This window comes from Paenibacillus sp. FSL E2-8871, from assembly GCF_038000345.1.
Lineage (GTDB): Bacteria > Bacillota > Bacilli > Paenibacillales > Paenibacillaceae > Paenibacillus_AQ.
In genome coordinates this window covers 115343-230685 of the sequence record NZ_JBBOBV010000001.1, presented here as the reverse complement: position 1 = coordinate 230685, position 115343 = coordinate 115343, and the positions used below count along the sequence as shown (strand labels likewise).

Below are 115343 nucleotides of genomic sequence, written 5' to 3'. Positions count from 1 at the left end.
AATGCCATCTTCACCATCCGATTCATCGGTTGAGCAATAGTTGTTAACGTTGGATTCGTCACGGTTGACAGAATGGTATCGTCAAAACCAATGATAGAGAGCTGTTCCGGTACAAATATTCCCTCTTCCTTCGCAGCCTGGAGTGCGCCGATGGCAAGCAAGTCGTTGCAACAGAATAATGCTGTCGGACGCTCCGCGCCGTGGAGAATCTCGGATGCTACCCGTTTGCCGTCTTTGATATTCGACTCACACGCGAAGATATTCTTCGGGTCCAGTGAAATACCAGCCTCAAATAATCCAAAGCGGAAACCCCTGACCCGCTCAAAGCTGCTGCTTACATTGAAATCCTCGGACAAAACTGCCATCTTGCGATGACCTTTTTCAAGCAAATGTTCTGCGGCAATAGTGCCTCCTTTGAAGTCATCGTTCAATACACGGTGAACAGCTATGCCTACTGTCTCCCGAGCGATCATAACTATGGGAAAGGATTTCTCTATATGGAGCGCCAAGATATCCACATTTCCCACACCTGTTCCGATCAGAATACCGTCAACATTTTTTTGCTCCAACAGCCGAATGTATTTCTCTACGCGTTCATCTTTGTTATCTGTGCTGCACACAATAACACTATACCCCTCGGAGTGTGCCAGATCCTCTACGGTTCTAGCTATCTCGGAAAAAAAGGGATTCGAGACATCTGGAATAAGAAGACCAATGGTATAGGTCTTCTTCCCCATTAGTGCCGAAGCAATGACACTGGGCTGATATTGCAGCCGCTTCATCACCTCAAGGATTTCATCTCGCTTCTTGTTGCTTACTTTTCCTTTACCGTTAATCGCATTGGAGACGGTAGCAATTGATACGCCCGCTTCCCTGGCAACATCATATATCGTGGTCGTTTTCATGGCATTACCCTCATTATAAATATTAAGTGGATTGGAGTCTTTGCATCCTCCCTTCACATAAGTTAAGCGCTTAACCTAATGTTACTATGACGACAGCAATAATTTCAATTCATATTTCTTGGAGGTTTAGATGCTTCGTCTTCTGGCGCTCAATGCTAGGCTTGGTGAACGCGCCGGAACATACAAAGAAGTGCCCCGAAGCCATGGATTGTGTGGCTTCGGGCACTCTCTTTTTTCCAAATGGATATCTGATTTAAAATGGATTAAAGCCCCTCAGCCAGAATCCGTTTCAAAAACATCCCTGTATAAGATTCCTGTACTTCAGCGACCTGCTCCGGTGTGCCTTCAGCTACAAGCTTACCTCCAACTGTGCCCCCTTCAGGGCCAATGTCGATCACCCAGTCAGACTCCCGAATCAGTTCTAAGCTGTGCTCCACAACAACAACCGTATTTCCCGTATCTATCAATTTGCTCAATAAGGTATGAAGTTGCTTGATGTCTGAAGGATGTAGACCTGTCGTTGGTTCATCGAGCAAATAGAGCGTATGATTTTTAGATGGCTTGCTCAGCTCTTTGGCCAGCCTGATCCGTTGTCCCTCGCCGCCTGATAAGGTTTTGACAGATTGTCCCCATTTAAGGTATCCAAGACCCACCTCACATAACGTCTCAATAATACCGGCCATTTTGGCCTCCGACTTAAGAATCGGCAAGCTTTCCTGTATAGACATGTCCAACAGATCTGAGATAGAGAAGCCATCATACTTCACCTGTAAGACCTCATCCGTAAACCGTCTTCCTTTGCAGGCGTGACACTTTATTTCTAGATCAGGCAGAAAGTTCATGTCTACGGACAATACACCAAGTCCCTGACAGGTTTCGCACCGTCCCCCCGTTGTGTTAAAGGAGAAATGCTTGGAGGTCAGTTTTCTTTTCTTCGCCTCTGGCAAAGCCGCAAATAACTGACGCAGATGTGTAAATACATCGGTATAGGTCGCTACATTAGAACGCTGCATTCTACCCATGGGTGATTGGTCAAAGATAACAATGCTCCCGACTTCACCTAGACCCGTAATCTCCTTACAGCCTGTTTGTTCATGACCATTAGAGCTTCCTTGCGCAAGGATATCAAATATAAGCGTGGACTTACCCGAACCCGAAACCCCTGTTACAGATACAAGACAACCAAGTGGAATGGAGACTTCTTGAATATCAATATTTTGGTACTGTGCCTGCCGGATAGTGATCTGCTTTCCGTTCCCTTTTCGGCGAATACGTGTGGGAACTTCGAGACGCTCTTCTCTGAGATAAGCTCCTGTAACCGAAAGCTCGCTTGCCATCAAATCTTCTAAACTACCTTCACCAACAACGATTCCACCATGCAATCCAGCACCTGGACCCATATCAATAATATGATCCGCAGCACGCATCATCTCAATATCATGTTCAATAACGAGCACGGTATTCCCAAGATCACGCAGCTCCTGAAGCACACGAATAAGGCCAACTGTATCTCGAGGATGAAGTCCCGTCGTCGGTTCATCCAGAATGTATAAAACACCGGTCAACCCTGAACCCAGCAGTGATGCTAGACGCAGGCGCTGTGCTTCCCCGCCAGATAAAGAGACTGTCTGCCGGTTCATGGAAAGATAACCTAGGCCAACATCGATAATCCGCTTTAGTCTAGTAGGCATATCATGAAGGATCGGTTCAAGTAGATGTAGACCTTCGGCAGGCAGTGCCGCCTCCAGTCCTTTCGTCCACTCATATACCTCACTAAGCGACCAGTCGGATACATCTATGATCGATGCGTCAGCTACTCGAACTAGACGAACTTCTTTTTTCAGGCGAGCTCCTAGGCATTCCGGGCATTGCTGCTCATGAAAAAATCCGCCATCTTTCTCCTGCGCACCAGCCTCTCCTTCCTTCTCCTTATACCGCCGCCACAAACCGGGTATAACACCTTCAAACTTCGTCCCTTGGATTGGCTTAATATTAGGGAAATGGCGTTTAAAAGCTTCACTCTCCACACCGTAGTACAGCAAATCACGCTGAATCTCACCGTAATCCTTCAACGGTTGATCCGGGTCAAACACAAATCCGAAATGTTTTCCCGCTGCTACTAATATCCGCATCTGTATATCCCGATGAACGCCATTCAGAGAAGCTACTCCACCCTCTTTCATGCTAAGCTCTGGATTAAATACCGCTGCTTCATTTATAGTCGCCACAGACCCAAGTCCACCACAAGCTTCACAAGCCCCTTCCGGCTTATTGAAGGAAAAATGTGACATGCCAAGTTTCTCAAGCTCAGCTCCGCAATGCGGACAGCCCATCGACTGACCTTCCATTTCCTCGTCTTCTTCTATTAGTAGCCCCCTCGCTTCAAAAGAAGGTGGTATGCTACCATTGCAAGAAGGGCAAATCCGCTCCCCTAATCTAGAAAAAATAAACCTGACAAAGGTATAGATGTCAGTTACAGTCCCTACTGTCGAGCGTGGATTACGATTCGTAACATGCTGTCCTACGCTAATGGATGGAGACAGTCCAACAATGGACTCGACCTTTGGTTTACTGATCGTATCTGAAGTCATGCCCATGGAATCTAAATACTGTCTTTGGCATTCCCGCTGAAGTGTATCCATAGCTAACGTCGATTTTCCTGATCCCGAAGGTCCCGTCAGAACAACAAGCTTATACTTAGGAATCGTGAGCGAGACATTCTTCAGATTGTTCTCTCGTGCACCTTTAATAACAATAGCTTCTTTCACCATGATTCCCCTCTCAATTAAAGCAATCACACATAGATATATCTCTTATCCATAACCATTTACGAATGCTGTCATACTACTTTTTTTGCAAAAGTATGCTTAATTCGATAGAATGTATTTGTAAAATAACACATTTTAAAATAACTTCATAATCAAATATCTTGATTAACGAGATATAAAGATTTTAAAAGGGGCGTTATCCTTTGTCAAGCCATGAACAAGCACAACCTACACCAGAGCAAGAACAATTTACCTTACTCATGCGTGGTCTGGGAACCCGAACGGTGGTATACCAGCAAAACGTAGCCGCCTCTCTTGGGTTATACAATAATGATTTTTTGTCTGTGGATATCCTGCGTGAAAAAGGCCCCATTACCGCTGGAGAGCTGTCCAAACTAACTGGACTTGCCACAGGTAGCGTTACTGCATTAATAGATCGTCTCGAAAAAAACGGATACGTTCGCAGACAAAATGACCCTAATGATCGCCGTAAAGTAATTATTGTCCCGTTGTATGAAAATAAAGAAGATGTCATTGACACGTACATGCCACTTCATACCGCTATGGTTAAATTGGCTGCTTCCTATACGGATGAAGAACTTGCCCTCATTTCACAATTTTTAGGCAAAGCCAGCACCGTTCTAGACGAGCAGATTGATCATCTCAGTTCCCCAACACGTAGTAAGTCTTCTTCTTAAAGCTCATAGTTATAAACTTAAAAGGACGATAACCAAAGAGTCGTATGACTTTTGGTTATCGTCCTTTTGTTAAATTATATGAAAAAAATAAGTTAATTCTATCTCCGAATACCAATCGTTACAATTTCGCATGGACCGATCTGTAAGGCCGAACTACCTTTCTCTTCGCTAGAGAGTGGGTGGCTCTCCTCTTCCAGGATCGACGTCTTATAGAAATACTGCTGCGGTATCGTTGAACGGATGGTCAGGTCGGTACTCTGCTGACTCATATTGTACCAGCGAAGCAGTAGGTCTCCAGTCTGCTCGTTCATTTTTAGAGAAGAAAATGCGAGCTCCTGACTCTCCCATTCGAATGGAGTATACACCGGAGCAATCGCTCCTTCATGTACATCAGTCTGACATACGACCCAAGGAATCTGGAATTGATAAGCTTCAGCAAAAGCACCTGAGGTTATACCATCTCCTGTGTGTGGGATGAGCTCCATACGTACAACATGCTCTCCGAGACATTGCGCTTCTGGAGTTGGGAACAAACCCCAGTCTCCCAATTCACCCACGCTACGGAGTAATGTAATCGCAATGGTGTTACGACCGTCTCTTAACACTTCATATTCATTTAATCCAAAGTTAGCGACGGTTAGACCGGCTGTTTCATTACTGATATCAACAAAGGCCTGCTGATGCTGCGTGTTACTCGGATTCATCCATTCTGTAGCTGGCTCAATATTCCGCTCCGCAACCTCAAACATCGAATCCACATGATGTGTGGCGGTGTTCAAATCTGTCGGAAATAGCGCACGAATCCGGTGATCTTTAGCCTTATTGTCTATCGTCGTTTCGATATGCAGCCCCTTCCCGCCCCGCTCCAAGCTAATTACGGTACGAAGTTTAAGAATGACTGTGTCACTACTGCGCTGCGCTTTCCGCTCTGGGTAGTACACAAGAGCACGCTGTTCCTCGTCCAGCTTCTCATCTGCTGAGGCTGGAATCTCCCAGTCATGCTTAATTTCCACAGATGCTCGATAAGGTGTATTTTCCAGAACGCAAATATTCGCCTGTAGTCCCTTGGTCGTTAAAGCTTGTTCACCCTCTGGCTGTTTATACATGTATTCATTTCCGATATCACCTGTGTTCTCATACACACCAAGATCCCGGTAGGTCATGCCACTAGCTTTGTCACTTAGCGCAAATGAACCATTATCATGGATCACTACTTTGATGGCCTCATTCTCCAACACCCGATCCCCTTGAAGCAAAGATTCAGGAGCTATAGGCAACCCAGCGTTAGCACGACGAACCCACGCATATGCACGAAGACCCAGCGCCGGAACTTGCCCAGCTTCAAAGGTAAGTCTTACTCGGCGGCACATATAGGGCTGGCGGAATTTATCGTCAGGCAAATCATAACCAAACTGAAGACCCAAATCCTCCATCTGGCATGTAATGGCATTCCCTTGATCGTCTACTAATTCACGACCGTTTAAGTCAATATCTTTCATACGGCTGGCCGTTTCTTCTAGAGAGAAACCCTCTCGCAAATATAGACGTGCCGCATCAATTTCTATGCTCACTGTACCCGTGCGTCTCCACCCTGTCATATTCATGACTACTAACGGAAGCACTTCTTCACCATATGCTGCAAAACCGGACGTATCCACAGCTTCAGCGATCATGCGCTTACTATCATCAACAATGGTCTCTGCTACATGACGGCTTTTATCAAACCGGGTTACCATTTCGCGATGTACCTCATCCACGCTGCAGCCACAAATGCTGTCGTGAGGGTGATTCTGCATTAGCGTCTTCCAGGCATAGGTGAACAGATGATGAGGGTAATCTTTGCCCAATACATGTGCGAATGAAGCGAGTGGCTCCGCTACCTTTTCAAGCAAGACTTGCCCTTCCTGATTCATCTGTTTCAAATAGACACGAGCAGATGCGGTATTCACTAACGTCCCCCATCCGTCAGTGTGCTGGCTCCGCAGTTCGCCCTTTACGGTCGACAAATTGTTGTGATCCATTACATCCTCTACAGCCCTAAGGTAATCAGGGAAGTTGGAATGGATAAACTCCATATCTGGATATAGCCGCTTCGCAGTTTCAATAGCCTCCGGCAAATCCAGTTGAGCCGGTTGATGATCGCAGCCGTTCATGAATAATAACTCGCCTGTAGAGGCAAATTTCCGAGCATCTGCTAACTTCTTCTCCCAGAACTCTTTTGCCTCTGCTTCATTCACTGGCACTTCGTTTCCGTTCGAATACCAATTCGCAAATAGAATTCCAAGCACTTTCGATCCATCCGGACCTTCCCATATCAGCTCGGAGAACGAAGATTCATATCCACCGTCCGATACTGTATTGTTGAATCCAGTCGGCTTTACACCTCTTCCAAAAAAGGCATTATTGATGCCTGATTGCTTCATTAATTGTGGAGTCTGACCCACTAGACCAAAGGTGTCCGGAAAATAACCAATCTTAGAAGGTTCGCCGTAACGCTTCGAATCCTGATGACCAATCTGCATATTACGTACATTTGCCTCTCCGCTGGTAAGGAAAGCATCTTGCAGAATATACCAAGGTCCAATCAGTAGACGACCTTCCGTAATATGTTTTTGTAGACGATCTTGATTCTCGGGCCGAACTTGAAGATAATCTTCCAGAATGATTGTTTGTCCGTCAAGATAAAAACTCTTAAATTCACCATCCTCATCCAATCGATCCAGCAATTCATCGACCAGTTTAATCAGGCGTACGTGATGCTTTTCATATGGAAGATACCATTCCCGGTCCCAGTGAGTATGAGAAATAATATGGGCAGTCTGAGGTTTAATAGATTTATCTGAACGATCCAATGTGAAGACCTCCTTATATGCAATACGTACTCTCTACTAAGATGCTTAATGTAGTAGATGTGGATAAGTTATATGAATTTCAACTTCCTGCTGGCGATACACACCAAGAAGATCACCTTTATAGTCCGTAGCAAACAGGACTGAACGTTCCTGTTCCAACAAGAACGCGTAGGTTCGTCCAGTGGCTGAATCCTTCACCTCGATCTTCGCATCCTGAGCATATTCCGATACGAAGGTGAAGAGAGCTCCCGTAGCAAAGCTCAATTTCCGTCCGTAGATACCTACTAAGTCCCCTCCGCTAATCCACTCCAAGTCACACTCCACATGAGCAGCATGGAGCGCGTAGCGATACAGTGCAGATGTAGTATCACTTCGGTCGCTCAATTCAACGGGCAGTGGACTCCATAGGAGTCGACCCTTGCCAAGCGGGATGTTTATGACTGAGTCTATAGTAGAGCTTCCGCTTTCGCCGGATTCGTGAATCATCGTTTCCTTCGATACCTCAGCAATCCTTCGGTGACCGAAGGAGACGGGGAGTTCTTGGCCTTGAAGACTAAGCACTTCTTCACGGCGCACATTACGCAATTCACGCTTGCCAAGAATATCACTTAAGCGCTCTGAAGAACGCCAGTAAGCATCAATGTCGAGCGGGCCTGTAGCAAGCAATACCGCACCTGTCTCTTCAACGATGTGTAACAACCTTTCCATCGCTGCATCATCGAAGTTATGCGCGCTTGGCAGTATAATAAGCTTCACAGGATGGTTCTCCAAATCATCTAGGTGGTATTCCGAAGCCCCTCTAAAAGGCATCTTTAGATCATATGAAAGAATACGGGTAAGCTCTGTTGTAGCAGCGAAAGCCAGCTTCCGGTTAGAGAAATCATTCGAATACGGAAACACCACAGCGATCTCTTCCAGATTTCGATCTCCAAATACGTCACGAATGCCTTCTATAAATTTCCCAAAGTCATAAGAGACATCCGCCTCTGGCTTTTCGGTTCCATCTGCTCTCAATGCTCCGATATGGGACTCATTCGCATTATCCATATAGAAGTTCGTATTCCAAATCCAGTGTATGGCCCCCGCACCAGCAGTTCCAAACGCATAGGCATATTTGCGTTCGAGTAGATTTCGCAGCTCTAGCTCCGAACGTTTGGCTCGTCCATCAGGAGTTTCTACATACATGACGCCAGTCTCTTGAATTAGGTTTGGCTTATTAGGCGTCTTGGCAAAGATGCCATCCCACACCAGATAATCATTAAACCACCAGGAATGAACAGTGGTGTAATCCACCGTCTCCTCGTAGAAGAACGGTGAAGGTCTCTGCGCCCCTAGCCCTTCATCCTGCCCAACCGTAACCATCTGATCTGGACATTGCTCCTTAATGGTGTCATATAACTGCCTCACCCACCGGTTATGCATATCCATGGAGAACAAGCAATAATCAAGCCAACGCGTCCCTCTTTTAGCAATGTGCATATCCTGTACATCGAAGTTCATCTCTTTCGCTTCTGGCAGCCCTGCCGATGCAAAGTCCGGAAGCTGTGCGGGTGTCATATTCCAACGTTCCTGTAGTACTTCGATTTCCCCATGTCTATGTCGAAGCCATTCTATGAAAGCTTGTTGCTCGAAGCGATCATGACATGAACTCGGACCATCCGAGAAAATCCGTGCCGGATCAAACATCGACGGTTCATTAATAAGATCCCAATCTACATTCGAAGACGCTTTATGACGAGATACAATAGAACGAATGAACCGCTTCTGAGCCTCAACACTTTGTGGGTCCAAATAAGGATTTACCCCACCCCACGTTTCCGGTGTGAAGGAGAAGAACGTGAAAGTCACCTGAAGATCATGCTTCTTCGCCGTCATGATAAAGGCATCAATCGCTCGCAGTACCTCTTCTGAAACATGACCATCGTCTTGCATCACGTTACGATAAGCAGTCCAGATTCCTGTTCGGATCCAGTTAATCCCTGCCTTCCGCATTTGACCCATATCGCGATCCCATACCCCAACGTTCGGCAGAAATAGAAATTTTCGTGCCACATCACTCGTCATATATGTCATCCCCACAACAGGTAGCGGACGCCCATCTTTTATGAAATAATCTCTTCCACTCGTTACCGGTTCACCTGCTACCAGAAGTTCAGGGGCATGCCCCCAGAACCCTTGACGTAGAATGCGGACCTCACCATCACTGGCTTCCGCTTCGCAGACCACTTGGAACAGACCACTCCTAATTTCCAGAGGAATAGGCACCCGAACGATGTTAAGCTCAGCATTAGCCTTCATCTCCAAACTATGGGACCAACGGAAGGCGGGATCGGATTCATGCTCAACATGCATTGTAAACTTCCATTTGTCTTCATTTCGCAAAGAAGGTTTTACCCGCTCAAGCTGCTGAATCTGAAGTGTCAGAGAAGCCCGTTCTCCTGACTCATATGACGCGTAATTTGGCTTAACCCACATTTCCGTTACACCCTTACTACAGAAACGAACCCACTCAGACATCGCGGACAGCCCTTTTTCCTTCCATAAAGAAGCCGTTGCAGCCGTATTTACGAACAGCCAGCGTGAGCCTGCAAATAAACCAATCGTATTCTCCCAAAGAACTACTGGAGCAGCAGTTTCCCGCCCCTCATGCGTAATTCCCTTCAGAAGCGGGTAAATCCGTGTGCTCATCGGACCTGCTGACCCCATTTGATGGGGTAAATCACTCGTCTTCGTCGTATGTGGCACAAGGTTCCATGTCTCTTCACTCGCTATAAAAAGAGCTTCTTGCCCCTTAAGCAGAGGAATGATATCTGATGCAAGCAAGGACTGGTTGCGAGAACAATCAACACGCAGTACCTCATGAATAGACAGCTCTTGATGATAAGAGGTCTGCTCCGCTTCCACATGCCATTGTTCATTTTTCCAACGAACGGGTTGTTTAAAGGGGGCACCTCCGATACTGATCAGTCCGCCACCTCTTTGCAAATAGGCTAGAATGTCTATCCATGCCGCTTTTGGGAAATAGGGTGCATGCAGATTAATGAAACATCCACCTTCGGTTTCCTTAAGCGTTGCTGCAAGCTGATTGGCATTCACGATCATACCGAACTCACGCATGGATTTAATCGCGTCACTAGGAATCGAATTGGAAATTGGGAAATCAGAATCATAGAATATGATTACAGGTCTGCTCATAGTAGTCCTTCCTTCATAGTTTTGTAGACTAGTTGGGAGAACAGACTATTGGACCAGGCAAACCATTTTCTAGTGAATATATTCGGGTCATCGACATGAAATCCTTCATGCATAAAACCAGTCCCCGCATCCGTTGCCTCTAACATCGCAAGCATCTCTAGCTTCTCTTCCTTCGTGGAAGCCGTCAAACCTTGCATAGACAATGCCATATGCCAGATATAGTCTTTCGGAGTATGTGGACTGCCAATCCCTTTCGCTGCTGTTCCTTCAAAGTAAAAAGGGTTCTCCTTGCTCAGCGCAAATCGGCGTGTATTCTGATAAGTCTCATCCTCTGCTGTAACATAGCCGAGATAAGGAATCGACATGAGTCCCGGTGTTCCCGCATCATCCATCAAGCAGTAGTTGCCGTAGCCGTCGGTCTCATAGGCGTATATTGGACCAAATTTCGGATGACGATAAATACCATACAGCTTGATTCCATGATCAATGTCCGCTTCTAATGCTTTAAGCTCTTTTAGAAATTCAAGATCACGGAATACCCATTCTGCGAATTCCTGCATATGACGTAATGCAACAACGGCGAACATATTCCCCGGGATATTGTAATGGAAGTCGCAAGCATCATCGCTTGATCGGAACCCGGACCAGACCATCCCCGTGTAATTAACAGGCATACCAAGGCCGTTGTTGCGTAACGTATCTTCAGGTATCCCGTTATTACGCGTAAAGCTGTAAGGAGATAATTCAGCATGGCGCTGCTCAGTTCTAAATAAGTTGTATATTTTGACCATTGCTGCCTTAAATCCGGCGTCGAATATATCAGTCTTCCCCGTTTCTTTCCAATAGGCATAAGCCAGACGCATAGAAAAACAGAGAGAATCGATCTCGAATTTACGTTCCCACACCCAAGGGGACATTTCCGTAATATCGCTAGTGCTCCAATGCCAGTCATTCGCTGTTTCGTTAAACGCATTGGCATACGGATCAATATGTATATACTGAATATGTCGTTTAATTAAACCGCTAATGATACGTTGAAGATCCGGATCATTCTTCGCAAATGGCACATAGTGCATAACCTGCTCCACAGAATCTCGCAACCAGGAAGCAGGGATATCACCAGTAATGATGAATGTTGTTCCATCATCCATGAGCTTAGTCGTTGTCTCTAGTGTATTCGGGAAGCAGTTCTTGAAAAGCTGCAATAGTTTAGGCCGATGAGCTAACTTCTCCTCTGCTTCGTTCAATACTTCTTGAATTGCTTGTGGAAGCGGAAGCTTCGGCATTGAGATGGTTGGCAGTCTGAATTGTTCCATATTTCCACTCCTCTTGATAAAAATGAGTATAGATAGAGAGACGGGCAGCATAGCTGCCCGTCTCCACTAATCCTATTTGCGTTACCTTTAGATTAATCGTAGGCGTTTTGTTACGTTCAAAGCTTATTTCTTTGTCTGGTTCCACTCATCAAGCTGCTTTTGAACTTCAGCAATGACTTTTTCCAGTCCAGCTTCTTTAAATTTCTTGGTTGCTTTTGGCAGATATGTTTTAGGATCAACAGAACCTGTGTATAGAGCTGGCATAAATTCTTTAGTTACGTTGTTGATTGCCGCTACTTCTGTTTTTACAGGTGTAGGATCAAATGCAAAACCGAAGGTAGGGGCTTCTTTTGAAGAATCATTAAACTTCTTGAAAGCATCCCATTTATCAGCAGGGTCATCAGCATGCAGATAAGTCAGTAACATATTTCCAAGCGTGAAGCCTGGCATTGCATAGCTATCTTGCATAGCTGGCAGATCTTCAATGACATTGTCGGAGATTTTCTTATAATGAGTGCCTTCAATACCATAGTTGAGCAAATTGCGTAAGTACTTATCTGTATTCAAAAGATTCAAGAACATCATAGCCCGTTCAGGATCACCTGAGGTTACGGAAATAGCGTGCATCGAACCTGCGGCGGACTGTGTATACACATAAGGCTCATGCATAGGCGAAGTTACAATTTCATAACCTGCTGAACGAGACCAACCTTTTTCTGCATAAGGCTGTGTAATTTCGCGATCGGCAAACCATTTACCGGTCTTAATGTTATCAATACCTTCAAGTGTTGCAACGTCTGGGCGTAAGTAACCTGCTGTGTAAAGTCTGCGCATCGTATCTAACGATGTTGCAAGTTCAGGTGTCTCCAGAATATTAACAACCTTGCCATCTGTGGAATCCATATAGACCCCGATAGGTAACTCATCACCTAGTACATAGTCAAATGGCATGAATGGTTTAAAGCCTTTAGGAACAGCTAGCGGTGTAATATCCGCAGGCTCATTCTCTTTAATCGTTTTAAGAAGTGGCTCTAGATCATCCAATGTACGAATGTTGGAAATGTCCATGTTGTATTTATCAACATATTTCTTATTGAAGCGCCATACCCATTGCTGTCCAAGCTCCTTATTTACAGGAACACCATAGATCTCACCTTTAATCTTAGTTCCTTCTAAGAAACGAGGATCCAAAACCTCTTTTGTTTCCTTTCCATACTTATCTAACAGATCGTTCAGACCCAAGAAGGTACCATTCGCTGCGTTACGGCGGAAATCATTTGTCCAAGAAGAGGTAAAGGCAATGTCATAAGGCTCACCAGAAGCGGTAATGACTTGCATCTTCTTATCGTAATCACCCCAATCGAACATCGTAATGTTCAACGTCGCATTAATTTTTTCTTGGGTATATTTATTAACTTCTTTTAAGACAAGATCCAAGTCCTTTTGAGGTCCACCAATTAAATACATCTTCAGCTCATATGGCTTTAATTCCGATGTATTCCCTGCTGAATTCCCTGCTGCCGCTGAATTGTTTGTTTCTTTAGCAGCATTTGTATTATTATTCGAACCACATCCAGCAAGAAGGCCAGACAAAAGCATTGTTCCAGCAAGAGCGAGCGTTAAACTTTTTTTCGCTTTCATTTCTATTTTCCCCCTTTAGATTAATTAACTTTTTATTTATATCGACTCCTGTTCTAGCGATTCGAATAAATACATCTTAGTAGTGTTACTCTTTTAAAGAGCCAACAGTTAAGCCTTTTACAAAATACTTTTGGAAGAAGGGATACGCTAGTGCTATAGGCAAGGTCGCCAGTACAACCATCGCCATACGAACGGTTTCTGTCGGCAATGTCGCAGCAATCTCAAAGCTTGATCCCATCTGCATGCTGTTCTGGATAACAAACTCCATATTATTCTGAATTCGCATCAGCATCGCTTGAAGCGGTACAAGACTCGCATCATCTATATACAGCAGCGCATTAAACCAATCATTCCAATAGCCCAGCGTACAGAACAATCCAATCGTTGCAATCCCCGGTAATGAGATCGGAAGTACAATTTGCAGGAACGTCCGAAACTCCCCTGAACCGTCAATTTTGGCTGCCTCAATAAGTGCATCAGGCACTGAAGTCTGGAAGAAGGTCCGCATCACTAGGATGAAAAAGGCATTCATCGCTATTGGCAATATTAAAGCCCATATCGTGTTGTACAAATGTAAAAACTGTGTGGCCACAATATAGTTTGGAACCATTCCGCCTGAGAATAACATCGTGAAGAAGGCGAAGAAGCTGAAAAAATTACGATAGCGAAATGATCTTCGAGAAAGAACATAGGCGTAAGTTGTAATTAGAAATAAGCTAATGAGCGTACCTAGTACAGTAACTAGTAAGGTAACTCCAAAGGAACGAAATAACTGATCCCCTGTGTTAAAAATAAACTGATACGCCGCCATACTAAATTTTTCTGGAATTAAGCTAAATCCATTTAAAGCGAGTACTTTCTCATCTGTAAAAGAAATAGCTATGACAAACAAGAACGGAAACACACAGGTAAAAGCGAAAATTCCAATCACAATATTGAGTACCACATTCCAAAAAGGAGTAATGGCGTTGTTGTCGACTTCTTTTGGCTTACGTTTGAATACTTCCATAACGTCAATTGACTCCTTTCTAGAATATCGCGTTTTCTTTGCTGATCTTTTTCACAATAGAGTTCGTTACAAGCACCATGATAAATCCAACGATTGATTGATATAAACCAGCTGCTGTACTCATCCCTAGATTTCCTGTCGTACTCATGCTTCGATAAATATAAGTATCGATAACATTCGTTACGGAGTATAAAACACCGGAATCTCGAGGTATTTGATAGAATAACCCGAAGTCAGATCTAAAGATACCACCAATCGCTAGAATAGTAAGCGTAACCATTAAGGGTTTAAGCAGAGGAAGCGTAATAAACTTAATTTGCTGCCATTTGCTGGCCCCATCAATCATAGCTGCTTCATAGTAGGACTTGTCGATACCTGCAATGGCTGCTAAGTAAACCACACTCGAATATCCGATGGATTTCCAAATCCCCATGAAAATAAGGATATATGGCCAAAAGCGAGTATCCCCATACCAGGAAACAGGATCGCCTCCGAAATACACAATCACTTGGTTCAAGATCCCTTTATCTACACTTAGGAAGCTGAATGTAAAGAAACTAATAATAACCCAAGAAAGGAAGTAAGGCATAAACATCGCTGTTTGATACGCTTTGGCCATTCGTTTGTTCACAAGTTCATTCAAGGTGATCGCAATACCCACCGCAAGAACTAAACCGAGAGAGATCAACGCCACGTTATACAGTATCGTATTTCTTGTAATAATATAGGCGTCCTCCGTCGAGAACAAAAAGTTGAAATTTTCAAAGCCAACCCACTTACTATTAAAAACGCTTGCAAAGAATCCGTCCCGATGAATCTTGAAATCCTTAAATGCAATAATGGTTCCGAACATCGGTAAGTAACAAAAGATTAGAAACCATATTGTCCCTGGTAATACCATAAACCACAGTACTTTATCCTTATTTAAGCTCTTGAAAAATGCAGACACTATTCTACATCCCCCTTCTCTATCCCCAAACAATCCCCGTAATATCCTTTCGATCTTATTTCCTTGCCCCTTTAACTATCTTTAATTCTGCGCTATAAAAGCGGTTTCATAAAGTTGAAAAACTCCAGAATGATATGTAAAAATTAAAGATCGCAAGAAAAAATGACCTCCGTGAGGCTTGAAATTCCTTAAGATTTGAACAAAAAAAAGGAAACATTCTCGTGACCAACGTTCGTGAACCCTCCACTTGAACGTGATACCCGGGAACATTTCCTAAATCCTACGCCTTTTCTTTTTTATACATATTTCGAAGTTCTGTTGGAGATATGCCTACTGATTTTTTGAACTGGCGATAAAAATACGCTGGATCTAGATACCCTACTTCAGCTGCAATTTCATTGGTCAATAACGTAGTTTGAAGCAGCAGTTGTCTTGCTTTTTCAATTCGGAATTGGTTCACATAATCAGAGAAGCTTCGCCCCATCTCCTTCTGAAATAGCTGTCCCAAGTAAGTAGGATGCATATTCATTCGCTGACTGAGCGTCTTCAGAGATAGTTCTTCTCTATAATGTTTGCTCACTTGATCCACCATATATCTCATATTCGGACTGAGTTCATCACTCACTAGCGATAATTGGTCCAGCGTTTCATTCACACTTTCCTGCACATGATGAAGCAACTGCTCAATGGTATGGATGCGTAGCAAAGGATTAAACACAGCACTGAAATTACAGTTTTTCTCCATATTCTTAGCGATCAACATTAATTCAATCGCCACGTTATAATTATCAATGCGTGTAATCACGCCACATCCGAACAGCTTTTGGAACGTTTCTGCGATAAATTGATTTGCCGCCTCACGCTCGCCAGATAGTAATAGTTTAGTAAATGCTTCATAATCAATTTCGAGCTTTTCCTCGTGTAACACCATCTTTGATAGTTGGTCCAAATCTATAATCGGATAGCCCGGCAGCATCAGATGATCCACATATAAACTTTTCGCTTTTTTATAACTTTGTGGTACTTCTTGAAAAGTATATTCCTTACTTCCTATCGTAATCCAGACAGACTTTCCTAATTCATGCATAATCTCACATTGCACTTGTTGCAGCATGCAATACATTTCTTCTTTGTTCTCATCTTCAGCCGACTCCGCAACAATAAGAACAAGATCACCTTCCATATCTATAAATACAATAACTGTTCCGCGCTCTGCTACGGACTGCACTGCGATACGATAACATTCTTCCATAAGTTGATTAGGGTGCAGTTGACTCTCGTCCTCTTCATGTTCCGTAATAAGCCGAATCGCAGCCACCGTAAAACATGAACAGTCCAAGGAAATATTTAAGACTTTTGAACGATGCAATAGCTCCTGTCGATCTATATTTCCAGTGACCCAACGATTTAGAATATTGTTACGTAAAACTTGCTGATCCTCCTTCGCATGAAATTGTTCAACATCCTCTTGATTGAGGACCTCAACAATTTGCTCAATGGTCGATTCCAATTCTTTTATGTTAATGGGTTTAAGAATATAATTTTCAATGCCTAGACTCATTCCAGCTTTTAAATACTCAAATTGTTCATAGCCGCTTAAGATAATAAATCTCATTTTTGAATCAAAAGACTTAATTTGTTGAATGAGTTCAAGTCCCGTTAGCTTTGGCATCGTAATATCTGTAATTAATATGTCAATGGCTTCGTTATGGCTATGCAAAAATTCTAAAGCTTCTTCCCCATTACTCGCTTGCCCTGCGATTCTTAGTCCATAATCTTCCCATTCAATCACTGAACGTAATCCTTCAAGAATAAGAGGTTCATCATCCACAATAAGTATGTTGTGCATTATTTAATACTCTCCCTTACCACTGGTATATTCATGATGACTGTTGTTCCTACACCGATCTCACTAGCAATCGATAATCCATATTCAATCCCATAATAAAGCTTAATTCGCTCATTCACATTACATAGTCCGAGCGAGGAAGGTGGTGCATCCATTCGCATACTGACTTGAAGTGTTTTTTGAAGTTCCGTTAGCTTGCTGGGAATAATCCCATTTCCGTTATCTGTAATAGCAATTTGAATGCTACCGTCTGATTCAGTTACTTCAATGCGGATTAGGTTATCGGAGCGTTCGGGCCTGAATCCGTGAACAATATAATTTTCAATGACCGGCTGAATCAGCAGTTTAACGATAGAACAATTCATAGCCACTGGACTTATTCGCGACTCGATTTGAAGCTTATCTTTATGCCTAATCTGAAACAGCTCAAGATATAGATTGCAATATTCAATCTCATCAGCGATGGTAACAACCATACTTTTCTTAATCATCGTTCGGAATAACGTAGATAAAATGTAAATCATCTGACCTACATCCTTCGCACCTTGCGAAATAGCCCGCATCCTTATAGCTTCAAGTGTATTATATAAAAAATGCGGATTAATCTGCGACTGAAGAGCAACGAGTTCTGCATTTTTTTGCGTAATTTCTGAAATGTAAACTTTATTAATATACAGCTCTAGTCTTTCACACATATAGTTAAAATTGTTGGCAATGAGCTGCAATTCATCCTCCCGGTTAAGATGAATGCGCGTGCTTAAGTCGCCTTCCTGTAATCGCTTCATAGATTTGACAATGATCTTCACTTTTTTAGAGAAACGTAAAATTATTCCGTATGTAATGGACATTGCCGCAACAATTAGTGCTGCCGTAATCCCGATAATCCAATTTCGTACTACCACCATTTCTTTATTGACCTGCGACTTCTGAATGATCCCTGCCACAATAAGACCTGAGCTATTCGTTGTATTTAAGTTAACTTTGGATAATCCATCCAGTGCAGTCCAGTTGTCTGAATAAAGACCAGCGATATGCGGATACTGCTGTCCCATATACCTTCCTAAGGAATCATATATGACGTCACCGCTTGGTGTTAGAACCAACACTTGACCATTATTCTCTGTACCTTTCGTACCAAGCCATTTTGAAATAAGTTCAGCATCAAAATCTATAATGAGCATACCGATCGTTTTCAATGAAATCGGATCTTTAAGCTCCCTAGTCATCGTATACAAATTGTTATTGTCTTCCCTTATTTCCTTAAGTAATAATTTTTTTTCATGCGAAACCCAACCATTCTTGGGTATGGGTGATTTTTGCTCCGAAATATCTATATCTCTTTTGTAGAGCTGTCGTGTATTATTTTTATATAAATAATAAAATTCTTTCTCAGTGCTGTATAAGATAACGTCAGAGATACCACTTTTCTGATTCAAATACGTTTTGAAGTAAGTATCGAATGTATGGGGTACAAAGCTCCCAATTTCAGCAAACTGATCTAAACGATATTTAAGATAATCTCCATAATCATGTTGCAAAAAGTAGGACAAATCCTCACTTACAGAAGCATCACTATAAATTTGCTGGATGGCCAATTGGATCCCTTCGTACTGCTGATTCATATATAAACTCACGTAATCCAGTACCTCTCGATTAGCATCAACATGTTGACGCGTGATCGTCTGTTCATAGTATTTATAAACGGTAATGGAAGAGGCAATAAGCGTAATAATGATGATGGATGAATATATAGCTAAAATTTTATTAAACAGTTTTTTCCGTAAATGATTTTGATAAAATTTCTTTATATTCAACAAATTCACCTTCCTTCAAAATCTAGCCTTTAGGATTAGAAGCTTAACACCACCTTTCTTTTTGTGCAATGGGAGCGCATTCATTTTTAGATGTAAAACTTTCCTCCTTGCAACCTTTTTCTTTATCATGAGTTTACATCTCGCTAAAAATCGTCTATAGTTGGTTTCTACCCCCCAAACAAACCTGTAATCACCCTATAAGTCTTATAATCCTCGTCCCCCATCAAGATAATGGAGGGCTATTACTCATGTTTCTAACCAAACGTAAACTCAATTCCCAACTAAACGAGATTTCCGAATATCGTTACCGGGATCGAATACACATTCCTTTTTTCAATTCTATGATTGACGAACAAGGTGAAATTGCAGCTGAACCACCCGTGGATGGAGAATGGTCTAAGCTACAGGTTGGCGATACCTGGAAAGGCCGCGATCTGTACTTATGGCTAACGACACAGATAGACGTACCCGCCTCTTGGGCAGGACGCAGGGTACTGGGTCGATTTGATTTTGGCGAGACGGGTGCCGGAAACAACTCCGGCTTTGAATCTTTATTCTTTTACAATGGTAAACCCTATCAAGGTGTAGATTCCAATCATACAGAAGTGTTCTTGCCGGATGAAACGGTAGGTACGCAGCTTCCACTTACCTTCCGTTTATGGTCGGGACTAGAAGGTGGCGGTCCTAAAAAAGATCAAACACATGGCATTCGTATGGCAGAAATTTGTTGGCTGGACGATGTAACGGATGATTTCTATTTTACAGCACTTGCTGTAGTTGAGACGCTGAACGTACTCGATTCAAAAACACCAGAATATACACAGCTGCTAAGTACAGTAGACCGCTCGTTTCTTCTGATTGACTGGTCTCGTCCAGGTTCAGAGGTCTTCTACGCTTCGATCGAGGAAGCTCGTAATTATTTGCGTGATGAAATTAATAAAATGGAAAAGTCTTCGCCAGTTACTGTTACCTGTATTGGTCATACCCATATTGATGTAGCTTGGTTATGGCAATTGAAGCATACCCGTGAGAAATGTGCGCGTTCCTTCTCGACCGTACTCCGTCTGATGGAAATGTTCCCTGACTATACTTTTTTACAGACTCAACCTCAGCTCTATGAATACATCAAAAACGATTATCCAGAAATCTATGAGAAGATTCGTGAACGTGTTGCTGAAGGACGCTGGGAAGCTGGCGGTGGCATGTGGCTCGAGGCAGATTGTAACTTGACCTCAGGTGAGTCTCTTGTCCGTCAATTGCTATATGGTACTCGCTTCTTGCGTAATGAATTTGGTGTTGAATGTGATTATTTATGGCTGCCTGACGTATTTGGCTACAGCTGGTCCTTGCCACAAATTCTAAAAAAATCAGGAATTAATACGTTTATGACCACGAAAATTAGCTGGAATCAATATAACCGCATGCCACATGATACCTTCCAATGGCGTGGTATTGATGGCACTGAAGTATTAACACACTTCATTACAACACCAGAGCCTTGGTCTGAAGAAGATTCTTGGTTCTACACCTATAATGGCCGTATCATTCCTAAGACTGTAAAAGGAATTTGGGATACGTACCGGGATAAAGAAGTGAATCGCAATTTATTACTTTCTTACGGATATGGTGATGGCGGCGGCGGGGTTAACCGCGAAATGCTAGAGATGCGCCGCAGACTCAACGATCTCCCAGGACTACCGAAGATTGAAACAGGAACAGCAGGAGATTACTTCCGTAATCTGCAAGAAACTGTTGCTAATACAGATCGTTATGTCCATGTATGGGATGGTGAGCTTTACTTAGAATACCACCGTGGCACGTACACTAGCCAAGCCTACAATAAGCGGATGAACCGCAAGCTTGAACTGCTATACCGCGAGGCGGAATGGCTAAACGCACTGCAAAGTGTGGTGTCTGAAGATTGGTCGAACTATCGTCAGACCGATTTAGACGAGGGTTGGAGAATTATTTTGCGTAACCAATTCCATGATATTATTCCTGGTTCTTCAATTCGTGAAGTGTACGAAGACAGTACGATTGAATATGCTCAAGCCGAAGCCATTGGTCAATCTGTATGGGAACAATCTACGAAGGCACTAGTGAACGGAAGTGAAGCCGGTAAATATACCATCTGGAACAATGCTTCTTGGGAATTATCTGAGCTCGTAGAAATTACTATAGAGCCTGGCATGGAAACAGGACATTGGATAAACACAGAAGGTAAACCATTACAAGCTCAGCGTGAAGGTGACCGTTGGATCATTGAAGTGTCCGACATTCCTTCTCTCGGATACACCACCATCTCCTTCGTGGCAGATGTGAATTCTGAGCCACTAAGCACTCCATTCAAGCTGAATGAATCAGGAATTTCAACGCCTCACCTTGAAATAGCGTGGAACGAGCAAGGTCAATTGTCATCCATCTATGATAAACACGAACAGCGTCAAGTATTAGCTAATGGAAGTCACGGTAATGTGTTCCAAGTGTTTGAGGATAAACCATTAGCACATGAAGCTTGGGACATTGACATCTACTATCAGCAAAAAATGCGCGAAGTGATCGACTGCACTAGCATTGAAGTCATAGAAAATGGTTCATTGCGTTGTATTGTGCAATTCACATGGAGCTATATGGATTCCACGATTAAACAGCAAATGATCTTACACGCTGGGCATCGTCGTATCGACTTCGTGACGAACGTAGACTGGCATGAGAAAAAACAGCTAATGAAAGTAGCCTTCCCTGTTGCGATAAGAGCTACCGAAGCCACTTATGATATCCAATTCGGTAATGTTAAGCGTCCAACACACTGGAACACTAGCTGGGATTACGCTAGATTCGAGACTGTGGGTCACCAGTGGGCAGATTTATCTGATCGTGGTTATGGCGTTAGCTTGCTGAATGACTGCAAATATGGCTACGACATCAAGGATAATGTGATGCGTTTATCCCTAATCAAATCGGCAACGCACCCTGACCCTGAAGCGGATCAAGGCGAGCACACATTCACGTATTCTATCCTGCCGCATACTGGTGATTGGCTACAGGGTGACACAGTCCGTCAAGCCTGGTCCATCAACAATCCACTGCGTAGCACCAAGGGGCAAGCTGAAGTGGAAGCTAAGTCCATGATTCGTCTTTCAACGGATACGGTTATGGTATCTGCCCTTAAGAAATCTGAGGATGGACACAAATTAATCGTTCGTGTTCACGACTATTCCGGAAGCCGCCAGCAAATTGATATGACGAGCGACTTGAACATTATTTCATGGCAAGAGTGCAATCTAATGGAACGTCCTGAAGGTGAGGTTCATACTGAACCTGTTATTACCTTTGTACTTGAACCTTACGAAATTAGAACATTTGAAATCGAAGTGTAGATCCTAATTAAATGAAGTAACATACAAAATCGGGGTGTCCCTGTAGCCATGTATAAAAGGCTGCGAGGACACCCCGTTTTTCGAGTATGATTGTTTCTTTCGCATTTTAAGTATACACGTTGCGCAATGAGTTAACGTAGCGTATACTCCAATTAAGGGAGAGATGTATATGAGAAGAATGGGGAAAATTACGATATTCACAAGCATTGGATTATTGAGCCTTGCTTTGATTGCTATTCTTGCGATTAGCGCTTTTGTGATCAAGAGACCGGTGACCACCACCCCCGTAATCACGGAAGTGAAGCCTTACCAGTGGAATAAGGTCAAGCTGGACGGAAATGTCATTTCAAGTGATGGATCAGAGTATTTTATCTGGAATAAAAAGGGGGAGACTAATAACTGGATCATCTTCTTTTCCGGGGGAGGGGCCAGTTGGGATGCCCAAAGCGCCGCGCACCCCATCAAGCTAATGAACTTCATTAAAGGTGGAGATACGGGCAACTATTTCCCGAACATCCCCTTCTATATGCTGACATTGCTGAGAGGCATGATGGATACGGATAACCCTGCCAATCCTTTTCATGGATGGAATGTGGTCTACCTTCCCTATTCGACCGGTGATTTCCATATCGGCAACCGCACAGTTGAATATAAAAAAGAAGACGGCAGCACCTTTACTATGCGTTATAACGGCAGCAATAATGTGCGAAGCAGCCTTGATTGGATATATACCAACGTAGATAAACCCGACAAACTACTGATTGCCGGCGAAAGCGCTGGTGGATTCGGGTCCGCCTTCTGGGCTCCGGAGATTGCCTCTCATTACAAAGACTCCGAGCTCTTCCAATATTCAGACAGTTCCTTCCTGAAATCAGACAAGTGGCCAAATGTTGTGAATAAGGAATGGCAGGCAGACTTCGTTAAGAACTTTGGATATACCCCCGAAGCGGATATCATCGGGGCAGCATTTAAAGCGAACGGTCATCTACTGCCTGCGAATGCGGTAATATTGCAATCCTACTCGGTATTTGACGAGATTCTGATCCACTTTCAGAACAACATCAACGATTACAAGGGGCCAAGAGATCAACGCATTATTAATGAATGGTCACAGGAAATGCGGCAATCTGTATCTTCTTTAGCTGCCACTTTACCTAATTATTATTACTATCTGACCGACTATGGGCTAAATGCTAAGACGGGTACAACCCCGCACACTTTTGCAACCAGAGAGACCTTCTTTCAGGCTGAACAAGATGGTGTGAAGCTTCTGAAATGGCTAGGTGATGCGGTCAACCATCAGAAACCCTATTCAGTGGGCAGCAAGTTCCTCATGACGTCGAAGCCAGCTCAGAAATAGCACAGAATTAGCGAAATACTCGCACAAGGCAGGAGAGAAAATTAATGAATTTGCGTGAAAAACAGATGCAAATGACGAGGGAGATCATTAAGGATACAGCGCTCAGCTTGTTCTGTGCTCAAGGTATTGAGCGCACGGATATGGCTCAAATTGCAGAACAAGCCGGGGTCTCTCGGCGCACTTTGTATCATCATTATAAGGACAAAGAAGAATTAGCCGCTCAAATCTATGTCCTTAACCTGGAGCGGATGTTTGGACAGCTGCTGTTTGATTTTGATTTTGAACAGCCGGTACAATCACTGGAGAACATTCTGGATAAATATTTGGCGCTAAGAGATCATCAGGAATCACTGATCTACTATGATGCTATTTTTGGAGTTTACTACAGCACGCTTTCTAAGAATCCTGCAGAACTGCCTGACTTTAAGAAGGCTATGGAAGGCTGGTATTCACGACTTATACTGCTTGACACAATAGCAGTGGCTCCGGAGGAAAAAAATAAGTGGTTGAACATTCTGCAGAAGTCCACCCACCTGTATTTCATGTATTTACAAAAAGCCGTTATTATTACGCATCAGCGGGGCGGTGTGGTTACGGAGGAAGACCGGGCAACGGACCGACAATTCAAGGATTTCATTATGCATGGCGTACGGCATTCCCGATGATTAAAAGAGTCTTTTCGTAATAGGTTTCATTTCGGTATAATATACCAATCGGTATTACTGCGGCTCTAGTTATATGGAAGGAGCAATGGCTGAAATGGACATTGGCAAATATGAGAATCTAGTTCCGAATGTTTTTTTGTTCGTCGACCGCAGATCCTTCCCGGATTGGGAGATAACGAGGAGCAAAATTGATTTCCATGACCTTACCTTCATTGTGGAAGGGAAATCGAACTATTTTATTAATGGGGAAAAATTTACGGTTGAAGCTGGTGATATGCTCTATGCACCTTCCGGAAGTATTCGGGAAGCGCAGACTTTTAAGGAGGCACCCATGCGTTCTTTTGCGTTTAATTTCTTCTGGGAGGGGGAGGACAATCATGTGCAGCTCCCTTTTGAGACCGTAACCAAAAACTGGAGAACTAAAGAGATCCTAGCGGACATCAAAGATTTCTCGCATGTATGGATGGGCAAACAGCCCTTTTATAAAATGAAGGCCAGAGCCATTTTTCAACTGATTGTGTATCGCCTGTTAAGCATAACCCACCATCAAGAGACACCTCTGATCGATCTGAGAATCCAAAAAGTAATGACCTATATTATGGATCATTATTCGGAGGAAGTTACGATCAAGGAACTAGCTGATTTTGTTGCCTTAAATCCTGTATATCTTGGCAAGCTGTTCAAGCAAAACACTGGTTTCACCTATAAAGAATTTATAAACAAAGTACGGGTGAGCAATGCCGAGATGATTCTGTCCGCAGGTGGCTTCAATGTGTCCGAAGTAGCAGCGCACTGTGGTTATCAAGATGTCGCCTACTTCAGTAATGTTTTCAAAAATATCAAGGGTTATCCTCCGTCATCTGCCTTGAAATAACGGAGGACCCTGAACCATTCGAAGATTCAACCCTTCAATTAGATCTAACTATGAATTAGTACGTCCCCCTAGTATGAAAGCTCTCCTCCGGACCCAAATAGGAATAAGGCAGCTCCGCAGCGGACAACACAAGCTTTTGCAGGACCAGGCCTGCATCCAATCCGTAAAAGCGGAGGGTATGAATCCCCTTTGTTAACGCATGACTTGTGGTCACGGTATGAATATTATCCATAACCGCGCGGCACCACGGTTCATTATCATGATTGCCGCCCGCAAAATCCGTAGGTAAAGCATCAGTAATCACTGGCGTCTGTGCATCGAAGCCTACCGCATATTTTAATCCACTGAACTGTGACAGGTTGTTTGTCGGAGCAATATACGCGGTTAAGCTGTAATCTGCATTCTGCTGTACTAAAACCTGATATTCCAGATAAGGCGCATTCTCCGGCTGTTCAAAAGATACCGTATCCGGAAACATTTTAACCGAGGATAAATAACGCCCATAGTTAGCAATGGTCTTCCATTCCACCCCTGATTGTGCAACACGACTTGAGGTATGCTCCGCTTCAATGGACACTCTATTATGCGTCTCGATAAAGGTCATCGCTGGCACATCCTGAATGTCAGTCCAGTCCACAGCTACATTCACCTTAACGATGCCCCCGGCACCAGAGAGTGTAATTTCACCCGTCGATATCTCGTGAACCTTTTCCCAATCTACAGAAACCTGTAAGGTCTCCCCAGCCTTGATCCACCCCGATGTTTTCTCAAGCTTGATCCAAGCTGCACTGCTACTTGTCTGATATTCAAAGCCCGCTTCTCCACCGTTGCTGATAGTAATGCAATAGTTTTCTTTTTGCAGATTTGTAAATACAGGAAGCTTTGCCGTACCCGAAATATACGCTTCCTCCGTACCTTCCACATCAATAATCATTATAGAACCTTTGTCAGGAATCAAAGTGCTCACCTCTGGATATTTCCACCCCTCTGCATTCCAGTGAACATACCCGACATGAGGGGAACTCATCATTCCTTGCCATTTTCCTTCTGTAATTCCGCTATTATAAACCTGCTCCAGGTGTTTATCCCTATCGATGGCTTCATGAGTCAGGGTAGCGTAGGTATTGGCCAATACACTGCCTCGTCCAGCATATAGCTCGTTAAGTCCAGCATATATTTGCATTTTGAGCACATTGGCTGATGCAGCAGCAGGGAAATATACAAGCTGGTAGTACGCATCTTTTAATGATTCAGGAATAAGAGCATAGTATTGGTCAGCGGCATTCTCCATCCTAATCGCCTGCTTCAGCACTCTCTGTGCCTCATTGTAATGGATTGGACTGAAGGTTGACGGATAAATAATCTCTGGCTTGCGGCGGCCGTTCATTCGGGTATACTCACTCAGCAATTGCGCGATGCCCAGGCATGTCTCATGTTCCAGTGCATATCCGAACTGCTGCTCTACCCAACGATTGGTATATTCCACAGTCCGGTTAATCGCTCCAGTACCCCAAGCTTCAAAGTCATAGGCCAATTCCATAAAGTAGGAAATAGGCAATTCCATAGGCTTCAAATCCCCGACGTTCACAATCCATACATCACGGATGCCATAGTCGAATGCCATACAAATTTGCTCCCAAACCTTCTCCAGCGGAATCGTGTTTAACCATTCATAGGAATGTGGACCCCCATGATAGTCAAAATGATAATACATCCCCCATCCTGCACTTCGATCGCGTTCGTGTTCCGTTGGGATTTTGCGGAGATTGCCAAAGTTATCATCTGCCAGCAGGATCGTAACCTCATTCAGGACTTCCCAGTCCTTCAAGCCTTCAACCTCAGCAGTGCCATACCAATACTTCTCCACTTCCTTGTATACGGCTAGAATTTGGGGCGAGTGCTCAAGATTATATTTCTTTAATAATTCTTTTTGCGTAAGGATGATGTCCTTCAGTAGGTCAATATTCTCCTGGTCGGAGCCCTCCAGCGCAGAATCACTTTCTCCCCGCATCCCTAATGTAATTAAATTGTCAAAATCCTGATTCCGTTTGATTCCATCTTCCCAGAAATCCGTAATAGCCTGTTTGTTTCGGGCAAAATCCCATAAGTTACTTGTTCCATATTGGTTGTATACCTTCTGCCATTCACTGCCTGCCCGAAATAAAGGTTCATGATGGGAGGTTCCCATTATAATGCCGTATTCCTGTGCGTGCTGGGCGTTGGCGATTGGATTGCTTTTACCGTTAAGGCTGAATTCGGCACTCCACATCGCTGGCCATAAATAATTCCCCTTTAATCGAAGAATTAGTTCAAACACCTTGTCATAGAAATCTTCATTAAAATCACCAAATCTTTGAGTTACCCAAGAGCCCAAGGACGGCCAGTCGTCATTCAAAAAAATCCCTCTGTATTTAACCGAAGGTTCTTTGGAAATCATATGTAGCTGGCTATCAGGTAAGATCAAATCTGCTTTTTTCTCTGGTATAACATCTGCCCAATATTTCCACGGACTAACGCCAATTTTTTCAGAGATAGAATAAATCCCGTACATCGTCCCGCGTTTATCGCTTCCCACAATGACGAGCGCCTTGTCCACTCCTGCTGTCGGTTCTTCAACTACCTGAATCCTATAACATTCCCTTTTCCCTTGGATGGCAGACACATCCACTGTCCCCTCTGCAATTAAACGATCAATAAGCTCATTACTGCCGATCGATCCAGCGATTACAACGGTTCCATCTAATGTCTTCAATTGTGTATGAATTTCAGGTTCAACCTCTGTTACCTGTTTAACATCTGCTGCAAAAGACTGAGCCACGCGGCGCAAACCGGCATAATCCTTCCCTTTGGGATCCACGTAAATCTTAGCAGCTTTGCCCTGCTTCACAAGGTTTAATTCCTGCGTAGGCATGATTATTCTCCCCTTAAGTATCCTATTTTCGTATGGCTAGGCACATTATATAAGTAAGCGATTTCAACTTCCATGTGTAAACTAGCAAGTTTTTGTAATTATTAAATGAAACTTTGTTTATTGGTTGAACAATCTAGATATTTGGTGTTACTGTTAACAGGTATTCCCTTGTAGCAGAATCATTTCTTTTGCAAGCGCATCCATAACAAGAGAACCTTATAAAGCGAGGATGATCCATATGGAAAAGAATAACGAAATCATTGCAGGCGAACAGATTGAAGGTCCGAAGGCTCCAAAGGACCCGGCTGATCGTAGAAACGGCTTTTTTGTGCTGTATGAAACAGCAATTGAAGCAACAGCGAGAGCCGAAGGCAAACCGTCACAGGAAGTTTATCTGGAAGGTAACTATCTGATCGATAAGGCCAAATTTATAGGCGGTGTTACAGACGAGGCAATTCTGGAGCTTCTGGGGAGCAGCACTGGATTTAGCAAATTGGTCCATAGTATCGGAGTATCCGTGAGAAGGACTAACGCGCAGGAAGATCCAGTCACTTTTTTATTGCAGCACTGGGGCAAAACTAGTAAATATGAAACCGGCAGTTATTTACGTGTACCCTGCCCCGCCGATGGTTCAGAGGTTATTTTGAGGTTAGCAGATTGTCCGGGTTCTGAAGAAGATAATGTGCTCGGAAAATTTGCTTTTGAATTTAATCACGCAGGCGAAATGGCGATTGCGAGTGTTATTTTTTATTTGCATGACGGTTATTCTGTTCCAGAGCTAATCATTGAACCACCAGTTGCTTTTGAATCGAATGAGTACCAAAAGATCATTACACAATCCTTGCTGCACGCTGGCAATAATAAAAGATTAAAAGCTGCCATAAATAAGGCTATAAAGGGCGAGGAAGTCACGATCGCTTATATTGGAGGTTCCATTACTCAAGGAGCCGGTGCTAAGCCGATACACACGGAATGTTATGCCTATCAGTCGTATTTAAGATTTAAAGACTTATTCGGCACAAAGGGTGGCGAGAACATCCACTTTGTGAAGGCTGGGGTAGGCGGAACACCCTCCGAGCTTGGCGTCATCCGTTATGAAAGAGATATTCTTAGAGACGGTTTCGTAACACCAGATATCGTGGTAGTGGAATTTGCGGTAAACGACGAAGGGGATGAAACGAAAGGCAATTGTTTTGAAAGCTTATGCTTAAAAATACTTTCCGCCGATCATCAGCCAGCCGTAATCCTTCTGTTCAGTGTGTTTATGAATGACTGGAACCTGCAGGATCGGCTCTCCCCCATTGGCCGCCATTATAATCTTCCTATGGTTAGTGTAAAGGATGCCGTATCCGAGCAGTTCCGCCTGAGTAAAGCTGAAGGCAACATCATCTCGAAACGGCAATTTTTCTATGATATCTATCATCCGACAAATGAGGGTCACCGGGTAATGGCTGATTGTCTCGCTTATTTATTCACCGAAACCCATAAATCACTAATGAATGAAGATGAGATCTTATTGGATCAACGACCGGTTATCGGGAATGATTTTGCAGGAACCCTCCTGCTGGATCGAAAAAACTATATTGACGCAGGTAAGATCGAAGTAGGTGGATTTTCGGGGATCGATACCGATTTGCAGCGGGTAGAAATGGATGCTGACTCTCACGGTACTCCGGAATTCCCTCATAATTGGATGCATTCAAGAGCGTCTGGAGAAGAAAGCTTCAAGCTGACAATAACGAGTAAAAATCTCATCCTCGTATACAAGGATTCCGGCAGCAGCGAATTCGGCAAGGCGGATATCTTCGTAGACGGCAGCCTTGCAGTTACTGTTGATCCTCACGTGAACAACTGGACACATTGCAATCCGGTAATTCTATATCAAAACGAAGCTAGCAGTGAGCATCAGATAGAAATCAAAATGGTACCCGAAGATCAGGATAAGTGTTTTACTATACTAGGCTTCGGTTATACCCTTTAATCAGTTGCACCAGTTGCAAGACAGCCCCGATGTATTCTTCATCGGGGCTGTCTTTATTGTATCGTTTGGAATTTTGTCCATTTCCCACTAATATACCGCCAAATAAACAATGCCGACTTAATCAACCAATCACATGGACAGAATTGCTCTCATTCTTTCTCTCCTTACTCCAGCTCGGTCCCTATCCCCTTTTCTCTCGCCTTGTTCACGTAATACACCGCTGTAGCGATATCAAAGACGGCCATCCCCATCGGGCAAAAGAAGATCGGTTCATCTTCGCCGAATTCAGCTAGGCTGTGGCGCAAGACGACATCGGTAATCATCTGGGTGTCAGCACGAGTGAGCCCCTGCTCCAAATGAAGCTGCTCAATATCCGTATTCTCACGGCACACTTCATCCCAATCGTCGACGATAATGGCTTTTAACGAAGCTAACGCCTCCGGCTTATAATCACGCAGTGAAACATTCAACAGAAGACTACCTTTTTCAGGATACAGATCAATATACCGATGTTCGGATACAGTACAAGTAATAAAGATATTCGAATGCTGATAAACGTCCGCCCACGTCTCAGCCACTTCCATCCTATCTCTATAGAGAGATGAGACTCCTGATAAGTCTACTCCCTTGATATCGAAAATCCGGACACGTTCGACTCGATCCCCGTACAAAGCCGTAACCATTTGACAATGATACTGCCCAATCGGTCCCCAGCCGATAATGCCTAGATGAATCCGCTCCACTGAACGCGCCAGCAAAAAGTAACGAATCATCAGTCCGCTGATGGAAGCCGTCCTAATAATACTGGGAAGCGGAGAGTTCAAGACGGCTGAAGGCCGGCCTGTACTTGGTTCATTCAATACAATGATGCTATGCGCGCGAGGAAGATCAGCCTCAATATTATCTGGGAAGCTAGAAATCCACTTTATCCCTGCCGCGTTCACCTCTCCCCCTACGTAAGCGGGCATTGCAATAATCCGGTTTTGTGGACTCTTATACCTTAGGTAAGGCTTTATCGGCTGCACATAATCACCTGAATCGATGATACCCACAGCAGTCTCTACCGATTCCACAAGAATAGGCCAATCAACACCTACTGCCCGTATATCTCGATCATTTAAGTACAGCATACCGTCACCTCCTTATGAAACATATCGTTTCTTACATCTCAGTGAGATCATCACATTCAGCCAACAGCTCCTGACCGAATTGGTTCTGAAGCCATGAGTCAGAATATACGGTATCGAGGTAACGCTCTCCCTTATCATGCAGTATGACTGCGCAGACAGCTCCCGGAGTCAATTCTGGCTCCATCTGCTTCACGGCGGCAATGACTCCCCCGGAGGATGCGCCAGCCAGGATGGATTCGTTCTGCGCCAACATCCGGCAACCTTTTACTATATCTGAATCCGAGACATGCACGATATGGTCGATTATATCTGTTCTGCAGAAAGGTGGCACGATGCCGGCACCCAGTCCCGGGAAGCGCCGCGTACTCTTATTTCCGCCAAAAATCGCGCTTCCCTCTGCATCGACAGCCACGATCTTGGTCCGAAGTCCGTGATCTCTTGCGTATTCCGCAAGACCCCGTATGGTTCCGCATGTACTAACGCTGCAAAATAAATAATCCACTCGTTCAAGATCAGTCACGATTTCTTTCATTGTCGTATGGTAGTGGGCTAAATAATTATTTGCGTTCGCATACTGATTCGGCCAGTAGCTGCCCGGTATCTCCGCCAACAACTGCTGCACACGTTTCAGTCTAGCAGGAAGAAACTCCCCTGTTACGGGATCGGGATTGGCGACATAGTCGATTTTGGCATCCAACGCCTTCAGAATTTGCAGATTCGTTTCCGTGGTTCTAGGATCAATAACGCTGATAAAACGCATCCCCAAATACTTACAAATCATGGCCAAGCTGATCGCCATATTACCAGAACTCGATTCAATGATGGTGGTTCCCGGGCCTATTGTTCCTTCCTTCCATGCCTCTTGGATCATCCGCAGGGCGGGACGATCTTTGGCGCTCCCCCCCGGGTTCATCAGCTCCATTTTTGCATAGACGTCAAACTCACTTTTATAGAACAAGCTCTTCAGCTTGATTAAGGGTGTATTTCCGATAGTCGACAAAATACCGTCAGTGAAGTCCATCTCTGCGCGATCTTTATCTTTCTGGTAATATAGCTTTTTGTTCTTAACCTTTCCGCTGTCCATTGACTCGTCTTTGCCTACTGTAATGACCTCAATATCATCCAGCAGATGGTTTCGAATCATCATGCCGATTTCCGGAATGCATTCCCTAATTTCCTCTTTGATCTTTGGGACAATGGTGTTATCCGCAGATTTACTTTTGATATAAACGGTCAGCGCGTTCTTCCTCACTTTGACCCGAATGATCGCATCTTCAATATGTCGGTATACGACCTGTTCGATATCGTACAGGCTTATTTTCTCCCCGTGCTTCAGCTCCCGACCCACCCGTTTGACGATGGAACTAAAGCTCTGCTTCTCCACACCATCTATCATCACAGACCTAAAGTCCCTTACAACATCATAGGTAACGAAACGAATAGCTGGCAGCATTTTGCGAACCATGGAGGTAAGAACAAGAACACTTTCATCATTACTAAGCGGACTTAGTTCTTCGCCAATCTCCTGCGCCCCGACCCCTTCCGCAAAAATCCCATCAGCAAAAATATACCTGCCAAGATCATGTGAATAATAAGCAATCGTGCCTATTTCAATAGAGCCATACGTATCAATGATGTCGCGCGGTTCAAGACCGAACAGACGAGCCATATTCCGCTGCCACCCTAATGAGGCGATTTCCCCAACCAAAATAATCTTGCGGATTCCAAAAACACGCGGATCACTAGTAGCATGTACGATATGATCAAGGATGGAAGGCATTGTGTAGAGTAAGTCAGGCTTGAAGGTTTGAAGCTGTTCAATATGCTGCTCGATCGGTAATTCGAAGGGAATTGAATGATGTTCCAATCCTAACCGCTCAAAAATGGACAGCGCAGTGTTCGCCGCATGCCCAGTACCCATATCCGCCAAAGCGCTAACACATCCGCTTCCCGCAATAAGATCACCGTACAGCTTCGTTTTAATATTTATATAGTGCTTATCGTCTTCCTTAGAGTAAAGTATGGCTTTTCGACGGCCAGTGCTTGTACCCGACGTCCTATATACGGTCAAAGAAGGATCAAAAGGTTGATTATAATAATAGGTATCTAACGTTGTCGACGTCATAAGCGGAAGCGTCTCTAAGCTATAATTCGCTCTTTCGCCGCCGATCAGCCCCTTATACCAGGGAAATGCCTCAATTACTTCAAGTAACTTATCCTGCAATTTGTCTTTGTCGAGCAGCATGATGGCCGCCTCCTGTTGACCGCAAGCTGCAGCCCATTGATAAACACCTACAATAATCATATGTAGAATTCTTTCAGTGTGTTCTACGATTCGGTGGTTGCCCAATCAAAAGCTGAGGCATTTTCGTAATATAGCCTATGGATATATTGAGACGGAGGGACAAAATGATGAAGCAGATAAGTCGTGTATCTAATAAGCTGACGAAGACAAGGGTGCTGGTTAGAAACCAAGAGTTAAATAAACATATCCCGCTTACGAGAAAAATGAATAAGAACACACTATATGAGATGCTACAAAAATATAAAATGGTGTACATTAAGCCTTGCTGCGGATCTTTAGGACAGGGCGTGATACGGGTTGAACTTGCACGCGCACAATACAGCTATCAATCCGGTACCCACGTACACAAATTTTCTGATTACGACACGGCATATCGAGCAATCTTACGAGAGACCCAAGGAAAATCCTATTTAGTACAAAAGGGGATTAGGCTGTTGGTTTACGATGGCCGCCCCTTCGATATTCGGGTAATGGTGCAGCGAAATTCTAAGGGTGGGTGGGAAGCAACAGGGGTTGCAGGACGCTTGGCGCATCCTCGTAAAGTGGTTACAAACGGGAGTCAAGGAGGAACGATTTATCCGATTGAGGAATTATTGAAAGGCTACACAAGCGCAGAAAATTGTAAAATATTGATCCGATCCCTGAAGCAAATTGGAGTGAAGTCCGCAAGGCAGCTTAGCACTGTCTATCCCGGCCTTCAGGAAATCGGTGTAGATATTGCCTTAGATCAACGTCTCAAGCCATGGATCTTGGAAGTGAATACCGCTCCTGATCCGTGCCCGTTTACTAAGCTGAAAGACACCCGTATGATTGACCGAATTGTCAGATATGCAAAAGTATACGGTCGCACATACAATCTTAAGTGCATGAAATCAAAACAAGGGATGGTGTGAAGCATAGTAGAATCTATGTACCGCGGCGAACTGTGCATTTACAAGTCCACAGCTCGCCTTTTGTACGGAGTATAGGGTCTGTGTATTCAGAGGATAGACGAAAAAAGACGAGAAATCCCCTCTTTAAATTTGATTATAAGGGACCTTTCTTTATAACGCTCAGGGGTAAGCTCTGTACTTAACTGGCTATCTTCCTGAAACAATTCTTGAAGCTGTTTAGCAACTTGCTCATCATAAACAATTGCATTAACTTCGAAATTGAGTCTAAAGCTCCGGGAATCAATATTCATTGTCCCTACGGACGCTACTTCTTCATCTACCACAATCGTCTTGGCATGCAAGAAACCATTTTCATATAACAGAATTTTCGCTCCATAATTCAATAATTCACCTGCATACGCCCAAGTTGCCCAGTAAACAAAAGGGTGGTCAGGCTTATTTGGAATCATAATCCGTACATCCACACCGGATAGGAGTGCAATTTTACATGCATCCATAAAACTACTATCTGGAATGAAGTATGGCGTCTGAATATACACACTCCGTTTGGCGTTCAAGATCAGCTTAATATACATGTTTTTCAGATGCTCAACTAGCGAGTTAGGACCACTAGACACAATTTGAGCGGGACTTGATCCGGCATGACTTCCAGTAGTAAAGGAAAATTGATCCAAGCTTACCTGCTCGTGTTTCCGGGCATGTTTCCAATCCAGAAGAAACCTGCCTTGAATTTGATTAACGGAACCACCCTTCATTCTAAAATGTGTATCCCGCCAATATCCAAACTTTTTATCTATCCCTAAGTATTCATTTCCCACATTAAATCCACCAATATAAGCAATTTCCCCATCGATGATACATAGTTTTCTATGATTTCGATTATTCATCCGAAAATTTATCGGTCTAAGCAGTGATGGAAAGAATACCTCTACTTCTCCACCAGCAGAAAGTAGTTCTTTAAAGAACTTAAGAGAAAGTCTCTTGGAGCCGATTTCGTCATAAAGAACCCTCACTTTTACGCCTTCTTTGGCTTTTTTAGTTAATTCATCTCTTAATTTTGTCCCTAAATCATCAGGCTGGATGATGTAATATTGAATGTTGACCTCTTTTTTGGCATTTCTAATATCATTAAATAAAGAGTCAAACTTTTGTTTACCATCGTTAAAAATAGCTATCTCGTTATCTGTTGTCATTAGCGCATTCGATGAAACAAGGTTCATATGAATTAAATCAGCATATTTCGTTAACAAAGCGTTCTGATTCTCGCGTTGATCCTTTAATGTAGCCAATTGATGATCTACAGTTGATTGTAGATATTTACTTTCTTCAGCTGAAAGGCCAAAGAAATTCTTTTTTGCTAAATTACGACCAAGAAAGAGATAAATAATAAAACCCAAAATGGGAATGAAATAAAAAACCATAAGCCACGCCCACGTATAACCAATATCTCTCCTCTCAAAAAATAAAAAACCAGCAGAGAGCAATATGTTTATAATCATAACAAATGAAAGTATCCACGTGACCAGACTGCCGTTGTCCATAAGGAGTTCCTGCCTTTCTTATCTTTCTATAGATGTCGGTATTTCTAGTTTTGCCAAAAGTCAGTTTATTCATCGTCTGATAAATCAATACTTCTGTAAATGACTAGATAGAGTACTATAGCATAATTGTCCATCTAAGAAAACATTTGATAAAAAACTCAATAATTAAAAGATAAAATCATAAAAATCCACATAAAAACAATAGCCCTAGTGCAGCAGTTCTGCATCAGGGCTATTGTTGTGACTTTTCAATTAGTGTGAGAAATATTCAACCAACTCATTATATATTAAGAACGATTTCTCTCCCAAAATGAGTGACAATGGTTAACGTTCCCTCGCTGAACTTAACTTTCAAATCTTGCTCAGGTGAATGCTTGAGGACCTCATCAGCTTGATCAGCCTGAATATCCAAAGCCCCCTCTGAAGGACAACCATAGACGGCCGAAGCGAGCCAATGAATTCCCGGCTCAAGGGTGCTCGTCAGCATCGGCAGCACCGTTCGAGGGTGAAGCAGGTTCGTATTGGCGTTCGGCCAGACCAGCTCACCCTTCCGACAACCTAGCAAATCCTTGATTGCGCTAGTTCCCCAAGCAGTGGAGGCCATCGCACCAGCCACATCGATCTTCGATAGCATTTCATTCTCTTGGCCAAGTGCGAATCCACCCTCTGCGGTATCCAGCGACCGTCCAGTTTCGACTCGATGAATCCGAATATGCCAAGGAAGTCCGGCGACAACCCAAGTCTGAACCTCGACATTGGCCCACGGTTTCCAGACGGAACGAAAGACGTTGTCTATCATCTCAGACTCTATATTCTGGCGTCGTACCCGGTATAAGTTGTCTCCGACCTCGCTCATCGCAAGCATAGCGTCGAACGCTCCTTGGGAGAGCCCCCATTCGGAGCGGGGCACGCTGAAGCCGAAGCCTGTTGAATACACGAATTTTTCGTATTTGGCCGAGGTGTGGGTATGTTCATTCGTGTATAAATGTCCGCTATTGAAGGCCGCTACATGACCGGAAGCGTGCTCGCGGACGATGACAAGATGGGCAGGCTTCTGAACCATGACAGCCGGAATGGACGGTAGCGGCAGTTCCTCTTCCTTCCAGAACGGATGATCCGCCCCTAGAGCCAGCGGCAAGAAAGTCTTTAACGCCCAATACGGAGATCCGGGAGCATTGTAATTCTCCGCCATGACCAGATTCGGGTAAGTATATCCGATGGTCAGTACGCCATCGGCGTCAACAATCGGCTGACTGAACCACCAACGCAGATTTCGCAGCACCACACCTTTTACCACACCAGCAGAAAATCCTTCAACGTCTGCATAGGCAAAGGCGCTCCAAAATGCCGACTGGGCAAAGCGGTAAGTCAAGCTACGCCCATAAGGAAGTGCGGAGCCGTCGGGTGCGAACCAGCCGATGAATTCAGCAGCAAACAATCGAGCCCGTTCTTTGAACACACGGGAACGTTCGGGGTCTTCCTGTTTCATCAGCTTTGCGTACAGCAGTGCATAGTAATGAATAGCAAAAGGTACGTAATAATCGCTGTGACCATTAATCCCGTCGCTGTACCAGCCCTCTCCCAAATAGAAATCATCCATGCGCTTTAAATTGCTCTCCAGTTGTCCTGCGTCGTAGGGACGACCGATTTTGCGGAATCCGATATTGACTAGAACATTAAAGAACAGCCAATTGCAATCATAGCAAGGATGGGCGTTTATTTGATTCAGCCAACGGTATAATTGATCCTGCTCATTCGGAGCAAGCGGCAACCAAATCTGTTCAGGAATGGCTGCCAATGCGAAGCCGAAGACCGCCATTTCGACCAAACGCTGATCGTAGTCCTTCACCTCTCCCCAATATTCTTCATGAGAAGGATCGGTGCCATGCCGAATGCCATCCAGCACGATGTCCCAGAGTTCGCTGTCTCCACCACCAATGAGCAGGGGTACCAAACCCCACAACACCCGCGAGAAACCTTCCATTTCAGCAGTTGCTGCCGAATAGCTCGCCCCTGTTTTGCCAATTTTAAGTCGTGAGCCACCTTTGCTGTAGAACGGCCGAAGTGGATCCGTAAGCTGCTCAAGTGCGATCACCAGATCCTCACGGGTCTTTAGCGGATTATCTCCAATACGAAAAAAAGATTTCTCATTGTTCATCATAATCCCCCCTATTCCCAATAGAAGGGTCCTGCTGCTTTAAGCCGAGCCAGTGCTTCGACATAGAAAAAATCACCGTAGATAAGCGGAACATCTATATTCCGGTTCTCAGGGTAGTTACTTGTACCATGAAGCAGCAACCCTTCCTCGTCCGCATTGTCCCAACTGCCATAATTCCTGTAGAGAGATTCCACTATTCTTATAGCCCCGTTCCGGTACACATGGGACTCCGAATCATCCACCTGGTCGGCTAGCAGCAGCAATCCACTCGCTGCGCAGGAACCAGCGGAGCTATCACGTATCTCGCCGACTTCACCGGGAGCGCGAAAATCCCAATGTGGAACGTGATCATCCGGCAGTCGGGTCAAGAAGAAATGCGCTACCTGCTTGGCTGCATCCAAGTAGCTTCGCTTTCCCATATGATGATAGGCAAGCGCTAGGCCGTAAATAGCCCAAGCCGTGCCGCGTGACCAAGCCGATTCGGGCGCAAAGCCTTGCCCACCAAGCTTCTCCACCACTTCACCCGTCTCCGGGTTGAATTTGACGATGTGGTACACGGAGCCGTCCGGTCGGATAAAATGCTCCAGCACAGTATCCATATGCGCCTCTGCGATATGACGATAGCGGGGATCACCCGTTGTCTCGGAAGCCCAAAACAACAGGCTGGTGTTCATGCAGCAGTCGATAATAGCAACTCCGCTGTTGTCCTCCCCTTCACTCCATGGATTCCAAGCCCGAATATAATGCCCTTTCAGATTGAAGCGGGCTGCCAGATAGTTGGCCGCCTTTAATGCCCGAATTCGCGACGCTTCGCTACCCGTTAACTTATAATTTGCCACACTGGTAAGAATCCACATGAAGCCTAAATCGTGATCCAGCTTAACGTAGCCGTCCAGTACCTCGTCGAGTCTCTCTTCGCAGCGCTCTGCGATCATTTTAAGGCTTTCGTCCCCACTTTCAGAATAAAACTGCCAGAGCATTCCCGGCCAGAACCCTGCTGTCCACCAGTTCGGCGCTTCAAGCAAGTATTTACCATCTTGACTCGCGTGTGGAAATTCTGCACCGATCTTTCCACTGTTACATCTTGTCTTTTCAAGTGCCTTGTTCCAAGCTTCATCCAGCCAAGTTGGGTTTTCCGTTATATTCATTTCAAACACCGCCTTCTTAGAATGGTTCACTATTTCTTTCATCATTTATATAAATTGAAAGGTGAATACTAATTTCCCTTCAGAACCGGGCTGAAGAGCATGAAAGTCTAGCGTATGCCAGACCGTATCCCTGCCAAAATGATCCCGGTACTCACGTGCAGTAATCTCTGGCTCAACGATCTGAACATCATAAGTCAGTTCCACTCCGCCTACTCCAGTTCCGGGCAGCAGCACAACACCAGAACGCAGCATTTTCGGACGACGCAAGGTAACGAACCGCTCTGTCCAGCTCACTGACTTACCGTTATACTGGTACTCGTCCATTAACTCCAAGCGAGGATGCTGCCCCTTGTACCAAACCATAGAGCGGATCAGGGATTGAAGCTCTTCCACTTCGTATGCCTGAGACAGCTCCAGCTTCAGTTCATCTTTTTCAACCGCAGCCGACGCGTACAGAACTGTAGCACTATGCTTCCTGCCAGCCAGTTGATACTGGCCGCCGATGATCGGAACCGAATGTCCCTGCGAGCCGTTACAATCATATTGATAACGGCCAGCCCTAAAATATTCAGCCGTATACTCTCCACAGCCGAGATCAGCTGCATAGATTTCGCCTCCACCTGACAGAATGAACTGTCCCAGATCATTATGATTATGAGGTTCAGCGTTATGCCCTCCCTTAGCCGCAAAGCCGAACGAACTTCCTCCGGACTGATAACGCGAGACAAGCCATCCCGCATCAGGAAGATAATAACTGGCGGCTCCCCAATCCTGATCCTGTTTCTCATCGCGGGTCCTTCTCCAGATGAGATTTCGAAAAGCCGGAGCCCAGCGGCTGCAGTGATCCTTAGCGTAAGGAGTGCGAAGCACAGGCGGAGGACATTCTACTTCTGGATAGGTATCAGCTAAATAATGGGACAAGCCCATATGTATGTGAATTCGAGGCTCTGAGTCAGAGAAATTGGCGACAAAATTGCCACCGATGAAAACTTTCTGTTGGAACTGAGCGATACTTCGCACTTTGTCCGTTGCAAACCAGTCTACTCTTCTCTCACTTCTAACCCGGAGAAGATCGCTGTAATACGTGAAATAGCCAAATCCGTAGTTCCAGTAACTCAGACCTTCCAGGCAGGCCCCATCATCCCCGAAGCCTTCCAGATAGTAGCTCATGCTGCGCTCTGTCTTCAGCAGGATATTCGTCAGCGCAGCAGGATCATCCAACATCAATAAGGCGGCTGCCCCGATCGACCCTGCGCATACTGCTGCCCAGTTATGACGTGCAGTCTCCCATTCATAAGGACCACATTCAATAAAAGGTCGAAATATTCTCTTTTCTACTTCATGTCTGATTCGGGATCGAAGAAGCAGCGGAAGTCGTTCTCCCAGTAATAGAGAAATTTCGGCAAGGGTAAAAGCGGTCTCCGAGGAGAACAGATCAATAAACTGATCAATATTCTCTGTATTATGATCTGCAGGAAGATGGGCTGGCAGGCACCATGTGTACTCTTCGCATATAGACCATAGGATATTTTCCAGGTTCTCCAGAAGTCTGACATTATCCGGCTCAAGCAAGGTCATAAATACATATGTATTCAGCCTTCTTCTCCGTTCGAAATAGACCCGTTCATATTCCAACCTCGAACCTGTGCGCGCAAAAATTGAAAATAGCGTATCCGTCAGCTCTGATATAGGCTGGCTGTCTAATCTTTGAGCCTCCTCGCGGATTTCGCTGATATCTTCCTTTAATGTCTCGGATAATAAGGCTTGTTTCCAAAAAGCATCCGACTCTCCATCAGGATAATACAAGCTCAGATCTGCTGGCTTCATTTCTTGGACAATTCCGAAAAGCTCCTGTCTGTTCATGCTTTTCCCCTCCCTTTGACCGATTAGATCAGATCCCCCTATCTACTTAAGGCATGATCTCTCATAACATCCTCTCCGGCTGAGATTCTTTGTGCTGTCCATTTCAGTTCTGTCCCTGCCCAGAAAGGATCTGAAGGAAGTAACCCCAGAGGAAGAAATACTGAAGCGCATAAATAGAGACTTCCCGTATTGATATAGCTCTCCGCAAGCTCGGGCTGGTAACCATACACCCCCGGACGTAGCCACCCGTCCTCATCCAGCGTCCCTGGAAATCCCATAGTCCGTGTGATTACAGCGGTCAAGGCGCAGCGTACCTGTGCGGGTGATAGCGCATCCTCCAGAAAATGCTGTAGCGCCGCTTGTGATAGCAGCTGAAACGCACCAAAACGGTAAACGATAGAGCGCCCGATAAACGGATACGTTCCGTCCGGCGCAATCATCCGTTCCAGAACAGTTGCGTATCTTTGTGCCCGCTCCAGAATCAATGGCCTCAATACGGAGTATTGCTCCGAGTCCCGTTCAAAAAGTGTAACCACATCCACAAGCATCGGCTGAATGACAAAGCTATTGTAATGATCCCAGTGAAAGTCCTTGCCATCCCCGTAGATACCATCGCCTTTATACCAATCCATGAACATGTGGATCGCATAACCAACACGCATCCGGTCATATTCTGAATCGCCGAGTATATACAAAGCTGCTTCAACCATTGCGCTAAACAGCAGCCAATTGCTCCCGCTGGGTGCAGTCCGGCGTGTTCGCTTTAAAGCTGTTATTAAATTACCTTTGACCCGCTCATTCAGCCGCCCGGCAAGCTGCTTCGGTGCACGCACCAACGCATGAGCGAGGAATGCCGCATCGACCAACGGTTGGCCTTCGGACTTAAAATCCATATAGTCAGGTGATGATGGATCAACAGCAGCATCGATGCATTCCAGCATCAATAGGACATAACGAGCCCTGAGCTCTTCTTCTTCACCCTCCAGCCCTTCAAGCTCTAGCCATGGGGCCATTCCACAGGCCAACCTGGCGAATGCCTCCAAATGCGCAAACTTGCTCCTGTCACTATGAAACTCGGTGGGCAGCCGTTCCTTTAATTTTCTTTGCGACAAAGCGTCAAGTACTGGGTTCCCGATCTGTAGCATCGTATCCAGCCAATATTTGCGGTGTTTCGTACTATTCATACACCATCCACCCTTTCAATTGCGTCTATTCAGCAGATGCAGATCCCTACTACTCATGTTCAGACCAGCTGTATACTTGGTTTATTGCGTAATCTTCTTCTATAGTTTAGTGTTGTATTATTGCAATGTCTTTGCGATTAATGATTATTTATTGCGTTTATTGCTATTAATCTGAAAGGGGTTATCCGGATGAAACATGCCCAGTATTATCAGCCGTTCGAAGGCGGCATACTGGCGGGCATCGGCAATTCACCGATCTCACCCACCAAAGATTTTCATATTCATGATCACTTTGAAATCTTCCTATTTTTAGGCGGCACGGTGAACGGATTTGTGGATCAGTACAGCTATCCGCTTCAACGGGGCAATGTGCTCTTATTCAACAATCACGAGATTCATAAAATCATTAATTTATCTCCGGAGCCTTACGAACGATTAACTATTCATTTCAAAGCTCCACTTGTATATCCCTTCTGCACCGCAACCACAAATCTGCTCGCCTGTTTCCAGAACCGTCAGCCCGGAGAGCAGAATCTCGCTCAAATGGATGAAACACTGCTTGCAGAGTACATGGCCCTTGCCTTTCGCCTGATTGCAATCTTGGAGAATCCTCAATACGGCAGTGAGGTTCTGGCTTTAACTTATCTGATCCAGATTCTGGTCCTCATTAATGAGCTATATAGCCGTACTAGTTCCACCATACCCAGTATTATTTCATCGCATATTCAAACGGCCATGCGCTATATCGATAACCATCTGCATCTGAATCTGTCGCTAGAGCAGATCGCTGGTGAATTAAACATCGATAAATATTATCTTAGTCACCTGTTCAAGCAGCAGACAGGAGGAACGATCTACCGTTACGTCCTGCTTAAAAAAATTGCTTTATCCAAACAGCTCCTATCCGCCGGAAACTCCGTATCCGATACCTGTTATCTATCCGGCTTCAATGACTATGCCAATTTCATACGTACTTTCAAGAACATCACGGGCATTCCACCTGGAAAATACGGCAAAAAAAGCTGACATTGCCACTTATCGACGCCTCGCAATTGTATAAACCCTTCTTTGAACTTATAAAAAAACCTGGCACCCGCTAAATGCAGCTGCCAGGTTCATGGAAGTGCGGCTTACAAATATCCCAGCAGATTGGCGATGACTTGCGCACTTTCGGCACGGGTCATCATCTCTTGCGGTGCGAATTGCATATTGCCTCGTCCTTTTATCAGCCCTGCCTGCTCAGCGAAACTTGCTGATTTCTGTGCCCAGACATGAATCAGGGAATAATCACTGAACGAGCTTGCGGAAACTTCATTTACCTTGCTGCCTTGTAAATATTCATAAGCTCTAACGATCATTACGGCCATTTCCTCGCGGGTAATGCTGCGGTCCGGTGCGAATGAATCCGAACTACGTCCGAGCACAATACCCGCTTCGCTTACGGCTGCAATGGATTCGGCATACCAAGCACTGGAGTCCACATCAACAAACGTTGAATGACTTCCCGCCTCTAAGCCTAGCGCTCTTGCAATCATGGTCGCGAATTGTGCTCTTGTCACTTTCCCCTGCGGATTAAATTCAGTATCGGAAATACCTTGGATAATATGTTTAGCCGCCATTATCTTAATAACATCGCTAGCCCAGCTATCCGTACTGACATCCAAGAATGTCTTGTCATATTCCAGGACTGCAAACTGGCTGAAATGCTGTATTTCCGTACTCCATTTTCCATCAGCTAGCGTTCCGCCCATAAATTCAAGAGCTCCGTTCCCGGCTATATTGTAGATGCCGAGCAAATTAGGATTGGAATCTGAATCTACTATGAAGGTAAGCGTCAGTGGCTTGTCAAAACGGGCTACCGGTACGGCAGTGCCATTCGTACTAATAACTTCCAAACTGAAGTTAATTACATCACTTGCAGCAGATAACTGAACCGAGCCGTTGACAGCTGGGTTATTCATAAGCTGTTCCACGGCAACTCTGGATGCCTTCACGGCCGAGAGTTTGATTCGTGCTCCATCCACTTGACCTCCTGCAGCTTTCTCCTGGATACTCTTTAGCGCTTCTGGGGTCAGTTGGATGGCAAATGTATTCCATACGAGACGCAGCGTGTTCACTCCGATGATATTTGACACTCCCACAGGAAGCAGTACAGAATCAGTAGCTTCTGTGAGCTGAACTGTTATTCCCCCTCCAACCGGAGCCGTGAAATCGTCACTGTTAAGAATCCGCGTGGTCCGCGGCAGCGGTGTCGGTGATACCGTCGGTGCTGTGGTCGACACCGGCCCTGAGGTTACTTCAGGTACAGGTGTTGGTGTAGGATTTGCTGTGGGTTCAACTATCGGTGTTGGTTCTACCGTTGGTGTTGAAGTCGGCGGTTGCTGTGCTTCTCCCACTGTAACTATTCTTATAACTTCAACAGCCGTATTGCCCGCGGAATCGCTCACATTATAATGATAAATGTAAGTGCCTGCTGATGAGGTATCTAGCGTATCCGTATGATTTCCATCCTTCGTAATCGTCGCCACAATACGTTCTGTAATATCGCCATCGCGGTTATCCATTGCGGTGGCTCCGGCATCTGTATAGCTTGCGCCATTGTCCAGTTGAACAGATGGTTCACCAAGCAGTGTAATGACCGGCTTCAGTACATCTGGATCTTCCGATACGATTACTTTTCGGGTGACTTCCGCAGCCGTGTTGCCTGCGGCATCGCTGACATTGTAATGGAAGGTGTAGATATCCGCTTGCGCTGTATCTAACTCAGTCAGACCATACACTTCACTGCTGACCGTTGTATTGATGCGGTCTGTGATATCACCGTCTTGGTCGTCATACGCAGTGGCTCCGGCATCCGTATATTCAGAACCGATCTGCAGATTGACTATGGCTTCACCTATCAAGGTAATCTCCGGCTGCTTCATATCTGGCTCCGATAGCTTAATCGTTCCGCTGGCCGCAGCTTCTGCCTTCGACTCGCCCTTGTTCAGTAATACTGTGAAGCTGAAGCTGCCGGCTGTGTCATCAGTAGCTTCCTGGAACGAAGATAGGGTGATATCACCCATCGTAGCCCCCGTATCACTGAACCCGATTAAACCGTTCATCGTTTGGAGCAGCCAAGTCCGGACTAAGTCTTCGCTGTTAGCTGTTTCCTTCTGCACGCTATATGCAGCACCTTCTATAATACTTTTAGCCTCGTTTACAGCCTGATCATTGACAATGCTGAACCTGTCCTTCGCCACTGCTAAGTAACTGATCACAGATGCCTGACTATTCGTATTGTTTATCGAATATTTCACGACGCCGCTCACCGGCAGCGTAAAGTCATTAGTGATCGTGATGCCATTAGGACCTGCGAGTACACCGGTCTTGACCGTTTCGTTTACTGTCTTCCCTTCAGCATCAGTGTAGCTAAGCGTGATATCCATCGTGCGGTTGCTCATATTCCACCAGTCCCGATGGAACGATGTAATCGTGTACTTTCCTGCGCTCAGAGGGAGGGTGTAGATCAGAGGTGTATTCTTTGTATTCGAGCTGTAGACACCTGTCTGAGTTTTATCAGTGATAACCACGGCACCGCCGAGCCCTTTGAGATTATAATTTGCCCCTGTATTGATATGACCCCACACAGCGCCTGTTGATAGTTGATCCGCGGTGCTATTCAGAAGGCTGTCGCCCACGAAATTCTTGATCACCGTATAGGGTGGTGTGACGATATCCGCCGAAACACCGACATCCAAAAAGTACACAAGACCTTCTGGCACTACTTCCACATTAGCAGTGGTTTTTAGATTGCCATAAGTGCCGGTTACAGCTACTCTTTCATAGGGTGTGTTGAAGCTGACCGCGTCTAAATTCCACTTCACAGACACCTGCAATTTGGATCCATCTTCTCGGGTAGCCTCCAACTTATCTGGAAGATTCGGCAGTTTCCCGACATAAGTGGCAATATCCTGAGGAGCAGCAAGCTCCCGTATATCCCCTGTTGTCAATTGGTTCTGGGCAGAGATCAGACGTCCCGCGAGTTGCACAGCTCCTTCCTGATCCAGTCTGAAATCAGCAGCATTGTCTAGTGCTTCTTGGGCGGTGTTCTGTGCAGCTGCAAAAAGCTGCCAGTCTCTATCCGAATATTCATCCAGTTTGGTAAATTCTTTCGCCGCTATTACCGCTGATTGAAGAGCAGCTGTGTCCGCTGCACCTTTTACTTCACCGGAAACAACGGCCACCGCGTCAACAACCAAAGTACCGCTTAATACCTTTATCTGAACGTTATGCTGTCCATATTTAAGTCCGCGAAGCGTGTACGTTTGGTAGAGTTCTTTAGAGGCCATCGTATCGGCTGACAGTGTGACAATTTCATCATCAACAGTCACTTCTAACTTAGCCGATCCATTATTCGGTCCCAGAATATCTAACCCGGTGCCTTCAAAAGAATATTCCATCGTAGCAGCTGCACCTTGACTGGTAGATAGGGAACGCTGATAAATATACATACCAGCCCCGTTTTGATGACTCCACAAACCGCCGTATTTTAATTTAGAGTTTGGTGTAGCAGCCAGATCATACATTTCAAGATTATCCAGTAATTCGGAATAGTATGGCGTATAGCCGTCAATCGTCTCGACCTTCAGATTATCGAAACGAACATGATAATATCCACTGGCTAAATCTACCCGACCAGACAATTCAGGGTTCGGATCAGTATAAGAAGCCAGTTTCACATCGTCCAAATAGGCAGTCACTTTATCACCTGCAACCTGAATGGCAATGTTATGCCAGGCATCATGTGCGGTGTTAAATCCATCCAGCTTTACTCCACCGGAACCGCTCACTACATTGCCACTCGCTACTGCGCTATTATTGACCAGCAGCTGCCAACCTCCGTCAAACCAGAACTTCAGTACATAAGGTGTGCCGTTTATAGTGTGAGAGCTGCCGCCTCCTTGATACCGTGCGCCAATCGCAGCATAATTGGCTCCGCCCTGCGTACTGTTCGTCTCGAACGAAACATCTACACTGGCCTTGTAATTTGTCCACCGGTTATCACCTATAGCTGTTACGGGATCTCCACCGTTCCAAGTGCCACCCAGCCCCATAATTTCCGTATCCAGCTGTTGGCGCAGAACATAGTTGTCAGAACCGTCCGGAAGATACGCCTCAAATGCACCGTTGCGGTCGTGCGTATAGCGTGGTATCACACTTTTGGAACCGCCGCGGGATTCAATATAGCTTTGGGTGCCAGCATTCTGCCCACCTGCCCCGATCTTCACAACGGATTGATTGGAGTAGTCAAAATCATCGGCATACAGGATATTGTCCGCTGTATTTTGAATCCTCCCTGTGGCGTCGGTATCAAGCACGATGCGGTCGCCTTCTACTGGTAACGGTGTTTGATACACCTCATTATCCTTGTTCTTCAAAGTGGTCACAGTCAATGTCGAATATGGTTTGACATGAATGGTATAAACCCCACTGCCATCAACAGCGACATCCCCGAGATATTTCATATAATTGCTGTTGAAAGCTTCACCCGCGTCTGCCGCACGAGTCTCCCAAACTTCCAATGATGGATTACCCACAAAGTTCATATTTACCGTCTGAAGCTTATAGGTTTTGGCATATTCGCTATCGTTCACGATAACGGTTGAAAAATCACTTCTGTCAGGTGAAGCAAGTGTCATATAGCTAGGAGAACCGTTGCGACCGCTAACAGGGTTAGTGCCTGTCGCACCCGTGGAGCTAGCCTTAGGAACTGCTCTCCAAATCCCTGCCGTATTATCTTCGTTCTCCCAGCCCACATTGGCGAACCAGCTGTAATGCTGCAGAGCAACAAGACCTGCATCATAATGAATCCATCCCGACCACGGATCACGTGCGCTAAGTAGTTCCTTAAACGAATATTGTCCACCTTCGTAGAAGGAGCCGATGGCCGGCTGATAAATAAAGTGCGTCCGGCGGGAATTGACGAATCCTTTAATAATCGTATTGCTCATCTCCAGTGGACTGCCAACACCGCCGATGCCGGTTCCTTCCACTGTAGGGTCCTTCACATTATTGTTGGGACGGAAGGCAGAGTTACTGAAGGTGGACTGCGCCTCACTGTTCCATACTTCAATATCATATTGTTCCGCGAGCTTTTTGAAATTGCCTGCGCTGTCGTCGTCAGTGTTATAGTGATATCCGGCGATCGGAGCCGCATCCCTTAGAGAAGCGTCGCTTACCATACTGCCGCCAAATGAACCAATCCCTACTTCATCAGAGATCACAACTTTGATCTGGTTATAGAGCGCTTGCTCTTCTGGGCTTGTAAAACCTTCGTTATCTGTTTTAACACGCTCAGCGTACTGTTTGGTCCAGGTCAAATCCGGCGTATGCTCGTTGATATGGGGATTGACGTAGTCGACCATATAGCCATACTCACGGTAAGCAGCAAGAATTGTATCTTTATACCAGGTATAGATTTTATCGTTGTTGCTTGCCCAGGCCGGAGCACTCCATCGCAGGATGCTGACCTTGAGATCCGGATTCGTAGCCTTGGCGTCAGCCGCAAGCTGGAATCCGGGATGCCTAGTGACATTGGCTTCTTCATCGGCCGTACGCATAGTAGCCGGGTCCGGGCCGGTAGAGTTGTTACGGTCATTGCCCATCTCTATTTTTACATGCGTCATAATGGGATGCTCTCCACCGAACAGAATCCGCAACATTTCTGCGTAAGCTTCCGGATGCTCAGCCTTATAATCCATCAACAGGGCACTGGTGCTGTTGGCACTTAGTACGCCAAATCCCTTGAACGTTAGGCCGTTGACATTGTCCGCTTTAATATCGTTGCCGTCGAGTAGAACCTTGACCATGGAAGCTGCGTTCTGCCGAGCATCTTCGATCTCTTTTTGAATCCCGCCCTTGGCAACGGCGAACCAGCTCAAGATTGGTTTCTCACCGGAAACATAGGCATAGGTCAATGTCATAGGGCTACTAGCGTCGATATCACCGGGAATAGTGAATTCGCCGGAAATAAGCGGAGTCACATTAGTATTGAATTGTGCAAACGAGATCGTCTTTGTTGCCCCATTTGTATCCTTATATTCGATCTGAGGCTGTATTACTCGAGTGCGGCTGCCATACCAATCATGGAAACCACTACTGAGTGTATAGGTTCCAGCTTCTGGAGCCATTAATTTATATACAATATGACTGCTAGTAGGGTCGGCACGAAGTCCTACTGTCCATATGGATGGATCAGTTGCAGGATCGGTAAGTCCTCCGTCTTTGGAGTTCTTCACCTTGTTTATGGAATCATCAAATCCCCAGGCAGTCGTTCCGCTGATATATTTCTGATCTGGTGACTGGTTGAGCAACGCGCTACCGGACAGCGTATTGACTGCTTCGTACAGTGGCGAAGAAGTAGGACCATTACCTACGGAATCGCCCCCCCTGCCGCTATCCACAAAGTAAACCAATGGATTCCTTGAAGGTGGAATAACTTCTACATTGGCAACAACCGGCCCACCATTCGCTGTACCCGTGACTGTCACTGTGTCATAAGGAACGGCAAAGGTATCTTCACCTATATTCCATTTCACAGTCGCAGACTGGCCTCCAATGTCAATGCTAGCAGGCAAAGTAGTGTCAGCAGATGTCTTCGCCCCCATAAAGGCGGCTGCGAAAATAGTATTCACCGTAGCCGCAGATACAGATGGCATATGGAGTGCCGGAAACATTCCAACTACAAGCGCAGTGGTCATCATCATTGAGAATAGCTTTTTTCTAACGGAGTGTTTTCTGCTCATTCTTTAATCCTCCTTTTGCTATAAATGGTCGCTCGGCATGTTTCATGCTTGATTTGACTTTATCGCCCAGTAAACAAAGAAAGCGCATTCATTTCATTGATAAGCTAAAAAAAAACTGGCAGCATGCGAAAACTGCAACTGCCAGGTTCAAACCTGTCTAGCCTTTAATACCAGATGCTGCGACGCCTTGAACGAAGTACTTCTGAAGTGCCAAGAAAACAATCACAACCGGAATAATGGAAACCACACTTGCAGCCATTATCAGACCGTACTCGGCAGAATATTGCGAAATGAACATTCGTAGTCCAATTTGAATGGTCTTGAGTTTCGTATCCGTCAAATAAATCATCGGCCCCAAGAAGTCATTCCAAGTAGCAACAAAGGTAAAAATCGTCAAGGTGGACAAAGCCGGCTTGGATAATGGCAGCATGATTCTCGCCCAAATCCCATATTCGCTCAAGCCATCGATTCGGGCCGCCTCACATAATTCATCTGGGACACCCTGATAGAACTGGCGCATCAGAAATACTCCGAAAGCCGAGAATGCCTGCAATAGAATGATTGCCAGATGAGTATTGTTAAGTCCCATGTAACGCATCAAGATAAATTGCGGCACCATATATGCCTGCCAAGGAATCGCAATCGTAGCGATATATCCAAGGAATAAAACATTTTTCCCTCTGAATTGCAGTTTGGAGAATGCATACGCAGCAAAACTTGAAGTCAATAGCTGCAAAATCGTTACGATAATTGATAATTTCGCCGTGTTATAAATGAAGCGGTCCAGTGGAATACGGGTCCAGATATCCACGAAATTTCCCCAGCGCGGATTCGCCGGAATCCATTGCATCGGGAATGAGAACACATCCTTGTTCAGCTTGAGCGAAGAAGACAACATCCATATATATGGAACAAGCATACAGAGCACCGTAGCAAACAACAAAATATACACTAGCACCATCGTGCCGATTCTAATTCCTTTATTTGTACCCACCATATCTTTTGAATCCTCCTATTGTCCGTATTTCTTCTCGCCGCGGAACTGGACGATGGTGATGCCAAGTACCAGCAGAAACAACACAATGGCCATGGCGCTGGCATATCCGTAATCAAGCGAACGGAACGCCGTATTGTAGATTTGATAAACCATAACCCTTGTAGAATCGTTCAACTGGTTATCAGCGCCGGCAAATAGGTTGATAAAGATATCGTAGACTTTGAACGAATTGATGACTAGAATCATCAGCACAAAGAAGGATGTAGGCGCCAGTTGAGGGACCGTCACATTGCGGAATCTTCTCCAGGCGTTAGCACCATCAAGTTCAGCAGCCTCATACAACTCAGGGTTGATCCCCTGTAGACCCGCCAAGTAAATGACCATGTAATAACCCATGTTTTTCCACACAGTGAACAGTATTACTGTGAACATCGCCCAGTGTTTATCCGCCGCCCAGCGAGGAAGATCCTCCAGTGGGATACCGGTAAGGGTATGCAAAATATTGTTGATCGGCCCCATCGTAGGGCTGAAGATAAAGTTCCATACGGCAGCAACGGCTACCAAGGATGCCACATATGGGAAAAAGAATACGGTTCTCATGAAATTGCGGGCCATGATCTTCTGGTTAAGCAAAATCGCCAGCGCCAGCGCAACAATCATGGTGAACGGTACTACGCCAATAGTGTAAACAATGGTATTCCATAATGCTTTATGAAATGTTGTATCTTTAATAAGCCGGGTGAAATTGTCCAATCCGATATATTTCATTGGATTGGCCCCATCCCATTTCACAAAAGCTAGGATAAAGGCGAAAAACATGGGTACAAGTGTAAACACGGCAAATCCGATAAAGTTCGGCGCAATGAAGCTGTACGCTACCAGGTTTTCCCGGACACCTTTTGACAAATGACGTTTAGGAATTTTTTTTGTATCCAATATGGTTTCGTTCTGCATTCTTTCTCCTCCAAACCTTTCTATAAAAGGCGGGCTTTCACCCGCCCTTAGAATTCACCAACTCTCTTCAGGTTAATTGTTCAAGAGCTGCTGTACGCGCGTATTCATATCCTTCAAGCCTTCGTCGATCGAAGCGTTTTTGGTCATAATGTTATCGTGGGCTTCGTTTAGAATTACTTCAATGTCCGCACTCTTTTCATGCATTGGCATTTCCAAATAAGTCTGAACCGTAGTCAGTGCCGCTTTGCTGTTATCATCCGTAGGGAAACCGTCAATCGAAGTAATGGAACTGATAACTTCATCGTTCTTAATCGCTGGAATGGTTCCGGTGGAAGCAATGACTTTTGCACCTTCTTCACCAGTCACAAAGTTCATGAAATCAAGTGCCGCTTCTTTATTTTTGGATTTCTGATTTACAGCCAGGGAAGTAATTGTACCCAGTGTTGTACCGGCTTCCACACCATCCGGGTGAGGATATTTCACAATTCCCCAGTTGGTTGATTGAGACTCGCCGCTCTTCACCTTTTCAATTTGAGTCGCTATAAACCAGCTGCCCATGTTCATCATCGCAACGGAATTGTTGTAGAACACACCGGAATAATGCGTGCTTGAAGTCTTTAGTGTGGCGTAATCCATAACGATACCATCTTCCTGTTCTTTCAAGATCCGTTCATAGGTTGGCTTCAGGAAATCGTAGTTTCCACCGACAACGTTGTTCTTACCGTCAAGAATACCGAACAATTGAACCGCGCTCCGCCAAGTATGATAATGGGCTCCGTATACTTTTTCAGAACCGCTGCCCGAGGTCATTTTTCTAGCAAGTTCATCATATTGGTCGAATGTCATATCATTACTTGGATACTCCACTCCCGCTTTATCGAACAAATCCTTATTATAGTAGACAACCCAGAAATCACTCCGGAAAGGAAGCGCATACACTTCATCGTTCACTTCGATCTGTTCTACAGTACCGCCATAGACGGATGGATCAATGTTTTTGTCTCCCATGAATCCCTTGAGCGGCTCCAAGTGATTTTGTTTCACAAGGTTTGAGTATCCAGGAATATCCTTAATCGTAAGAACATCCAGATCTGCACCACCGGACAACTGTGTACTTAGCATTGTCATATAGTCAGTGGAACCAAGATCGACATATTCGATCGTTACATTCGGATGCTCAGCTTTATAGGCATCGATCAACGGCTGATAGTATGCTGTGGCTTCCCAATCCCACAATGCCCATTTCAAGGTCACAGGGTCCTGTTTCGGTTCAGCGGAAGCGTTTGCAGTATTGCCCGTTTCTGGAGCAGCTGTTGCAGCACTGCCTTCGTTGTTGTTATTACCGGAACATCCGGCTAGCGCACTTAGGGAGAGTATTGTGGCAAAAGTCATGCCATAGAATCTTTTCAATTTCATATAAAAATCCCCTTTTCCTTCTGATTGTTTACACTGATCGGCTCATCCGATCTATTTCAAAGTTTAAGACTTTCCCATCTAGAATGGCATGTATTTTCAAACTCAGTTCATTCACTTTTCTTTGTTCTTCTCTTCCTCCTTGCTTCAAACCTGTAAAATCCTATTTAAAACATGTAAATTTCTCAGCTCCTCTGCCTTCCACTGTATGGAATCACAGGAATATGCTATGGTGTTAATATGGATATCGGTAAACTAGTTAAGCATATTATAAATAGAAGATTAACTTTGAACATGCATTAATTGAAAGATATTTTTGAAACCGCTTTATATTTTTCTGCATTTTGTAGAGGAGTGTTCAATACGGTAAGAAAATCAACCATTAAGAGCCGCATTATTCTGATCATGACCATCTTTGCGCTACTAATCGCCGCTCTGCTATCCTTTTTCAGCTATGAATTGATTACCTATTATCAGCGTAAAACAACCATCCAGGCGACTGAGTTCAACCTGCAGCTAGTTTCCCATATTATTGAACAAGATTTGATTAATCTCTCCTCATTAGCGATGACCAATAGCACCAACTCGTCCACCAATACATTACTCACTGATTATTTTGTATCTCCGAAGGCAAGCGCCAAGGATGCTGTTAATGTATTTAACTCCATGCAGGAGGACTTTCGGATCAATCGGTCCAATAGCTATGTCCGCCGCTTGATTGTTACGGGTAACAACGGAAAGTTCCTGCAGGTGGATAATTCCGTCAGCACTTCAATTCCACTTACTGTACACAATATCGGTCAAATTCCCGGACTAAATAAAGATGCTGTGGAGCAGTGGGAACAAGTAATTAAGGACCCGCTCTCCACCACGAACGGAATTCCTTTTGTTCTACCTATTTACGGAGATGGGGCTGCCCGGATTGGAACGGTCTACTTACTCGCCAATACTTCCTTAATTACCGACAAGTTGAAGGGGTATTCCCTGCCTAAGAATTCCCGAATGCTGTTGACGCTCGGCAATCATCATTATCAGCTCATTGGCGATAAAGTGACTGCAATGACTACGCCGTATGAACCTGTGGCCTATACCGATGATAAGCCTGTCGGTCCACAAACCGAGCTGTCCATGATCAAGCTGGAGGATGAAGAAAGCCAAATTGTGGTCTCTTATCCCGTGCGGAGTGGAGTGATTCTGTCGCAGACCTTATCTAATGATCAATTCGCTCCCAAAGCAAATCTATGGATTCTGGTAATGCTTGGCGTTTGTTTACTAGTCATCGTCTTAAGCGGCATTATTACTTTGTACTTAACCCGTAACATCAGTCTTCCGGTAGAGAAATTAAAGAAGCGAATTGATAAGATTGCCCAGGGCAACTTCTTGCTGGACCGCAATATCGAATGGAACAGTGAACTAGGTGATGTTGGTCGAGGTATCAACCGCCTATCACAGGACATTGTTGCGCTCATGGATAGCCGGCTCGCTGACGAGAAGCAGAAACAGGAGCTAGAGTACAGGATGCTGCAAAGTCAGATCAATCCCCACTTCTTGTACAACACACTGAATTCGATCAAATGGATGGCTACGATTCAGAATGCTACCGGCATTGCAGAAATGACTACTTCACTCTCCAGACTGCTGCGAAGCATCGCCAAAGACAACCGGAGACTAATGCCACTGAATGATGAGTTAAGCCTGCTCGATGACTATTTTCTGATTCAGAAATACCGGTATGGCAGTACAGTCTCGATGGTGAAGGAAATTGAAGATGAGGAACTGCTCTCCGGCCTGATTCCCCGTTTCACGTTACAACCTCTGGTTGAGAATGCTATCTTCCATGGCATCGAGCCCAAAGGTAGAGGAGATATTCTCATCACGGTGAAAAAAAGCGGCTTTGCCGATATCCTGGTCACGATTGAAGACAACGGTGTAGGCATGAAGGAAGAACAAATCTCAACCATTCTGTGTGAATCGGAGGATGGAACTAGGGGAGTTTTCGAGAACGTTGGACTCCATAGTGTAAATGAGCGTTTACGGCTAGCCTTTGGGGAGAATTACGGTCTTTCGATTGAGAGTGAAATGGGCCAGTATACTCTAATGAAAATCCTTCTACCATTTATACAAAAAGAGTAGAATGGCAAATCTAGCAAGGATGTGGTCAAATTGATTAAATTATTAATTGCCGACGACGAAGCTCTTGTCTGTATCGGCTTGCAGTCTATGCTGAAATGGGAGCAATATAATATAGAGATTGTCGGTATCGCGCACAACGGTGCTCAAGAAGAAGAGATGATTGACACTCTCCGCCCGGACATCGTAATCAGCGATATCAAAATGCCAATCAAGAGCGGTTTAGAGGTTGCCGCTTCGATACGCCAAAAATATGGTCGACTTCCGCTATTCATTATGTTGACTAGTTATGAAGAATTTCAATACGCACGCGCAGCTATAGAGGTGCAGGCCACGGATTATCTAGTAAAGCTGGAACTCACTCCGGAAGCACTGGCCGAATCCATCCGAAAGGCTATTTCCTTTCTAGAGAGTTACCAGACGATGGAAAGCTACCCAAAGCTGGTTCACCGTGGCAACCTTCAGGCGCAGCGTGATAAATTCTTCATTCGTCTGTTCAATAACCTGTTCGAGAATAAGAACCAGTATCTCCTGCAGAAAGAGGATTTGGCGTTAGAGTTTTCCGAGCCCGCCTACCTAGTCTGTACTTGCCGCATTCTGGGCCCAGACACTGTTCCTCCCCGTGGAGATAAGCTGGTTGCCTTATGCTCAAGCACTGTGCAAATGGCAAAGGACACGCTTACTTCTATACAACCCTGTTATGTAACCAGTCTTGACTTACGTAATTTCGCCGTTGCTCTACCTGTCCCCGAAGTCGATCCCCGGCACTGGATGTCTGACATTGAGAAGCAACTTACCGACATGGCATCCGTATTACATAACTATTTCAATGTAACGATTATTGGTGCTATAGGGTTTGCCGTCGAGGACCCTTATTTACTGCGGGAGAGCTACCTAGCAGCTCGAAAGGCATTGCCAGTTGCCCTGCAAGAACGGTCTTTTGTTTTCTTCGATGAGAATGAACCTCTAGAGCAGGAACATCCGTTGTTTGATTTCTCTGAATCACGTTCGGAGATCCGCCGTGCTTTTGAAGAACTAGATACCCTTGCTTTATACACCATCATCTCCAAGATGATTGAAATCTTCGAAGACCGACCTGACTTACTGGTGCCCGCCACCGATGCTGCCTGCAATATTCTGTATATGGCCACTTCGCTTCTAGCGGATGGAGAAAATATTGTAGAGCATATCTTCGAAAATGAGCCGGAAGGATACCGGGCCATCTATCAGATGCATACGATTGAAGAGATCGCCGGCTGGTTGATTCAGTTCCGTGATGGCTGCTCGGAAATTCTCTCTACTCGAAGACAAAGCTATAAAGAACAAATCGTCAAAAATGTCCAGGAATATATCAAAAGAAATCTCGGCACTAAGCTTTCACTGAATCAAGTAGCAGATGTCTTCAATTTCAGTCCAAACTATTTAAGCCATCTGTTCTCCAAAGTCGCTAAGGTCAATTATGTAGAATATATCACGGAGACTAAAATCACTGTGGCCAAGGAAATGATGATGCGCGGTGAAGGTCGTATTTACGAAATTTCCCAAAAACTCGGTTATGAAAGTGCCTTCTATTTCAGTAAGGTCTTCAAGAAAGTGACGGGGATCTCACCCAGAGAATATATGCAACAAATTGAAGCAGGCTGATAGTGATCGCCGGCCCCTCCAAAAAACAACAGCATTCTTTAGCAATAATAGTGACACTCCGTCCGACAACAAAAAATCTCGTTTCCAAGACAAATGTCTAGGAAACAAGATTTTTTCGTAAACACAAGTAACTATTTCATTTGAGCTTGTTCTTCTCTAGTAGGACCAATTACGCCAGGTACACGAAGACCTGCTTGACGTAAGAGAACAGTCATTTGACCACGATGATGTGTCTGGTGATCTATAAGCGATCTAAGCATTGCACCACGAGGCATTAATCCAGCAAAGGTCTGTACACTCTCAACCATTTGCTCGTCCGTTAATTTCTCAACCTCAGAAGCAATATTAGCCGCGATATTCTTATAAGCTTCAACAATCACAGCCGCATGAGCCGGAACTTCCTTCGGATTGCCTACTGGAGTAAGTGTTAACCCTACCTGACCACCAAAAAACATCGGACAAGTTGCCAAGTGCCAACCTAACCATCCCAATGAGTTGTGACCTTCAACAATTACCTGATCTAATTTGTCATCGGTAAGTGATTCAAGAACGCGAATTGTCCCTGCAGAAGCGCTTGTCCATTCTCCTAGAAAATCTTGAACTGTTCTGTACATTTGAAATCCCCTTTATTGTCATTAAGTAACGATTACTAAGTAATCAATTAAATTATAACCTGTCACATGACCTGTTACAAATAGTCTGAAAATGGATGACATAAAACCTCTATAATAAAATATCAGTTTAAGTTGCTGCACCATGAATGGAAGGTCTTAGTTCGAAACATCAAGACACAAGTAAAATCAAGGCGATCTTGCTTTATCTGTTTGTTAAGCACTTGCAACCATAAGCTATTCATTGCCAATGGAAGTTATATACAGAATGCACTTCAGGCGCTGATAGAGAAAGGCCAATCTGTCCTTCGCACAGCAGCCGGAAATCCTGATGAGCACAAGTCTGAGGGATGGCTGCCTTAAACTGAGCATCCAGTCTTCATACACACCAAAAAGCCCGCAATTGTGCGGGCTTTTTGGTGTACAAATCAAACCTCACGGTGCCACAAAGAAGAATAACTGATTGTCCGCTCCGGTATAGGACCACTGCTGGATTTTGGTACCGTTCAAGGTTGAAGCGCCTGGAATATCCAGCACTTTACCGCTATTCTTATTCACAACCTTATAATAGCCCCCACCTGCCGCTTCAAGCTTCCACTGCTGATTATTTCCTCCCGTACCGATAAGTGCCCACTGCTGAACGCCCGCACCGTCCGTGGTGGAGCCGTTTATCACATCCAGGGCTTTGCCGCTGGCTGCGTTAACGATATTGACATACCCATTTCCTGCATCGCGGATCGTCCATCGCTGGTTATTTCCGCCTGTATACTCCCATTGCTGGACAAGCGCTCCATCCGCCGTAGAAACGTCAGTAACATCCAGAGCCATTTCACTTACTTTGCTCAAGATCTTATAGGTGCCGCCGGTCACCGGTGCCGAGGTGGACGACCATTTGAACGTGATCGCGCCTCCGGCAGGAACCATGTACGTGAATGACTGCGAATTCCACTGAATCTTGACGGTCTTAGCGCTGGAGAGCCGGTTGGACAGCACAAGAGCAATGGTGCCGTCCGGATTTTTATAGGCTACGTCCTCCATGCTGTCATGAAACGTGTTCGAATCGATGCGGGACGCATTCAGGTCGACAAATTTGCTGCTGTGCCCCAGACCGTAAAATTGCGGGTTGTAGGTCACTGAGTCCATAGTGTCAGAGCGGATGGTCAGCAAGCCGCGGTTGGCAGCATCAACTCCGGCGAGAGCAGGACCGCCGTTCTGATCCAGCGCGACATTCCACATGATATAGGACTTTGCCCAGTTTCTGGGAAATCGGATCGTATGCATCATTAGATCCTGGAACATTCCCATGTTCGTGCCGCCGCCAATCCACGTTCCGCTGCCGCCTTCCGTGAACCAGATCCGTTTGGCCGGATACTCGTTATGCAGCGTAGTCAGATTGGAATGGCTGAGGGCCGAATAATAATGAAAAGCACTGCCCTGCGTATAGGCAGATGCGCTGGATCCCAGCACCGACGAGGCATAGCTGATATCGTCATAGTTGTGGTCATAGGCCATAATTTGAGTGTTAAGTCCGTTCTGTGCCAGCTTCGGACCCAGCACATTGATCAGATTGATTTGTTCACTGGCAGACATTTGCAATCCGGGATAGTGTGGGGCAAATTTCGGTTCATTCTGCAGGGAGAGGGCATAGACCGGTGTTCCAAGTGCGGCATACTGCTGCAGATATTTCACCAGATAATTAGCATAGGCATCATAGCTATCGGTACGTAGTGTGCCGCCCGTGTCGCCGTAGAGGCTTTTTTGCGTCTTCATCCAGGCTGGCGGACTCCACGGGGCGGCGAACAGCTTGATCCGGCCCGGATTAACCTTATAGGCCTGATTAAGCATCGGACGGATGTAGGCATCTTCCCGCCATAACGAGAAAGCGTTCAGATTCATATCATCACTATTCCCGCTCGTATCACCATAGGTCCACATTTCCCAGTTGAAGTCACTCGCGCCGATCGGCTGGCGGAGGGCGCTGATGTTGATGCCGCTGGCGCTGAACAGCTGATTCATGATCTCGGTTCTTTTGGCTGCAGACAGTTTGTTTTGCAGCAGCCAGCTGGATGAATCAGTGAGTGAAGCTCCAAAACCGTCCATCGTCTGATAGGTGCTTCCTTCATTGACAGTAATCGTATAGTCGGCACCTCCGCCGGATGCAGAAAAATTGACATCCGATTGTCTTGCCAGCCAAGTATTTGTGTTCGGGTTGGACAGCCATACCTGTACGATTTCCCCTGCAGCCTGCGCCTGTTGCGGTGCGGACACCGACCCAATAGGCACGGCAATGGCTAGAACAACTGCCAAAGTCAGCATTTTTTTGATTGCCATAACAGTTCACTCTCCCGATATTATATGAACTTTTCAAAATCCCCTTATAGAGCTAACAGCAAACGTAACGAAAACGTGGGATTAGTCCAGTACAACCACCCAGCAATAGGTCCCAGCTGACAGAGAGGCTGTGAACTGCATTCCTTCGCAGAGCAGTCGGAAGTCCTGATCACGGTGGTCAGTACAGTTGACCACTACCGCCATGTACCCGCCATCCGGCTTGCGGAAGACGATAGGGGTCACGCTGTCCATACCTCCGCTGCTGGCGATTCTTACCGCGCCTCGCCGGACTTCGACTCGGTCCAGAGCAGATCCCGTAATCTGCTTTGCCACGTTCCCCTTTCTTTTCTGAATAGGAACTGGAACAGCGGCGAAATTGCCTCCGCCGCTTTTCCTCATAATTTCAAGCTCTATTGGATACCTTTTTCGTCAAAATATTTATTCGATTGTTCCTGCACATAAGTCAGCAGTTTTTCGATACCGGCACTTTTCAGCTTGTCGCGGTAGGTCTTGAGTGCAGCGTCCACATCAGGCATCAGCCCGAGCATCAGCGGCTTACCGTATTGCTCAAACACCTGGTTGACCGCTGCAAGCTCGGTTTTAACCGGATCATAATCCATATAAATCGGTCCGAAAATATCCGGTTTGCTGATCGGCTTGAATTCTTCCTTCAGCTTATCGAGGCCATCCCAGCCTCCTTCTTCTTTCAGCATGTTGGGCTCATAGCGCCAGCCCCAGCTTGCGATATCGAAACGCGGCGTCACATTGAGATCGACACCCGGTGCCGGAATAACAATCGTTTTGGCGTCCTTGCCCTTGGCCCAGTGCTTGCCTTCGATCCCGTAGGTCATCAGATCAAAGTAAACAGGGTCGTTGCGAAGCTTATCGAGCACCATCAGCGAGCGCTCCGGATTCTTCGAGCTCTTCGGAACAGCCATCGCGTTCGAGCTTGGCAGCGTCGGAAGTACATAATTGTGGAACCGGGTGAATGGGAAGTAGCTGATTTCCATATTCAGTTTTTTGGACTTCACCTCATTAATAAAGCCTCCGGCGCTGGACGGGTTGCGCCAGTAGATCGATCCTTGTCCGGTCTTGATGAAATCGCCGGCTTCCTGCTTTGAGGACAGCGAGTTTTTGTTCCAGTAGCCCTTGTCTGCCCACTCCTTCATCTTCTTGACCCAAGCTTCGTACTTGTCGGTAAACGGTACGATTTGAATGTCCCGTGGAGTATCGTAAGAAGTGGCCGCGATCACCTCACTTCCGCCAATCATCTGGAAATCATTCCAGTATTGGGATAGGAATTTCACGTTATCATAGACCAAGCCATTGATCGGGGTAACATGCTTCTTCGTCTTCACGGCATCCATGTAAGCCTCAATCGAATTCAGGTCGGTGAACTCCGGCAGGCCCAATTCCTTGCGCCAGTCCTCCCGGTAGACGTAGCCGGCTGGCGTGTATTCCGGAACCGTATTCGGCACCGCGTAAATACCGCCGCCGACCGTGACGGAGCCCCAGTCATCCTTCGGCACATTGCCCCAAGTTTCCGGTGCATATTCAGGGAGCAGATTCGTCAGATCCAGGAACGCCCCCTGCTTGGACAGCTTGTAGAAATCTGCCCAGCTCGATGCGAAGATCATGTCGATCTTCTCACCGGAGGTTAGCAGCAGATTATATTTAGTCTGCCAGTCGTTCCAGGTGGTAAACTTGAGATCGACCGTAGTGTTCAGGTCTTTTTCCAGCATTTTGTTCCATTCGGCCAACACCTTGTCCATATCCTTATGCGTATCGCCGACCAGATACCAGGTTAGCTTTACCTTTTCGAGCGGTTCCTTCGACGATGTAGCCTCACTTGCCGATGGACTGGCATTGCCTCCGGACGTAGCCGGATTGTTCTTTTCCGCCGCACCGTTATTCGATCCGCCGCAGCCTGCCAGCAACGATGCCAGCATGGAGAGCGAGACGAGAAGTGTCCATCTTTTTTTGATTTTTCCCAACTTGATTCCTCCTCTATTAATGTGCTAAATGCTTCGAGCCTGTCTGACCTTGCCCTTTATTACTTATAAAAAAACACTATGTTAGCCGGCAAGCCGGTTCTAACCTTTGACCGCTCCAACAGTAAGCCCTTTCACAAAGTAGCGTTGGACGAAAGGATACAGCAGGATAATTGGCCCTGTCGCCACCACAGCAACGGCCATTTTGAGTGTTTCCGTTGGCGGCACGACATTAGCGGCCAGGTAGGCTCCGTTGTTCGTCTGCAGCACCGCTGCGCTGGACAGGATTTTATAGAGCAGGAATTGCAGCGGATATTTACTATCCGATGTAATGAACATATTGGCATTGAACCAGTCGTTCCAGTAGCCGAGTGCGAGAAACAGCCCGATTGTGGCGAGTCCAGGCGTCGACAGCGGCAGAATCAGCCTCTGGTAGATCTTGAAATCACCGGCGCCATCAATTTTGGCGGACTCTACAATGGATTCAGGGATCGACTTCATGAAGCTGCGCATCAGGATAATGTTCCAGGCACTCAGCAGCGGAGGCAGAATCAGCGCCCAATAGCTGTCTTTGAGCCCCAAATTTTTGGTCATGAGAATATACCAGGGAATTAGGCCGCCGCTGAACAAAGTCGTGAAGTAAATAAAGAACGAAATGCCGTTGCGCATTGCGAAATCCTTGCGGGAGAGGACATATCCAGCCATCGAGGTTAGGAAAATGCCCAGCAGTGAGCCGGCGATGGTCACACCGATCGTTACACCATAAGCCCGGTAAATTTGCTCCGGCGTACTGAATACTGACTTATAAGCCTCGAACGAGACCGTGTTCGGGAATAATTGAAAGCCTTTTGAGATAATCTCCAGCTCATCGGTAAAAGAACCGGCGACGATCAACCAGAAGGGGATGAGACAGATCAGGGAAACGAATGTCAACAGTGTGTAGCCGATGATATTAAAAACGATGGTTTCCTTATCCTGCTTGATCCGGCTGCCCTTGAAGGCATCCGCTTTGGCCAGTTGATTGACTTGAGTACTCAAGCGTATACCTCCTTTCTAAAACAAGGAGTAATCCTTGTTCGTCTTACGGATGATGAAATTGACGATCATGATCAAGGCGAAGCCGAAAAAGGATTGATACAGGCCGGCTGCCGTACCCATACCGATGTCAAAATTGACCGTCAGGGAACGGAACACATACGTGTCGATAATGTCTGTGGCATCGTACAGCATACCGTTGCTGCCGATAATCTGATAGAACAGATCGAATTGCCCCTTCATAATGCCGCCTAGGCTGAACAGAATCAGCAGGATGAAGGTAGGTTTCAGCAACGGCAGAGTGATATTTCGGATTTGCTGAAAAATAGTCGCCCCGTCGATTTTCGCCGCCTCGTAATATTCATCGCTGATCGCCATAATGGCTGCCAAATAAATGACGGTGCCATAGCCGAGCCCTTTCCAGATATTAAAGAACACAATAATGAACTTCCAAGGCGCCGTGTGCAGGTAGAAATCATAGGGATGAAGTCCAATCTGCTTAAGTACGCTGTTGACTACCCCGAGGTCTGAGAACAGGTTGTAGACGAACGCGCCTACCAGCACCCAGGACAGAAAATAGGGAAGAAACATCAGTGACTGGGCCGTCTTCTTAAACAGCTTGCCGGACAGCTGAGCAAGGAATACGGCACAAATAATCTGCATGATATTGCCCAGTATAATGAACGCCAGATTATACAGTACGGTATTCTTGGTCAAATTCCACAGCACTCCTGTCTTAAACAGGAAATTGAAATTCTCCATCCCGACAAACTGGCTTCCAAACAGCCCCCCGTCAAAATCAAACTTCGTAAAGGCGTAATACACGCCAATCATCGGGATGTAACTAAACACAATGAAAAACACAATTGTTGGTGCAATCATCAGCAGAAGCGTCTTGCTCTGACGCAGTTCCCGGATGATCCCGCCCTTTCCGGACATCGAATCAGCCTCCTTCTCCTTCTGTTTTGAATATTCCGCCGGTGCTTCCGGCTTCAAGGTCAATACTAGGAGACAGCCTCTTTCCGGGCAACTTACCATATGCGATATGACTCACTTTTTGCTTAAAAAGCAGACTAATTTTTTCCGAACTGACTGCTTATTTGCTACCTCTGCACGTTAAAAAAGGCGATCCTTGCGCGATTTTACCGCCATGGATCGCCTTCTCTTCTAATCTGCTGCAATGCCTGCTTCTACGCCGTCATCATCTGTTCGCCCTCGGCCCGTTCTGCGGTATTCCGCAGGCGTTACACCGTTGTACTTCTTGAACGCTTTGAAAAAGTACGGGCTGTTCGAGAAGCCGGCGCGTTCTGCGATTTCTCCGACGGGAGCATCCGTATGCAGCAGCAGCTCGCGCACTCTGCTCATCCGCACCTTCTGGATATAACCTAGTATCGTCTGCAGCGTATGCTGTTTGAACACGCGCCCGATATAGGTGGCGGACATGCCAAGCTCCTCTGCCAGCATGTCCAGTGACAGATTCGGATCGGCATACCGTTCATCGAGAATTTTTTTGATCCGGCCCGGCAATTCATCCTGCCGGCTCTTCTTCCGTTCATTCATCTGATTCTCCAACTGATCAAATAGTAACATACAACGTTCAATGAACTGCTCCATCGTCTCCGTCCGGGAGTGCGGCATATACAGCTGCAGATTAATGAACTCCCAGTCCTCGTTCGACAGTGAATGTGACCGGATAATCCGCAGCGCGTTCTGCAGCGCAAAGGTCAGATGTGAAACAGCAAACTGGTAGGAAATATAAGTATAAGCAGCCGTATCTACAATGATCTCGCGGAACAACTGCCTTACATCAGCTATCCGCCCGAGCATTAGCTCATCAATCATCTGCTTCTCTTTATGCAGTGGATATTCATAACGGTTGGTCTTGTTCTGTTCCACTTCCTCGGCTTCGATATGGCTGCCGGCTCCGCTGAACACCCAACTGTATGAGGCTTCCACCGCCTGCTGATACAAGGCGTGCACCGCTTCAATATCCGGGCCGCTCAGGCTCGAGGAAACAGTGACTGACAGCTTTAAATATTCGCTGACCGCCGTCTGAATCCATGAAGCTGACTCCTTGCACCGCTCCCGGTCACCTTCGGCATCGCCGGACATCTGAAGCAGCACCGCCGCCTGTTCATCCCCGATATCCGCCGCGGTGGCGGGAATGCCAGCGGCAGCGAACAGCTCTTGGGCAATGTTGAGCACTCCGTAGATCAGCAGCTTGCGGTCCTCCGCTTTGTATCGGTTCACGAACAGCAGGTGATCATCTACCATGATCAGGAGGACACGGACAGGCTGTAAAGGATCCAGCGGAATGCTGTACCGTTCAAACCGATCGGCTGCATGCTGGGCGGTCATCTGTGTATATCCCTTCAATAGGCTGCGAAGATAATCCATGCGCATGGCCTGGACACTCTCCCGCTGCTCTGTCTCCAGCTTACCTAGCCGGGAGAGCTTGTGGTTCAGCCCGCTGAAAATCCGACGGGACAGCAGAGAAGACAGCGCAAGTCCGGCGAGCAGGATGCCTCCGGCAACGATCATTGTCTTGGTCCGCATACTGTCGATATTCTGGCTGATTACCGAATAAGGCACAATGCGTATATACCTCCAGCCTAGATAGTCAGACCTGCTGTAGGTGATCAGAGATTTGACATGATCGACCTCAGCAGCAAAATACCCGGAACCCTCCGGATCTCGCAATATCCGGTCTATATACGTCGTGCCCTTAAGGCTGCTCAGCATCGGCGTCTTCCAGCTATTCGTGACAAGTGTGCCGTTTTCGTCGATCAGAAAGGTATTCGTCGGAGCATTCGTCAGAGAACCGTCGATATGCTTATGCAGCTGCGTCTCCTTTATGTTGACGACGACCGCATTCTTCCTCGATTTCTTGCTGAGCGTGTCATATAGCAAAAAAGTATACGTATCGCGTTCCCGCTCAGCGATGTTTCCGACCAGCCCATCGATCCTCAACTTGCGGGGAATCGGCATTAGTGTGTTGTAATCGTTTACATGTTGGAGCATGCTGCGCAGCTCCTGGTCGTAAAATTCCGTCTCGGTGAACACAGAAGGTACGTTCATATCAGAAGTGACATAAAAGGTGCGTGCCTCGGCATTGTAAACATAGATAGATTCGATAAATGGCGAGGTTTCACGGTAATTGGTCAGCTGCCGGATGGAAACGGCGATGTCCAGCGCACTGACGTCGGGAAAATTAAGCAGATTGGCGACATTCTGATCGCTGTAGATCTGCTTGGCAAACGTGGCGGCGGTCACAGCCATCACGGAGGCTTCCTGAGTCGTCTGCGCCAGACTACCCATCGTCTGATCATAGGATTGGCGGAGCGCAATCTTCTCAAAATTCATATAAAGAATGATGGACAGGATGGAAATTGTCAGGAAAATCGTGACTACCATTACGGAAAAAAACTTCCCGAAGTAGCATTCTACCTTTCTATGCGGCATTTTCATGCATGATTCCCCCACCAAAGGATAATGTTATTCCAGCCCTGCAGGTGGGCATTCATTTCGAATCCGCCCCTTTTTGCGAAGAACCTTTGACAACCAGCCTGGAATCTACCATAAAATTCCCTTGACCCTGCTGGAGATTGCCATTGATCTGATCGATAACCTTGTCCGCCAGCAGCGCCCCCAACTCGTACAGCGGCTGTTCAACTGAGCTAATCTTAGGCGATACATAATTGGTAATCCGGATATTGTCGACACCCACCACCGCCATGCGGTCCGGAATCGCAATGCCATACTCAGAGCAAGCTTTGTACACACCTAATGCCATCTCGTCATTGGCGGCAAAAACCGCTGTAAAATCGTCGCTTTCTTCCCATAACCGACAGAAAGCTGCATATCCTCCATCTTCGGAGAATTCTCCTTTCTCAACTAGAGTTGACAGAAAAGGAAGTCCCGCCGCAGCCAGCCCCTCCTTGAACCCTTGCAGCCGCTCGATGCTGTCGAGCGCCTCCTCGTAGCCGTTCAAAAAAGCAATCCTCCGGTGCCCGTTCGCCGCCAGATGAGTGACAACATCACGACCGATTTTCCAGTTATCCGTAGTGGAGCAGGGAATACTAGGATGTCCAAGCCGGCGTCCGATAACCCCAATCGTGTACCCTTCACCAGCGAAGGCCGCGATCTCTTCGTCGCTCAGCATCGGTGCCACCAGAATAATGCCGTCTACTGTCCGGTTCTGAAGCAGCGACAAATACTCCAGTTCCTTCTTCTTCTCATTTTGCGAGTTACAGATGAGAATTTTGTAATTCATTGCGTTTGCCCTTTGTTCAATTCCCTTGATAATCTCGGCATGATAGGATATCCCGATATCGAGTACGACGACGCCCAGCGTCATGGTCTTCCTGGATCGGAGTTGCTTGCCCATGGCATTCGGTGTATAGTTCAATTCCTGAATGGCCTTCAATACCTTACTTTGCGTTTCCTTAGTTACCAGCGGACTGTCGTTCAATACGCGGGATACCGTCGCGGGCGAGACATTGGCAATCCGGGCAACATCGATAATTTTGCTATTCTTCATCAGTTCACATACTTTCGAGGGTTGATAAATCCATTATAACTATCAATGAAATCGATTTCAATATCCTTTCGTCCCTTGAAAACGCACAATCTGCCTTTCTGCAGCCCTTCTATCTTTCCACTTGTTATCTCAACAATCATTGCAAGCTCTCATTTCTTTACGGTTTCAGGCAAAAAAAATCAGGCACCGCACAAGCTATGCCTGATCTTTGTTCTTCCTTTCGAAGGATCGGGCCTTCTTCGGCAATAAACGTTCACCGAAACGACCCGCCAATTCAACTAGTACATTATTCCGTACAACCGGTAAAGTGTAACAGCTGCTTCCGCCCTGGTGATCGGCGAAACGGGCTGCAAGTAACCGTTATAGCCCTGGAATAAACCGGCCGAAACCGCACGGGCCACACTTTCCCTAGCATAAGCGGATACCTGCGAAGCATCCCTAAATTCCGGCAATGCCTCCCCGCTGACCACGGAGCGTTCCTTGCCTGCGGCAAGCATGGCGCTGTCCAGCATCATCATCATTTCTTGACGGGTTACCGGCTGCTCCGGCCGGAACTCACCACTGCCCGAGCCGCGCACAATGCCCAGCGTCCGCGCAGCATTCACATCTTCATAGTAATAATCAGCCTGCGTTATATCCGTAAAGGAATGGGAGGCTTGCGCCCGCAGATCAAACAATCGCATGATCATGACTACCGCATCCGCGCGGGTAATAGTTTGCGCAGGCGAATACGAATGCTGCGAGACTCCCCGGAGGGCGCCCTTAGAGGCAAGAGCTTCCACCGCTGCCTGCGCCCAGCCGTAGCGGCCCAGATCGCTAAAACTCTTGGCTACAGAGACAACTGCATAACGGCTGAAGCGATGTGTGGTGAATAGCATCTCACCGCCTACGCTGTCATATCTTCCGCTGACTACCGGCTGTCCCTTTCCATCTTTACCAATCTGCCAGAACGTCAGCTGAGACGGGTTGAGCGCTTCAGCGGAGGAAAGCTGGTAAGGCATGCGGAACGTAACGGTCGCTAGATTGTTCTGCCAGCTGACAGGATTTCCGTCCACGGCAGCGCCCAGTTCGACAGCCGGACGGCTGCCCGCAGCCTGCTTGACGTCCTCATCCGCACCGGACAGATCCGCGAGCTTAACGGACACAGCAATCTGCTTTGCTTCTTTAGCCATGCCCGCAAACATATCGCCCGGAAGTAGCAGGCTACCTGCAGGGGTAATAAATTGGATCCGCACCTGCTTCATCGAAGCCAGATATGAGGCAGGCAGCTGCAATTCGAATATTGTCTTACCCGCAGCTGATCCGGCCTTAAATGTAAGCGTCCGCACTCCATTGGTATCCGCCGGAGCGGCGGCGAGCGCCTTCGTAAGCTCCGCTGTGCCGGGAGCAAGAACAGACTTTGCACCGTCTGCAGCGGCCACGGAGACGTAAGGAGCCGGTGTGACGGTTTCTGCAACAGGAATAGGAGTATTCGTTCCCTTCTTGCTGATAACCAGCATTTGCGTTCCAGGCAAGGCTTCGTAATAGACGAATGCACCTTCACCCTCACGGACCGGCTTCAGGTTATAAGAAGTGGCTCCCCGTGTGAGAGTAACCTCACTCCATTCTGCCGGAACCTTCGTTCTCAAGGTCAGCGGCTCATTGTAAACTGCCGGGTCCAGTGTGCCCTCCAGTTTAACCTCAATTGTACCGGAAGCTGCTTTAGTAGCCTTAACCGTGGCGTTCTGTCTTTCACGCAAATATTTGCCCACCTCGGCAAAGGTACCGTTCCAAAGAGCATCTATCCGCTGGGCTACATATCCGTAATGATTGTCGTACAGGCTGAGCGGAGGTGAAGACCAGCCTTCACCATCATTGCCATGGCCGGTCAGAATCAGCCAGTTGCCCTTGGCGATGCCAAAGTCGGTCCACTCATCCAGTTGGACGGCCGTTGTCGTGCTTTCAACCATTGTGCTGCTCAGATTGTAATACTGCTCTGTACTGCTGGCGTTGCCGGCATTGTTGCCTCCCTGGCGCGCGGCAACGAAATACTTGGCTGCTTCTGCCGCAACCGCCGCATTGCCCGTATTGTACGGGAGCGCCAGCGATTCCGGCTTATAACCGGTCTTCTCCTTGATCCGGGCGACAGAATCCTTGAACTCGGAGGACACATTTGACCCGCTGAGCGTGGTCAGATTCCGGTGAGTAACCGTATGGCTCGCTACATCGAAAATCCCTTTATCGAGCAGTGCTTTCCACTGATCCCACGTGCCCGTGGAAGCGCCAGTGTCATTATAACCATCGTCGATCCAGCCGCTGATGAGGGCCAGCGTTCCCTTCAGGCTGTATTTTTCATGCAATCCGGCAAACCGTAAAGCGGATTTGTAGATACCATCATCGTACATAATCGAATACGCGCCGGCCTTGCCGTCTTTCCAGGTGGTGATCTCCGTATCCCCGATGCTGTAAAGTGTGCCCCGGATGGCTTTGGCCACAGTATCGGCTAAAGTCCAGGCTCCTTTTGGATTCGGATGAATCTTATCCGGGAAGTCGCTGCGGCTTCCGGCTGTGGCCGCGTTCACGTCAATCAGGGTTGCGCCTGTCGCTTCAGCCGCCTGCCGGATCAGAGGAATGACCCCATTTTGCAGGACGGAGTTGACAATGCCATAAGCCTGGTTCGGATCATCGTTGAACACTGCCGGTGGCAGATTGACAAAGACCTTCGGATGACTTGGCAGTGCCTGGTACAATTGAATCAGCTCTTTATAATTGCTCAGAAACTGGTTCTGCCCCTCCTTCCAGTTCCAGGATTTCGTGTCATTAGTACCAAGCTGGATAACCACGACGTCTGGAGCATAAGTCTGGCTGGCGGCAAATGCTGCTTCATTCCAGTATGGATCGTCGCCGTCCTTTAGCAGCGTACGGCCGCTGACACCGAAGTTCTTGACGGCAAAGTTGCTCCCGAGCAGCGACTGGAGCTGTGCCGGATAACTCGTTACCCCGGCATATTTCAGCCCGGCTCCTGCTGTGATGCTATCGCCAACCGTTGCCACCTTGATTTGACCTTCCGGACGGTTCTTCTCCGGAATTTTTTCCGTATACGTGGCGGGAATTTCATCAGACGGATATTCAGCGAAGTACAGATCGTCAAAATAATAAGTGCCGGGATTCCACTCCGACAACCGGATTTCCTTCAGACGGCTGATATCCGCAGAGGTCTTCATCAGTGGAATAAACACTTTCGTCCACTGCCCCTTGACTGAACCGACATCGGTCCAGTTATTCACGGAGACCGTGCCGTCTGTATCCACAAAGGTAACGTGGACGGTGTTCGATCCCTGCATATCCTTAACATAGAAGGCCAGATAATTGAAGCTGGAAGCATCTATGGAAGCTGCGCCGCCCTGGGGCTTAATGATGACAGATTGCTTATCCGCTCCCGGTGAGCCGCCGTCTCCAGTGACTTCCAGCTTCACACTTCCCGTTCCTCCAGGATTGACCCCAAATGTCCGGTCCACTGCCGCGACGGCATTCACACCCTGGCCAACCTGCACGTCTGTCTCCTCAAAAGACTGGAACCAGCCGCTAGCACCTACAGGATACGAAGCGGGCTCCGCGCCGGTCTTGTAGGTTGCAGCGAAGAAGTTGTCGACCCATAGCTGCTCAGAAGCGTTCATGCCGATCCTGATCTGGGTAATCGCCAGCGTATTCAGCTGCCGGCCGGACAGTGGAACGCCCTGCGCCTTCAGAAGCGGAACACTCAGTCGCGTCCATGTATCTTTCACCGTCTTCCCTTCCGTCTCCGTTGTCCAGGAACGTCCCTCGGCATCCACGAGCGTAATGGAAAGAGTTCTGTCCCCCATGCTGTCCTTAGCGTAGAAGTTCAGGTAATTGTAGCCTGTCAGATCGCTGTTGATCGCGCCGCCCTGCGGAACAAATGCGGCATAAGTCCCGTCCGCTCCGGAACCGGCTGTGATCTTGAGACTCTTCGTACCGTTACCTGCCGCGCTGTCTGCTGCTGATTCCAGCTGCAGCTGAGCAGATGAAGATAAATAACCCCGGCCCGACTCAAAGCTTTGGAACCAAGTCGAAATCCCGGCCGGCTTCGGCTGCGTTCCGGCCGAAATCCGGTTATACCGGTTATACCGCTCCGCCAGAATATCCTTTACTTGCTTCGGCGTTGTCCGGTCCATATGATACAGGCCCATCGTCTGCAGGCCCGTAATATTGGTATACCAGTTATATGCAGTCCACCAGGCCGCACCGCTCAGTAGTCCGTCCGGGTTCGGTGTCCCGTCCTCTGCCCGGGTAGCTGTGCGGGTAAAGGCATTGAAGGTGCCGGTGAACAGCGTCGTCTGCTTTGTGTCCGATGGGGTTTCGTCACCCGACCAGTAGCCGTACTCTGTGGCGATGATCGGCTTGCCCGGATGCAGCGCATGTATGGCCTCGATTTCCTCCTGTGTCTCCAAGTCTGAATTCGCACCGTAGAAGGCGCCGAAATACATAGTCATTCCGATGATATCCGCAGGGGAATGTGAATGATCGCTCACGCCTTTGTACGGATTCGCCACGGCGGACTGTCCGACTAGTCTTGTTCCGTCGATGGCATGTGCAGTGTCGCGCAGTTCTTGGATAAAGTTGACACGCTCCAGCTGCCCGCCTGACTCATTGCTGACCCCGTCAAACCAGACGGAAGGCCGGTTGTAATTACTCAAGATCATTTCCTCCATCATTTGCTTGGCCTGGCCCCGCTGACGCTGTAGGTCGAAGGCTTCTCCGCTGAACCAATAGACTGGAATTTCCTGCCAAACGGCAAGACCGATCCGGTCGGCATACTGATAGGTCGGCAAGCTGTGCGGGAAATGCCCAGTCCGGACGAAATTCGCCTTCAGCTCCTCCTTAATCTTCAGCAGGTCGCTGTACCGGGTTGCATCATCCAGCGACGGTCCTTTGTCGCTGCTGTCCTCCGTATAACCGACCCCGGTGAGAAACGGAGCCAACTCTCCGTTCAGCTTAAGCTGTACACCCTCCGCTTCCAGTGTACGGATACCGAACTGGGTATAAAAGGTGTCCGTTACTGTTCCACCGCTCTTCTGCTCTACCTTTAAAATATACAGATTCGGTTCAGATGGACTCCACAGCTTCGGTGCAGGTACTTTCACCTCGACCGTTTGTACCGCCTGCCCGCTGGCCGGAACAGTAAATGTGCTTCCTTGTAGCACAGCGGCTTCCATACCCGTCAGGTCCTGCGCATATTCACTGAGCTTGTTACCCTCTCCGATCTCCGCTTCGTAGACTGTATAGGACAGCTGAACCTGCTCCGCCGTTTTGCCCGTATGATTCAGAAAGGTGCGGACCGACAGATGTCCATCCGTATTCAGCGTACGCACATCACTGCGCACCACATAGGTGTCCGGCATAAATTCAACGTAGGCGTCCCGCAGGATTCCTGTGTAGTTGAACCAGTCGGACGTCGCGTACGGCAGTATTTCACCGTTATTGAACGTGTCCCATTTCGGATTGTCGACCCGCACCGCGATCACATTGTCGCCGCCATAGTTCAATAGACCGGAAGCGTCCAGTGCGAACGGCGTATAGCCGCCCTGATGTCCGCCCGCATATTGTCCATTGATCCACACATCTGCAAAATAGTTGACGCCGAGGAAAGTAAGCTGTGCAGGCTGCCCCTCAAGAGAGCTATTCACCTCAAAATGCTTGCGGTACCATACCCCGCCCTGATAACCCGACTTGTCACTCTTGTTCTCCGGTCCGCTCGGAGATTCGTAAATCGCGCTCTCATCCTCCGGGAGAGGCAGCGTCTTGCCGGCCCAGCCGGAGTCGTTGTAACCAGTCTGCTGTCTGCCGCCCGCCTCTTCCTCAAGGCCGGCAGTTCTGGCGCTGTCCCGGGGTGCTGCTGACAGCTGGGAATCCAGGGTGGTTCTTTCTTTTTTCCAGTCCCCGTTTAAAGAGAGGTACGTTCTGTCCAGCTGCTTCTCGAAAGAACCCAGCGGCAGACTGCCCAAATAAGGCATCGCTTCGCCGTCCACATCCTTCAGTACCAATTGTGTAAAGCCAGCATTCGGAAAGCCTGTGCTTTCGTTTTTACCGAAATAAAATTCATCCAGATAATAGGTCCCCGCTTTCACCGGCGTCACCGTCACAGCGCTAAGGCGTGCAAATTGGAAATTCACGCTCTTGTCCAAAGGCATAACGATCCGATTCCATCCGCCTGCTGTCGTCCCTCCGGTCTGCCAGTCTACCATTTTGCCGCCAGCATCCTTCAACTGTACTGACAGCGTCTGACCGCCCTGCTCATCCCACACATAAAAGATCAGATGGCTGAAATTTGTTGCATCAAACTCAGGCTGATAGTCGTATGGCAGGTTCTTGTCCGGGGACTCCTCGAGTGCCTGAGGCCTGACGACTATGCCATTCACACCAGGGTTGGACGAATCCTGGGACAACACAGCCCGAATGCTCGCAGAATTGTATGCGTTCGCTGACTTCTCCATGCTGAGCGCAGTGTTCACCCCGGTACCGGCCGTAATCCCGTACCTTCCGTCCTGCCCTCTCGTCTCAAAATTCTGATACCAGACCGCTCCGATATTCTGGGTTCCGCTGATGAAGCCGGCCAGTACATCGTCTTCGGCCATGGCAAAATACATATCATCGAGATAATACACTCCGGCATTGTAAAATCCGACGTCGACCGATACAATTTTTGTCAGATCAATCTTCGAGGCTCCTTTCAGCGAAAGCTGCATTTTGACCCACTTATTCTTGGTCGATTTGGAGGTTCCCCACGTGTCCCAGACGCCCCCGTTGGCATCCTTGATGCGGAATTCCACTCCATTGCTGCCCTGGGTGTCCTTCAGATAGAAAGCAAGGTATGAATAAGCCGACGCATCGAACGCACCGCCTTTTTTGGGCTGTACGCTCAAATAACTCCCGGCGGAATAAGGCCAGTCATTTTTGCTCGTTGTGACCATGACACCGGCCATGCCCGCTGCGTTGGCTATTTCACCTGAGGCTTCGGCAGTGGTAGCGCTGCCAGCGGAGTAGCCGGTTTTGCTCTCGAAATCATTGAACAAAGCTGTGCGCTCTGACTTAAAGGCAGGCGAAGGATCTGTTTCGTTCTGGGCCAGATAAAGATCATCGTAGTAGTACACATTACCGTAACCCCAGTACGTTCCGAGCTCAATCTGCTGCAGTCTGGACAAATCAATTTTTGATTTGTCCAACTTTACGGTCATTTTCACCCATTGCTTCGACTCCGTCTTGACCGCTGCGTTTGTTTCCGTATCCCAGACCCCGCCTTCGGCATCCTTGAATACAACATGAATACTGGATCCGGCGGCCGCTGTCGTATCCTTGACGTAGAACATCAGATAACTGAAGGGGGAAGCATCCATATACGTCACACCAGATACGGTCAAGCCGCCCTCAGGTTTAATTCCGGCTCCATAAACGCCGGTGTTCCAGGCTTCGTTCCGTTCCTTCCCTTCCCCGTCCGTATAGGTATTCTGCACCATTTTAAGACTGCCGGAGCTTGAGGAATAAGCAGCAGCCGCAGTGACACGCTGGGCGACAGTCGCTCTTCCCTGACCTGCCAAGCCATAGCTACCATCACTGCCAGGTTGTTCGAAGCTCTGGTACATGACAGGCGCCGATGGCTCCACGCCATCATCCGGATAAGCGGGCGGCGGAGCGGCAGCAGATTTGGCAAAGTACAGCTCGTCAAAATAATAGATGTTGCCCCAGCCCCAATACTCGCCCAGCGAAATGGAGACAATCCGCGAAAAATCGAGTTTTGTCTTATCGAGCGGAATCGAAAGCCTCGTCCATTCATCCTTCACGGACAGCGCCTGGTCCGTATTGGCATTCCATACTCTCCCGTCTGCATCCCGGATGACAACATTCGGGTTATGAACATCGGCGTCCAGAATGTAAAAATTCAAATAGTTATAGGCAGAAGCATCATAATAGGTCTCTTCGGTAACTGTATCCTTCTGCGGCGATACCGTGAATCCGTATACATCAGTGTTCCAGGCTCCACCGCCGGGATTATTATCGTTCGTCTGGATCAGGCGGACACTTCCCCGACTTCCGCCGCCCGGTGTCCGATCTGTAACCGACGCTATTGATGAGGTGCCAACGGCAGAAATTCCATAGGTACTCCCCTCCCCGGCATGCTCAAAGTTCTGATACCACTTGCTGTCTGTCTGTGTCTGCGTTGGCGTCTCCTGCGCGTAAGCGATATCTCGTGCCATTCCCCCGAATATGCCCGGGAACAGCAAACACAGTACCATGGTCGCCGCAAAATATTTGTTATGCCCCCGCTTTCGCTTTACCGATGTGCTTATAGACTGCATATATGACTCCTTTCGACTTTCATATTGAAATCGATTTCATACTCGAGAAAAAAAGAAAACAATTTTTTTTCATTCCCCCTCTTTTAAAATCGTATAAAACAGTTTGAGCGCGTAAGTCATCCAATGTAATATGACTCCTTTGGACTCTCACTTTCTTGAAATCGATTTCATTTTTGAGATAAAAAAAGAAAAGCTCCTCCCATTCCTTCCCTCTCTCAAACCCGAAAAAAACAGTTGAAGCGAATAAGGCATCAATGTAATCGATTTCAAATCTATTATAAGAATGCTCCAATAAAAATGTCAACGCTTTCTTTTATGTTTTCACTTTCCGAGTCAAGTGTACGTTAGATCTGGTTCTCCTCTTCACTCATTGGTAAACTATTATGTGTGTTCTATCGTTTTCTGTAAACCAGAAGACAATATTTTTTATGTTCTTACGCTCAGCTCCCATATGGATTTCCTTAATTTACGCCCGGAGTATTGAACTCTTTCCGCAACTTCTATTCGCACTGAGTTATTCTTATGTGTTAATGCTGTAATAATAATCTTCTTAACAATATCTCTTTCGTCCTATAGTTCTGAAAAATCTAATAATACTGGTAGAACCGAGACTGATGAAGCGCCATCGAAATCCGTTTCATCTTCAGATGTAAAGTGATTTGATTTTGTTCAGAATTTATCACTGGAACCCAACCACGACTATCTAATCGTATAAAGCAAAACACCTCCGAATCTCATTATTTGGCGCCTAAGAATACAATTCATCTATAATTCCTATTATTTCATCTCGAAATTCCGTAAATTAAAATCGCGAGATTAAAAAATTCAGATCTTGATTTCTCCAAAGATGAAGTGCTGCGTTTCTTCTTTCGCTAGAGTAGTAATCAACATCCTACATCACTCCTTTCAATTACTTATCTAAGTTATTAATCAAGTGAAAATTCAAGTTAACCCAAAGCCACATCAAGAATCATCATCAATACAAAACCAACCATTAAACTCATAGAAGCCAGATCCTTATTTCCTTCTTCTTGTGAGCTTGGAATCACTTCTTAAGTTACTACAAATATCATTGCTCCAGCTGCAAAGCTCAATGCATAAGGTAATGATGGTTCAATAAATGAGACGGCAAGTGCACCGAATGCAATCCCGACCGCTAATCCCTCTGGGATATTATGAAGGGTGATGGCAAAGACCAACAATGTACTTCTTTTTCTTTCTTTAGGATGAAGCCCTTCCGATTCTCTATGAGGCGTATTTGGATGAAGATGAGGTATGATTTTATCAATTCCCCATAAAAATAACCCACCTAATAAAAATCCAAATGCTGCTGGAAACCAAGCTCCTATGGCATGGTACTCTGACATTTCGATTGCTGGTCCCAGCGAAGACCTATAGGATTAAAATTTTTTAAAAAATAACCATAGTAAGCTATCTCTTCTAAATACCCTAATTTAATTAGAACCAAAATGTTTTCTGGTAGATAATTTTGGTTCTAATCAAAAAATAGTCTATATTTATGTTTTGGAACTTTCACTAATCTCTCAAGGGAATCAACGGTACCAAAAGGAAAGAATCATACTTTCCTCCGGCATAAACCTTATGAGTTCCTTTGTTCACTGTGTCGCTATGCCCATAACCTCTTGAACCTGTCGGGTTGTCATCGACAATTATGTCGCTGCCTTTTATGACCAGCACTAGACTTTCCCCGCTCTTGAGGAATACGCTTGAAGGCAATATTTCAATTTCTACCGGTACAATCTCGCCTTTATTAAGCTTCAACAAGTTCTTGTGCTTAAGTACAGGCTGATAAGGAGTAGATTTTACAGGATCCAGCTCTCTATGGGAAACCCTCAAACATCCGCTAGCCACCTGACCGTTTTCAAGATGGTTAAAGTCAGGCAGGTACACTTCATTGCCGCGTCTGTCGAACTTCTTAATGCCGACAAAAAGATCCATATCATCTGCGTCATCGGTGGAGACCCAGAGCTTAAGCTTCATATTTCCGGTGAGCTCCATGTCCTCGTCAGCGGTAAATTTAAACCGTAAATCACTGTTTTCTGTCTGACCGGGCTCAGCATTATAGGTAAGTTTGGATTCGTTCTGAACGGGAGTGTGCTGCAAAGACATTTCTTCTCCATTCAGATAATATTCGGAATATTGGGTTTGGGCGATCGGCCATTCATTTGCAATGCGAATGTGTCCCTTATAAAATTTCTCGCTGACCTCATAGCGTACCCGAGGCGTATCCATCCAATCATTCTCAATGCCTTTCAGGAAATAATCCAAACGCATTTATCAAGGAGGAAAATCTTCTTGTTCCAGGGCAATATTTAACTGCTTATATGGTAACTTCAATCATAGGGGGCATTCAACAATGGTTGGAAAGTGGCACGAAAGAATCTCCTCTAGAAATGGCCCGTATCCTAACAACCATTACAGTTAATGGCCCCTACTTTGCAGCTGGTTTGAAAAAATAATCATCCAAAGAATAAGGGATATTCTCTCTGGAAACGGATATTGACCTTTAAAAAACAGTTGCCTATAACGTTGTTGGAAGAACCATTTGTCATGTTGGTACCGTCACTGAATGGGATGCTACATTTCTACTCGATTATATCGCAATCTGAAAGTATTTCCGGTTTATGGCGCATGCTATCCTGATTGGTTATTTTACGGATTACTTTACACGGCACACCTGCAGCAAAAGAATTTTCTGGGATGTCCTGAGTCACGACACTACCTGCACCTATTACGCATCGATCACCAATCGTAACACCTCCACATACAGTTACATTTGCTGAGAGCCAAACATCGTTACCAATGCTAACAGGCTTAGCATAACATAAAGACGTAGCATCACCATTTTGATCAAGCATTTGTCTACGCTCGGAGGCAACGAATGGGTGAATAGGCGTAACAATAGTTACATTAGGTCCAAAACTCACATGATCACCTATCGTAACCTGTGCATCATCTTGTACTGTAAGGTTATAGTTTCCAAAAAAACAATTACCGATTTTTGTATGAACACCATAATGAAAAAAAATGGGACCTTGGATAAAACAATGCTCCCCTATGCTATCAAGTAATTGTGACAATATCGCTTCCCGCTCCTCTGTCTGATCCTCAAATGTTCGACTATATTGACTACTCAAATTGTGGGCAAGAAGCTTTTTACGCTTTAGGTCTGTGTTACCTGGATTGTATAATATCCCTTTGAATATTCGCTCTTCTTCTGTCAAATTGTTCACCTCTTTTAGTTTTTAGACAGTAAGTTCAATTTGAATGTTTTCTGGCCCTAAAATACTGCTTTCATAATATCCGTCACCTGTGGTCCGTGGTCCACTTAACGTTCTAAATCCCGCTTCTGCCAATTGCTCGGTTAGCAGATCGACTTGTTCCTTACTGCCTAAGCTGAAAGCTAAATGAGTTAAGCCCGTCCGCAAGAGATCATGAACTCCTTCTACCATATCCGGTCTGCTCATAATCTCCAATCTTGTGCCGCCCTCAAACGTGAGAAAATAGGTTCTTAATCCCGTTTTGGGATTATGGTATTGTCGATTTGACTTAGCACTAAAGAATTGACTATAAAATTGTCTGCAGCTTTCTAAATCTTGTACATACATAGCAATATGTTCAATTTTCATAAAAATCTCCTTTCCGTCACTACATGTATTAGTTTTGAACATAATTCCTCGTAATATCGTTAAGCCATTTAAATTTAAAATAACGCATTAAGGCAATCGGGGCTTTAATAACCTCGTCTAAATTGATGATAATAAATAGCGTTAGAGGGGAGAGATGCCACACAAGATAGCATATACATTTAATATTTTCCCAGCTCTTTTAGCCATTTCAATTTCGCCATTGCCTAGATATTTACCAACAAGTACGGAGCCACCACTTGCAATACCTCCACATAATACAATAACCAGATTCTTAACGACCGAGGCAACTGAATTTGCAGCGACCATATCTGCATTGACATGTCCAATAATTGCAGATGTAACAGTTAATGCGCATCCCCAAACAATATAATTTCCTTGGACGGGTAGTGTATACCTCAAAAAATCCTTAATCAAATTACGCTGAACCATATCATGTAAAGGTAACCTAAACTTTATATTTGATTTGATCGAGTGGATGATACAGCAAGCAAATTCAACGATACGTGCCAAAACTGTAGAGAAAGCAACTGTGCCAAAGAAGCCAGTAATTCCAAAGTTCTTTGGGTTACTGGCTTCTTTCATTATAATCAAGATACGACGTATGATTCACCTAAAACATGCTTAATACTGTATGACCCCTCTATCATTTCCGTGGCTATATATGACTCCATATCACTAGATTCAATATCATACAACACTTCAATTTCCTTGGAGAACAAAATGTTTCCTTCCTTGATAAGTTCAGAGAGAGATGGAACATTTTCAGCGTTTACATCTCCATTATAAACTTGTTGAAGTCCGTCGACATAGGCTTCTAATGATCGTGCCCCCACAATTTTTACACCTTTATTTTCTTCATTCACCATGATAATGGTTGGAAATCCACGTACACCAAGTCTGCCTGCTAACTCAAAATCCTGCTCTAACAAATCTTGTGCCGATCCAAGAGCAGCATCCGCCACTATTTCTTCGCCATTTAGCCCAATGTTGTTGACTATATCAACTAATGTTTTCTCCTCTCCAATATTCTGATTGAAGGCGAATACAGCTTCTCTTGCCTGACGCAAAAACTCATTTTCTTTACCCGGATTTATATTTTGTATAACCTTGTATACTCTAGATGGCGGGTACGAAGAAAGAATCGGATTGTTTTTCCACAAAGAACCATCGATAGGCATACGTGAATGTAAACCGACTTCTCTCCAATGCTCCGCAACATCTGAAGGCTGTTGAATGCCATTGGAGACATCTGCAAAACCATGCCAGCTAGAAAGCAAACCACCCATAATCGTCTTCACGTTAAAATATTGACCATACTGCAGAATAAAACGATTGAGTACCGGCTCAAGCGCCCAACAGTGGGAACAGATCGGATCTGTTGCATAGTAAAGTGTAATTTTGGGGGACTGTAGATTAAAGTCGATTATTTCCATTTGTTCTTCATCCCCTGGCCCACAGACACCAGTTTTAAGGTCACACATCATATTTGAATTATTCATATATAAATCACCTTTCGCTGGAGAATCAAAGAAAGTGCCCTCTTGTAGAAGTTCTTTGTATGGGAGTATTATAATACCAATACAAATTCAAACAAGTACGTTTATTTTTAATACTAAGTATCTTTAATAATACTATTGGACAGGAGTTATGTATGAAATACGAATTTAGACTTGATCAATTATGTCCTGCAACCTTCGCATTCCATGTAATCAGCGGAAAGTGGAACCTCCCGATCCTAGCCATTCTTAGTGAGAACGACAACATACGCTATAACGAGTTAAAAAGAAGACTGCATGGAATAACAGGGACTACCTTAACCAACTCACTGAGGGATCTTATAGAATATGGAATCATTCATCGGGAGCAGTATAACGAAGTGCCACCAAGAGTTGAGTATTCTCTGACTTCATCTGGAAAAGAATTAGTGCCTTTAATTGAATCCGTTGTTGAATGGGGACAAAGAAATATTAGGGTGAAGGATAATTCCTAGACTGCTTTCTCACTCCTATTCCTGAATCTCCAAATGCATATACGAAGGCGCTTCATCCCAAGGAACGCTATATCCCGCTCCCTTTGCACAGAACATAGAGCTGGAGGTGTACTCAGGATCAGCGCTGCGGTCGTATCCAATCCTTGCGATGACCTGTTCTGGGTTATGACATGGCTGATAACCGCCTAACTTCATCGAGATTGCTCCCTTTCCCTTCGTGAATGAAGCAAGCTCTACTGCATAATGCATGAACGTCGCGACAGGCGCACGTCCCTGAATAAACATCGATTCACCTAGCATTTCTGGCGGGTCAAATTCACCATGGGCCAGCTGTATATCAGACATTACGCGTCCGATAAGCTCTGCATCGACTTTGATTTTGAATTGATAATAGGGTTCCAGTAGAATCTTGTTCGCTTGCTCCAATCCCTGCCGCAGTGCCCGCAGTGTCGCCTCCCGAAAGTCACCGCCATGAGTGTGCTTCTGATGCGCTGCCCCGGTTAAGAGCGTTATATACAGATCGGTGACGGGAGAGCCGGTAAGAACTCCACGATGGTCCTTTTCAAGTAAATGCTGACCGACGAGATGCTGATACCCTGTGCTGAGCTGCTCAACATGGCATGTACTGCGATATGTAATTCCCTCACCACGTTTCGCAGGCGCAAGCCGGAGATGTACCTCTGCATAATGCTTAAGAGGTTCGAAATGCCCACAACCAATCACAATGTCTGCGATCGTCTCTTTGTATAATATCTCTGGATTGGAGAACGATACCTTGAGCTGGAAACGGTCTAACACCACCTGCTGAAGTACCTCTAGCTGGATCATTCCCATCACATGAACATGAATCTCCTCCAGCTTGTCCTCCCATGTCACTTGCAGCGTAGGGTCTTCGGCTTGCAGGATCATGAAATAGCGTAGCACTTCTCTGGATGATATCCCCAAATTGAATACAACTTTGGATTTCAACGCTGACACAAGACGGGATTCTACTTGATCTGAATGATTACCTATACCCAGTCCAATGGTTGCATCGGTTAGGCCCGTAACGGCAACAAGCTGTCCCGCGGAGGCCTCATCGCATGAAGTATATTTCCCCCCATGATAGATACGAATAGAAGTGATTTTCTGGCTTAACTCCTCATGTTCTGAAGTGCTATAGCAGAGATCCTCCCGTACCCGTAACTTTCCAGCTAATATCTTCATAAAAGTCAGTCGCGTGCCTTGCAGCTCATGACGCACCTTATATACTCGTGCCCTGAACACTGCGTTTACTTCATAAGTCGATTCCATTAGTAGTTGCATCGTCTGCATCCATTCCGCAATCCCCTGATCCAATAGAGCTGCTCCACTCATAACGGGAAAAACCACCCGTTCTTTAACCATTTGTTTCAGCGTAGCCAATACCTGCCCAGGATAAATGTTGTCTTCGAGATATGCCTCCATCAAGGCTTCATCTCGCTCAGCAACGGCGGTAATGACCTCTTCAGGCAGCATGCTCTGATCTAGACCATTTGCCAAATACAACATATCCGGCGAAAATTGCTGCCTTAACGCTTTTAGCACACGCTGGACGTCAGCACCGGTACGATCTATTTTGTTAATAAATATAAAAGTGGGTATGCCATATTCCTGTAGCAATTGCCAGACCGTCTCGGTATGCCCTTCAATGCCCTCCACAGCACTTAAGATGACTACCGCATAATCCATGACCTGTAAAGCGCGCTCCATCTCAGCTGAAAAATCGACATGCCCCGGTGTGTCAATGAGCTGATACGATTGTTCGTTATATTTCATCACCGCCTGGTCAGCAAAAATCGTTATCCCCCGTGCCCGCTCCATCTCATGACTATCCAAAAAGGCATCCTGATGATCGACTCTCCCCCGAGTCTTAATTCCGGAAGCATGGTATAGGAGCTGCTCTGCGAAGGTGGTTTTGCCGGCATCAACATGTGCTAGCAGTCCGATGGTGATTGGTGATGCTTCTGACAGTTTACAATACATATTTCTACCATCCATTCAGTCAATCTGTTATATAAGAATCGTAGCCGAAATCTAGTAGCTTGTACAGAATCTCTCACCACCGACAGCATGCGGTAACGCCCGAAGATCCATATTATCCAATGACATAACCATCCTCGATGAAGGATTTAGCTACAATAATGCAAGAAAGATACTAGACAAGCTATTGAGATGATGATTATGTCCCTATTAACTTATAAAAAAACCGGTAACCCTTAACAGAAAGGATTACCGGCTCAATGAATAGTTAGTTTTTGTGGTTTTTCATTTTAAACGAGAATTCACTGTTAGAAAATTCAATGCGATAACGTTAATATTTCTAATCTCCTTAAAACAATTAATCATCTACTCTCTAGACTCAACAGCTTTTTATCTAGAAATGCCTTTACATCTTTAGCAAGCTGTATGGATGCTTCAATTTCCAACTTAGTTGTTGAAACACTTTCAATGCTGCATCCAATTGGAATTCCCTTCTCCAGCCCGAACTCAAATAGTTCTTCAAATATTTTTTGAGATAGCTGAATTGATTTATCCAAAATGTCGTTCGAGTATTTCAACTCGTTTTCTAACCATCCCGGGATACTGATCCCCAACCATTTCATAAATTGTAATGTTTTCGCTGTGCCACATGGTGCAAGATTAAATAAAATAGGAACCATTTCAAAACCCTTATTTGTATAGTAATAATATAAATCAGACAATAAATTCTTTGATGCCTCTACATTATAAGTTGCCTGAGTGATAAAAAAGTTGCATCCATTGTTAATCTTTTCGACAACCCGTATATGCTCATCATTCTTTTTTATATGTCTTTCAGGAATGACAACTCCTCCAAAATTCAAATTACTATTTAACTGTTTGCTTAGCTTATAAGCATCTGGTAAATTCAATTTCACCTCTTGCTTACTTGATGAAGCGCCCACATACACGGAAAATCTGTCTTCACTTTCGTCAGTCTTAATCCAATCCGCGAACGAATCTCTTGTATCATTACCGACGCACCGATAAATTATTTTCGGGACCTCCACTTGTCTTAGATATTTATCACCATAGATAGCCGGATCAATCGTTGGTAAATATGGGTAAGGTCTTTCATGATCAACTCTTTCTGCTTCCTCCTGGACGTCGTAAAGAATTAAAGCATCTAAATCTACGTTTTTAAGTCTTTCAACCTGTTTCTGTGCAATTTCTGATATCTTTTCTGGTGAATGGCTTGCCTTTGGTGGTGTCATCCCATATGTTAAAATACCAGGTTTCTTGCTCAATATTTTTTGTTTAAATGTACTCTCTGCCGCTCCCAAAATAAAAAACTCCTCTACACGTCTCTTTTAAGTTAAGGCTACCATGGCAGGCTTAATATGTATAACTTATATTTACTATATCTAGTTATATTTTAAAGCTATGATTCCCTATTGGTACTTATCGAGTAGTACATCATGGAGGCGGAACTTCTAGATTTTAATGTTGACAACCATTTGGTCTGACTATAATATTAGAAGTCCTGCCAACCTTAAAGTTGGCGATAAGGGGACCGAAAGGTTCATTCTTATTTAAAAAGGGTGAGTATTATGAATAAAGAAGAATTAATGGAAAGCGCACGTAACACAAAGAAAGCTGCTTATGCCCCTTATTCTAAATTTCCAGTTGGAGCAGCCTTATTACTTAAAGATGGAAATGTTATTAATGGAGTAAATGTAGAAAATGTATCTTTTGGTGCTACTAACTGTGCAGAGAGAACAGCAATCTTCACAGCTATTACAAAGGGCTATACTAAAGGTGATTTTCAGGCTATAGCTGTAGCAGGTGACACAATGGATTTTCTGCCGCCATGCAGTATCTGCAGACAAGTATTATCGGAATTCTGTTTGCCCGACATGCCTGTCTATTTAACCAATGAGAAAAAAGAAATCTTAGAGCTGAGTTTAAGGGATTTATTGCCTTACGCATTCAAAAACTTAGATATGTAAAAATAATACCTACCATAGTGGAATATCAAAAACACGCGTACCTGTGTTAGACAAGTACGCGTGTTTTTGTGTTAAAAAGCTTAGTCAGAACACAGAGTTCACAGACCAGACACACCGCGTAAATACGTTGTGACTTACCAAATCGCAATTCCAACCTTATCTTTTTCTTTAAGTACTACCTTTATCATTTCCAAAGCATTTCTTGCCCTAAATTCAATAAATTCTTTATCATAGTCTGTATGTAGTTCTATAGCATCTAAATTATCAAGCAAAATAAGGAATTCACTTTCCAGTTTTTCTATTCCTTCATCAAATGCAAAAATATTCGTATTCTTTAAAGAATATATTAACTCACATCCGAGTTCACTAATTAAATCATTTCCCCAGAGAGTTTTTCTGCATGATTCGAAACCAAACAAATTATTATGTGGTGCGGGTACCTGCTCCTCCAAAAAATTAGTATCTACAATTATACTTCCCTTTTGAATTACACTAATTATCAAACTCATATAGTTAAAACCTCTCAAAGATTATCTATCATTTTTGATTCTTTTTCCCCATACCTGCTCATCGCCCAGAAACAACTCACTTCCCATTATTCCAGGTAAAAATATTATTCCATCTTTATAAATATTAATGAGTACCGGGTGAGCCTTATCATTGAAACTATAATTGATGTATATCTTTTCTCCATATTTCACGACAGCATTATCTGGGTATACTGATGTACTCAATATTTCGATCGAAGATTGTTGGACTGGATTATTGCTCTTTACAGATTCATGAACTGAATTTTCATATTACATTCCCCCTTTATTATTTCTTACGATTAGATTTTTTCTTATTTTGATTAGATAATATAGAGTTAAGATAAATTGTATAATAGAAATACTCCAAGGAAGCAGAAAGAGCATTTCCGCTTGATATTTTGGAAAAAATTCAATATCAACGACAACTCCATACTCACTATCACTGTCATCTTGTATTGCATTGAAAAATAAAAGAAGTAAGAGGCTGGATAGCATAGTTACCAAAAACCAAATGGCATTGTACTTTATCCTCTGAGTCCTTATAAACAAAAAAGAATTAATTAAACATAATAAAAGCGGTATGAAGTACACCTTAAATGAGATATTTAATAACTCCGTTCCCCATCCCTCTATTCTTATCTTTAAAAAATAGATTAAGATCAGATGCAGTCCAACCACCAGTAGTACATAAAGAATGGCTTGTAGTCCTGTCTTGAATGACTTCATCTTTCGGCCTCCTTTTCATTCGTTCACTTAATGCTCTAATGATATCATCACCCTTCATTGAGATTTTCTTCTTACTTCAAGCACCTATATACCACCTCTGAAATTATATGGATTAATTTTAACCAAAACACTAAATATCCTTATAATGTAATCATCGGGAATTTTAAGGCGAAAAATAATAGTAAACCCCTCTTCCGAGTCAAGATTAGATAATTTATTTGAACTGATTTAAAGTTTATGAACAAAGAACAAAGTAGAAGTTAAGTACAACCCTTTTCATTAGACCTGTTGAGTTCAAATTACTTAGAAAAGCTGTATAGATCGTAAAGCTGGTTACAAACACATGTAATAAACAACACGATAGTTTGGTTATTGCTACGGTGAGAATCTTTTGAATATTTTTCCACATCTATATAGTACCGCTTTATATAACTACTGCATCCACGTCTATGATGGCGATTCGCAAAGCGCGCACAGGAAAAAAAGACATCCATAAAAACCCAAAAGATACTTACATGATTAATATTGAAGAAATGCAAAAACGCACTATGCAGGAAGTGTGTTATAAAGAAGGAGCGAATAATAAAACCTATTCAGTAACCATCAAGTCGACAGAACATAAAGAACAAGAAGCATTTCAAAATAGTGATGAATTCAAAGAAAAAGCGAAAGAGCGTTATAAAATTGAGGCAAAAAATAGTGAACTCAAACATAGACACGGATATGATGTTGCATCTTCCTCGGGTCTAATTGGCATGCAGATGCAAGGCGCTATGGCGATATTTTCTGTTAATCTCAAGCGAATCATTAATTTGATAAAAGAATCGAAGTAAAAGTTTAAAAGCAAAGGCGACATTTCGTTCAAAATCGAACAAAATGTCGCCTTTTTAATTTGAGGGACTCTTATAACTTTTAATAATACAGGTTTTTCAGTGGCCTCGATGAATTCCAAAGTCACCTGTTCTCTGCCTAAAAAAGGTCTTCTTCACTTTATTTTTACAGAATAAAACACTACTCTCTTCTGACAACTACAACTTATATTCCTTGCTAACAAACAATTTGCACTCACCATCACTTCAAGTACAAAGAGTAAATGTCGAGGATGTTATTGAAACACACAGCAATTCATTAACTTCACTTTGTTGTTTGGTCAAATATGCACTCAAAAAGCGGAACGATCAAATAAACGAAATCGACGACTTCTTATAATGTTCAAATAGCGAGGATCAGATAAAAAGACTTATGAAAATAAGAAAGTATATATTGAAGAATCCAAACCGGATAAGATTGCTCTTTAGCCTGTCATGATATAAATAAAAAGCCGGTAAACCCTAAGTAATGGCTTGCCGGCCTTATAAGTAAAAATGTGAAACTCGCTGCATATCAATATAATAATACAATTTGTTGAATATTGAATATTTTTCTCATTTAAAATGAAACAATTCTCACTTAAAATGAAACAATTCTCACTTAAAATGAAAAATCACATTTCCCATAAAACATTTATTGGCTCTACCGTTTACCCGCAGCGACTATACCCGCAATTGCCGCAAGTCTTACAACCCTCAATATTAATCAGCGAAGCGCCGCCGCAAGAAGGACAAAGGTCACGGGAAGCAGAAGTATGGTTATGCGCGCCATGTCCGCCCTGACCATCTTCAATAGAAGCTGCCGCAGGAACACTCGCTTTCAACTCCGCATTTAAAGCTTCATTGAAATCTTCTAGCTCCAAAGTTGCTGCAATTGGTGCAGGCAAATGATCATCATGAGCGTTATTCAGTACATGAGTCTCCAATGCCTTAGCTACAGCATCTGCAATGGATTCTACTCGATTCGCACCGAAGCCGATTGCACCTGATCCGCCGATACCTTTCAGATGTTTGATCAACAATTCTACCTTCTCACCATGATCTCCATAACGGAGGAACAAGGAGCAGACACGACCGAGTGCTTCTGCCATCGCAAAGACATCAGAACCTGCTTTACCTACATTCAGGAAGATTTCTGCCGGTGTGCCATCTAGATCATTGATCGTAATATACGCCATACCAAAAGGTGTGTTGATTTTATAGGTTGCGCCGCGCAGAACCTGCGGACGTTTTTTGTATTGTTTATCCAGCTCTTTAGTAGGAGCTTGAGGTGCTGGGCTTGCCGTTACAACATTTGCTTCAGGAGTCGTTGCAACTTCAACTGCTGGAGCTACCTCTTCTACTGCATCTTCCTTCTTCGAGGTTTGCAGAACTTGTACATCACGGCTACCATCACGGTAGATCGTAACGCCTTTACAGCCCAAATCGAAAGCCATTTCATATAGCTCAGCCGTCTCTTCTACTGTGAAGTCAGACGGGCAGTTGGCTGTCTTGGAAATCGAGCTATCTACCCAGCGTTGAATCGCTGCTTGCGCACGAATATGATCCTTAGCTGACAAATCCATCGAAGTCACGAAATAATCTGGCAGCTCTTCACCTGGATGAGCTTCAAGCCATTCTTGGGCGATTGGAACGAACTGTTCATCGTAGCCAAGGCGACTTTGACGGAAATATTTAAAGGCGAAATAAGGCTCAATGCCTGTCGAGGTGCCTACCATTGTACCTGTGCTACCTGTAGGTGCTTGTGTTATCACTGTAACGTTACGCATGCCATGTTTGCGAATCGCTTCGCCAACCTCTGGATACTCTTCGAGCATATTTTTCATAAAGCCGCTCATTAAGTATTTCTCGGTATCAAAAGCGAGAAAAGATCCCTTCTCACCAGCAATCTCTGCGGATGCAAGATACGCTTCACGAGCCATAAAGCCGTACAGCTTGTCCAGGAACGCCAAAGATTCCGGGCTACCGTAACGGATGTTCAATTTAATCATAAGCTCAGCAAGACCCATTGTTCCGAGCCCCACACGGCGTTCGTTTTTCTGATTCGCTTCATTTTCCGGGAAATGATAAGGTGTCTTATCAATGACATTGTCCAAGAAACGTACGGAATAACGCGTCGTAGTCGCGAGATCTTCCCAGTCTACATCATGATTCTTCTCATCGTAGAATTTGGACAGGTTCACAGCGGACAAGTTGCAGACTCCCCAGCCTGGCAGTCCTTGCTCCCCACATGGGTTCGTACAAATGATCGGATTAAAATACCAGCTGTTGGACATCTGATTGTAGTATTCCATGAACACAACGCCTGGCTCAGCGGATTTCCAAGCGGATTCAATAATGGTGCGCCATACATCACGCGCTTTAACGGTGCGATAATGAATAACGTTTTTGCCCGCAGCCTTCCACTTGTCTAGATCGCCATCCCACACATCGTTGTACTCTGGATCTGTAGTATCCGGAAATACGAGATCCCAATCCAGATTTTCTTTTACAGCCTTCATAAAGCTATTGCTCACACATACCGAAAGGTTCGCATTCGTAACTTGACCCATCGTTTGCTTCACGGTAATGAAGTCCTCCACATCTGGATGCCAGTCATTAATCATGAGCATAAGTGCACCACGACGGCTACCGCCTTGTTCAATTAATCCAGTGGTATAGCTAAACAGACCGCCCCAAGATACAGAACCACTGGAAGAACCATTAACACCTCTCACAATTGCCCGGCGTGGACGTAGAGAGGATAGGTTAATCCCTACACCGCCACCACGAGCCATAATTTCTGTCATTTCAGCCAACGTCTGCATAATGCCGCCACGGCTATCTTTTGGAGAAGGAATTACATAACAGTTGAACAGGGTTAGTTCTTCACTAGCGCCTGCACCAGCAGCAATTCGTCCACCCGGTACGAGCTTCCAATCATCCAGAATCGAACGAAATTTACCCGCCCATTCTTCTTGAAGCTCAGGCGTCTTCTCCACAGAAGCCATAGCTGTAGACAGACGATCCCACATTTCCTCTGGTGTTTTTTCTATATTAAGCGTCAGCTTTTCAACATCTGATTTCACAAGTTCGCCGCTGCGCGTCTTCACGGTTACGATTCTGCCGTTACGTTCTACGATCTCTCCGACTTCCTTCGTGGGAAACTTCGGATCATCTTTTGTTAGAACGAGTACAACATCGCCCACTTTAGCATTATTGCTGTCGGCATCCTTCCAAGCATAACGATCCAAAAATATTTTTTCACTTAGCCCTTCAAGGCGTTGCTTCCGTTCCACTTTACCCAATAGAAAAACCTCCCGCAATGTAGTAAATATTAGTTCCAGTTCAGGTGTGGGCGTACATTTTGTGACCCACAACAAAAACTTCCTTACACTTATCTTCCGTCTTACGGGTGTATGTAGGAAGTTCATCTTGTCAATAACAAATAGCAGCTACGCACTTTAAAAAATCACATTTTCATGCTTTTGTCACAATATATTGTGTGCGTCAGCTTTTAAACTATACCACATATTGTATCGAAGGTCTTTTTCGAAAATAGAGTTAAGCAGCCGAAATATCGCAAACCTTGCCGCGTTTTCTCGCTTTTACTCTCTTTTTTAAAGGCTATCAAGAAAAATAGAAGGTTATGAATTCTCTTGTTTAAGAGCATACTACTCCTACGAATGATGATATGAAATAGCACCTGAGGAGGCTGTACAATGACGCAATTATTCCGTAATTCTCTACCTCACAAAGGTGGAAAGTCAGCGCCTATACTGCCTGTTCCTCTTTCTTTTGACCGGAATTGGCTACAGGATCTAGAACTCAAACTAGATAAAGGTGGTCCGTGGGGAGACTACCGTCTATCCAAGCTTGCTGTGCAAGGTGAACAAACGGGTCTAGTAACCAGCTTCGATGAGCTGCAATGCATGAAGCATTTATCCGGATTATCCCCGCTTCCTCATCAGCTCGATACCGCGCATAAGGTTTTGTTTGAGATGTCGGGCCGCGCGATTCTTGCAGATGAGGTTGGACTAGGAAAGACGATTGAAGCAGGACTTGTACTCAAGGAATATCTTGTCCGCGGTCTAGTCTCTAAAGTGCTTATTCTGGTACCCGCTTCCCTCGTATTGCAGTGGGTCCGCGAGCTGAATGCCAAGTTTGGCATCTCTGCTGTTGCACAGAAAAAAGCATATTCCTGGGGGAATGCGATTGTCGTCGCATCTATGGATACCGCGAAGCGCGATCCTCATAAAGAGATGCTGCTGGAAAATGAATATGACATGTTGATTATTGATGAAGCCCATAAGCTGAAGAACAAGAAATCGACCAATTATCTATTTGTACAGCAATTACGCAAAAAATATTGCCTGCTCCTAACCGCTACTCCCGTTCAGAATGATCTGGGCGAGCTATTTAATTTGATCACTTTACTGAAACCGGGGCAACTAGGAAATCAGGGTGATTTTGCTTCGAATTTCGTCGTTGATAAACGCCAACCTAAGAATGAAGGTCAACTAAGAGACGAGCTATCGAAGGTGATGATCCGCAATCGGCGTGGCGAAGGTCCAGTTAATTTTACGAAACGAAAAGTCCGTAATATTCCGCTAGTTCTTTCACAGGAAGAGAGAGTATTATATGACGCTGTCACTTCTTTTGTTAAAGATCAGTATCAGGAATCAGGCGGCAATCTTAGCAGCATGCTTTCCTTGGTAACGCTTCAGCGTGAGGTGTGCAGCAGTAGGGATGCCGTCTTCATCACTTTAGTTAATCTGATCAAGAAGCTGCCTGCTGATTCGCCGAAACGCGATCGGATGATGGAGCTATTGCAGACACTTCGTACGGTTAAGACCAATACCAAAGCCGAAACAACACTATCTCTCATTCAAGAAATGAATGAAAAGGTCATCGTTTTTACGGAGTATCGCGCGACTCAAGAATATTTGCTTCAGTATTTCCGCGAACATGGGCTAATGTGTGTTTCTTATTCCGGCGGGATGAATCGTGGTAAAAAGGACTGGATGATGGACCTCTTCCGCGGTCGTGCTCAAGTCATGATCGCTACTGAGGCGGGTGGTGAGGGCATTAACCTGCAGTTCTGTCACCATATGATCAACTTCGATCTGCCTTGGAATCCCATGAGAGTAGAACAACGGATTGGGCGGGTGCACCGGTTAGGTCAGGAAAATGACGTGGTTATCTATAATTTGTCCACGCAGGGCACGATTGAAGAACATATTCTGCATCTGCTACACGAGAAGATCAATATGTTCGAAATGGTCATTGGCGGGCTGGATGTGATTCTGGAGCGTTTTGAGAAGAAAGAATCGCTGGAGAAAAGTTTATACAAAATCATGCTCGAATCCCGCTCCGATGAAGAGCTGCGACATGAGTTAGATCATATCGGTGAATCCCTAAGTGAGTTGACTCAGGGTATTAAAAAGGAAAGTGAGACTTCGACATGACCCTCAACTCACAGGAAGTACGTAAACATGTAATGGATTATCTGGAGGCGACAGAATGCTCCATTATTGAAGTATCGCCCATTCACGTAACTGTAAAGCTATCGCCAAGAGCTGACAGAATGCTTACAGATCGACCTTATTATTGGGGATTCGTGGAGCGTACTGGTGTTGATCCGGAGACACTCTCCTTCACTTTTGTATTTGATCCGGAAAAATACGATAGCCAGGCAGCTATAGAAGTTCCGCCAACGGTAAATCGCAGCATCGGAGCATTGAATCCGCCAATTACCGAAAACCCAGCGATGGGTGCCACAACAGATGCTGAGGCTAGCGCAGATCTATTGAATCCAACATCACCTGAATCTAATGTGGTTCATGTCCCCTCCTCAAATCCAGAAGATAGCATCCTAGCCCGCTACTTCGGTATTGTACCTGCATTGCCCCGAATTGGGCCCGGTATGATAAGACGTGAAGATATCATCTATGGTAGCAAGCGCCTGCAGCAAATTTGGAGTGCGGCGCAAGATGAAGGGAAATGCCTTTACTTATTTGAAGATCCCGGTAGCAGGCAGCGGAATACACTCTTCTCTGCAGCTTATGAACCGTGGCTCGGCGTCTGCTATAAAGTGGAGATGAGCTGCGATTTGAAACGGGAAGAACTGCATTATCTTGGAATATCGCTGACAAAAGGGACCATCATTGATGACTTTAACACTAAGATAGCCTCGCGGGAGATGATCCCCCGTTTACCAGAAAACGTCCATATTCAGCCTTATGAATTAACAGTGACAGCCGCTACAGATTTATTAGAGGCTCATCTTACCTCTCATCTTGCCGAACTCGATTACAATTGGGCAGAACAGGCACGTGAGCGTCTTAGAATCGAGCTGGCTATCATTGATATTTATTACGGAGAGCTGCTGAAAGAGCCTGATGAAGAAAAACGTTTAGGCACTCAAGAGCAGTATAACCGTCGTCGACAGGAGACCATTTGGCAATATGAGCCGCAAATTGCAGTTTCTGCGATAACCTACGGACTGTTTCATCTGCGAAGCCTATAGAATGCGACCCTACTCGCTAAAAGCAGGCAAAAAAACAAGAGAACTTCCGCCTTCAAGCGCGACAGCAAGCAACAGCCTTTTTATAGCCTGTCCACTACAATAGAGTAAAGCTTAACTTTCCTGACATTTCTTAACAAAGAAAGGTGATCGACGCCATGAAAATAAGTTTGCGGCGGAGGCTGAAACTTGCGGGTCAAGGATGCCTCCTCCTGCTTCTAAGCTTTGGACTGTTTGTATCCAGTTCTGGTTCCCCTTCAGCGCTGGCGCTGGCCAGAGTAAGTGTGATCCAGTCAGTCACGCAGGATGCAATTCCTGTATTGAAGATGAGTACCTTACCTTCACCCAGTACGGTCCAAGAATTCGCTAAGGCTACATTGAACAAGCTCGCTGCAGAAGCTCCATTTACAGCCTGGAAGGATGCAAGGATAGAATATTATCCCCTTGGTCCAGGTACTCATGGCTGGCTTGTAAATGTAATGAAGGGTGAAGAGCGGATCGGATACATGATCATTTCTGCCACAGATACAGGCGGATATATGCTAAGTGAATATGGAGCCGGCACTTACGGACTCCCATACAGTTTAAATGATCTGCGCCAGTTTTTGGTGCAGAAAGGTCTCATTACATCATCTTTTCCAGGAACAATAAACCTTACTGCTTTATATGCACCACTTCTACCGGTCTGGAAAATAACCATTGACGAAAAGACGGTTTACATCAATGCTTCCGTACCGCAAATTTTACCTTGGACACTGAGCAAGGCAGAAGAAGTCCTTAAAGAGCAGCCTCCAGCAACAGATGTAATTACTAATCTTAATCCTGACGTATCACCGCTATCGGCCTTCAATAGTGGAGGGTCAGATGATCCTTACGAAGATATCCTTTGGCTGACCGCTCCTAAACTAACTACAGTGAGCGGTGACAATATCGCACTTCTGATCAGACCTAAAGAAAGCATCGCTTATCAAGCTGCTGGACGAAACGACCTTGTCGGGGCACCATTTATGATTACAGGCTATCAGAGCTGGCAGCCTTCTCAAGGTCAAGCTGAGAACAATAAAATTACCGTATACGCGGCCTCAGGCCCTGAAGGAAAACGATACTTACCACTCACTGCACTACAAAATAATGGAACACTGCATAAGCTGCCAGACAGAACGACCAAAGCACTCGGATATAATCGTTAACACAAGCATAAACGCCTTCGGCGTCCTTATGAGGACGGTAAGTGTTTATGCGAGAAATAGAAGGATAATTTATAACGTAAGCATATAAATTCTTATATTTAAACAAATGCAAATAACCTTCCACTGCCACCCATGAATAATGGCACTGGAAGGTTATTTGCTATTTATACCTTTATTCTTTTTTGCCATGACTCCACTTGCTTCGCCAGATAGACCACCCAAGCGGGAGCATGCCAAACCATTTCTGTGACCACGGCTGCTTCGTAGCCGCTCTACGAGCATGAATGGCACGCGGATCCTCGATATATACGACTACCTTCTCCGTTATATACTTTACAAGCTCATCGCCACCGGAAGCCATTTTAACACCTCCTAAAAATGTAAGTGAATTCAGATTATCAGCATCCGTTCCATGGTCTTAGTGTGCACCACTCCACTTGGATCTAAACTACAGACTTCTGATTTGTCGAATAGGTTTACCTATTAAAGCACAATCTAACAAAGAATCCAGAAGACGTTATTCACTTGCAAGGAGGCGTTTCACTTGAACAACTGGAGAAAACAACCCTTTCCCAGTACAGCAGCTGTTCTATGCGGCTTTCGAATCACTCTAACTACCCTAGGACTACTAATGTTGTTTATGGGCAGCTCCTTAGCCTCCGCGACACCAGAGAAACCCGTGATGAAGGATGACCGTCAGCATTTATTAGGTCACGGACACCGTATGATCCTAATTGATGCGGGACATGGAGGCATCGACGGTGGAACTTCCTATGGTAATATTCTTGAAAAAGATATCACCTTAGATATCTCACGTCGATTATTTCTACTTCTGGGTAGCGATGGTTTTGATGTTGCTTTAAATCGCAATGGAGATTATGCCCCTAGTGATGAAAACCGCTGGCTGCGTAGTAAATCTCGACATCTGCGGGATCTTGCACAGCGTAAAGAGCTTGCTGAGACATTACCTGCTACTGTAGTGGTAAGTATCCATATTAACTGGGCGCCTTCCCCTTCCAAACATGGTCCACTTGTATTGTACCGTCAAGAGGGTCGTAGCTTCATGCTTGCTAAGTCCATTCAGCATCAGCTAAACAATCTTTACGATGTCGAAGCACATCCAAGACCAGGCAAACCCTTTTATTTACTCAATAAAATAACCGCCACAACTGTTATCGTTGAGGCGGGTTTTGTAAGCAGTCCGACTGACCGCGCAAAGTTATGCACCCCTAAAGGGCAGCAACAAATCGCTGAAGCCATCGCTGATGGTATTGTAGCTTATCTTATGGAAGTTTAAGTTGGGAGCTCCATTTCATCTCGTTTTTAACCAGATCAGAAATCCCTATAAACTCAACATTGTCTTTCATCTGTTCAATACCGCTGCGGATTCCTGCGGCGGTCTCTTTCCCAAATACACCAACATGACCAATCGTTACACAAAATCGTTGATCCTTCGCCATGTCTTTGACGAGACCCATTTGTTTCAGAACATGACTTGCTGTATGTGTGTCATCTAAAAAGATATGGTTCTCTACGCGTGGCAACCCCATACGATAAGCCATATTGCCAGCAACGGAACGGTAGTTGGTCTTGCTGTCTACAAAAAATAATCCTCGTTCTTTGCATACAGATAAGATCACTGCCATAATCCGCTCATCTCCGGTAATTTTCGAACCCATATGGTTATTTATCCCGATCGCATAAGGAACATTATCGAGTGCTGCCTCAACCTTTTGTCGCACTTCCTCATCGGACATTTTGGCCAATATGGCTCCTGGTCCAAGCCATTTAGGATTACCTTGGCGCGGCTCCATCGGCAAATGAACCAGAACATCATCTCCGCGTTCATGTGCGCGGGTGGCATCCTTTACGGATGTAGGTAAAAAAGGCATGACGGCTACAGTAAGCTTTATCGGTAACGAGAACATTTCATCTGTCCCCTTCATGCCATTGCCGAAATCGTCAATAATGATAGCGACCTTATCACGTTTGGGTGCACTCTCTTCAAGCTGCGTATTTGTAGCGTTGTCTTTAGACGTGGCAGCAGAGACAGCCGGCGTAGCCGGAACAATTGTGGTAATCAATACTGCAGCAACAGCAAGCCAATTCAGTAAGCAACGTTTAACCTTTCGACTGTCCTTCATCAAGAGGAACGCCTCCTTCGTCTTAAACAATTGTTCTCATTGTTTGGTTCACGAAGGTTTAATATGTACGGGGAGGGTTCGCAAAAATTTACAATCGAGCTGTTGCTAATGCCCGCGCTTGTCTGTGGCAAGGATTGCTTCCAGCACATCCACAGATTGAACTTCAAATGGCATATTCTTCATTGGGCTATCCTGGGAGCAGCTAGCTTCTGCCACCACCATTAATTTATCCATATCGCTACTGGTAATCCCAAGCTCCTTAAGTGTAACGGGAAGGCCGACTTTTTTGCAGAAAGCACTGACCTGAGCGACCTCATCTTCTGAAGCCTTCTCCAAGACCAACTGCACGATCGTAGCAAAGGCAACCTTCTCACCATGTAGCACATTCCTGCATTCCTCATACAGGGTCAGTCCGTTATGAATAGCATGGGCTGCAGCAAGCCCACCGCTCTCAAACCCAACGCCGCTCAAGTAAATATTAGCTTCAACAATATGTTCCACTGCAGAAGAGGTGATCCCCTGTTTTACATCCAGGAGTGCGGATTCACCTTCAGCAAGAAGTGTGTCCAGACAAGCACGTGCTAAAGAGAACGCTGCGATTGTGCTAGTCCCGCCTGCATGAGTAACCGCTCCTGATTGACGGCAAGCTCTTGCTTCGTAATAGGTGGACAAAGCATCACCCATTCCAGCCACCAGTAATCTTGCAGGGGCTTTAGCGATGATATCGATATCTGCGATCACCATATCAGGATTTCTTTTTAATGGAAGGTAACAGTCGAAGTCACCTTCGTCCGTATACAACACTGATAAAGCGCTGCAAGGTGCATCCGTCGAGGCCACTGTGGGTACAATAACTACCGGGAGATCCGCCATGTGGCTTAGTGCTTTTGCCGTATCTAGGGTCTTGCCGCCACCGATTCCTAAGATAACTTCAGCGTCCTTCAGGCCAAGTTCTAGCACTATCTCATCCACCTGATTACGGCTGCACTCACCCTTGAATTCGCGCATCATAAGGGGAATATCGTTCACTTCAAAGCTGTGTAAGATATCCTCCTTGTACATGGAAAAAATATAAGGATCTACAATCGCAAATGCTCTTTTTGCGCTCAGCTGCAAACAATAATCTCCCAGCTTACGAATTTCGCCATACCCCTGAATATATTTAGTCGGTGAACATATGATCTGCGTCATGGTTTCACTCCTCTTTTTGTATATTCTTTTATTCTAAGGAGTGTTGCTTCAGACTGGCTATAAAAAAAGATGCTATAGACTTTTGTCTCAAATAAATCCGCCGTTCACACGAATCGTCTGGCCCGTAACCCACTGTGATTCCTTACTGGCTAGAAACAGAACTACACTCGAGACGTCCTCAGGCTCACCTAAGCGTCCAAAAGAATTCATACTCCCAACATTCGCAATCTCTTCAGCTGACTTCCCAACTGTGAAAAGCTCCGTATTAACAGGACCTGGTGAAACCGCATTAATGGTGATTCCTTTTCGTCCAAATTCTTTAGCTAACTGACGAGTGAATTGTTCCACTGCTCCCTTTGTTCCCGCATAAACGCTGTAGGTTGGGAACATCTGACCTGTAACCGATGTCGAGAAATTAATGATCCGTCCGTTCTCACTCATATGTTTAGCCGCTTGCTGGCAAGCAAAAAAGGTACCCTTCACATTGATGGCGAACTGTTTGTCGAAGTCTTCTTCCGTCATACTCGCAATCGGCTTTGTGATCATAATGCCTGCGTTGTTAACGAGAATATCGATTTGTCCATAAGCTTCCAATGTGGCTTGGAATAATTGTTCTAGCTCTGCCACTTGGCTGATATCCGCTCGGATAGCGATAGCTTCTCCACCCTTTTGCTTAATTTCGTTCACAACTTCCTCTGCCTTGCTTGGACTGCTTGCATAATTAACAACAACCTTCGCACCATGTAACGCCAAGTTCACCGCAATTTCCCGTCCCATACCTCTTGAAGCTCCAGTCACTAATGCAACTTTTCCAACCAAATTCTGATCCATCATTTATTCCTCCTATTCGTTTGCCTTTCTTGTTGGTCTGATTATAAATCGAACACTCGCAAATAACAAGTGACAATTATTATTTTTTGTCATTCTACACAATTATTCTCCAGACGCAAAAAAACCTTCCGATCTTCATCAAAAGGTTTTGTCCATCATTTTTCTATTATGAAATATGCTATAACAATTTATGACGAAATTCCGGAAAGCATCAAATCCCAAACGGAGGCAAACTCCTGATCAATCGAACCCGATTGCCACTCTTTCGCGTGAGCAGGATGATGAAATCGTGATGTTGCATTAAAAATAGCTCTCGCCGTAACCTCTGATTCCAACGCTTTAAACTCCCCGTTTTGTATACCTTTTTCAAGAATGCGTGCGAGTTGCCCAATTAATTGATCTACGTGTTGGGTAATCATATCTACGGCTTCTAAAGCTACAGAGGCGTACATAGCAAACATTTCGGAATCATCTACAGCATAGCTCCGTTTACTGCGAATTAGAGTATCTAACCACAAACGTAGCTGCTCTTTGGCATTCCCATCAAATTGCTCAGTAACGTCCTTCAATGGGGCTAAAATATTTTGATGCAACCATCTTTCGGTTACCGATTCGCGCAAAGCTGCTTTACTGGAAAAATGTCTATATAGCGTACCATGACTAACTTTCAGTACCCTCGCTACATCAACAACTGAAGTCTTATCCGGGCCAAAACGCCGGAGTACTTGTTCAGCCGCATCCAAAATGTTTTCTTTAGATAATGGAAGATCATTCGACATTGGTATTTCCCCTCGCTCTATTTCTGATGGTACTCATCATAGCATATAATATTCAAAAACGAACTGACAATAACATTACTTTGTCATTTGTAAAATCAATATCAGTATATACATGCACTAATTTATTAAACTTAGGTTGACGTTTGGTATCCTATTCTCATCAGCCGCTGAGTACCTACCATACCCCAACAACAAAAAACCTCCTTGATTTCTCAAGAAGGTTCATTACTTTTATCTACTTACTCACTCGTCCAGCTTCGCCCTAACAAACTTGCCAATCTTCGAAATCGCCTGCTCTGCTTCTGGGAGCATGTACGCTAAGAAATGAAAAACACTCCACATATTATCCCATATTTCCAGTTCCACATGAACACCCGCTCCTCTCGCCCGTTCAGCCAACCTCGTTGAATCGCTTAATAGCACCTCATGGTTGCCTACTTGAACAAGTAAATCAGGCAATCCCTGCAAATTCATTCTTAACGGCGATAATATTGAAGCCCACTCGGTTCGAGTACCTACATATGCTTCAAGTATCCGTTTATTCCCTTCCAAGCTACCTGTCGGATCAAGCTCCGCACGACTCTGATACGATTCACCATCCAAATGAACAAGATCTGTATGCGGCGAGATAAAAAAAGCACCTGCTGGTAACTCGCTCCCCTCATCCCTCAAAGTAATCAGTGTCATCAGCGCAAGGCTGGCTCCAACAGAGTCTCCTCCAAACACGATATCACTGGCAGAATATCCATTTGCAAGCAACCACCGGTAAGCCCCTATACAATCTTCATTAGCGGCGGGATAGATATACTCGGGTGCAAGGCGATACTCAATAATTAGTACTTTCATGCCACTCGCCTTTGCAATTCGTGCTGCTAGATCCCGATAAAATTCACAGGTTCCTGAAACAAAACCACCACCATGAAAATAAAGAATCACTTTATCATCAGGTGGAGCTGCTTCCACAGGAATGATCCACTCTCCGCTTAATGGCCCAACCCTGACCCGCTCGACTGTAACATCCGTATGACTAGGCATATTCGCAGCCGCCTCAACCATTTCTTGCCGGATATGCTCTACAGACTTACTTTCAAACCGATTGGTTTGTTTCAGGTAATCTTTGATCGCTGCAAGCTGTTCTATACTCGTCTTTTCCATATCGATAATCCCTCCTACAGGTCTTTTCAACTCAAAGTGTAAAGCCTGTAGGTGACTACAAGGTCAAGTTAAGATTCCATTTTCAGGATTTCTAGCGTTGACTGTACTCCAGGGTGTTTATCCGTGGCTAATAAATTTTTTCTCAAGTCTGCGAGAGAAGCAAGCTTTATCTCCTGCTTTGCAATTTCATTGCGGACTCGATCCATTTTTTTATCTACAACTTTCACAAAATCATCTATGCTAATGCCACTGCTTTCCGATTTTAACAATGCCTTTTTAATTTCCTTTAGGGTGAATCCACATTGCTTAGCATTATGTATAAACGTAAGTCGACTTAGTGCTTCTTCAGAATAAAGACGGTAGCCGGCTTCCGAACGTAAAGGCGTACTAATTAGACCCAGCTCCTCATAATACCTCAGTGTTTCCATATTCACATTTGCCATCTTGGCCATTTGGCCTCGCAAGTATTCCGTCATGATATACGCCCCCTTGGAATTCCCTATATTATACCAAAATCCAGATAATACAGAGGGTATCAAAATAGAGCCAATAATTAATCGGGATCAATTAAAAACTCCTTATTTACACAAAAAAACGGCATTTCTGCCGTTTCCCCATGTCTACTCTACTCTATTCTTCTACCTACTATACTTCACTTCGAACCGCATTTTTCTGTATTAGAGAAATCTGTCCGGCATGAATACCTGTGTGATACATAAGTCTTCCTACCGCTTCAAGCGGAGTAGATGTGCCAAAAGACGACTCTACGCTTACATGCCAAGCATCTTCCGGAAGCTCCCGCATCGCTGCAATCAGATTCTCGTTGGAAGCAGACAGCAGATCCACCAGTTCACTTAATGTAGTATACGCCGCGTCATCGGCTTGAGGTTTAGGTCTACCAAAGAACCACTCTGCAAACATAAATTCTACCTCGGCATTATGAGAAATCAAACCTCCGATGGATGAATTTCCTAATTTAAGATTTAAATCTTCTTCCGGCAATGCCTTCACCATTTTATGAAATCGCTCTTGAACCGCTTGCCAGATGGGCAGTACTGAAGTAATAGTCATCGGCTATTTGCTCCCTTGCACAGCTGCTTCTTCGTCTTTCTTCTTATCAATAACAACGTGATTAAATACATTCGCATCTACATCAATATCGAACGCCAATCCAAAACCTACAACATAACGCCCCTTCAACGGAGTTAGTTCGAACAATGAAAAATCCAGTCCTCTCAGCAATTTCAGCATGGCCTCACCATGGTCAGCATTGAACAATTCAAAAATATCCTCATATCCATCATTGCCGATATTGCTTGAGGTACAACTCCAGCGCACACGCTCAGTTGCAAATTTATTGTTTGTTTCAGACTCATCCGCAATTAGAAAGGCATCCACAAAATCATTATTTTCCATATAGTCATAGTGCTCTGCGATCTTACTAATATAGATATACAGCTTGCCGTCTTTCTTTACGAAAGGTGCGTAACTGATAAAGGGCTTACCTTCATCATCAATCAAACTCAAAATCAGGTTCTTACGTTTATTAATAAATTGCAAGTAGTTTTCTTTATTTTTCTCCACATCTACAGGCTTCTTCATTTAAAATCCCTCCATGAATAGGTTGTGTCACACTATGAATCTATCGAACAGTACTCAACAAATGAATACGAGGTTTCTTCTCTGTGGGCACATACTGGACTTCCGAGTCCATCCGGTATATATCCCTTATCATATCGGTTGTCATGACTTCATTCGGTGTGCCATACATCGCCCTCTCACCCGCCTGCACTACAACGATACTATCGCTATACGTAGAAGCTTGATTGAGATCATGCAGCACCATCACTACGGTCATGCCCATGTCTTGATTTAGCTCGCGAACAAGCTCAAGCACTTCATGCTGGTGAGAGATGTCCAAGTACGTGGTTGGTTCGTCAAGCAACATGATGAGTGGACGCTGTGCTAATGCCATTGCAATCCAGGCACGCTGTGATTCACCACCTGACAATGAAGCTACGGCTCGGTCCTTATACTCCATCAAATGTGTCTTTTCAAGGGCCCAATGAACAATGTCCATATCCTCTTGGTTCAATCTTTCAAACCACTTTTTATGTGGATATCTGCCATACGAGACCAGATCGATCACAGTCATATCACTCGGTGCTTGATTCTTCTGGCTCAGCATGCACATTTTTCGTGCGACTTGTTTGGCGCTCATGGTCTTCAGATCCGTACCATCGAGTATGACCGTACCCGTGTGATAAGGAATTAGCCGTGATACCGCTTTGAGCAAAGTGGATTTACCGGAGCCGTTCGGTCCTATGATGGAGACGATCTCACCCTTTTTTACGGAAAAAGAGAAGTTGTTAATCACGCTTTTCTGCTCATACCGAATCGAAATGGAATCGACAGTAAACATGTTAGAACGCCTTCTTTCTCATCAGGTATAGAAAATATGGTCCGCCAATCACAGCCATAAGGATACCTGCAGGGATATCTAGGGGTGCAAACAGGGTACGTCCACCTGTATCCGCAATTAACAGAACCAACGCGCCAAGAGCCATACTCATCGGCAAAAGATATTTGTAATCTGAACCCACGAGCAATCTCGCCATATGAGGTACAACTAGACCGACAAATCCGATCATTCCAATGGCTGCTACAGAAATAGCCGCTAGAAATACTGCCAGCAAGGAGAGCAGGATACGAATTTGGTTCACATTTTCACCCAGATTCGAAGCCACCTGATCACCCAGACGAATGATATTTGCCTTACGAATGGCAAAGAACGATAGGATCCAACCTGCAATCGCATATGGGAAGACCATCATTAACGCATTATTCCCTTTTGCCGCAAGACTGCCGTTAAGCCATTGAACCGCTGCAGGGAGTCTATCGCTGTACATGATTGTTAATAGTCCAATGAGTCCTCCGCAAAGCGCATTCACAGCAACACCAGATAAAATAATAGTAATCGGTGAGATACCTGTTCGTCTCCACGCTAATGCATATACAATACCGGCAGCAATTAGCCCTCCAACAAAAGCGGCAATCGGAATGAACTCAGTATACTGTGGTGCAGCAAGCATTATGACAAGAACACATGCAGCCGCGCCGCTAGTTACACCCGTCAATCCAGGATCAGCAAGTGGGTTACCCATCACAGCTTGCAGCAGTGCGCCCGAGATCGCTATATTCGCTCCGATGATCATCGCCAGTAACACACGTGGCAATCGAATATCCCATATGATGGTGGCATTCACCGCCTTAGACGATGAACCAAAGATCGTGCTTAGTATGTCTGATACCGGAATGAAAACAGAGCCTAATCCGATGGCAATAATCGCGGCAACGAGCGCTAATAGAACCGTTACAATAACAACTATTCTGCTACGAGATGTATTTATCACTTGCTGTCTCCTTTAATTATTCATAGAAGTATTTTGCGATTTCAGTTAGGGCTGTTTCTGCGTTAATGATCGAGGTTACGCCGAACACACTGTAATCTAAAATCTGGATTTTGTCGTTTTTATAAGCAGAGAGCTTCGTCCAAGTTTCATTTTTCTCTATTTCTTTTTTAAATTTGTCCTTTGTCGCTCCGTGGTCACCTGAAGCCAATACGAGAATGACGTCAGGATCAGCGGCTACGACGTTCTCCATATTAATAGGAGAGTAAGTATCTGTAACTTTAAGTACAGAAGTAGCAATGTTATCAGCGCCAAGCTTTTTCACCAAACTACCTAGATAAGATTTCTCACTCATAACCATGAAGGAATCAGAGGTTCCAATAACGAGCATCACACTCGGCAGTTCTTTTCCTTCGGCTAATTTACTTAGCTCATTTTCTTTATCCAATATCTTACTCAAAGCCGCATTCATCTCATCTTTTTTATTAAAATAAGTACCTAATACTTTAAGGCTAAGCTTTAAATCCTCGAAGGATTCTGTGCGTAGATATGTTTTTTGCAAATCCATACCTTCCAGTGTCTTATCCAGTGTGCTTCGAAGCGATTCTGCTCCCAGCAGCAAGTCTGGCTCAAGCTTTGTTACTACTTCAAGATCCGGTGCCATTGGCGAACCAATTTTATCTATCGATTCAAAATCAGCAGGGATTGGATTGGTAGAGGTTGGCACCCCAACTGGTGTGATTCCAAGCAAATAGAGCATTTCTGTTAATGGTACAGATGTAGTTACAATTCGCTGTGGAACTGTGGCTGGAAACTGGCTTAATGCTTCATTGAACAATGCTTCATCTACACCATCATGCTCCAGACTGTATTCCTTTCCAGCATCCGCTGTTTTCGCTGCTTCTGTTGTATTCGCTGCATTTGCTTCTTTCGTTTCATTAGCAGCTGTATTCGTTACGGCTTCATTCTTGGTTTGATTGTCCGCTGTATTGGTGGACGAACATGCAGTCATTGCAGTAAGCGCTGCAACAACCAGAAGTACTAATAATTTCTTCAAAATCTATCCCTCCGAGTATGTATAATTATACGTTCCAAGTAGTGATAATGATTTTCATTTTCATCTACGATTTCTATGATAATGGTTATCATTGGGAAGTGTCAAGAATTTTATTTTAATTTTAAACTAGCAAAAACACCTTAAACATCCCATTAAAAAGGACAACCTTTCTTGTGGAAAAATAGGAATTCGGTGTCGTATGAACCCTTCACTTTCTTAAATACACAAAAAAACCACATCCAAAGGACGTGGTTAATATGCATAATAAACCTAAATATTTAATTATAGATTGAAATAAATCTATCTCGATTATTAATAATGGAATCTTCTTCTGATTTCGCTTATAAATTTCCGGTCAGAAAAAATTATCATCCCAATAATGGTTAGGAGTGAGTATACGATAGAGAAAACGCTGGTCCAAATGACATGAGACAAATTAAATACAAACAGAAGCATAGGACATAAATTAATAAAGAACATCGCTAAAATATAGCCTATATCATGACGCCATAATGATTTTTGAACAATTGCGAGCACAGTCATAATAAATGTAGCTGCCACTCCAAACAGTGGGATTGCATAGTTGGTAGACCATCCCCTAAAACCAACAAATATATCGATCACCAAAAGGAAAATGGACAACATGACATAGTGATATAAAATTTTCCTGCCAATATGTTTATTAGATAAAATGGTATCTTTAACAACGATCCACGCATAGATAAGACCTGTACTTACGATAATTGACCATATTCTCGGATTGATATGATAGGTCAACGCATTAATTGTAATCGAAAGCACGATCGCAGATATAGTCAAAAAGAGGAACAATTTAGCTACCGTAAATGGTTTGGTTTCCTGATAAATCTCTTTATAGGACGGGTATTCTGTCGTGCTCTCTCCCCTGATCTTAAGTGGCTTGGAGCATAGTGGACAACGATAATGTTGATTATCAACCGTCACGTTGCAACGAATACATTTGGTCATTCGATAATCCCCCAATCGTTTGAGTAGATTTTAACTTCAAGTCCAGCCTCACCCGCTAAGGTCGAAAAGAAATATTGCAATATATCGGATTCCACTATATTTCTGGTAAACGTGATCACCAGCTTATCATTGACTGAGCTGATCCCACAGTTCATAGGGCTTTTATTAGATGGATAGACTAATGCCTCGATTAGCTCTACGTGCTTGTACATTTGCTGTGGCAACATAATATTGCCGATATTGGACAAGGTCAGTGTTCTTTTACTTTCCCCAAGCATATGAAACCCTAAATTCACGAACCAGTTCTTCAAAAATAACGGGACAAACAGCGTAGCTTTGTTCCGTTCAAGCGCCACATTATTGTAAATGATATTTTGCAAATTTTCTTTCCCCGTCTTATACTTCAGCATCTCATTCATTCTAAAAATTAATTCATCCACTGTGGTATCTTCCGTAATTCGCGCGCCAAGATTAACTACGCCAAAGAAGTTACGAAGAGTACGTGAAGGGAATGCTTTGCGCAAATTGACAGGCACTGCGATAACCACGGGAGCGTTACTTTTGCTATATTTGATTCTTGTTTGATAAATAGAATAACTCAGTAATGCAGATAAATAAGCAGTGATCGTACTACCTTTTTGCTTAGCGAGGGCGTTCAATTGGGAGGCACTTACGACCCCGTGTACCACGTTATTTCCGAACTGTTCGAAAGCTGTACCTTTAATGTGGTACGCTCGGCTGTTTCTAACCGATTCAACATAACAATCCTTGTAGTATCTGCGAAAAGCATCCTCCATATCATGGATATCCACTCCTGAATCAGCGAGTAAAATCCGGTCCTCAGTGTCAATTTCATGTCCCATATACATTAGATAATAGTACAGCAGTGATTTTAAAAACTCGACAGCCCCATTACCATCCGTAAGCGCATGGAACACTTCAACAGAGACTCTATTTTTGTAGTATAAAACCTTAAATAAATATCCATTGTTTGTAGTTGGATCAATGTTGCGACAAGGATACTGCTGATCCTCAGCGATCACAATTTTATCCGTGCTAGACTCTAAATAATTCCAAAACACACCCCTGCGAAGCTTCACAGTGAACATCGGAAATCTGTCGAATACCGTATCGGCGGCTTGCTGCAACGCATCCACATCTACAGGATTTGTCAGAACAGCTGAGATCCTATAAACGGAAGTGTTTTTTGTATTTGTAACGGATGGAAATAGTTTTGCTGCGTTATCAAGTTTGTACCACTTTTTCACTTCAAAACTCCTCTATTATTCTGCTGTTGACTTGTTGATACTCCACTTTTGCATTGTCTTCCTCAAACAAACATAGCTTACCACGACACAGATTATCTCTGCCACTACAAAGGAAAGCCAAAGGCCGATGTTTCCAAACATTAAAGGAAGGATAAAGAAATTCCCCATCAACAAGACATACCGTAAAATCGCTAAAATCGCGGATGTTCTTGGATTGTTAATGGCTGTGTACAAAGCGTTAATTATAATATTTGCCCCTACAAAGATAAAATTAAAGCTATAAAATGTGATGATTTCACTTGATGTAGTCATGACCTGAAGATTGTCTTTTACAAAAAGAGAAATTAAGGGAGATTTAAAAATAATCAATATCGCTGTACAAACCACACCAACTAATGTCACTATTTTAATCGCCATGGTAATCAATTCCGTTATACGGCTATATTCCTTCGCTCCGTAATTCACGCTGCTAATGGCTCCTAACCCTCTCGACATGCCCATGATAACTGCATTAACTACAAGTGAGATATACTGAACTACCGCAAATGAAGATACCCCTATTTCACCAAATTTAGAGATCAAAATCCAGTTGAAGATCATAGAAGAAAAACCCGCACTGAATTGCGTAATCCCTTCCGAGGAACCGTTATAGATCATCCTTCCGATTGCTTTAAAATCCACTTTCCATCTACCCACTCTTAAAAAGCTATCCTTTGAGATAAAATTCGAGCAAAATAATATAAAAACAATTGTTGCACTGATCCCAGATGCCAAAGCAGCACCGGTAATCCCCATATCGAAAACGCAGATAAAAATCAAATCCAAGATGATATTCAAGACTACACTCAGTAAATTACCAACCATATAAAGCTGAGGTTTCCCCATAGATTGCAATGAAATACCAAGTAAAATATTAAAAATTACAGGCACGACAAATACACCAAAAGTCTGTATGTAATCAACAACCATAGGAAAAAGCACTGCATTTGCTCCAACTATTCTAGCCAGTACATGAGGAAAAAAAACTACCATTATGAAAATAACTACGGCTATCATGAACAGTGTGTAAAAAGCATTATTGAAGTAGTGGTTGGCTTTCCCCTTGTTCTGCTCTCCCAGACTAATAGCGGTTAATGTATTTCCCCCAATGGCAATTAAGATCCCTATACAGGAAATAATATTAAAAATCGGTGAAGCCATATTCACTGCAGCTAGCGCATTAGGTCCTACAAAACGTCCCAAAATGATTCCGTTAATAATTCCGTACAGACACATAGAAAGTGAAGCTACGATCCCGGGGATTGCATAACCACGAAATAGTTTGGAAATTGGATCTTTTAAAACATTGAGTTCTGTTGTCTTCATCTTGTCATTCTCCATTCACTGTTTTGAAATTTTAGATAAAAATCAGTACAATGAACACTATAATCTCTTGTGTTACACAAGAGTCAACGGGAGAACGATGCAATGAACAACTATTATTCTATTGGTGAAACAGCAAAACTAGCAGACACAACTATCGAAACCTTGCGGCATTATGACCGAATCCACTTGCTGAAGCCTGCTAAAGTAGATCCCTCCTCCGGTTATCGCTATTATTCAGATAAAGAGCTTATTTATCTTGATGTCATCAACTTCTGCAAAAAAAAGAATATGCCACTTCATAAGATTAAAGATGTTTTTACGAATGATAATCTCGATTATATTATTAATTTTCTTAAAACAAAGGACGAGGAAATTGAACAGGAAATCAAGCAGCTGAATAAGACAAAATCACAGCTTAAAGCTTTACGAAAACAATATGAAAATCAAGCTTATTTATCCGATGTCCCTCTATCCCCCACCCATTTTTTAACTAAGGCTTTGGGAGAAAGAGCGATCGTAAAAATCCACTCCCTACAGAAACCCAACCTCGAAAGTTTCCATCAACTGCAGAATGCACTAAATCAACAGCTTGAAGATGAGCCAAGAGATGCATTCGCTTTTGATCTTCGTGCAAATATTATGACTACGTTGGAGCCTAGTGAGAATCCATCTGTCTTCTTTGTAGTTTGTGAGAAGTACCCTGAACAGGCCGGCTGTATTTCAATATTACCTAAAGGAATTTATCTCTATGGTTATTGCTCGGAGGAGCAGAGAATGGTAACGATGCAGAATATCGCTGCATATGCTAAAGCCGAATATAATACGGAGATTCCATTTGTCATCCAGACAGTCATTTTCACCGGAATGTTTCAGTGGGTTTATGAGATTCAAGTATGGTTAAAATCTGCATGATCTAAAATAAGACAAATAAAACAGCACGCGGCGATATAGGATCGACACGTGCTGTTGTTAACTTGAGTATAACTAAGCTAGTCCAAATTTAGAACCTAGCTACATAGAATTCTCGATCTGACGGTACATTAAAGCTTTTTATAGCATTTCCGTTCTCATCTCTTAATGTGAGAAGATACGGCACCGTTGTTAGTGTGCTAACTGTTGGGAATCTAGCTACACCAAATTCATCGAAATCAGCAACTATAGCTGGATTTCCAGTTCTCAATAATGAAGCGGTCCACCCTGTAGTGTCTTTAGGTGTTCCAGTTGCATTTGTACCAATAGCGAGAACAATAAATCTGTCCAATGTCTGTCTGATTCTCCGTTTCTTCCGGGTTGCAGCTGCTTTCACTCTTTTTGCCGCGAGGGCTTTGGCCGCCATAACGGCTTGCTTATTGACTGGCTTCTTAATCATTGCCATTTTCCTTCACCACTTTCTTTTTAGGATACGATAGTAAATGCAAGATTTGGAATGTTTGACCTCACTTTTACCTACTATTCTAGAAATGTACTTTATTCCTAGATTCATAGATTCGTACCCACTGGATCAGTGGTGCATATAATGCACTTGTGAGGTGATCCATTAATAAATGAGCCGACAATTGTGGCTAGAGCAATATAGTTCAAGAATCCATAGCGCGCTAAGAAAAAGAATTCAACACTCCCAAGTCCGTCGCGGTACATCCGCTAAAATTCCTATCATTATCAAATTCAAACAAAAAATGACCCCAGCACAGCTGAAGTCATTAAAAAAACATTTAGAATCACATGACTTTCCTATCAAACATCAACTCCCCATACTAAATTCTGTATCATCACGAGTTTCGATGAACTGTCTGAAACAGATATGCAGTTGGCATGGAATCGATCAAATCTATGTAGACGGAATTAAAAAAACATCACTTTATATAGCAACACCATCCATCGGTTCTACATCCGTCCAAAAGAAACAGGGACTTACCGGAAAAGGAATCAACATTGCCATTCTTGACACAGGAGTGTATAGGCACCCTGATCTTATTCAGCCCTGTAACCGTATCGTAGCTTTTAAAGATTTTATCAATCACAGAAAACTTCCCTACGACGATAACGGCCATGGGACTCATATCGCAGGGGACGCGGCAGGCAACGGATGGATGAGTAAAGGAAAATACAAAAGCCCTGCTCCAAAGGCAGGGATCGTTGGTGTTAAAGTACTTGATAAAAATGGTGACGGATATGACTCCACGATCATTAAAGGAATTGAGTGGTGTATTGCGAATCGAAAGCGACTAAAACTACGTATCCTTTCGATGTCATTAGGGGGTACGGTAAATTCACCTTGTGCAGACGACCCGTTGTGCCAAGCCGTAGAAAAAGCAATAAAGGCTGGACTCACTGTTGTGATTGCAGCTGGAAATAGCGGCCCTGGACGCAGGACGATAGAATCTCCTGGTATTAGTCCTTCTGCAATTACCGTAGGTGCAGTGGATGACCGTCGCACGCTCACACAAAAGGACGACCGGATTACCTCGTATTCAAGCCGTGGACCTGCACCGGGAGGGAGAAAGAAACCAGACCTCGTAGCTCCTGGCGAAACCATTATCTCTCTTCGTGCGCCTCATTCCAAGCTAGATCGCGAGCTTCCTTACTTGCGGATCGCTAAAAATTACTTTGTGCTGTCCGGTACCAGTGTCTCAACACCTATAGTCTCTGGTGTCATTGCTCAATTGCTGCAGAGAAATCCCTCACTAACTCCTAAGCAAGTGAAATCCATACTAAAAAAGAACACATTCTCTCTGAAACTCCCCCCTAACACAGCGGGCTCTGGTGAGATCAATGCGAGATTCTTATTGTGATTTTGCTTCCTTCTTTAAAGCTGTGATAACAGAAACTGATAACACTTCAGTAAATTTACCCGTAGGCTCAATTTCTAATAAAGAAGATTTTAAATCCGCTTCGAATCGTTCTAAGTGATTTCCAAATAAGCGCTTTGAAGCATAGGATGTGGAATACAAATTACCAAGAATCGAATCCACCGTCCATGTCACTGAATAACTCGGTAAAATCAATCTTTCCACATCCTTAAAGCTAGATCGCGCAACAATATCCTCATGCCTTTCTTTAGGATGAGTATAGATGCTGTTTCCTGCGATTCTTTCGTTACCTAACCAGCGTTTCACTACTTCATTTACCTTAAGCTGCCAAGATAATGGCTCTTGCCCTACATTAAAAGTATCAATAATTGCTAGACCGCCATTATTGTCCGAACTGTGGTATAGGATTTCAAGAATAGACGATCTATCCATCCAGTGAAACGCTTTAGCTAAGATGGTAAGACGGAAGGAACCCCAGACGTTCTGCAACTCTTCTGCTCTACCAAGCATCCAACTAACGTTATCAACCCTATGGATTTTTGATAGACGATTAGCCTCTTCCAACATTCCACTTTCCGTATCTACACCTATCATTTCCTCAAACCAATCACTAAATCTTAGTCCCAGCTGACCCGTACCACACCCTAAATCAAGCAGACGGCCTTCTCCGTTAAGCGAAAACTTCTGAATTAAGAACCGAATAAGGGATGAAGGATACTGCGGTCGATATTTTGAATAGTACACTGCCGTACCTTTAAATAAATCCGGACCATATTCATTCATAGTTTCACCCTTCTCTTGTTTTCTAATAGGACAAAATCATAGCAGACATCCAACTAAAATAAAAGGCAGTTCGGTGTGAATCCGAACTGCCTTTTTATTTATGCTGATACGCCAATTCGCTGGATTTGGGCTCAAAGGATCAAAAAATCCACATAGTAATGATTGACAAATAGGTCTGTTGCATATATGGTTAATTACATAACTAACTAACCAATGAACATGGCGGTGAATACATGGGAAGCTTAATGGATGATACTCGACCGATATTTATGCAGATCGCCGAACGCATAGAAAATGACATCATCGAAGAAACACTCTTGGAGGAATCACAGGTTCCTTCCACAAATCAATTTGCTGTTTTTTACCAGATCAATCCGGCGACGGCTGCGAAAGGTGTGAATTTGCTTGTCGACCAAGGAATTTTATACAAAAAGCGAGGTATCGGCATGTTTGTAGCTTCTGGAGCGCGCACAGTATTGATGGAGAAGAGAAAAGAGCAATTTTATGAGCAATATGTTGTAACTATGATCCGTGAAGCAGAGAAATTAGGAATTACGTTGGATCAATTAACGAAGATGATTCAGAGGGGAGATAATCGGTCATGAATGAAGTCGTTGAGATCAAGGGACTGACCAAGTCGTATGGAAAGGTAACCGTCATCCAAGACATTAGTTTTTCTTTAGAAAAGAACAAAATCTATGGTCTGCTTGGCAGAAATGGTGCAGGAAAAACAACGATCATGCACATGATTACAGCACAGTTATTTGCTACAAGCGGTGATTTAAAGGTGTTCGGGGAACATCCCTACGAGAATAACCGCGTACTCAATCAGATTTGCTTTATTAAGGAAAGCCAAAAGTATCCGGATACGTACCGTATTATCGATGTTCTAGAGGTATCCGAGTTATTCTTCCCTAACTTTGATCGGGACTACGCCCACTCCTTAATCAAGGACTTTAATCTCCCCTTAAAAAGAAGAATAAAGAAGCTGTCCAGAGGAATGCTCTCGGCGGTGGGCATTGTAGTAGGCCTGGCGAGCCGCGCTCCGCTGACTATTTTTGACGAACCTTATTTAGGTCTCGATGCTGTAGCAAGAAGCCTATTTTACGATCGACTAATTGAGGATTATTCAGAATATCCGCGAACAGTTGTCTTGTCTACACACTTAATTGACGAGGTAAGCCAGCTATTAGAGCATGTCATTGTTATCGACAACGGTAAGCTGATTATCAATGAGGATGCTGAAGCTCTTCGCGGGCGGGCTGCTAAAGTTATCGGTGCGGCTGCGAAGGTCGAAGATTTAATCACCGGTAAAGAGATCATCTCTCGTGAATCCTTTGGCGGATTACTTTCTGCCACTGTTATTGGCTTAAACTCAACAGATCTATCACGTGCTGAGATGCTTGGTCTGGAGATCTCCCCGATATCTTTACAACAGTTAATTGTTCATCTTACAAACAGAAAATCCCAAGGGAAGGGAGTTGCAGTGCAATGAACCAAATGACAGGGATATTAAAAATGCACTATAAGGATAAATGGTTTTGGTTGTTTATGCCTTGGATTATATTATTGTCCAGCTTTTTGGTTAATCTTGTCATAGCTTTTTTCCTGCAAGAACCAATGTATACCGGCGGCCTAGTCTCAATCTTTATTTATATGTTTGTCATAGGTATCATCATTTTAGTACAGACTTTCCCCTTTGCCTTGGGCTTAAGCCTACGGAGGATAGATTATTTCTTCGGCACATCCTTGATGGCCGTTATAACAAGTGCCGGCTTCTCACTACTTCTGTTCCTGCTATCTATTATAGAAACCAAATTAACATCTGGATGGGGTGTGCAGCTACATTATTTTCACCTACCATACTTGAATGATGGTACCGTCCTAGAGCAGCTGTGGATCTATTTCATGATCTTGTTG

General features: G+C 44.8%; 79 protein-coding genes and 3 pseudogenes (2 of these 82 running past the window's edge). 23 read left to right on the top strand and 59 right to left on the bottom strand.

Translation table 11 applies throughout. From position 1 onward, the window contains the following. Together NYE25_RS01000 and uvrA are read right to left on the bottom strand one after the other, a co-directional pair. A protein-coding gene (locus tag NYE25_RS01000) for a LacI family DNA-binding transcriptional regulator (RefSeq protein WP_341144879.1) crosses the window boundary here: on the bottom strand, positions 1–905 show its 5' portion. 109 nt of this gene lie to the left of the window's left edge; the window shows 905 of its 1014 coding nt (coding positions 1–905); it begins with the start codon at positions 903–905; the stop codon falls past the left edge of the window. Positions 906–1168: 263 nt separating this feature from the next. Next, positions 1169–3673 carry an excinuclease ABC subunit UvrA gene (gene uvrA, locus NYE25_RS00995; protein ID WP_341147661.1) on the bottom strand — a complete coding sequence of 835 codons (2505 nt, stop codon included), beginning with the start codon at positions 3671–3673 and terminating at the stop codon, positions 1169–1171. A 260-nt stretch (positions 3674–3933) separates the two neighbouring features. Between uvrA and NYE25_RS00990 the strand changes: the two genes are divergently transcribed. Further along, entirely contained in the window at positions 3934–4371 is a 438-nt protein-coding gene (locus NYE25_RS00990; RefSeq protein WP_231573481.1) for a MarR family transcriptional regulator, read from the top strand. Between the two features lie 98 nt (positions 4372–4469). Here the strand turns inward: NYE25_RS00990 and NYE25_RS00985 are convergent, their stop codons facing one another. The 8 genes from NYE25_RS00985 to NYE25_RS00950 all read right to left on the bottom strand — a co-directional run bounded on the left by NYE25_RS00985 (position 4470) and on the right by NYE25_RS00950 (position 18996). Further along, positions 4470–7223, bottom strand: a complete 2754-nt coding sequence (locus NYE25_RS00985; RefSeq protein WP_341053848.1) for an alpha-mannosidase — start codon at positions 7221–7223, stop codon at positions 4470–4472. 45 nt (positions 7224–7268) lie between these two features. Next, positions 7269–10418, bottom strand: a complete 3150-nt coding sequence (locus NYE25_RS00980; protein WP_341144878.1) for a beta-galactosidase — start codon at positions 10416–10418, stop codon at positions 7269–7271. Next, positions 10415–11734: a glycoside hydrolase family 125 protein gene (locus tag NYE25_RS00975; RefSeq protein WP_341144877.1), complete on the bottom strand. Its 1320-nt coding sequence runs from the start codon at positions 11732–11734 to the stop codon at positions 10415–10417. The genes NYE25_RS00980 and NYE25_RS00975 overlap by 4 nt, the downstream gene beginning before the upstream one ends. Before the next feature lie 123 nt (positions 11735–11857). Next, complete coding sequence (locus NYE25_RS00970) at positions 11858–13375, bottom strand: ABC transporter substrate-binding protein (protein WP_341144876.1); 1518 nt, start codon at positions 13373–13375, stop codon at positions 11858–11860. A gap of 85 nt (positions 13376–13460) precedes the next feature. Then, complete coding sequence (locus NYE25_RS00965) at positions 13461–14384, bottom strand: carbohydrate ABC transporter permease (protein ID WP_341053840.1); 924 nt, start codon at positions 14382–14384, stop codon at positions 13461–13463. Positions 14385–14403: 19 nt separating this feature from the next. Continuing rightward, positions 14404–15285 (bottom strand): ABC transporter permease, encoded by an 882-nt coding sequence (locus NYE25_RS00960; RefSeq protein ID WP_445667164.1) that lies wholly within the window; start codon positions 15283–15285, stop codon positions 14404–14406. Between the two features lie 328 nt (positions 15286–15613). Further along, on the bottom strand, positions 15614–17182 hold the full coding sequence (locus tag NYE25_RS00955; RefSeq protein WP_341053837.1) for a response regulator transcription factor: 1569 nt from the start codon (positions 17180–17182) through the stop codon (positions 15614–15616). Beyond that, a complete protein-coding gene (locus NYE25_RS00950; RefSeq protein WP_341053836.1) occupies positions 17182–18996 on the bottom strand; it encodes a sensor histidine kinase in 1815 nt (604 codons plus the stop codon). Before NYE25_RS00950 ends, NYE25_RS00955 begins: the two co-directional genes overlap by 1 nt. A gap of 248 nt (positions 18997–19244) precedes the next feature. On the opposite strand from NYE25_RS00950, the gene NYE25_RS00945 reads away from it, so the two are divergent. From NYE25_RS00945 to NYE25_RS00930, 4 genes are all read left to right on the top strand, one after another. Beyond that, the gene (locus NYE25_RS00945; protein ID WP_341144875.1) at positions 19245–22376 is read left to right on the top strand and encodes an alpha-mannosidase; all 3132 of its coding nucleotides are present in this window, start codon (positions 19245–19247) and stop codon (positions 22374–22376) included. A 169-nt stretch (positions 22377–22545) separates the two neighbouring features. Then, complete coding sequence (locus NYE25_RS00940; protein WP_341144874.1) at positions 22546–23736, top strand: pectin acetylesterase-family hydrolase; 1191 nt, start codon at positions 22546–22548, stop codon at positions 23734–23736. Between the two features lie 44 nt (positions 23737–23780). Next, positions 23781–24401: a TetR/AcrR family transcriptional regulator gene (locus NYE25_RS00935; RefSeq protein WP_052404243.1), complete on the top strand. Its 621-nt coding sequence runs from the start codon at positions 23781–23783 to the stop codon at positions 24399–24401. A gap of 94 nt (positions 24402–24495) precedes the next feature. Then, positions 24496–25275, top strand: coding sequence for a helix-turn-helix domain-containing protein (locus tag NYE25_RS00930; RefSeq protein ID WP_341144873.1), 780 nt, complete (start codon positions 24496–24498; stop codon positions 25273–25275). A gap of 55 nt (positions 25276–25330) precedes the next feature. Here NYE25_RS00930 and NYE25_RS00925 read toward each other — a convergent pair whose 3' ends face one another. Next, entirely contained in the window at positions 25331–28186 is a 2856-nt protein-coding gene (locus tag NYE25_RS00925; protein WP_341144872.1) for a glycosyl hydrolase 115 family protein, read from the bottom strand. Positions 28187–28424: 238 nt separating this feature from the next. Between NYE25_RS00925 and NYE25_RS00920 the strand changes: the two genes are divergently transcribed. Continuing rightward, complete coding sequence (locus NYE25_RS00920) at positions 28425–30167, top strand: SGNH/GDSL hydrolase family protein (protein WP_341144871.1); 1743 nt, start codon at positions 28425–28427, stop codon at positions 30165–30167. Between the two features lie 164 nt (positions 30168–30331). Here NYE25_RS00920 and NYE25_RS00915 read toward each other — a convergent pair whose 3' ends face one another. Together NYE25_RS00915 and sbnA are read right to left on the bottom strand one after the other, a co-directional pair. Then, positions 30332–31297 carry a 2,3-diaminopropionate biosynthesis protein SbnB gene (locus NYE25_RS00915; RefSeq protein WP_341144870.1) on the bottom strand — a complete coding sequence of 322 codons (966 nt, stop codon included), beginning with the start codon at positions 31295–31297 and terminating at the stop codon, positions 30332–30334. A gap of 31 nt (positions 31298–31328) precedes the next feature. Continuing rightward, on the bottom strand, positions 31329–33602 hold the full coding sequence (sbnA, locus tag NYE25_RS00910; RefSeq protein WP_341144869.1) for a 2,3-diaminopropionate biosynthesis protein SbnA: 2274 nt from the start codon (positions 33600–33602) through the stop codon (positions 31329–31331). Positions 33603–33706: 104 nt separating this feature from the next. Here sbnA and NYE25_RS00905 point away from each other — a divergent pair, with 104 nt between their 5' ends. Further along, complete coding sequence (locus NYE25_RS00905) at positions 33707–34495, top strand: YheC/YheD family protein (protein WP_341144868.1); 789 nt, start codon at positions 33707–33709, stop codon at positions 34493–34495. A gap of 86 nt (positions 34496–34581) precedes the next feature. On the opposite strand, the gene cls is transcribed toward NYE25_RS00905, so the two are convergent. The 5 genes from cls to NYE25_RS00880 all read right to left on the bottom strand — a co-directional run bounded on the left by cls (position 34582) and on the right by NYE25_RS00880 (position 42389). Beyond that, a complete protein-coding gene (gene cls / locus NYE25_RS00900; RefSeq protein ID WP_341144867.1) occupies positions 34582–36036 on the bottom strand; it encodes a cardiolipin synthase in 1455 nt (484 codons plus the stop codon). A gap of 280 nt (positions 36037–36316) precedes the next feature. Further along, a complete protein-coding gene (locus NYE25_RS00895; RefSeq protein ID WP_341144866.1) occupies positions 36317–38197 on the bottom strand; it encodes a DUF2264 domain-containing protein in 1881 nt (626 codons plus the stop codon). Positions 38198–38205: 8 nt separating this feature from the next. Then, positions 38206–39342: a glycoside hydrolase family 88 protein gene (locus NYE25_RS00890; protein ID WP_341144865.1), complete on the bottom strand. Its 1137-nt coding sequence runs from the start codon at positions 39340–39342 to the stop codon at positions 38206–38208. Positions 39343–39387: 45 nt separating this feature from the next. Then, positions 39388–41205, bottom strand: a complete 1818-nt coding sequence (locus tag NYE25_RS00885) for a heparinase II/III family protein (RefSeq protein WP_341144864.1) — start codon at positions 41203–41205, stop codon at positions 39388–39390. Positions 41206–41243: 38 nt separating this feature from the next. Beyond that, the gene (locus NYE25_RS00880; protein ID WP_341144863.1) at positions 41244–42389 is read right to left on the bottom strand and encodes a DUF2264 domain-containing protein; all 1146 of its coding nucleotides are present in this window, start codon (positions 42387–42389) and stop codon (positions 41244–41246) included. A gap of 189 nt (positions 42390–42578) precedes the next feature. Here NYE25_RS00880 and NYE25_RS00875 point away from each other — a divergent pair, with 189 nt between their 5' ends. Next, positions 42579–43415, top strand: coding sequence for a helix-turn-helix domain-containing protein (locus NYE25_RS00875; RefSeq protein ID WP_341144862.1), 837 nt, complete (start codon positions 42579–42581; stop codon positions 43413–43415). A gap of 104 nt (positions 43416–43519) precedes the next feature. Here the strand turns inward: NYE25_RS00875 and NYE25_RS00870 are convergent, their stop codons facing one another. The 4 genes from NYE25_RS00870 to NYE25_RS00855 all read right to left on the bottom strand — a co-directional run bounded on the left by NYE25_RS00870 (position 43520) and on the right by NYE25_RS00855 (position 53543). Then, a complete protein-coding gene (locus NYE25_RS00870) occupies positions 43520–50176 on the bottom strand; it encodes an S-layer homology domain-containing protein (RefSeq protein ID WP_341144861.1) in 6657 nt (2218 codons plus the stop codon). A 157-nt stretch (positions 50177–50333) separates the two neighbouring features. Then, entirely contained in the window at positions 50334–51173 is an 840-nt protein-coding gene (locus NYE25_RS00865; protein ID WP_081392974.1) for a carbohydrate ABC transporter permease, read from the bottom strand. A 15-nt stretch (positions 51174–51188) separates the two neighbouring features. Then, positions 51189–52127, bottom strand: a complete 939-nt coding sequence (locus NYE25_RS00860) for a carbohydrate ABC transporter permease (protein ID WP_076283100.1) — start codon at positions 52125–52127, stop codon at positions 51189–51191. A 72-nt stretch (positions 52128–52199) separates the two neighbouring features. Continuing rightward, the gene (locus NYE25_RS00855) at positions 52200–53543 is read right to left on the bottom strand and encodes an ABC transporter substrate-binding protein (protein WP_340968788.1); all 1344 of its coding nucleotides are present in this window, start codon (positions 53541–53543) and stop codon (positions 52200–52202) included. 351 nt (positions 53544–53894) lie between these two features. Here NYE25_RS00855 and NYE25_RS00850 point away from each other — a divergent pair, with 351 nt between their 5' ends. Further along, positions 53895–55673 carry a sensor histidine kinase gene (locus NYE25_RS00850; RefSeq protein WP_341144860.1) on the top strand — a complete coding sequence of 593 codons (1779 nt, stop codon included), beginning with the start codon at positions 53895–53897 and terminating at the stop codon, positions 55671–55673. A 30-nt stretch (positions 55674–55703) separates the two neighbouring features. After that, positions 55704–57314 (top strand): response regulator, encoded by a 1611-nt coding sequence (locus NYE25_RS00845; RefSeq protein WP_341144859.1) that lies wholly within the window; start codon positions 55704–55706, stop codon positions 57312–57314. Between the two features lie 131 nt (positions 57315–57445). Here NYE25_RS00845 and NYE25_RS00840 read toward each other — a convergent pair whose 3' ends face one another. The 11 genes and pseudogenes from NYE25_RS00840 to NYE25_RS00790 form a co-directional block, all read right to left on the bottom strand. After that, positions 57446–57928, bottom strand: a complete 483-nt coding sequence (locus NYE25_RS00840) for a DinB family protein (protein WP_341144858.1) — start codon at positions 57926–57928, stop codon at positions 57446–57448. A gap of 432 nt (positions 57929–58360) precedes the next feature. Continuing rightward, the gene (locus NYE25_RS00835) at positions 58361–60256 is read right to left on the bottom strand and encodes an RICIN domain-containing protein (protein WP_341144857.1); all 1896 of its coding nucleotides are present in this window, start codon (positions 60254–60256) and stop codon (positions 58361–58363) included. Positions 60257–60337: 81 nt separating this feature from the next. Next, on the bottom strand, positions 60338–60655 hold the full coding sequence (locus NYE25_RS00830) for a glycoside hydrolase family 30 beta sandwich domain-containing protein (protein WP_341053793.1): 318 nt from the start codon (positions 60653–60655) through the stop codon (positions 60338–60340). An 11-nt stretch (positions 60656–60666) separates the two neighbouring features. Next, complete coding sequence (locus tag NYE25_RS00825; RefSeq protein WP_341144856.1) at positions 60667–62250, bottom strand: extracellular solute-binding protein; 1584 nt, start codon at positions 62248–62250, stop codon at positions 60667–60669. A 99-nt stretch (positions 62251–62349) separates the two neighbouring features. Then, positions 62350–63285, bottom strand: coding sequence for a carbohydrate ABC transporter permease (locus NYE25_RS00820; protein ID WP_339270873.1), 936 nt, complete (start codon positions 63283–63285; stop codon positions 62350–62352). Between the two features lie 15 nt (positions 63286–63300). After that, the gene (locus NYE25_RS00815) at positions 63301–64221 is read right to left on the bottom strand and encodes an ABC transporter permease (RefSeq protein WP_341144855.1); all 921 of its coding nucleotides are present in this window, start codon (positions 64219–64221) and stop codon (positions 63301–63303) included. 228 nt (positions 64222–64449) lie between these two features. Continuing rightward, a complete protein-coding gene (locus NYE25_RS00810) occupies positions 64450–66750 on the bottom strand; it encodes an AraC family transcriptional regulator (protein ID WP_341144854.1) in 2301 nt (766 codons plus the stop codon). A gap of 52 nt (positions 66751–66802) precedes the next feature. Next, positions 66803–67753, bottom strand: coding sequence for a LacI family DNA-binding transcriptional regulator (locus NYE25_RS00805; RefSeq protein ID WP_341144853.1), 951 nt, complete (start codon positions 67751–67753; stop codon positions 66803–66805). A 347-nt stretch (positions 67754–68100) separates the two neighbouring features. Beyond that, on the bottom strand, positions 68101–76071 hold the full coding sequence (locus NYE25_RS00800; protein WP_341144852.1) for an S-layer homology domain-containing protein: 7971 nt from the start codon (positions 76069–76071) through the stop codon (positions 68101–68103). Between the two features lie 1049 nt (positions 76072–77120). Continuing rightward, a pseudogene (locus tag NYE25_RS00795) lies at positions 77121–77573 on the bottom strand (ZIP family metal transporter); the annotation flags it as partial. Between the two features lie 136 nt (positions 77574–77709). After that, a complete protein-coding gene (locus NYE25_RS00790; RefSeq protein WP_341144851.1) occupies positions 77710–78426 on the bottom strand; it encodes a CocE/NonD family hydrolase C-terminal non-catalytic domain-containing protein in 717 nt (238 codons plus the stop codon). 44 nt (positions 78427–78470) lie between these two features. Here NYE25_RS00790 and NYE25_RS00785 point away from each other — a divergent pair. After that, positions 78471–78653, top strand: a pseudogene (locus NYE25_RS00785) (TetR-like C-terminal domain-containing protein); the annotation flags it as partial. 126 nt (positions 78654–78779) lie between these two features. Here the strand turns inward: NYE25_RS00785 and NYE25_RS00780 are convergent. The 4 genes from NYE25_RS00780 to NYE25_RS00765 all read right to left on the bottom strand — a co-directional run bounded on the left by NYE25_RS00780 (position 78780) and on the right by NYE25_RS00765 (position 81343). Continuing rightward, positions 78780–79427 (bottom strand): sugar O-acetyltransferase, encoded by a 648-nt coding sequence (locus tag NYE25_RS00780; RefSeq protein WP_341144850.1) that lies wholly within the window; start codon positions 79425–79427, stop codon positions 78780–78782. Positions 79428–79439: 12 nt separating this feature from the next. Continuing rightward, positions 79440–79823, bottom strand: coding sequence for a VOC family protein (locus NYE25_RS00775; RefSeq protein ID WP_341144849.1), 384 nt, complete (start codon positions 79821–79823; stop codon positions 79440–79442). A gap of 141 nt (positions 79824–79964) precedes the next feature. Continuing rightward, on the bottom strand, positions 79965–80426 hold the full coding sequence (locus tag NYE25_RS00770) for an MATE family efflux transporter (RefSeq protein ID WP_341144848.1): 462 nt from the start codon (positions 80424–80426) through the stop codon (positions 79965–79967). A 5-nt stretch (positions 80427–80431) separates the two neighbouring features. Further along, positions 80432–81343 carry a DsbA family oxidoreductase gene (locus tag NYE25_RS00765; protein WP_341144847.1) on the bottom strand — a complete coding sequence of 304 codons (912 nt, stop codon included), beginning with the start codon at positions 81341–81343 and terminating at the stop codon, positions 80432–80434. Positions 81344–81495: 152 nt separating this feature from the next. On the opposite strand from NYE25_RS00765, the gene NYE25_RS00760 reads away from it, so the two are divergent. Continuing rightward, a complete protein-coding gene (locus NYE25_RS00760; RefSeq protein ID WP_341144846.1) occupies positions 81496–81834 on the top strand; it encodes a winged helix-turn-helix transcriptional regulator in 339 nt (112 codons plus the stop codon). A gap of 15 nt (positions 81835–81849) precedes the next feature. On the opposite strand, the gene NYE25_RS00755 is transcribed toward NYE25_RS00760, so the two are convergent. Next, complete coding sequence (locus NYE25_RS00755) at positions 81850–83838, bottom strand: translation factor GTPase family protein (protein WP_341144845.1); 1989 nt, start codon at positions 83836–83838, stop codon at positions 81850–81852. Between the two features lie 359 nt (positions 83839–84197). After that, a complete protein-coding gene (locus NYE25_RS00750) occupies positions 84198–85157 on the bottom strand; it encodes a methylenetetrahydrofolate reductase (RefSeq protein ID WP_341144844.1) in 960 nt (319 codons plus the stop codon). Between the two features lie 267 nt (positions 85158–85424). On the opposite strand from NYE25_RS00750, the gene NYE25_RS00745 reads away from it, so the two are divergent. Then, on the top strand, positions 85425–85823 hold the full coding sequence (locus tag NYE25_RS00745) for a cytidine deaminase (protein WP_036689594.1): 399 nt from the start codon (positions 85425–85427) through the stop codon (positions 85821–85823). Positions 85824–85957: 134 nt separating this feature from the next. Here the strand turns inward: NYE25_RS00745 and NYE25_RS00740 are convergent, their stop codons facing one another. Both NYE25_RS00740 and NYE25_RS00735 read right to left on the bottom strand, forming a co-directional pair. Continuing rightward, complete coding sequence (locus NYE25_RS00740) at positions 85958–86332, bottom strand: hypothetical protein (RefSeq protein ID WP_341144843.1); 375 nt, start codon at positions 86330–86332, stop codon at positions 85958–85960. A gap of 291 nt (positions 86333–86623) precedes the next feature. After that, entirely contained in the window at positions 86624–87079 is a 456-nt protein-coding gene (locus NYE25_RS00735) for a hypothetical protein (protein WP_341144842.1), read from the bottom strand. 479 nt (positions 87080–87558) lie between these two features. Here NYE25_RS00735 and NYE25_RS00730 point away from each other — a divergent pair. Further along, positions 87559–87912 (top strand): annotated as a pseudogene (locus NYE25_RS00730) (transposase); the annotation flags it as partial. Between the two features lie 686 nt (positions 87913–88598). On the opposite strand, the gene NYE25_RS00725 reads toward NYE25_RS00730, so the two are convergent. Continuing rightward, positions 88599–91235 carry an adenosylcobalamin-dependent ribonucleoside-diphosphate reductase gene (locus NYE25_RS00725; protein ID WP_341144841.1) on the bottom strand — a complete coding sequence of 879 codons (2637 nt, stop codon included), beginning with the start codon at positions 91233–91235 and terminating at the stop codon, positions 88599–88601. A gap of 414 nt (positions 91236–91649) precedes the next feature. Between NYE25_RS00725 and NYE25_RS00720 the strand changes: the two genes are divergently transcribed. From NYE25_RS00720 to NYE25_RS00710, 3 genes are all read left to right on the top strand, one after another. Further along, entirely contained in the window at positions 91650–93395 is a 1746-nt protein-coding gene (locus tag NYE25_RS00720; RefSeq protein WP_076283112.1) for a DEAD/DEAH box helicase, read from the top strand. Further along, complete coding sequence (locus NYE25_RS00715) at positions 93392–94456, top strand: YqhG family protein (RefSeq protein ID WP_076283113.1); 1065 nt, start codon at positions 93392–93394, stop codon at positions 94454–94456. The genes NYE25_RS00720 and NYE25_RS00715 overlap by 4 nt, the downstream gene beginning before the upstream one ends. A 155-nt stretch (positions 94457–94611) precedes the next feature. Next, positions 94612–95643, top strand: a complete 1032-nt coding sequence (locus tag NYE25_RS00710; RefSeq protein ID WP_341144840.1) for a hypothetical protein — start codon at positions 94612–94614, stop codon at positions 95641–95643. A 172-nt stretch (positions 95644–95815) separates the two neighbouring features. On the opposite strand, the gene NYE25_RS00705 is transcribed toward NYE25_RS00710, so the two are convergent. Beyond that, on the bottom strand, positions 95816–96004 hold the full coding sequence (locus NYE25_RS00705; RefSeq protein ID WP_076283115.1) for a YqzE family protein: 189 nt from the start codon (positions 96002–96004) through the stop codon (positions 95816–95818). A 183-nt stretch (positions 96005–96187) separates the two neighbouring features. Between NYE25_RS00705 and NYE25_RS00700 the strand changes: the two genes are divergently transcribed. Next, the gene (locus NYE25_RS00700; RefSeq protein ID WP_256721567.1) at positions 96188–96940 is read left to right on the top strand and encodes an N-acetylmuramoyl-L-alanine amidase; all 753 of its coding nucleotides are present in this window, start codon (positions 96188–96190) and stop codon (positions 96938–96940) included. Here the strand turns inward: NYE25_RS00700 and NYE25_RS00695 are convergent. The 14 genes from NYE25_RS00695 to NYE25_RS00630 form a co-directional block, all read right to left on the bottom strand. Further along, positions 96927–97787, bottom strand: coding sequence for a divergent polysaccharide deacetylase family protein (locus NYE25_RS00695; RefSeq protein WP_341144839.1), 861 nt, complete (start codon positions 97785–97787; stop codon positions 96927–96929). The two genes, NYE25_RS00700 and NYE25_RS00695, sit on opposite strands and share 14 nt — an antisense overlap. Positions 97788–97892: 105 nt before the next feature. Continuing rightward, positions 97893–98978 carry a glycerol dehydrogenase gene (locus tag NYE25_RS00690; protein ID WP_076283117.1) on the bottom strand — a complete coding sequence of 362 codons (1086 nt, stop codon included), beginning with the start codon at positions 98976–98978 and terminating at the stop codon, positions 97893–97895. 87 nt (positions 98979–99065) lie between these two features. After that, positions 99066–99809 carry an SDR family oxidoreductase gene (locus NYE25_RS00685; RefSeq protein WP_341147660.1) on the bottom strand — a complete coding sequence of 248 codons (744 nt, stop codon included), beginning with the start codon at positions 99807–99809 and terminating at the stop codon, positions 99066–99068. 188 nt (positions 99810–99997) lie between these two features. Beyond that, positions 99998–100588, bottom strand: coding sequence for a TetR family transcriptional regulator (locus tag NYE25_RS00680; protein WP_341144838.1), 591 nt, complete (start codon positions 100586–100588; stop codon positions 99998–100000). A 243-nt stretch (positions 100589–100831) separates the two neighbouring features. Further along, complete coding sequence (locus tag NYE25_RS00675; protein ID WP_341053743.1) at positions 100832–101743, bottom strand: alpha/beta hydrolase; 912 nt, start codon at positions 101741–101743, stop codon at positions 100832–100834. Positions 101744–101811: 68 nt separating this feature from the next. After that, entirely contained in the window at positions 101812–102219 is a 408-nt protein-coding gene (locus NYE25_RS00670) for a MerR family transcriptional regulator (RefSeq protein ID WP_341053742.1), read from the bottom strand. Positions 102220–102388: 169 nt separating this feature from the next. Beyond that, the gene (locus NYE25_RS00665; RefSeq protein WP_341144837.1) at positions 102389–102814 is read right to left on the bottom strand and encodes a DinB family protein; all 426 of its coding nucleotides are present in this window, start codon (positions 102812–102814) and stop codon (positions 102389–102391) included. Positions 102815–102817: 3 nt separating this feature from the next. Then, the gene (locus NYE25_RS00660) at positions 102818–103345 is read right to left on the bottom strand and encodes a HugZ family pyridoxamine 5'-phosphate oxidase (RefSeq protein WP_341053739.1); all 528 of its coding nucleotides are present in this window, start codon (positions 103343–103345) and stop codon (positions 102818–102820) included. 40 nt (positions 103346–103385) lie between these two features. Continuing rightward, positions 103386–104165, bottom strand: a complete 780-nt coding sequence (locus NYE25_RS00655) for an ABC transporter ATP-binding protein (RefSeq protein WP_341053737.1) — start codon at positions 104163–104165, stop codon at positions 103386–103388. A 1-nt stretch (position 104166) separates the two neighbouring features. Continuing rightward, positions 104167–105156 carry a FecCD family ABC transporter permease gene (locus NYE25_RS00650; RefSeq protein ID WP_341144836.1) on the bottom strand — a complete coding sequence of 330 codons (990 nt, stop codon included), beginning with the start codon at positions 105154–105156 and terminating at the stop codon, positions 104167–104169. Between the two features lie 16 nt (positions 105157–105172). Continuing rightward, positions 105173–106210, bottom strand: a complete 1038-nt coding sequence (locus tag NYE25_RS00645) for an ABC transporter substrate-binding protein (protein ID WP_341144835.1) — start codon at positions 106208–106210, stop codon at positions 105173–105175. Between the two features lie 312 nt (positions 106211–106522). Next, entirely contained in the window at positions 106523–107197 is a 675-nt protein-coding gene (locus tag NYE25_RS00640; RefSeq protein ID WP_042186923.1) for a DUF6320 domain-containing protein, read from the bottom strand. Then, a complete protein-coding gene (locus tag NYE25_RS00635) occupies positions 107194–108465 on the bottom strand; it encodes an alcohol acetyltransferase (protein WP_341144834.1) in 1272 nt (423 codons plus the stop codon). The genes NYE25_RS00640 and NYE25_RS00635 overlap by 4 nt, the downstream gene beginning before the upstream one ends. Before the next feature lie 15 nt (positions 108466–108480). Further along, positions 108481–109830 (bottom strand): MATE family efflux transporter, encoded by a 1350-nt coding sequence (locus NYE25_RS00630; protein WP_341144833.1) that lies wholly within the window; start codon positions 109828–109830, stop codon positions 108481–108483. Between the two features lie 102 nt (positions 109831–109932). Here NYE25_RS00630 and NYE25_RS00625 point away from each other — a divergent pair, with 102 nt between their 5' ends. Next, the gene (locus tag NYE25_RS00625) at positions 109933–110742 is read left to right on the top strand and encodes a MerR family transcriptional regulator (RefSeq protein WP_341144832.1); all 810 of its coding nucleotides are present in this window, start codon (positions 109933–109935) and stop codon (positions 110740–110742) included. An 88-nt stretch (positions 110743–110830) separates the two neighbouring features. On the opposite strand, the gene NYE25_RS00620 is transcribed toward NYE25_RS00625, so the two are convergent. Next, complete coding sequence (locus NYE25_RS00620; RefSeq protein WP_076298521.1) at positions 110831–111205, bottom strand: hypothetical protein; 375 nt, start codon at positions 111203–111205, stop codon at positions 110831–110833. Positions 111206–111611: 406 nt separating this feature from the next. On the opposite strand from NYE25_RS00620, the gene NYE25_RS00615 reads away from it, so the two are divergent. After that, a complete protein-coding gene (locus NYE25_RS00615) occupies positions 111612–112622 on the top strand; it encodes a S8 family peptidase (RefSeq protein WP_341144831.1) in 1011 nt (336 codons plus the stop codon). Here NYE25_RS00615 and NYE25_RS00610 read toward each other — a convergent pair. Continuing rightward, entirely contained in the window at positions 112614–113423 is an 810-nt protein-coding gene (locus NYE25_RS00610; RefSeq protein ID WP_341144830.1) for a class I SAM-dependent methyltransferase, read from the bottom strand. The genes NYE25_RS00615 and NYE25_RS00610 overlap by 9 nt on opposite strands. 233 nt (positions 113424–113656) lie before the next feature. Here NYE25_RS00610 and NYE25_RS00605 point away from each other — a divergent pair, with 233 nt between their 5' ends. The 3 genes in view from NYE25_RS00605 to NYE25_RS00595 are tightly spaced (each overlapping or abutting the next) and all read left to right on the top strand, a layout consistent with a single transcriptional unit that may run on beyond the window. Continuing rightward, a complete protein-coding gene (locus NYE25_RS00605; RefSeq protein WP_042186911.1) occupies positions 113657–114028 on the top strand; it encodes a GntR family transcriptional regulator in 372 nt (123 codons plus the stop codon). Beyond that, positions 114025–114918: an ABC transporter ATP-binding protein gene (locus NYE25_RS00600; protein WP_234541932.1), complete on the top strand. Its 894-nt coding sequence runs from the start codon at positions 114025–114027 to the stop codon at positions 114916–114918. Before NYE25_RS00605 ends, NYE25_RS00600 begins: the two co-directional genes overlap by 4 nt. Further along, positions 114915–115343, top strand: partial view of a hypothetical protein gene (locus NYE25_RS00595; protein ID WP_042186907.1) — the 5' portion only. 255 nt of this gene lie beyond the right edge of the window; 429 of the gene's 684 nt are visible here — the first part of the coding sequence; its start codon is at positions 114915–114917; its stop codon lies beyond the right edge, outside the window. Before NYE25_RS00600 ends, NYE25_RS00595 begins: the two co-directional genes overlap by 4 nt.

Excerpts from the sequence above, each read along its gene's own strand:
- NYE25_RS00990 (WP_231573481.1), top strand. The coding sequence starts at position 3,934 with ATGCGTGGTCTGGGAACCCGAACGGTGGTATACCAGCAAAACGTAGCC.
- NYE25_RS00980 (WP_341144878.1), bottom strand. The coding sequence starts at position 10,418 with ATGAGCAGACCTGTAATCATATTCTATGATTCTGATTTCCCAATTTCC.
- NYE25_RS00975 (WP_341144877.1), bottom strand. The coding sequence starts at position 11,734 with ATGGAACAATTCAGACTGCCAACCATCTCAATGCCGAAGCTTCCGCTT.
- NYE25_RS00970 (WP_341144876.1), bottom strand. The coding sequence starts at position 13,375 with ATGAAAGCGAAAAAAAGTTTAACGCTCGCTCTTGCTGGAACAATGCTT.
- NYE25_RS00965 (WP_341053840.1), bottom strand. The coding sequence starts at position 14,384 with ATGGAAGTATTCAAACGTAAGCCAAAAGAAGTCGACAACAACGCCATT.
- NYE25_RS00960 (WP_445667164.1), bottom strand. The coding sequence starts at position 15,285 with ATGGTATTACCAGGGACAATATGGTTTCTAATCTTTTGTTACTTACCG.
- NYE25_RS00955 (WP_341053837.1), bottom strand. The coding sequence starts at position 17,182 with ATGCACAACATACTTATTGTGGATGATGAACCTCTTATTCTTGAAGGA.
- NYE25_RS00945 (WP_341144875.1), top strand. The coding sequence starts at position 19,245 with ATGTTTCTAACCAAACGTAAACTCAATTCCCAACTAAACGAGATTTCC.
- NYE25_RS00940 (WP_341144874.1), top strand. The coding sequence starts at position 22,546 with ATGAGAAGAATGGGGAAAATTACGATATTCACAAGCATTGGATTATTG.
- NYE25_RS00935 (WP_052404243.1), top strand. The coding sequence starts at position 23,781 with ATGAATTTGCGTGAAAAACAGATGCAAATGACGAGGGAGATCATTAAG.
- NYE25_RS00930 (WP_341144873.1), top strand. The coding sequence starts at position 24,496 with ATGGACATTGGCAAATATGAGAATCTAGTTCCGAATGTTTTTTTGTTC.
- NYE25_RS00925 (WP_341144872.1), bottom strand. The coding sequence starts at position 28,186 with ATGCCTACGCAGGAATTAAACCTTGTGAAGCAGGGCAAAGCTGCTAAG.
- NYE25_RS00920 (WP_341144871.1), top strand. The coding sequence starts at position 28,425 with ATGGAAAAGAATAACGAAATCATTGCAGGCGAACAGATTGAAGGTCCG.
- NYE25_RS00915 (WP_341144870.1), bottom strand. The coding sequence starts at position 31,297 with ATGCTGTACTTAAATGATCGAGATATACGGGCAGTAGGTGTTGATTGG.
- sbnA (WP_341144869.1), bottom strand. The coding sequence starts at position 33,602 with ATGATTATTGTAGGTGTTTATCAATGGGCTGCAGCTTGCGGTCAACAG.
- NYE25_RS00905 (WP_341144868.1), top strand. The coding sequence starts at position 33,707 with ATGATGAAGCAGATAAGTCGTGTATCTAATAAGCTGACGAAGACAAGG.
- cls (WP_341144867.1), bottom strand. The coding sequence starts at position 36,036 with ATGGACAACGGCAGTCTGGTCACGTGGATACTTTCATTTGTTATGATT.
- NYE25_RS00895 (WP_341144866.1), bottom strand. The coding sequence starts at position 38,197 with ATGATGAACAATGAGAAATCTTTTTTTCGTATTGGAGATAATCCGCTA.
- NYE25_RS00890 (WP_341144865.1), bottom strand. The coding sequence starts at position 39,342 with ATGAATATAACGGAAAACCCAACTTGGCTGGATGAAGCTTGGAACAAG.
- NYE25_RS00885 (WP_341144864.1), bottom strand. The coding sequence starts at position 41,205 with ATGAACAGACAGGAGCTTTTCGGAATTGTCCAAGAAATGAAGCCAGCA.
- NYE25_RS00880 (WP_341144863.1), bottom strand. The coding sequence starts at position 42,389 with ATGAATAGTACGAAACACCGCAAATATTGGCTGGATACGATGCTACAG.
- NYE25_RS00875 (WP_341144862.1), top strand. The coding sequence starts at position 42,579 with ATGAAACATGCCCAGTATTATCAGCCGTTCGAAGGCGGCATACTGGCG.
- NYE25_RS00870 (WP_341144861.1), bottom strand. The coding sequence starts at position 50,176 with ATGAGCAGAAAACACTCCGTTAGAAAAAAGCTATTCTCAATGATGATG.
- NYE25_RS00865 (WP_081392974.1), bottom strand. The coding sequence starts at position 51,173 with ATGGTGGGTACAAATAAAGGAATTAGAATCGGCACGATGGTGCTAGTG.
- NYE25_RS00860 (WP_076283100.1), bottom strand. The coding sequence starts at position 52,127 with ATGCAGAACGAAACCATATTGGATACAAAAAAAATTCCTAAACGTCAT.
- NYE25_RS00855 (WP_340968788.1), bottom strand. The coding sequence starts at position 53,543 with ATGAAATTGAAAAGATTCTATGGCATGACTTTTGCCACAATACTCTCC.
- NYE25_RS00840 (WP_341144858.1), bottom strand. The coding sequence starts at position 57,928 with ATGTACAGAACAGTTCAAGATTTTCTAGGAGAATGGACAAGCGCTTCT.
- NYE25_RS00835 (WP_341144857.1), bottom strand. The coding sequence starts at position 60,256 with ATGGCAATCAAAAAAATGCTGACTTTGGCAGTTGTTCTAGCCATTGCC.
- NYE25_RS00830 (WP_341053793.1), bottom strand. The coding sequence starts at position 60,655 with ATGAGGAAAAGCGGCGGAGGCAATTTCGCCGCTGTTCCAGTTCCTATT.
- NYE25_RS00815 (WP_341144855.1), bottom strand. The coding sequence starts at position 64,221 with ATGTCCGGAAAGGGCGGGATCATCCGGGAACTGCGTCAGAGCAAGACG.
- NYE25_RS00810 (WP_341144854.1), bottom strand. The coding sequence starts at position 66,750 with ATGAAAATGCCGCATAGAAAGGTAGAATGCTACTTCGGGAAGTTTTTT.
- NYE25_RS00800 (WP_341144852.1), bottom strand. The coding sequence starts at position 76,071 with ATGGCACGAGATATCGCTTACGCGCAGGAGACGCCAACGCAGACACAG.
- NYE25_RS00790 (WP_341144851.1), bottom strand. The coding sequence starts at position 78,426 with ATGGATACGCCTCGGGTACGCTATGAGGTCAGCGAGAAATTTTATAAG.
- NYE25_RS00775 (WP_341144849.1), bottom strand. The coding sequence starts at position 79,823 with ATGAAAATTGAACATATTGCTATGTATGTACAAGATTTAGAAAGCTGC.
- NYE25_RS00770 (WP_341144848.1), bottom strand. The coding sequence starts at position 80,426 with ATGAAAGAAGCCAGTAACCCAAAGAACTTTGGAATTACTGGCTTCTTT.
- NYE25_RS00765 (WP_341144847.1), bottom strand. The coding sequence starts at position 81,343 with ATGAATAATTCAAATATGATGTGTGACCTTAAAACTGGTGTCTGTGGG.
- NYE25_RS00760 (WP_341144846.1), top strand. The coding sequence starts at position 81,496 with ATGAAATACGAATTTAGACTTGATCAATTATGTCCTGCAACCTTCGCA.
- NYE25_RS00755 (WP_341144845.1), bottom strand. The coding sequence starts at position 83,838 with ATGTATTGTAAACTGTCAGAAGCATCACCAATCACCATCGGACTGCTA.
- NYE25_RS00745 (WP_036689594.1), top strand. The coding sequence starts at position 85,425 with ATGAATAAAGAAGAATTAATGGAAAGCGCACGTAACACAAAGAAAGCT.
- NYE25_RS00740 (WP_341144843.1), bottom strand. The coding sequence starts at position 86,332 with ATGAGTTTGATAATTAGTGTAATTCAAAAGGGAAGTATAATTGTAGAT.
- NYE25_RS00735 (WP_341144842.1), bottom strand. The coding sequence starts at position 87,079 with ATGAAGTCATTCAAGACAGGACTACAAGCCATTCTTTATGTACTACTG.
- NYE25_RS00720 (WP_076283112.1), top strand. The coding sequence starts at position 91,650 with ATGACGCAATTATTCCGTAATTCTCTACCTCACAAAGGTGGAAAGTCA.
- NYE25_RS00715 (WP_076283113.1), top strand. The coding sequence starts at position 93,392 with ATGACCCTCAACTCACAGGAAGTACGTAAACATGTAATGGATTATCTG.
- NYE25_RS00710 (WP_341144840.1), top strand. The coding sequence starts at position 94,612 with ATGAAAATAAGTTTGCGGCGGAGGCTGAAACTTGCGGGTCAAGGATGC.
- NYE25_RS00705 (WP_076283115.1), bottom strand. The coding sequence starts at position 96,004 with ATGGCTTCCGGTGGCGATGAGCTTGTAAAGTATATAACGGAGAAGGTA.
- NYE25_RS00695 (WP_341144839.1), bottom strand. The coding sequence starts at position 97,787 with ATGAAGGACAGTCGAAAGGTTAAACGTTGCTTACTGAATTGGCTTGCT.
- NYE25_RS00690 (WP_076283117.1), bottom strand. The coding sequence starts at position 98,978 with ATGACGCAGATCATATGTTCACCGACTAAATATATTCAGGGGTATGGC.
- NYE25_RS00685 (WP_341147660.1), bottom strand. The coding sequence starts at position 99,809 with ATGGATCAGAATTTGGTTGGAAAAGTTGCATTAGTGACTGGAGCTTCA.
- NYE25_RS00680 (WP_341144838.1), bottom strand. The coding sequence starts at position 100,588 with ATGTCGAATGATCTTCCATTATCTAAAGAAAACATTTTGGATGCGGCT.
- NYE25_RS00675 (WP_341053743.1), bottom strand. The coding sequence starts at position 101,743 with ATGGAAAAGACGAGTATAGAACAGCTTGCAGCGATCAAAGATTACCTG.
- NYE25_RS00670 (WP_341053742.1), bottom strand. The coding sequence starts at position 102,219 with ATGACGGAATACTTGCGAGGCCAAATGGCCAAGATGGCAAATGTGAAT.
- NYE25_RS00665 (WP_341144837.1), bottom strand. The coding sequence starts at position 102,814 with ATGACTATTACTTCAGTACTGCCCATCTGGCAAGCGGTTCAAGAGCGA.
- NYE25_RS00660 (WP_341053739.1), bottom strand. The coding sequence starts at position 103,345 with ATGAAGAAGCCTGTAGATGTGGAGAAAAATAAAGAAAACTACTTGCAA.
- NYE25_RS00655 (WP_341053737.1), bottom strand. The coding sequence starts at position 104,165 with ATGTTTACTGTCGATTCCATTTCGATTCGGTATGAGCAGAAAAGCGTG.
- NYE25_RS00640 (WP_042186923.1), bottom strand. The coding sequence starts at position 107,197 with ATGACCAAATGTATTCGTTGCAACGTGACGGTTGATAATCAACATTAT.
- NYE25_RS00630 (WP_341144833.1), bottom strand. The coding sequence starts at position 109,830 with ATGAAGACAACAGAACTCAATGTTTTAAAAGATCCAATTTCCAAACTA.
- NYE25_RS00625 (WP_341144832.1), top strand. The coding sequence starts at position 109,933 with ATGAACAACTATTATTCTATTGGTGAAACAGCAAAACTAGCAGACACA.
- NYE25_RS00620 (WP_076298521.1), bottom strand. The coding sequence starts at position 111,205 with ATGGCAATGATTAAGAAGCCAGTCAATAAGCAAGCCGTTATGGCGGCC.
- NYE25_RS00615 (WP_341144831.1), top strand. The coding sequence starts at position 111,612 with ATGAACTGTCTGAAACAGATATGCAGTTGGCATGGAATCGATCAAATC.
- NYE25_RS00610 (WP_341144830.1), bottom strand. The coding sequence starts at position 113,423 with ATGAATGAATATGGTCCGGATTTATTTAAAGGTACGGCAGTGTACTAT.
- NYE25_RS00605 (WP_042186911.1), top strand. The coding sequence starts at position 113,657 with ATGGGAAGCTTAATGGATGATACTCGACCGATATTTATGCAGATCGCC.
- NYE25_RS00600 (WP_234541932.1), top strand. The coding sequence starts at position 114,025 with ATGAATGAAGTCGTTGAGATCAAGGGACTGACCAAGTCGTATGGAAAG.